The following is a 108,549-nucleotide window of genomic DNA, read 5'->3' as shown; positions in this document are numbered from 1 at the left end:
GGTCAACCCTCGATGCATGCAGCATTCGCGTCGATGCGGCGTTGCGCCTCGAGAGCGGGGACGACGGCGAAGATGCCTCCAACATCTACGCGATCACCGATCCGGCGACAGAGCATAAAGGCCTGTTGATCGACGCCTTCGACGTGTTCCACGAAATCTGCCCCCGCGACTTGTCCGAGCGCCTTGAAGCGCATCGGGAAACAGCGCCCGCGGGTGACCAGGACGCGCCGAGCAAGCATGGACTGCGGAAAGTCTACAAGAGCGAGTTTCACAGCGATCCCGAGCGTTACGTTCTGCGCGAGGGCTTTCCAGACTTCCCGCCATGCCCTTTCGGCCAATCCTTCAGCATCCTCGGCTTCGATACCGCCGAGCAGGAATATGTCTGGCTCGTCACGAGCATCATTCGAGATCCTCGGCTGATCAGGGTTCCATACCAGGGCGAAGACGTCATCAGCGACGAATAGCGGTGTCGCTTAGCCGGAAAGGCTGACCTTCCTGGCCCACACATCTGCAGGCTGAACTTTAAGAACATCGAAAATTAGGAGGTGATTATGGACTGGAACAAGGACCACATACGAGAAACTATGCTCTTGCTGGAGACAGCAGCGTTGCACAGCGCTCGCGAAAACTACCTGGACTATGTCTCTACCGCTCGGCTCGATCGGAGCGAACCGATCGAAAACGACGAACTAGCTCAGGCCGAGGTCGCGAGCGACTTCGCTGAAGCGCTCGATGACACGCTCCATGACTACGCCGATAAACTCGAAAAGCTCAGGACGATCGATTTCGGCCCCAAGTTGGCCGTCAACGAAGGCGCTGTCGTCAAGCTGTCCGGCCGCCACTTTGTGATCGCGGTGTCAACGAGCAAGTTTACCTGTCAGGGGCGTGAGCTCATGGGCATTTCCACGATGGCGCCGATCTTCGAAGCGATCGAGGGTGCCCGAGCCGGGGAGACCGTGCAGTTCAACGGCCGAGACCTCACCGTAGAAGACGTGGAATAAAGCCCTCCACCGCAGCCGGCGCGCTAGTGCCGAACGCCCTGCATCTCTTTCTGCATGCATACGGTCACTTGCAGCCGCATTGACCTGGCTCATCAAAGGCAAACTCATGACAACACCTTCATTCTTCATCACCCCCGGATACGGGACGCGCCTGCATGACGCGCTTCATTATTCTCAGGCAATGCGCATTGGTGACCGCGTGGAAATCTCCGGACAGGGCGGATGGAACGACGATCTCGTCATTCCGGAGTCGATTGAGGAAGAGATCGAGCAGGCGTTCAAGAACGTGGAACGGACGCTCGCGACCGCCGGAGCACGCTGGCCGCATGTGGTCCACGTCAATTCCTATCACGTCGGTGGATTCCCTCCTGTGATCAACGAAACAATGGCCAAGCTGTATCGCCACTACATGCCCGACCGCGCTCCAATCTGGACGCAGTTGGGAATCGAAGCGCTGGGGCTTCCAACCATGCGTATCGAAATTCGCGTAACAGCTATCATCGCCTGACCCCGCGGTTCGTGCAGGAGCCGTGCCGCGCTAATCCCGCACGCCCTGCGCCCGCTTCTCCATGCATATCATCGTATCGAGAGATCCGGTTATCATCGGCGTGCTCGGAGAACGGGGGGCCGCCTTGGCCTGGTTGGCGCGCCTCGGCTGCCTGCGGGCGATGGCCAGCACTGCCAGGAGCGTGAGCAACGCCGCCGCATAAAGGAACAGGCCGCCAGGGCCGACGATATTCATTGCAGCTGCTCCTATTAGGGGGCCAGCGGCTGTCCCGATCCCGTTGAGCAACAGAAGCCCGCGCGCGGTGCCGAGTAGCCGACCGGCCGGAAGATCGTCGTTTGCGACGGCGAGACACAACGAATAAATCGGGATGCCAAAGCCGCCGAACAGCGCACCCGCCGCAAGGAGCAGCGGCAGAGGCGCTTCCACCGCCAACGCTACGCCGATGGCAGACGCTGCGGACGCCAGCGCCGCACCGGCGATGACAAGATTCCGGGGCACTCGATCCGAAAGCCAACCGAGTGGCCAATGGAAGGCGAGCGTTCCACCAAGAACCGCAGCCATGAAGGCGGAGATACCGCCCACATCGAGGCCGATGCTCTGGGCGAAGCTCGCGCCCATGCCCCAGAAACCACCGATAGCCAGGCCGGCCAGGAAAGCGCCAGCCGCAGCGAGAGGTGATACGAGGACGAGGTCCCTGAACGCGACCCATTCCTGTTCCACCTGGGCCGGCGGATGACTGGGCAGCAAGGTGATCGGAACCACCGCCGCTGATATCAGCAGCGACACGATGAGGAACAATGTCACGTCGGCGGGCGGTGCGATGTTGAGTAACGCCTGCCCGATTGCCCATGAGGCCATAGAGACAACTCCGAATATCGACAGGAGCTGCCCGCGTGTGGATGGCAATGCGTGGGCGTTGAGCCAACTCTCCGTTGCGAGGATCATGCCCGCGTAGGCGAAGCCGGTAATCAGGCGAAGCGGCATCCAGGCGATCGGCTCCACGAACGCCACATGGAGAAGGGCGGTCATCGAGGCAATGGCCGCGAAGCCGGCGAAGGTTCTGACATGTCCCACGGAGACGATGATCGGTGGCAACACGAGCGCGCCGATCGTGAAACCCGCGAAGTAGAAGGACATCATCGCGCTGATCGCGCCGGTCGAGAACCCCTCATGGCCGGCTCTCACGATCAGGAGCGTGCTCAGCAGGCCATTGCCCAGCAGCAGAGCGGCGACGCTCAGCAGCAGCGCCGCCACCGGCGCGAGAACGAGGCCGCGCTTGCCCGCCGACCTCATGGTATCCATCGCCGGGCTCATTCTCGGGCCTGACTTGAGGGTTGATACTCTGCCGCACTGATGAACTGGTCGAATGCTTCGCACCAGATGACGACCGTGTTGTAGTCACGGACATCGATGCCGGCAGGCACCTCGACGATGAAGCCGTTGAACGTCTTCACGTCGCCCACGCGGACTGATCTGTCCTTGATCAGGAGAAAGGCCTCCTTCGTGTCGACGAAACGTGGTGCGAGGTAGAGCTTGTAGTCGGGACCAGGGGCGAGGCGCCCGATATGGGCGATACGGTCGCGCGAGACCCGGATCTCGCCTTCCCCCCAGTGAAGCAGGTCGCTGCCTTTGAGATCGCGGGCCAGACGCCCTGCGTAGAGCGTCTCGGCTGAGATGGTCCGCAAGGCCGCCGCATCCGGGGCCTGGGGGGCGGTCAGGATCGGCAGCGTGTAGACACCGCCCGCGAAGCCCATGGCGAGCATCGCGAGATGGGTGGCAATCAGGATGACCCAGCGCCGCATCGGTTACACCAGCTCCAGTCCCTTCACGAGCTGATCGGCGTCGAGATGGAAGTCCGAGAATACGATGCGGCCGCCAGCGTCCATCACGGAGAACCAGGGCGTTCCCCGCGTGCGGTAGTCCTCCATGAAGGTGGGAAGCGTCGCGCCGGCAGGTGGCTCGTCGTGACCGAACGCGACAGGAAGCGCATACTTGAGCTGGTTCACGCGCAGCTTCTCGAAGGTGTTCTCATCCGCTCCTTCGAAGACGGTCTGGATCACCGCGAAGCCCACGCCCTTGGCGCTCAATGCACCATGCAACCTTTGTAGCGTCGGAAATCCATGCAAATGGCAGCCACGGCACCAGTGCTGGAAGGCGAAGAGGACTTTCGGGCCGGTGCCGAGATCCGACAGCTTGAGCGGCGCGATGCTTTCTCCATCCACGCCAATCCATCTCTGCACCCGCAGCTCGGGGGCTTGTCGTTCGTCGACGCTCATCTAATCCTCCAATTCCGATGCAGAAGTCCGATGAGTGGTCGCGTGTGGCGATGGCACGCGAACCTCACCGCCTTGATCCCCTACAGGTTGTAGGATGCGAGTTCGCCGACCGATACCTCGTGGCCAGCGCCGCCGTTCTTCCGTCGGTGTGTCACCGCCGCCCCTCAATGACAAAGGCGCGATAGCGGGAACCGGCAAAACGGTGCGCAGCGATGGTTTGGTAGGCGGGGCTATGATACCAATCACGGGCGGCCTGCATCGTCGGGAACCGCAAAATTACGGCCCCTTCGACGGGCGGCCCCTCCAAATGCTCCATCGCGCCATAAGCGGCGAGAAAGGTTACGTCGTGGCCATCGAACGATGGGCCGACGCCTTCAGAATAGTTTGCGAGTTCTTCCGGATCGGTGGTTTCTTCGCGGGTGAAGACGACGAACGCTTCCATCTTAAAGTCTTTCATAAGGTCGCATCTGCAGGCCACCGCCGCTGGCGATGGCCTTAATGTCGTCAGGCTGGCAGCTCGAACCCGATTTTCGTGAGTGCCTCGACGCACGCATCCTGATCCTGCTGATAGTTGCCTCCGGAGATGCCGATCCCGCCGATCAACTTCCCGTCTTCCAGGATCGGATAGCCTCCGCCGACAGCGACCATCCGGGGGCGATAGGCCAGCGGCGCCACTTTTGGATCGTTCGAAACATAGTCGTTCCAAACATGGGTCGGGTACCCAAACGAGGCGGAACTCCAAGCCTTGTCGATGGCAACATCGACGGTGAGAAACGGCGCGTCATCAGTGCGCTCGAACGCGCGCAGGTTACCGGTGGCGTCGACGACGGCGACCGCAGCCGGGATGCCGATTGTACGTGCCGCGGCGATCGCCGCGTCGATGAGGGCGACGGCGGTTTCGCGGTTGATCGAGGCGGTGGCAATGGATTTCGTCATGGAATTTCCTTCGCCGTGGCGTAATCCGTCCGGCGTTCTTGAGGTTAGAAAAGACGTTCGGCGGTGGCAGTCATCAGAAGCCTTCGAGGACAATCTTGCCTCTTGCCGCGCCACTTTCGATCAATGCGTGCACCGTCTTCAGATTGGCGGCATTAATTGGCGACAATTTTTCGGTTAGCGTCGTGCGAATTTTGCCGTCGTCCACCAGCACCGCCAGCGAATTGAGGATCTTGCCCTGCTCATCCATGTCGGGCGTGCCGTAGAGCGACCGTGTGAACATCAGCTCGTGGTGGATCGACACTGCCTTGCGCTTGAACAGCATGACGTCGAGCGCCTTGGGATCGTCGATGAATCCGAACCGTCCTTGCGGGGCGATCAGTTCGGCGATGTCGGATGCATGCTGCTCGGTATGCGTGGTCGAGAACACGAAAGCGGGAGCGCCGATGTTGAGCTCGGCGATCTGTGGCGCGAGCGGCCGAGAGTGGTCGATGACATGATGAGCCCCAAGCCCTTTAACCCACTCCTGGGTTTCCGGCCGAGAGGCGGTGGAGATGACGATGAGATCCGTGCGCTGTCGAGCGATCTGGATGGCGATCGACCCGACCCCACCCGCACCACCGATGATGAGGATCGCCGCCGCCGCCCCGGGAACGGGCTTCGTCACGTCCAGGCGATCGAACATGGCTTCCCAGGCCGTCAACGTCGTGAGTGGCAGCGCCGCCGCTTCCGCCCAGTCGAGCGACGCGGGTTTACGACCGACGATCCGGGCGTCGACGAGATGGAACTCCGCATTGGTGCCAGGCCTTATGAGCGATCCGGCATAATAGACCTCGTCGCCTACCGCGAACTGCGTCACGTCGGGGCCGACCTCTTGCACGATCCCGGCCGCATCCCATCCCAGCACCTTCCAATCGCCATCAGCGGGCGGCGTGCTGCTGCGGATTTTGTAGTCGACCGGGTTGACCGAGACAGCCTTCACCTCAACCAGGATATCGCCTCCTTCAGCGACAGGCCGAGGCAGATCAATGTCGACCAGAGAGGCGTCCTCGGCGATGGGTCCCGGAACCTTGTAACCAACGGCTTTCATCGGTGTCTCCAGCTTGCTGTATCCTGAAGTCTTATCGATCAGATCGAATTTTCTTCCGAAATATACTCAGGATTTAAAGATTTCGCGTGTCAGACTATGAAGGTATGCGCGCAACATATCCAATAGCGGTACGACATAGTTTCCATACCTCGGAGCCGGATTCAGAAGTTTATCGAAAATAGCGGTTTATTGCTGTTCGGCGGGTGAGCATTCGGATGGAGGCGATAAGCGCCCAAGCGGTTGAGGAGTCGACCTCTCAGCGGTCGCGTTGGCAGGGGCGATCTCGCCCGCCGGTCTCACACCAACGTTGGCAAGCGACGGCGTCCGCTCGAAATCCGCTGACGGGGATACGCCTGCAATGCCGATTCGAAGCTATCGAAACTATAGCTACAGGGTATTGGGAAATCATACTGGACTGACGCTATAGTCTTCACGCATAACCACGACTCAAAATGGTCCAACACTTTTATACGCTAATAGAGAATCCGGTATTCTGATTTTCAGTGAATTGGCTCGTTCGGCGGTGGTGCGCGCAAAGATCTTTTACAGAATTCTGAACTGAATCAGGTTCTGGTCTGTCGTGACAAGCAAGGGGGTTTCGCTATGGTCACCAGAGGTTTCACAGGCCGCGGGCCAGGCGGCGACCAGTACGATCGGATTCCGCCGGGTCAGCATCTCGTGGAGAATTTCCCTGTTCTGACGGCCGGGCCAACGCCGAACGTGGAGCCCTCCGATTGGAAATTCACCGTCAAGATCGGTCCGAAGCCGGTCAAAGTGTGGAATTGGAGCGAGTTCAACGCTCTACCGAAGACCAAGGTGACCCGAGACATTCACTGCGTCACGTCCTGGTCCAAGCTGGATACCGCGTGGGAGGGCGTACTCGTAGAAGACATCCTTGCAGATGCAGGGCTCGATCGGCCCACCGATTTCGTCTTGGCGCACTGCTACGATAACTACTCGACAAACATCCCGCTGGCGGATCTTCTCTCCGGGAAAGCGATGGTCGCCCTCAACTATGCGGGCAAGCCGCTTCCCCGCGATCATGGAGGGCCGGCGCGTCTTCTGGTTCCGCACCTTTACTTCTGGAAGTCCGCCAAATGGGTGAACGCGCTGCAATTCACAACGCGTGACGAGGCCGGATTTTGGGAGCTGCGCGGCTATCACATCTACGGCGATCCGTGGCGCGAGCAACGATACACCAATGACTGAAAACGGCGCGCAAATCGCGTGGCAGCCATGCGTAATCGACGAAATCGTCCAACAGACCCCGAGTATCAAGAGCTTCTTCCTTCGGTTGAGCAAACCGTTCGCGCACATCGCAGGGCAGCATGTCGATGTCCGGCTGACCGCGCCCGGTGGCTACAGTGCGATGCGGAGTTACTCGATCGCGTCTTCGGCAATCTCGTCTCCGATCGTCGAGCTCGCTATCGAGCGCCTACCGGATGGCGAAGTTTCGCCGTTCTTTCACGATGTCGCAGCGATCGGCGACGAAATCGAGCTTCGTGGTCCGCTCGGCGGCCATTTCCTGTGGCCTGAACCTGCCATAGACCCAGTGCTGTTGGTCGGGGCAGGCTCGGGCCTCGTGCCGTTGATGGCAATGATCCGGCAGCGCCGCGCGCTGGCCCAAGTCGTGCCGACAGCGCTGCTCTTGTCCGCACGAACCGCTGAGGACGTTCTCTTCTCAAAAGAGCTTCATTCCATCGACGTCAGCGACCCGGCATTCGTCTTGGCGCTGGCAATTACGCGCGAGAAACCGATCCGCCCATCGGACTTTGCGCGACGGATCGACGGCGCGATGGTCCAGGAAATCCTGGCTCGGCTTCCCCGAAATCCCACACAAGTCTTCGTTTGCGGATCCAACGGATTCGTCAACATCGCGACCGAGGGCGCGCTGCTGGCCGGCCTAGACCCCTCCATTGTCAAAACCGAGCGCTACGGCGGCTAGCGGCGCAAGCTACTTCGCGTCCCGCCGATCGTGGACGTGCAGCCCACGGATTAATTTTGGAGATCATCATGAGCCGCTTTGCCGAACCCGTCTTCATTGCCGCCGGCCTTCGGACGCCTTTCGGCCGCGGTGGAGGCGCGTTGGCTGCCTACGATGCCATCTCTCTGTCCGTGCCTGTCGTGCAGGCGATGGCGGCGCAGGCGGAGCCTGATCTCCTCGTCTGGGGAACCGTGATCCCGAATTTGGGCTGGAGCAATATTGCTCGAGAGACCTGGCTTGACGCCAAGCTCACTCCGACGGTTCCGGCATTCTCCGTCGTCCTGGCATGCTCAACCAGCATGACAGCGACCTTCGCTGCGGCGGGGATGCTAGGTGGCGAAACGGACCTCACCATGATCGGCGGGTCCGAAGTGATGAGCCGCCCTTCAATCGCCCTGACGGCCGAGGCGTCGAAGCGGCTCACTGACCTCTTTGCGAAGGATGCGATGGGCGCGCTCACCGCCCTGCAGTCCCTTGCCCCAAACGACTATGTGCTCCCCACCAAGGGCTGGGCCAACCGGATCACCGGCAGGACGATGGGTGATCACATGGAGGAGACCGCCAAGGCCTGGCGGATCTCGCGCGAGGCTCAGGATGATTGGGCGCTCAAGAGCCACGAGCGCGCCGTCGCGGGTTGGGAACGGGGCTTCTTCGACGATCTCGTGATTCCCCTGCCTGAACTGGCGCGCGATGCGAACCCGCGCGCCGACACGTCGTCCGAGCGGCTTGCCGCTTTGAAGCCGGCCTTCGATCGCGACAGCGGGAGGGGAACCTTGACCGCCGGGAACAGCTCGCCAATCACGGATGGCGCCGCCGGCTGCTGGGTCGCCACCGAAGCCGGTGTGGCGAGACTCCCGGCGGGCACCCCCTACGCGCGGCTCGTTGACTACGAGGTCTCGGCCGTCGATTTCCACACCGAGGGTCTGCTGATGGCGCCCTCCTACGGCATTCCGCGCCTGCTCGCCCGCCATCAACTCGGCTTCTCCGACATCGCGCTCTGGGAAATCCACGAAGCCTTCGCAGCCCAGGTGCTGGCGAACGTCGCGGCCATCACCGACCCGGAGTGGGTGCGCGCGACAGCCGGCGTCCAGGCGGCGATGGGCGATTTCGACTGGGACCGCGTCAATCCCAATGGAGGCTCGGTCGCCCTGGGTCATCCGTTCGGGGCTACAGGCGCGCGCGACCTCAGCCAGGCGGTGAAGGAGCTCTGGGCCATGCCGCCCGGATCGCGAGCGATCGTCAGTATCTGCGCCGACGGCGGCCAGGGCACAGTCGCCCTTCTCGAACGCGGCTGACCGGAGATCGCCGCCACGAAAGCGATCCGCTTCCAACTGTCGGAGACGCGATATGACAACTGATGTGCTGCTGTACACCACGAACTGGTGCCCCTTCTGCCGCCGGGCGAAGACGCTCCTCAAGGAGAAGGGCGTGCAATGGAAGGAACTCGATATCGAAGCTGATCCGGTCCACCGGCAGGCCATGACGGAAGCTTCGGGTCGAAGCTCCGTGCCGCAGATATTCATCAACGGCACGTATGTCGGTGGCTCCGATGAGCTTTTCGCGCTCGATGTTAGAGGCGAGCTCGACAAACTTCTCGGGCGCACGTCGCCCTCCGCCTGAGGAAACCCGGGCCGGACAATGCGGGGCCCCGCACGGGTCGATGAATACGAAAGGAGAGCCTCTTGGTCTCAGCAATCTGGAACGGCGCCACCATCGCCACAAGCGAAGAGACAGTCGTCATCGATGGAAACCACTACTTCCCGCCTTCGGCGGTCGATTTCGGCCTGCTCGAGATGAGCCCGCACACATCCGTCTGCCCGATCAAGGGCGCCGCGCGCTACTTCCATGTTCGCGTGGGCGAAGACCTCAATGTGAATGCGGCCTGGACCTATCCCGAACCAAATCCGGGCTCCGAAGGCATCCGGGATCACATCGCCTTCTGGAAGGGCGTGGAGGTCGGGTAGAAGACCGGACCAGCGGCAGCTTGGCAGATGGTTCGGTAGGGGTCTGCGCCGCAATCCATTCGCCCGGCCCGGGACGGGTGGGCTCTCGCAGCCGCAGGGGACTTCCCGCGGACGGGCGCCTGCAGCCGATGCGCGGCCGCGCATCGGCTGATCAGGACGGAGGGACATCATGGAGCATGCCGAGTTCAACTCCGCTTTCGCGAAGCTTGCACTGGGATACGGCGAAGGCGTCTACGACGGCCGGCGTTTCGGCGTGACGGTCCGGCGATCCCCGGATGGACGGCGCAACAGCCTGTTCGCCAGGGAGTTGGCTGGAACCAACATCGTCAGCTTCAACCTCTACCGGACCGGGTCGGATCAAACCTTGCTTAAGCCCTGCGAAATGTCCGCCGAAAAGGTCTTGGCATTCGTGCTGGATTTCAAACCGGACTCCTGACGGGCAGGTGGAGGTCGCGGCCGACCGGTTCGACTGCGACGCCCGCCCCCTACGATTGCGCATGGCGCTCAAAGGTATCGAAACTATAGCCGCCGGTCATTGGACTTCGTCGGGCGATGAATTCATCTTCTATAAATCGCCATCCGTTGGGGAATCGGTGCTGGCTCTGGTCTACGCCAGATTGAGAAAGTCTAAGCGATGACGAACAACAATGACGCTACCTTTCCGACACCTTCTGATCTTGATGAAGGCGCGGCGATGACTGTCGCCGACGCTCTGAAAATTATTCTGGCGAACAGCTACGCGATTTACCTGAAGACGAAAAATTTCCACTGGCACGTCTCTGGACCCTACTTCAGGGACTATCACCTGCTTCTTGATGAGCAGGCCGCAGAGATCCTCGCCGCCACCGATGCGATCGCCGAGCGCGCCCGAAAGACGGGCAATACCACCATTCGATCGATCGGCGATATCGCGCGCCACCAGACCATCAAGGACAATGATGCTGAGTTCGTGACGCCGCAGGACATGCTGGGCGAACTCCGCGCCGACAATCTCCACATGGTCGAGTCGTTTCGCCGCGCAAAGGACGTCGCGGACAAGGCGAAGGATAATGCGACGTCCGGCCTGATCGACGCTTGGACGGACGAGGCTGAGCGCCGTGCGTGGTTTCTCTTCGAAATCAGCCGCTAGCGCTTCGCCGAGCAAACCTGCGTCAGGAATGACGCCCGGGCGTGGGAGGCGATGATGGCGAAGGCCGGCTTTGGAGGGGGATGCCATTGGTGCACAGAAGGCGTGTTCCAGGCGTTGCGCGGGGTCGCCCAGGTCGACCAGGGCTTTGTCCAGTCGGACGCGCCGGCAGATACCTGGTCAGAAGGGGTGATCGTCACCTTCGATCCATCGGTTATTCCGTTGGCGACGCTGTCCGAGGTGCATCTCAGAACGCATTCCGCTGCCAGGGTCCGCTCACCTCGCAGCAAGTACCGTAGCGCGATCTACGTCTTTGAAGAGAGCCAGCGGCCTGAGGCCGAACAGGCGATCGTCCGCTTCGCCGACGCGTCTGGCAAGGCGGCGCACACCCTGGTCCTCCCGTTTAAAGGTTTCAGGGCGTCGGACGAGCGTTACCAGAACTACTATCGAACCGACCCGAGCAGGCCCTTCTGCCGCCGCTACATCGATCCCAAGCTGGATCATATCCGACGGCACTTTTCGGAACTGGCGCTCCCTGAAGCGACCCCGACTGTCCGGCGAGCCATCGAAAGCGGTGATGGCTCGTAGTTCTAATGCGGCTCTCGAACGCGCCGGCTTAAGCGGCTCGCCGTTGAGCAGCGCGGTATCGTCCGTAGCCAACCTTGATCAACAGTCCCTCCTCGCACATCCGAGTTAGGTAGCACCGAGGAATACCGATCTCCGTCAGATCGCGGGTGCGGGCTTCGCCGAGCTTCTCCACCAACCTCACTGCATGCTCTCGGAGAGTCGGCATCGGCCCGCCGGCAGCGGCAATCCTCTCTGCTCTCAGTCGATCACGCTTACGCACCTTGACGGAGGGCGTTTGGATATGATTGAGGGAAATTGGCAGGTCGAAGTTCGCATTTTCGTCGACCCCGGCGAGCCATCCTCCGGCACAGCGCGAGATAGCCGAAATCCGGGCCAGGATTTCGCCATTATTTCTACGATTTGCGCCGATTTGAAGCGCTGCTTCGCTCTCGATTGGAGTAGAGAATCGGGCCTGAGCGTAGCTTAGCGTACCTGATTTCTACATCCTTCTCCGCCATCACTGGGTTCGATACGCACTCTCCTTCCCTAGCCCGCAATCTATACTGCGCCGGCACAATTTCTGAGCTGCCTTTGGAAGTAATTTAGCGAGGTGCTGATGGCCGGAAAAGCCCTCCGGGGCGTCGATCGTAGTTTCGGCGGCAATAGCGTACAAAGATCTATGGACGGCAGCTTTGCGCTCTCGTTCCGGACATTGAGATTGTCTGCCGGCAATCCCGAAACCTGCCACTGGCGATTGTTCGATGTAACTTCGCGCTGGCTCGAAAGTCGCCATTCGTTCCTGCTTCACTCGGCGACCTGCTGTACGGCTGAGATTGGCGGGGATTCTCCGCTTCGGACGATTTGGCCAAAGTTGCCTCCGCTTTTCGCCCTACATTTTCTGTCGGCTTCAATGGCGCGCGTTGACATGCCCTTGGACGGCAATCCTGGAATTACCGTTCCGAGACGATGGAAAATCTGCCGTTCACAAGAGGGAATGGTCTAGAAGATGCTCACCCGTTGAGAGCCAACCGCAAAGATTCGCCCGTGTTCATCTGCCAGTAGCACGGTCGGCACTTCACCATTTCTTGTTTCGATGCCCCGAGCCAGACAAAAGAGCCCCTGAGCATTTCGCAGCGTCAGTGCCAGGGCTTCGTCTGCGCTCCTTGCGACATGGATGACTGCATCGGCATCCTCATCCACGACCGCATTGACGTAGCCGCGACCGAAGTCGCCGGGCTGCACTGTGTCGAACCTCCCGATTTCGGGCCCCACCCGTTCGGCGGCAGCCACCCGCGCATATTCCTCCCGATCCTCGCTCCAGGATTGGATTGTCATCCGCGCGGTAACGCCGCCACGCCCGGTCTTCATGCGATCGACGTTTTTCTGGCGATCCCAAAACCAGTCACGCAGTGCGCTCGGCTCCGGCGTATTGGGGCGAAAGCAGATGCTGGTCGAAAGTGTTCCGTTTGGATGCAATGTCCAGATCTCGAGAACCCCGCCCCGCTCACCACTCATATCCACGGTAACCCAGCTCGAGCCATCCGGATAATGTGAAAAAGCAATGGCTCGCAGGCGATCGGTCAGGCTGCAGGACCAGAGGAACTCGATCCGCGGAGAGGGCGCGCAGAGTTTCGCGAGATCAAGCGCGCCTATCTCGCCGCCGATCTGGACAAGCCACTGGGTTTCGGACGTTACGTCGTGATGGGCGGCAAGCGCGACCTTTCCGATCGTGTGGAACGTACCATTATGGGTGGCGAGCCGGGTGAGCAGGCTGGTGCCGTCTCGTTGCGCCTGGACCAGGATCGCGTGTCCGCTGCTTCCCACGGCGACCAGCGCGGACACGTCGCTTACATTCTGCTGCCACAGTGTCGCGCCATAGGGATCGAGCAGCTGGAGCAAGCGGCTTTCCCGCCAGACCAGCAGATTGCCATTCGCCAGCACACAGGCGCAGCGTACCGCCGGGCGGACGGAGACGGCGGGTGGCACCACCCATTCCCGGTCCGGAGAAGGCGGCGCAGCGTGCAGCTTCGCCAACTTGCCGATGTCCGTCTCCAGCACGATGAGGCCGGCATCGCCGAGGATCGACCGCAATGCCTGGAAATCGCGCGCCGACAAGCGGCTCGAAGCCGTGGCGATGGTCGCGCGGACAAAGGCTTCAACGAATGGCTGGGCAGGTCCCTTCCAGAAGTCCGCCTGTTCGGGACTGGCGGGCGATGCCAGCCTGGAAAGCACGGTCAGCAGTTCGATCACCGCCTGCTCCGGCTGCTCGGTGTCACCCCTCAGCACTGCCAGGAACCAGCCGAGCGCAGCGCCATGGGGATTGGCGCTCCGGACGGGCATGGAGGGGAAGGCGGTGACGTCCTCGGGCGACAGGTCGGTTCCGTCCCACCGGGCGGTCAGGATCGCGCGCGCCGCCAGTTCCCCCGCAAATGCCTCGACCGTGCTCACGGCCAGCGCGGCAGCGAGCCAGCGCCTTCGCGTCTCAAGAAGTGCATCGTCGACCGGTGCCGTGGCGGTCAGATGGTCGGTGACCTGCAGCGCGCGCAACGGCTGCCCCGTCGCGATCAGCGCGTCGGTCCAGGCCCTGATCACAAAGGCGTGAAAGGCAGGCTCCTTGACCCGACTGTCTTCGGCGAGCGCATCGAAACAGGCGGTGCGCTTCGCAAGGGCCAGCGCCGCGTCGAGATCGCCGGCGTGGAACAGCATGCGAATGGCCAGCGCGGGCGGCTGCCGGCTGTCGATTGCGAGCTTGGCCGCCTCGTGGAACAGCGCCCCCTTTTCCAGCGCCAGCACCGCGCGCTGGTGATCGTTCAACAGCTGCGAATGGATATAGGCGGCGCGGCGGAAATCTCCGTCGCGCTCCAGTTGCTCGGCGAGCTGGAGGTAGCGGCCGCGCAGCGCATAGAAGCGGGCATCGTGCAGGATCGGTGCGGAAAAACCCTGGTCGGCCAGATCGAAATCGAGCCGTGCGCGCATCAGCGGCAGCGCATTCGGATAGCGGCTCACGGTCTTCCGCCCGGGATTGCCACTGCCGAGCTTGAGCGCGAGGCGCAGGGCGGCATCGAGATCGCCGGCCGAGATCATCTTCTCCACCAGCTCGAGCCGCTTGTCATATTGGCTGCGCAGTCCGCGTCCGAGAGGCGTGTTCCAGCGCAGCCAGCCGGCGATGTTGGCGAGAAACCCTGGCCCGCGCGGCGCCTGCGGTACGCCACCACCACCGCCAACGGGTATCGCCGGGATCAGACCCGCCAGGTCGCGCAGCGCCTGGCGAGCGATCGATGCCAGCTTGAGGCGCTGCTCATCCGCGCGCAGCTGCCTGGCCATGTCGCGCAGCAAGTCCCCGCCTTCCCGCTCGATCGAAACCCCCGCGCGCGAGATCGCCGTCAGGCCTGCCGGCATCTCAGCGTCCCCCGCACCGATGACGTCAGGCGTCGCCGGCCCGCGAAGTCGTGGCGCGGGCACGTGCAGGTCGAGGCGTGGCATATCCCAGAGGCTCTGAAGCGGCAGCGGCTCGAGCGTGGCCAGCGCGATGCGATGCAGCCGCCCGGCCCACCACAGGTCACAGCTGCGCGCTTCGGCGGCTTGGGCTGCGTCCGCGCGATCGGGCGAAGGCGCACCCTGTCCGGCAAAACTCGTGAGGGTGGCGGCCCCGGTGAGCCGGAGCAACAGCGCCGCTGGCCATATCTCGGGATCGATGTGCAAGGGCTTGGTGAATGCCACCACGAACAGCGTCCGGGAGGCATCTTCGGAGAACCTGCCGCGCCACATCCCGCGGACGGCCTCGCGGACGGGGCGCAGGTCGGGCGGCTGTGCACCGGTGCGCAGTAGGAACGCCACACCATGGCATTCCGTGGTTCCGGTCAAAGTGGGCCGCGCCGGGAAATCCCGCCTGGCGAGGCGGGCGGTGCGCCGCGCGACATGGCTCCGTTCAGTCACGCAAGCCACTCAGTTCGACGCGCACCGCTTCGAGGGCCAGCGCTTGAAGATCAAAGCGCTGGCAGTTCTGAGCACCCCCTTTGCGGCGATAGACCAGCAACTCCGCCGGCGCCTGCTTCTCATCGACCGTCATTGCCCAGACGCCATCGTCGCCAAGCTGCACCTTGGCGATCGACAGCGCGTCCGGTCCGAGCTTGATCGCTGCCTGTTTGAGCGTGCCTACACCATTGTCATAGCGCATCGTGCGGACGGTTCCCTTGCCGCCATATCGTGCATCGGACCATATGCGCGCGGTCGCCTGTTGTACCGTTCCATAGGCGGCAAGCAGCGTCTCATGCGGCTCCAGTCGCAGCGTCGCCGCCTCTGCGGTCGGGTGGCGAGGAGGAATGGTCCAGACGCCCGGCGCGACGCTATACGCAAGGCTTCGCTGCGCCGGTGCATAGACCATGTCGAACAGCCGGTCGGCGTCAAACGCCTCCCGGTCGATGGCGTATCTGTCGTATCTGCGTTTGGTGTGCCGCAGCGCCTGAACCTCGGATGGCTCGGATTTGTCGCGCACGATACAATAGACCCCGTTGGACCAGAGCAGCTTTGGCTCCTTGTCCAGTGGCGAGAACCGCGGGGCCTCCCCCCAGCCGTGTTCCGCGAACAGAAACGCCTTGCCGAAACTCGAATAGACTTCGAGGCTGCTGCCCCAATTGAGGGCAGGCAGTGTCCAGGGCCGCTGGTTCCGGAAGAGATGCGCCGAGGGTACCTTGCGGGCCATGGTGGAAGCTATGCTGCCATGTCCATCCGCCAGATTGACTGCCCAATAGCGCATGACGTCCTGCCCGGCCTGGACCGCATTGACCGCGATCTGCAGAAGGCGGTCTTCCAGAACCACCCCTGCCAGTTTGACGTCATCGGGCAGCGGAATGAACCATTGCCGGCTCGACTTCCAAATCGCGTCACCCGCCAGGATCAGCAGGCCATCGGCCATCCGGACGATCTTCCGGTCGGCGCGCGGCGTGACGAAATACAGGGGCTCCCAGCCTTCCAGCCCAGCCTTCGGCTCCGTCGCCAGCTTGGGTAGATCGCTCGGTTTCAGGGGGGCGAACGGATCGTCGAGCGCCGATACGCAGATGCGGTCATCGGGCAGCAGAATCGTCTTGCGCGTTCGCTCCGCGCCGCCTCGGCGCACGCCGATCTGCATCGCCCGCCGTTCACCAGGCACCGGCGGGTTTAGCATGAAATGCAGCGCGCTCCCCGAGGCCCCGCCGCGCGGGGCAATCGCGCCGATCGTCCAGTCATGATAGTCCAGCGTGCCAGCGCGACTGGCATCGGGCACCAGCGTTTCCCATAGCCGCTGCGCCGCCTCGACATCGTCGCCGTCCATCTCGCGATAGCTCGCCGCGCGCAGGAAACGCTTGATGGTGTTCACTGACAGCGCATCGAACCACACCGCGCCCTGTTCGCGCGGCAGGAAACACCAATGGAACTCGGCGTCACGTGCCGCCGCGATGCGCGCCATGAAGAACAATGCCGCCAACGCAACCAATCGGCCATGGCCGAGCAGTCCCGGCCCGACCGACACGATGGCGCGATAGACCGGACGCGAACCCGGATCGGCATGTTGCCTTTCGAGGAACAGGGTCTCGGCTTCGGCGAGCCGGCGCAGGAACTCGAGCGGTGCCTCGGTTCGCAACAGCAGCTCGCTCTGGACAATGTGGACGATCTCACCGCGCGTGGTGAGTCCGCCTAGCCCCTCGAACTCGCCCTGGGGTGCGAGCTCGTGCCAATCGAGGCTAGAAGCCAGGCGCTCGAACTGGAGCAATTGCCCATGCAGCAGCTCGACCATCGCATCGGACAGGCGCTCGAACACGGGCAGGAAGCCGCCATAGGCAGGCGGGAATATCGGCCGTTCCGCGGATGGCTTCACTGCCCGGGGCACAACGCCCCCGGCCGATTGGCGAGCGAAGACTGGCCGAACGGTATCGGCTCGCGGATCAGGTACAGGTCCGCTTCGCGCGTGCTTGCTTGCGTGTCGGCGAAACGCGGTACTGCGATGGCCGGTGGCGCCACGCAATAATGATCGAACATCGCCCGCAGGAGCGGGGCGAGCGCATGATCGGGCACCGCCATTGCCACGCCTACCGGCAACCAGAAGTCGCGCGCCGCGCGGTAAAGCGGCGTTACCCCGGCAAGATGCGGCAGCACCGCCTCGTCCGCATCGGGAACCGACGCGGCGAACAGTGCGGCCCAGTCATCCCCGGCTTCGATCTTCAGTGTCCGAAACAGGCTGGCCTTGCCCCGCATTCCTGCCGCCATCGCATCGACGGCGGATGCGCCGATGGCGATCAGCGCGTCAACGGTCTGCACGGGATCGGTGCGGCGCCACTGCATCAGGCCGTCCCGGCGGAAACTGCCTCCGGAGCTGCATCCTTCGTCGCCGCTCCGTTGGAATGCGCTTCGAGCACCGTCTCCAGGCTTGCGCGGATCGCGCGCAGCTGGTGCGGCAAGCCCTTGGCATCGAACGCGGCATCGATCCGGGTCAGCATCGTCTCCAGCCGGACGAGCCACATCTCGTGCAGCGGATCGGTCACCAGCGCCGGACGCGTTTCGAGGAGCGCCGTAGCCTGGTCCGCCAGATGCGCGGCATGCGCGGTCGGTCCGTAGGTGGCGCGGCCGAGGCTGTCCGCCAGCACCGGATTGAAGCTGTGCTTCAGCTCGGCGGCCAGCGTCTCGCGCGCTTCTTCCTGCTGCGCTTTCGACTGGACGAGATAGGTGATCGGCCACAGATCCTCGGGCCCTGCGGCGGTCACTCCGCGCAGCAGGGCCGCCGCGGCGATCAGCTTCTGGCCCTTCACGATCTTGCGATCGGACAGGATCACACCGGTCAGCCGGATCTTCCGCACGATATGAGCATAGGCTTCGTGCACGCCACTCAGGTCGATCGCGAGCGCCGCCTCATGCAGCTCGGCGATCACCGCCTTGCCGATCGGCGCAATTGGAGCCGACTGGCGCACCGCTGCCCAGCCCGAGCGGAGCAACTCCGGCAACTCATGTTCCCCGACCGGATCGACAAACATGGTCAGCAGGAAGCGATCCGCAAAGGCCGCGAGCAGCGTGTCCTCCGGCATCGCATTCGATGCCGCGACGCATGAAATCAGCGGTGTGTTCATGCTGTACTGGCCGCGACGATAGGTCCGCTCGTTGAGGATCTTCAGGAGCGAATTGAGGATCGCGGTCGAGCCCAGGAAAATCTCGTCGAGGAACGCGATATCAGCCTCGGGCAGCATGCCCCGGGTGACGGGCTTGACCTGGCCATCCTTCAGCGCGGCGAGATCGAGTGCGCCGAACAACTCGGAAGGCTCGGTGAAACGGCCGATCAGATATTCGAAGGACACGGCGTCGACCGAAGCTGCGATCGCCTGCACGGCAGCCGACTTTCCCGTGCCGGGCGGGCCGATCAGCAACACATGCTCACGCGAGATCAGGCCCAGCATGACGAGTTCGAGCAAGGCGCGCCGCGACACGAACTGCGCGCTGAGCGCGTCGAGATGGGCGTTGACCTGAGAGACGGCGCCGGTGATCACGCGCTGGCGCTCAGCGGAAGCATGCATCGCAATTCCATGGTCGATAATTGATCTGGGGATTGCGTATCGGTCGAAAGCGCTGGCGCCAATCCCAAATATCGGAACAACGACCAGTCGGCCATCCGCATTCCCCATCACCTAGCACGCGAATATTCGTTGGTGTGGCCTGCTGCTCGAGCGGGCGAGATGTGCTGCGCACAAGCCATGGCAATCCGATGCGTGGCCAATAAGATTTCGGCATTTGCATCTTCCATTCAGCGCTGGACCGAGCGGACGGGCGGGAGGAATCTTAAATTCTGGGATAGTGATTTAATTTGTATCTAATTTACCCATAGCCTCATCGGCTGCCCCACATTTTTCCCATACCTATCGTGAACTTTTGTGAAGCGGCGCGAGACGGCACATGTCCGCTTTGCGCCCCAAACCCGGTCATTCGATTTAGGCGGCGCTGATCTCAAAACCAGCCATTTGAGCCGTGGCTTGTGCTAGGCGGCGTGGACAAATTTGAGCCAGTATCTGGCGGTGGCGAGATGGGCCATGCCGAGGAAGCTATTGGCCAGTTGGTCGTAGCGAATCTCTACGATGTCCAATGCATGCCCTCGTTTCCCCCGCAGGAGCCCCATCTGTCGATCTTGATCGGGTCCGGCAGCAGGTCAATCCCGTTTCAACATCTCGCGCAGCATGCCGATCCGGCTGACTGCATTCAGGGCACGATCGGGATCGACGAACGTCAGGCCCAGGACGATTGCCTCGAGTACGATCAGCGTCACGCCATGCAGGGCGATATGGCCATGCCGCCCGCGCCTGGCCGGCACGATGACATCGGCGCGGTCGGACAGGGTGCGGTCGAGCGAATCGCTGACGAGAATCAATGGCAAGCGCAGCCGCTTGGCTTCATCGAAGACCAGATCGACTTCCCGGTAGATGCGTCCATAGGCGAGGACAAGCAGGGCATCCCCGGGGCCGAGATCAAGCAATTGGTCGGCCATGGCGCTGCCGGTCGCATCGATCACGGCAGAGCGGCGGCCATGCCGGTTGAGCAGCGTCGAGATGTAATGGGCCAATCCCGCCGAAGGGCCGATCCCGAAGACGAGAATGCGCTTCGCGGGATCAAGCAGGCAGACCGCACGGACGATCGCGGACCTGGTTGCCGTATCTCCCGCCTGGCGCAGCGATTCGGCGTGCGTGTCGAAGACGTCGGCAACGGCGCGCTCGACGTCTTCGCCGATCGCGGCCGCGGTTCGCCGCAGGTTGCTCGCCGGATCCACCCCTTCCGCCAAACTATCGGCGAGCGCCGCGCGAAGGTCGCTCAATCCCTTGAAACCAAGCGCTTTCACGGCACGGACCACGGTGGCGTCGGATGCGCCCACCTGGTGGGCCAACTCCGCCGCGGATGTCGAAAGGGTGGCGAGCCGGTTTCGGTCGATGTGCCGCATCACCTTCTGCTCCGTCGGTTGCAGCGCGTCGAGATTGGCGTTCATCAGCATATCGAAGCGAGAACCATTGGGCTCCCGTGGCTCGATAGCTCCAGACTTGGGCATCCGAGGTTTCGAAGGATCGCGCATCATTCTTCCTGCTGTGTAGCAAATGCGACATATATGCCTTCTATGAAGCATTCACTACATATCGAGGTCTGAATTTTGCGGTTTCCGGCGGTCTTGCAAGCGATAAAACGGGCGAGGCCGGCGACGGTCGAGCGTCCCGTGGCTTTGCATACCGCAAGGTTGCGCGGTCTGGCGGTCGCGACGCTGGCGCTGATTGCCTTTGCGACGGTCGCCTTGTGGCCCGCTGCGCGCGTGGAACTCGTCCTGTACGCCACACTCGATAGCGCCCCGGCAATCGCCGAGGCGTTCACCGAGGAAACCGGCATCCCGGTACGGGTGGTACGGCTGTCGACCGGTCCGCTGCTGGCGCGCATCGCGGCCGAGGGGCACCGGCCGAACTGGACCCTGGCGTGGTTCGAAGGAGACATCGCGGCGGCGGCCCTGGATCGCGCGGGCGTACTCGAGCGTCATATTCCCTCGCAGGTGCCATGGAATGCCGTCGGCCGCGCCCTGGTGCCGGCCAGCGGCAGCTGGGTGCCCACCGGTGTGACGCTGGCGGGTGCCCGGATCGTTCGCAAGGGAAGCGCGGGGCCGATGGGGATGCCGGACCCGTCGATCTCCAGCGCTGCCTATCCGCTGCTCGCGGGCATGCTGCACGAAGCGGGGGGCTGGCCCGCAGGGCGGGAAAGGGTCGCGCAGCTGTTGACCGGACGCATCAGGCTGGCACCGACCGGCCCGGCGCTGATCGCGCAACTTGAAGCGGGTCGCATCGGCAGCGCGCTGATCCAGAGCAGCACGGCCTATGCGCTCGCGCGCAGCGATCCGTCGATAGAGGTGATCGTGCCGCGCCGTGCCGTCCTGCTGCCATCCGTCCTCATGATCGCGCGGGAGGCTGCCGCAGACCGTCGCGAGGACGCCGACCGCTTCATCGCGTTCGTCCTGTCACCGCGCGCGCAGCGCTTGCGGCTGGATAGCGGCGCGGTCGACAGCCATTACTGGCCAGTCGTCGAGGGTGTCCAGGCACGCGAGCCGCTGCCGCCGCTCTCGACACTGTCGACGGTTCATCTCGATCCCGATCATTGGGCGCCCTTGCAGGCACGGGTCCTGGCCTGGTTCGAGCCCATCGCCTCGAAGCGATGAATGGCCTCGCTCGCCTGTTCACGCCGCGCATCGCGCTGGCGCTGCTCGCCCTCCTGGCGTTCGGCTATCCTTTGTGCCGGTTGATGCTGGTGCCGCTGTTTCCGGCGCTGGCGCCGTTGCCGGTCGCATCGGCGGGGGGCGAACCGCCGTCGCTCGCCGCCATCGCCACCAGCGCCCGGATCGGGGTTGAGGCGGCGCTTGCCGCCGTCATACCCGGCTTCGCCGCCGCCTATGTTCTGGAGCGCTATGAGTGGCACGGCGGGCGCGTGCTGGCGGGCTGCATGTGGCTGCTCGTCCTCACGCCGAGCTATCTTCTGAGCGCTGGCTGGCAGTTGCTGGTCGCGATGCCCGTTCTCGCCGCGACGCCCGCCTATGATCTGCTGTTCAGCGAGGCGGGGATCGTCGCGTTGCTGGCGCTGAAGGGGCTGCCGCTCGCCTGCTTCGTCGGCCGGTCCTGCTGGGCGGCGGTCGGCGGCGAGATCGACGCGGCCCTTCGCGTCCATATCCGGTCGCCATATCGCCGGGCGATGATCCAGGCGCGGTTGATGGCGCCGATGGCAGGGGCGGTGATCGCCGTCGTCTTCATCGAAGGGATCACCGATTTCGGCATCGCCGCGGTCCTGGGTGCCCGCCTGCACCTGCCGCTGGCGATTCATGGCGTCTATGCCGCGCTTGCCCGAGTGCCGGTGGATTTCGAAAGGGCAGCGATGCTCGGCTTCACGCTGATCGCCATGTCGGCCGGCGCCGTGATGCTGCACCAGTGGTTGTCTGCCCGACTTGGCGGCCAGCACATGAGCCGGCCGCTCCCCCGCCGCCGTCCCGATCCCCTGCCGGCGGCGGCGGCGTGGTTCGGCGTTGCCGCGATCATCCTGCTCGCGTTCGGCGCGCCCGCGCTGGCGCTGGTCATCCGGGCGACAGGCGTGACGGACGGCACGCTGGAGCCGGTCCGGCTTGGCGCGGACCATTGGCTGACGCTGTTCCATTCGCTTTGCTATGCCTTTGTCACCGCGACCATATCGACTGCGCTTGCCCTTGTCCTGCTGGGCGCGGGCAGGCCGGTGGGAGCGAGGCGGGTGCTGGACGCCGCGATGCTGGCTTCCATGGCGGTCCCGGGTGTTGTGCTTGGTGCGGCCTATGTCATCGCCTTCAACGGATGGCTGCCGCTGTACGGCACGCCGATCCTGCTGATGCTCGGCCTGGTGACGACCCATGTTCCGTTGCTCGCGCGCTTCCTGCAGGGTCCGGTCGCGCTTGTGCCCGCGAGCCTGGCGGAAGCGGGCGCCGTGCACGGCCTGCGCGGCCGGGACCGGACCGAATTGATCCACGCGCCTTTGCTGATGCGGCCATTGCTCTGGGGATGGTCGATTGCGTTCGGAGGCGTTTTCTTCGAACTGCCGATGTCGAGCCTGCTGCACCCGACAGGTCGCGCCCCAGTGGGCGTTACGCTGCTCCTGCTCGACGAGACCCGCCGCTTCACGGCCGAGGCGCAATTGGCGCTGGCAGGCATCGCGATCTGCCTGATCGTGGTCGGGCTGGTCGTCGGCGTGCTTCCGCGCTGGCTCGAGCGACCTGCGGGCGATGATGCGGCGGTGCCGGCATGACCGCTCCGATCCTGTCGCTCCGCGCGGTCACGAAGCGCTTCGGGCGGACGCCGGTGCTCGACGATGTCGATCTCGATATCGCGCCGGGGGCGTTCACCATCCTCATCGGCGGTTCGGGGTCGGGCAAGACGACCCTGTTGCGGATCGTCGCGGGCCTCGATCATGCCGAGGCGGGATCGATCGAACTGCGCGGCGAGGTGGTGGACGATCCGCGATCCGGGCGGTTCGTGCTGCCCGACCAGCGCCGCTTGGGCATGGTGTTCCAGGACAATGCGCTGTGGCCGCACATGACCTGTATCGAGAATGTCGCCGCGGCGCTGCGCGGCCGCGACCGCTGGCGCCGCGCGCGCGAACTGCTCGGCGACCTCGGCATCGCGGCGCTGGCCGAACGACGACCCGCACAGCTTTCCGGCGGCCAGCAACAGCGGGTCGGGCTGGCGCGGGCGCTCGCCGCCGCTCCGGACATGCTCCTGCTCGACGAGCCGCTGTCGAGCCTCGACGTCGATGCCCGCGACCGGATGCGCGATCACATCCGGTCGACCGTGCGTCGCCACGGTGCCGCCGCCTTGCTCGTCAGCCACGATCCGGTCGATGCCTGGCGATTGGCGGACAGGGTCGCCGTCCTCGAGCAGGGGCGGATCGTGCAGGCGGCCGCTCCCGAGGAGCTCTATCGACTGCCGGCAACGCCGCGGGTGGCGCGCTTCACCGACGCTCTGGGAGGTTTCCCCGTGTCGGGATGCCGACATCGGGGCACGAGCGGCTGGTTCGACTGGGGCGGAGATGTCCAGCAGGCGATCGTGCCCGGTGCGTTGGCGGCGGGTGCGCCCGTGCGCGCTTTCATCCGTCCGTGCGGGGTACGGGCTGGTGATTTCGGCGAGCCCGCGACGTTGATCGATCGCACCTTCGAGAACGGGGCATGGCGGGCGACCTGGCACGTCCCGGCCCGCGACTGGACGCTGTGCAGCCTCGAGCCCGTGCCGCCGCCGGCCGCCACGCGGCTCGCTTTGTCGGAGCCGCACATTTTTCTGTACCCCGAAAAGGGATGGTCGCGATGACGGCGCATTGGCGGTTGTCGCGCTCCGGCAGGCCATCTCCGCAGGCGGGCACGGCCATGAGAGGTGGTCCATAGGGCATCGCACGGTGCCGCCCGGAACAGGCGCGCACCCACCGAACACCAAAGACTGCAACTTCCCGCAAGGCCGCCGGCCTGCGGGCCGATCAGATGCGACTTCTTTGAAGGGGGAATTCAATGGTTCGATTGTTACGTCGGGGTCCGGCACTGGCGAGATCCGTGCTCGCCCTTGCCCTTGCCCTTGGCACCGCCGCGCCGGCCCTGGCGCAGACGTCGCCGCAGCCACGGCTGGTGGTATTGGTCGCGGTCGACCAGCTTTCGTCCGACCTGTTCGAGGAATATCGGCCGCTGTTCGGCAAGGGCATGCGGACGATCCAGTCCGGCGTGGTCTTTCCATCCGCCTATCAGGGGCATGCCGCCACCGAAACCTGCCCCGGTCACGCGACGATGCTGACCGGCGCCCGCCCGGCACGGAGCGGGATCATCGCGAATTTCTGGGTCGATCCCAAGCTGCCGCGCGCCGACAAGAACGTCTATTGCGCGGAGGATCCGACGGTGCCCGGCTCTGCATCGGGGGCCGGCAAATTCCGGTTGTCGCCGCAGTTCCTGCGCGTGCCGACGTTGGGCGAACGCATGAAGGCGGTAGATCCGCGAAGCCGCAGCGTCATCGTGTCGGGCAAGGATCGCGCCGTCGTGATGCTTGGCGGCCGCTCCATCGATCAGGGCTGGTTCTGGGGCAATGGCGCTTTCGAGACCTTGCCGGGACGCGCCGGCCCGGCCCCATCAGCCGTCCAGCGCGCCAGCCTGGCCGCAGCGAAGGTGGTGGCGGCGGGAAATCCGGCCGATCTGCCCGATCTGTGCCGCGCGCGGGTCGCGCCACTGAAGGTCGGCGACAACATGATCGGCGTCCCGCGTCCGCGTGCTCCGGGCGATCTGCCGGGCTACCGCAACACGACCCTGTTCGACGCGAGCGTCACCGATCTGGCGATCGGGCTGCTGGACGAGATGAAGCTCGGCCGCGGCGCCGCCACCGACCTGCTCGCGGTCAGCCTGTCCGCGACCGACCATATCGGCCATGTCTTCGGCACCCAGGGACCGGAAATGTGCGCGCAGATGCTGGCGCTCGACGCGAATATCGGCCGGCTGGTCGCCGCGCTCGATGCGACGCGGGTGCCCTATATGCTCGTGCTCACGTCCGACCATGGTGGTCTCGATACGCCGGAACGGCTGGTCGAGCACGGCATCCGCGACGCCGCGCGGGTCGATCCGGAGCTGACAGTCGATGCGGTCGGCAAGGCGGTGGCGACGGAACTCGAGCTGCCAGGCCCGGTGCTCTATGGGCGTGTTACCATCTATGGCGACATCTATGCGGCGCCCACACTGTCGCCCGCCGATCGCGCGCGCGTACTGGCGGCGGCGAGGGCTCGGTATCTGGCCCATCCCCAGGTGCAGGCGGTGTTCACCGCCGACGAGCTGCGCGCAATGCCGATGCCCGGTCGCAACGTCGAGGAATGGACGCTGGCCGAGCGCTTCCGGGCCAGCTTCGATCCCGACCGGTCGGGCGATCTCGTCGTGGCGCTCAAGCCGCACGTCATGCCGATCCCGCGACCCAGGCTCGGGATCACGGGCCATGGCTCGCCCTGGAACTATGACCGGCGCGTGCCGCTGATCGTCTACGCCCCCGGCATCAAGGGGTTCGAACAGCCCTTGCCGGTCGAGACGGTGGATATCCTGCCCACGATCGCAAGCCGCATCGGCCTGGCCGTGCCCGGCACGGAGATCGACGGCCGGTGCCTCGACCTGGATGCAGGCGCTACCGACAGCTGCGCGGCGGAGCCGGCCCGGCGCTGACCGGCGCGCCGCGCCCCCAAACCCCTTTCAAATTCCACGCCCATGACGGAGCCAATGATGACCCTTGCCCTCACGACCCGCGTGCTCGCCTGCACCGGCGCGCTCGTTCTCGTTCCTTCCCTTGCCGTCGCGCAGGAAGCAGCCCCCGCCGCCAACGCCTTCGAGCTTGCACTGGACGACGACATCACCGTCACTGGCCGGCGCGACGGCTTCAAGGCCGACGTCACCCAGATCGGGGCTTTCCGCAATCAGCGGCTGCTCGATACGCCGTTGACGATCGCGGTGGTCAACCGTGCGCTGCTCGATGCGCAGGGCGCGGTCGGGCTGGAGGATGCTATCCGCAACACCGCGGGGATCACCCAGCAGGGCGTGAGCCAGCTGACGACCAACAGCTTCGTGTCGCGCGGCGTCATCATCAACGCCCGGTCCAATTATCGCCTGAACGGCACGCTGCCGATATTCAGCTACCTTCCCGCGCCGCTGGAGAACAAGGAGCGCGTCGAAGTGCTGAAGGGCGTATCGGCGCTCTATTACGGTTTCACGCCGCCGTCCGCGATCGTCAATCTCGTGACCAAGCGCGCAGGGGCGAAGCCGGTGACTTCCGTGCTCGCGACGTCCGATGCCGAGGGCAGCTATGGCGGCGGGATCGATATCGGCCGCACCTTCGGCCCGAACGGCATATTCGGCGTGCGGGTCAATGCGTTCGCCGGCCACCTCGAGACGCCGATGGACGGCATTAACGGCAATCGCTGGTTCGTCAGCGGCGCGTTCGACGTGCGGCCGGCGGACAATCTGTCCGTGCAGATCGACGTCGAACATTATCAGCGCCGCATGGGCGAGCCAGGGGCCTTGTCGCTGCCGGCCGCGGTCGGCGCGGTGGGGGGCAATGGCGGAGTCATCACGCTGCCGCAACTCCCCGATCCGCGCCGCTCCTATGCCCCCGACGGCGCCTTCTACAAGGGGACCGCGACCAACATCCTAGGCAGGATCGACTATGCGATCGGCGGCACCTGGTCGATCCGGGCCGACCTCGGATACGCACGGACCGCCCGCGATCGTTTCCTGGCCAATCTGGGCGGGATCAACCTGGCGACGGGCATCGGCCGGGTTGCCGGCAATTTCAATCGCGGCGAAGGCTATGACAACACCAACCTGCGCCTCGAAGCCAATGGCAAGGTCACGACCGGTATCATCGTCCACGACCTGCTGTTCGGCTTCACCAAGAACCGGCAGGCGGAGGACGACCGTACCGCCTCGCCCTTCTCCTACGCATTGAACATCGCCGATCCGCTGCCGCCTGCGGTCTCGGCGCTGGTCTATGGCACGCCGCGCGTCACACCCGCGGCAGCCAATTACGGCACGGGTATCTACGCCCTTGATCTCGCGCGGATCGGCAGCCAGTGGCTCGTGATCGCGGGGTTGCGCGCGGAAAGCGTGCGGGTGCGCCGCACATCGGGTTCGTACCGGACGAAGACGGTAACGCCGACGGCGGGACTCGTCTTTCACCCCAGCGAGCGGACCAGCCTCTACGGCACCTATATCGAAGGCCTGGAAAGCGCGGGCACCGCGCCTGATGGCACCACCAATGCCGGCGAACTCCTGCCGCCATTGGTCAGCCGGCAATATGAACTGGGTGCCCGTGCCGAAGTCGGCGGTGCGCTGGCGTCGATCGCCTATTTCAACATCGATCGCGCATTGACCTACACGAACGCGGCCAGGACCTTTGTGGCCGACGGCAGGGCGCGGCACCGCGGCGTCGAAGCGTCGTTGCAGGGGCGGCTCGGCTCGACGATATCGGTGTCCTTGTCCGGACAGTATCTGGATGCCGTTCAGCGACGTACCGCCTCCACGTTCCAGAACGGAAAGCCGATCGTCAACGCGCCGCGTTGGGCGGGATCGGCGTTCGTCGAATATCGGCCGGCTTTTCTGGAAGACGCATTCGGCGTGAATGCCGGCATCTACTATACCGGCAAGCGTAGCGCCGACGTGCAGGAGCGCGTGAGCCTGCCGGCCTATGCGCTGGTTTCGCTGGGCATGAACTATCGCGTCGCGCTTCCGGGCGGCGCGAGCATGGTATTGCGTGCCAATGCCGACAATGTCTTCAACAAGCGCTATTGGCCGACCGCCGGCGACGGCGTGCTCTATCGCGGCGTGCCAAGGACCATCCGGTTCCAGGCGATGACGTCCTTCTAGGCATCGCCTGTCGTGCCACTGCCCGGAACGGTATCGTCGATCCTGTTGGCGTAGCGTTCCGGGTGCATTTTCCTTCCGATCGCGAGACATCGCAGCTTTCGGCGCGCGGGGCAGGGCCAGGAGTGTCCGCCAGCCCGGCCGCCGGTGTCGTCGATCAAAGCTGCCAAGTGTTCGGTCAGAAGGACCTCTTCGTCGTGGGTGGCTCAGTTGTTCCCCACCCGATCGGCTTGAATCCGTCAGGGACGATTTCCGCCATCGCCGGACGAACCGCAGAGAAGTTGTTCATCCGGCACCGCATGGAAATGGACGGAAGCGCGCTTCTGCCGCCCTCATCCCCGATGCCTGAGCGCATTCAGCAGCAGACTGAACGCCGGCGAAGGCTGCCGTCTGCTTGGATAGTACAGATAGTAGCCATCAAACGGCTCGCACCAGTCCTCCAGGACGCGGACGAGCCGCCCCTGTGCGACGTGACTGTTCACATGGTCTTCGAGAAGGAATGCAATCCCGTGGCCGGCAAGCGCAGCGGTCATGATGAGGTCAACGTCGTTGAACACAAATTGTCCCTCGACCTTGACCCTGAGTTCCTTGCCATCCCGCTCGAACTCCCACACGTAGATGGCCTGAGATCCGGGCAGCCGCAGGTTGATGCAGCTGTGGGCGGCAAGATCATAGGGCGTCCCGGGCATTCCGCGCTCGGCGAAATAGGATGGCGCGCCGAACGCAGCCATGCGCAATCTCGGACTGATCGGGACGGCGATCATGTCCTGTTCGAGCCTTTCGCCGAGCCGGACGCCAGCGTCGAAGCGTGCGGCGACGATATCGACGAGCCCACCCTCGATGTTCACCTCGATATTGATGTCGGGGTTCTCGTTGGGGAGGCAGTTTTTCCATTGAGCAGATACGAGGCCGCTCCGTTTTCTGCGGAAAGTTGAGAGGGTCGCACGATACTCGACCACGCTCCTGCCGAACCTTGCGGTAGCGGCCGCCCCCACGGTCGCCCCGGATCAACCCGAACATCTGACATTCTCGGTCCGCTCCGAAACATCGACGCCCCTGAAATACGGCAGGTGCGAGTATTGGGCTTATGGGCGCGGCACGAGTCGGCCGTGCCCCTCATAAGCCGCCGCCAAACTGCTACCTCCTCCTCCGCGGAGCGGTCGGGCGCTCATGCCGACCTCGCCGCCGCACGACGGAGTAGCCGATGCTCCGGCCAGCAATGGCCTGCACCAAGCGATTCTGCTTGAAAGGCTGGCAACCGATGCCCGCAGCCACGGCACGGATATGAGCTGATACGCGCCATTCGCCGGCAGATCGGTTTTCGATTTCAGGACAAGAACCGGAGTTCGAGCCGATCGGCGCGGGCCTAGTCAGGCGCCGAGGCCATCGAACACCGTCGATGCGCCTCGCCCAAAACTCCATGAGGATTGCTGCGATGAGCAAGGAAGACGACAACAAGGCCGTGGTCGGCCGCTGGTTCACCGAATTCTGGGGCAAGGACGTCGACCTCGCCGTGGTCGACGAGATCGCCGCGCCCGACATGCTGCTCCAATATTCGCTGCATGCGCCGCGCCGCGGTCGCGACGATATCAAGGCGTTCATGACCGATTTCCGCGCAGCCTTCCCCGATCTCCATTTCTGGGGCACCGCCGACCTGATCGCCGAAGGCGACTATGTCGTCGGTCAATGGCGGGGCGGCGGCACGCATAGCGGCCCGGCCTTCAGCGACTTCCTGATCGGCGGCCTGCCGGCGGCGACCGGCCGCAAGATGCACTTCACCGGCACCACGGTGCTCAAAGTGATCGACGGCAAGATCGTCGAGGAAATCGGCCTGGACGACGGCGTGGCCGCGCTCACCCAGCTCGGCCTGATCGAGGCCGCCCCGGCCGGCGCGGACGCCTGAGCCGCCCTGCCGGAGCATGACCTCCGCTCCCGAGGGGGCCTGCGGGCCCCCTCGATCTCGCCGGATTGCCGGCATGATGCGCGAGGAGCTGCCCGTCAGAGTCGCCGAACGTCCACCAGCCAAAGCCGATGGCATTGGCGACCATCCTGAACCCGGCGTCATTTTTTTGAGGGATGCCCGCGGGCCATGCGTACTCAATCGGGGGCATGTACAGAAATTTCTAATGTAAGCATTTGAAATTACTTACAAAATCCAGTTGACCTGTATATACAAATAATGCTTGTTTCCTCCCCAGGGCCAAAATTGCCGGGGGATGCGATGAAACTCTCGACCTTACTTCTCGCCGCCACTTTCCTCTCCACCGCCGCCCCCGCGTTCGGGCAGGCCGTGGACACGCAACCACCTGCCGACCAGGCCGGTGCGCAGGATGAGAATGGAAACGAAATCCTGGTGACCGGCAGTCGCATCCGCCGACAGGACATTGCCGGCGTGGGGCCTGCCACGGTAGTCTCCGCCGAGCAGATCGAGAGCACCGGCATCGTCAATGTCGAGACCCTGCTCCAGCGCCTGCCCGCCAATGCGGGCTTCGCTGGCAACCAGACCTCGGCCTATTGGACCGGGAACGGCTATGGTACCGCACAGGTCAACCTGCGCGGCCTCGGCATCAAGCGCACGCTGGTGCTGCTCAACAATCGCCGCCTCGTCGCCGGCGGGACCGGCGCGAACTCCTCGCCCGATCTCAACATGATCCCCACCGTCGCGCTGGCCCGTGCCGATGTGCTCAAGGACGGTGCCTCGGCGATCTACGGCGCCGACGCGATGGCGGGCGTCGTCAATCTGGTGACCCGCACGGATTTCAATGGCATCGGCGTCAGCGGCCGCAGCGGCGTCACCGGGCGCGGCGATGGCGGCGACTACACGGTCGACCTGCTCGCCGGGAAGCGCGGCAGCCGCGGCGGCATCCTGCTTGCCGCGACCTATCAGAAGACCGAACCGGTCAACATGGCGACCCGCGCGCCCTGCTCCTTGGCCGAGACCACGCCGGGATCGCTCAGCTGCGTCAACAGCGCCTCGACCATCGGCGGCCGCGCCGCGCTGCCGAACGGCCAGCAGATCAACTTCAACCAGGTGCCGGGCGGCAACGGCAATTTCTACGAGCCCTACAGCGCCGCGAAGCACAACTTCAATTCGAACCCGTTCCTCTACGCGGTCAGCCCGATCGAGCGCATCTCGACCGCGATATTCGGCGATTATGACCTGACCGACCGGATCGAGCTGTTCGGCGAGTTTCTCTACACGCACCGCACCTCGAACCAGATCGCGACGCCGGGTACGCTGCGCAACCTCAACATCGCGGCGACCAATCCGACGAACCCGACCGGCCAGAACCTCGTGCTGATCCAGCGGCGCCTCGCCGAGCCCGGGCCCCGCGAATTCTATCAGCGGACCGATACCTGGCAGGGCACGCTGGGCCTTCGCGGCAAGCTCGCCAACGACTGGGCCTGGGAAGTGGCCGGCGCCTATGGCCGCAACACCGGTGTCGAAGGTTCGACCAACGTCGCCAATCTCGACCATGTCCGCAACTCGCTCGACACCGCCAAATGCAGCTTCGCGGCCGGCGCCGCCATTCCCTGCGCGGACTATCTCGGCTTTGGCGACCTGACACCGAAGGTGCTCGACTATATCCTGTTCACTTCGCGCGACACCGGCGGCAACTCGCTCCTGTCGCTGACCGGCGACCTCAACGGCTCGCTGTTCCGCCTGCCGGCGGGCGCGGTATCCTTCGCGACGGGCGTTTCCTATCGCGAGGAGAAGGGCTGGCGGAATCCCGATCCGCTCACCGTTGCCGGCGTGGCCAACACCAACCAGCAATCCCCCATCTCGGGCCGGGTCCGCGCCAAGGAAGCCTATCTCGAGCTGTCGGTCCCCGTCCTCGCCAACATACCCTTGTTCCGCGCGCTGACCCTTGACGGCGCGGTCCGCTATTCGAGCTACGACCTGTTCGGCGACGACTGGAACTACAAGCTCAGCGCCGACTGGATGATCGTCGACGGCGTGCGCCTGCGCGGCACCTATGGCACCGGCTTCCGCGTCCCCAACGTCCCCGAATTGTTCGGCGGCGTCTCCGAAGGCAATCTTACCACCACCGATCCGTGCAGCCGCTATTCGAGCAGCAGCAACACCACCCTGGTCGCCAATTGCCGCGCCTCGGGCGTGCCGGCCGGCTATGTCCAGCTCGGCACCACCATATTGACCACGGTCGGCGGCAACCAGAACCTCAAGCCCGAGACCTCGAAGAGCTGGACCATCGGCACCGTCCTCCAGCCCAGGGGGATCGTGCCCGGGCTGTCGCTCACCGCCGACTGGTTCGACATCGACATCGCCGGCGCGATCCGCGCCATTCCCGGCTCGACCAAGCTCGCGGTCTGCTATGCCAGCGCCAATTTGTCGCATCCCTTCTGCCGCGACTTCACCCGCAGCGCGCTGACCGGCGAAGTCACCTATCTCTCCGCCCAGCCGATCAACACCGGTCGCGAGCGGATGAGCGGGCTGGATCTCGGGCTGGTCTATGCCCGCAAGCTCAACCGGCTCGAGCTCCAGATCGATCTCAACGCCACCTATCTGAACCGCTATGTCGTCGAGCCCTTCCCGGGCGGCGCGCCAATCGTCTTCGACGGGCGCATCGGCGGCGGCAATGGCGGCTATCCGAAATGGCGCGGCTATGGCGTCGCGACCGCCCGGCAGGACGGCGTGGCGTTCACCTGGTCGACCCAGTGGATCGGCAAGGCGCAGGACTTCAACGCGGCGCCGACGGCGATCGGCTATCGCACGCCGGACATCTTCTACCACAATGCCCAGCTCGCCTTCGAGATCGACGCGAAGACTCGCTTCCAGCTGGGTGTCGACAATCTGTTCGACACCAGGGCGCCCTATATCGCCAGCTTCACCGACGGAAACACCGACACGATGACGTACGACCTGCTCGGGCGCCGTTTCTATGTCGGCTTCCGCACGGCGTTCTGAAGCGATGCGCGCGATCCGATGGCCGCAACTGGTGCGGCGGACGCACAAATGGCTGGCGCTGCTGATCGGGGTCCAGGTCGTCTTCTGGACGGCCACGGGCTTCTACATGGTGGTCGTCCATATCGACACCATCCATGGCGATCATCTCGTCCGCCCCGTGCCGGCTCCCGCCGTCGCGCTTGCCGGACTGTCCTCGCCGGGAGCAGCCGCCGCCGCGGTGCCCGGAGCCAGCGAAGTGCGGCTGATCTCCCGCCTCGGCCGCCCCGCCTGGCGGGTGCAGGGCACAGCGGGTGTGGCGGTGTTCGACGCGCGGTCCGGCGCGCGCCTGGGTGAACTGAGCGAGGGCGAGGTCCGTGCCGCCGCGAGGGCGCGCTTCATGGGCGATGCGGAGATCGTCCGCGCGACCCGCCTCACGGTGCCGGTTCAGGAAATGGGCAAGCGCGCCCCGCCCTATTGGCAGGTCGAGTTCGCCGGCTGGAACCGCCCCACCCTCTACATCGCGCCGCAGACCGGCGAACTGCTTGCCCGGCGGCACCTGTTGTGGCGAGTCTTCGACTTCGCCTGGATGCTCCACATCATGGACTATGGCGAGCGCACGGACGTCAACAATCCGCTGCTGCGCGTCGCTACCTGGACCGCGCTCGCCATGGCGCTGACCGGCGCCTGGCTGCTGGTCTGGGCCTTTCCCCGCCGCAAGAAGCGAAAGTCGATCTGATGCGCCTGCGCCTTTCCCAATTGCTGTTCCGTCGCATCCACAAATGGGTCGGCCTGGTGCTCGGCATCCAGTTCATCCTCTGGGCGCTCAGCGGCTCGATGATGGCGTTGCTCGACGCGGACGCCGTCGGCGGCCATGCCGGCCCGGCGGCGCATGTCATGCCCATCGCGACCGAAGGGCTGGTCGCTCCCGCCCGTATCGCGGGCATGCAGGCGGTCAATGGCATGGCGCTGCGCAACCTGGCCGGAACGCCCGTCTATGAATTGACCACGGCCTCGGGCGTCCGGCTCGTCGATGCCCGGTCGGGCGCGCCGGTGCGTATCGACGGCGCCCGTGCCGCCGCGATCGCCGGCGAAGGCGCCACGGCGCCGGTCCTGCGGACCACTCTGCTCGACCGACCGAATCTGGAGGCGCGCGAGCATGCCGCGCCGATGTGGCGCGTCGACCTTGGTGACGCCGAGCATTCCAGCATCTATGTCTCGGCGACGACCGGCCGGCACCTCGTCACTCGCGGCGATACCTGGCGCACCTGGGACTTCTTCTGGATGCTCCACAACATGGATTATGCCAGCCGGACCAGCTTCAACCACCCGCTGATCATCCTCGTCGCCTTCGGCGTGCTGTGGCTGTCGGGCACCGGCTTCTATCTGCTGTTCAAGAGCTTCCGGAAATCCGACTTCCGCTGGCTGCGCCGCCGCAAGCCCGCCGCGCGCTGAGCCGGTTCAGTCGAGCTTGACCTCGAAGGTGGCGGTCAGCGCGTAGCGGCTCGCCGGGTGCGTGAGCATTGCGTGCGAAACCAGCCGCTTCCCGCTCCAGGTCCGGCGGTGCATCACCAGGACGGGATCGTCCGCCTGCATGCCGAGCACCGCACGCACTTGGGGATCGGGCATCTCGGCGGTCACCCGATGCTCCACCCGGGCGATCGGCGCAATTCGAGTCAGATATTCATTGGGGGTCTGCAGGCGGAAATCCATGTCGCCATAGCCGGGCGCCATCGACGCCAGCACCAGCCGGTCCTCAAGCTGCAGCGGGAAATCGGCCTCGTGATGCACGATCAGGCTGTGGAACAGCCGCGTGCCCACTCGAACATCGAGCAGCGCCGCATGCGCGGCATCGGCCTTGATCGCTTCGTTGCGCAGCACCCGCGCCCTGTAGCTGTGCCCGCGCGCGCGCACCTCATCGGCGATGTTGCGGATCTCGATCATGTGGCCGATCGGCTTGGGATCCGCAACGAAGGTGCCCGCACCGGCGCGACGCGTCAGGAAGCCCGCGCCGGTCAGCTCGCGCAGCGCGCGGTTCGCGGTCATCCGCGACACGCCGAACTGCTCGACGATCTCCGCTTCGGAAGCCACCCGATCGCCCGGTTTCAGCTTGCCGGAGCGGACCAGTCCAAGGATCGACCGCTTGATCTCGCGGTAGCGGGGTTCCGGCACATCGCTTGCCGGGGCTTCCTCGATTTCATGGGAATCCCGGGGGAGTGCTTCGGCGTGATCCATCGAAGCTGTATATAACGCTCGCGGCGGAGCGCCATGGCGCGTCCCCGAAATGGTGGCTTTTCACGGTGGATGGCTCCGGCTTCGGCGCATCGCGGCGTGCGGTGCGGCCGGTGCGCAAGGACATCCGATCGCGTCACCTATACCTTCGTATAGATCGAGGCGACCAAGAGATAGCGGCGACGCCGTTGGTATCTCTAGCTGATCGCCCTGCCGGAACCTAAGTCGCATGCTGCAATCCCGGGCTGGCTTCGCTTCGGATCGCACCGAGGAACCAACAACCATGCAATGCGACAGTAGTCGAGAAACCGCGCCACTGTCGCCGTCTGGTCGGAGCTGAGGTTCGGCTTCCTGCTGGCGGCGCGGTCGCGCCACAGCGAGGTGCCGGCATGAACATCCCTTGAAACGGAACGCATCCGTGCGCCGACAGAGCGGCAGTCCGCGCCGTGGCGCCGCCGATGCACGGAAGCGCATCTTCGACAACGCAATTTCATCGCGGCGAGCCGGTGCGGGAAACGCGCATTCGCGGCGCGGATCCGGGCGGCGCTCCGGCGCAGCCCATATTGACGAAGCTCGCTTGGTCAAAGCCAGGAAGACGACATGACCCTGATGACGAAGGCCCCGCTGGGCGCGCCCAAACGGCCCCGCGATCCCAGGCTATCGGTGCGCGCGATCCGCGAGGCGCGCAACAGCGTGGGGACGACGCTGACCAATTTTCGCGCCAGCGGTGACGGGCTGACCGAGGCGGAGGCGGCAGCGCGCCTGGCCAAGGACGGGCCGAACGAAGTAGCGCATGATCGCCGCCCGCCCGTATCCGTTCAGCTCCTGCATGCCTTCGCCAATCCCTTCATCGCAGTGCTGATGACGCTGGCGGCGATCTCGTCGATAACCGATATCATCATTCCGCTGCGCAACGGCGAGGCCGCGGACTATACCGGCGTCGTCATCATCGTGACGATGGTGATATTGAGCGCATTGCTGCGCTTCTGGCAGGAATATCGCTCGGGCAAGGCCGCCGATGCGTTGAAGGCAATGGTGCGCACCACGGCCACGGTGCGGCGGCGCAGCAATGACGATGCCGAGCCGCACACGGGCGAGATACCGATGGCGGCGATCGTCGTCGGCGACATCGTCCAGCTTTCCGCCGGCGACATGATACCCGCCGACATACGCCTGCTCGAATCGCGCGATCTGTTCGTCAGCCAGGCCGCGCTGACCGGTGAGGCGCTGCCGGTGGAAAAATATGACACCCTGGGCGCGGTGGCCGGCAAATCGGCCACCGCGGCGGCGGACGATGACGCCAATGCGCTCGATCTGCCGACGATCTGCTTCATGGGCACCAATGTCGTGAGCGGCACCGCGACCGCAATCGTCGTCGCGACCGGGGCAAGGACCTATTTCGGCTCGCTGGCCAAGGCGATCGTCGGCTCGCGGGCGGAGACCGCGTTCGATCGCGGCGTGAACTCGGTCAGCTGGCTTCTGATCCGGTTCATGCTGGTGATGGTGCCCGTGGTGCTGCTGATCAACGGGTTCACCAAGGGGGACTGGACCAACGCCTTCCTGTTCGCCCTCGCCGTCGCGGTCGGCCTCACGCCCGAGATGCTGCCGATGATCGTCTCGTCGAATCTCGCCAAGGGCGCGGTGGCGATGGCGCGGCGCAAGGTCGTGGTGAAGCGGCTCAACGCGATCCAGAATTTCGGCGCGATGGACGTGCTGTGCACCGACAAGACCGGCACGCTGACGCAGGATCGCATCATCCTCGAGCAGCATCTCGATATCCATGGCGAGCGCGACGATGCCGTGCTGCGCCACGCCTGGATCAACAGCCACCATCAGAGCGGCGTGCGCAACCTGATGGATCAGGCGGTGCTCCGCTTCGCAAGCGAATTGCCGGACGTGATCCGCCCGGTCGAGAGTTATCGCAAGATCGACGAGCTGCCGTTCGATTTCATCCGCCGCCGCCTTTCGGTGGTGGTCGAGGACGCCGCGGGCCGGCAGCTGATCGTCTGCAAGGGCGCGGTGGAGGAAATGCTCGGCATCGCGCACGCCATCCGCGATGGCGGCGCGGTGCGTCCGCTCGGCGACGAGGAGCGCCATGCGCTGATCGCCCGTGCCCGTGCCATGAACGCGGAGGGTTTTCGCGTGCTGGTGGTCGCGACGCGGGTGGTGCCGCGGGACGAGCGCAAGCCCCTCTACGGAATCGCGGACGAGCGCGACCTCATCGTCGAGGGCTTTCTCACCTTTCTCGACCCGCCGAAGGAAAGCGCCGCGCCGGCGCTCGCCGCGCTTGCCGAGCATGGCGTGGTGGTGAAGGTGCTGACCGGCGACAATGAAGTGGTGACCGCGCGCATCTGCCGCGAAGTGGGGCTGGAGCCGGGGCAGCCGCTGCTCGGACGCGAGATCGAAGCGCTCGACGATGCGCGGTTGCGCAGGCTGGTCGACGAGCGGACGATCTTCGCCAAGCTCACCCCACTCCAGAAATCGCGGGTGCTCAAGGCGTTGCAGGCGAATGGCCATACCGTCGGCTTCCTTGGCGACGGGATCAACGACGCTCCTGCGCTGCGGGACGCCGATGTCGGCATCTCCGTCGACAGCGGCACCGATATCGCGAAGGAGTCGGCCGATATCATCCTGCTCGAAAAAAGCCTGATGGTGCTGGAGGAAGGCGTGCTGAAAGGGCGGGAAACCTTCGGCAACATCATCAAATATCTCAACATGACGGCCAGTTCGAACTTCGGGAACGTCTTCTCGGTGCTGATCGCCAGCGCCTTCATCCCGTTCCTGCCGATGCTGGCGATTCAGATCCTGATCCAGAATCTGATGTACGATGTGTCGCAGCTCGCACTGCCCTGGGACAGGATGGACCGCGAGTTCCTCATGCGTCCGCGCAAGTGGGACGCGCGCAATATCGGGCGTTTCATGCTGTGGATCGGACCAACCTCGTCGATCTTCGACGTGACCACCTTCGCGCTGCTGTGGTTCGTATTCGGTGCCAATTCCCCCGAGCATCAATCGCTGTTCCAGTCGGGCTGGTTCGTCGAGGGGCTGTTGTCGCAGACACTGGTGGTGCACATGCTGCGCACCCAGCGCATCCCTTTCCTCCAGAGCGTCGCGGCGTTGCCGGTGTTGGTGATGACGGCGCTGATCTGCACGCTCGGCGTGTTTCTTCCCTTCTCCGCGCTCGGGCCGATGGTGGGATTTCAGCCGCTGCCCTGGCAGTATTTCCCCTGGCTGGCCGGAATCCTGCTGAGCTATTGCATCGTCGCCCAATCGATGAAGACGCTCTACATCCGGCGGTTCGGACAATGGTTCTGAATCGCGGCGCCGTGGCGTTCCGGGGGCCTTTCCCGCAGGAAGGCTGGCACGGCGATGGCCGGGGCGGACGACCCGAGGGATCCGGGCCCCCGCCCGAACCCTCGTGGCGGGCGCGTCTGGCCCGGCTGGTCGCATGGGCGATGGCCATCGGCGCGATGCACCTGCTCGCGATGGCCGCGATGCTCGCCCGGCGCGGCGCGATCTCCCGGCGACAATGGCTGCATGCCTCGCGCTTCTGCCATCGTCTTCATCAGGCCGCTCTCGGCATCCTGCGCAGGAGCGGATGACCATGCGGACGGGCTTTCCGGGACGTCGCCGCGGCGGGCGGCGCAGAATGATCGACGGCAGGCGATCCGCGCGGCATAGAGAAGGAAGTCGACACGCACGACGCAGGCATACCCGAAGGCTTCGCGATGAACTCAGGCACAATGTCGTGACGCGACGGCTCGGGAGCGGCCTGGAGCGCGGACGGGCAATCAGGATCACCCTGCTGGTCGCCGCCATCGCCGCGATCTTCGTCGTCGATACCGTGACCAACTACGCCATTGCCGCGGCGGTATTCTACGTTGCGGTGATCCTGCTCGCCACACGCTGGATGCGGCCCCGATCGGTCGTCATCCTGGCATCGGCCTGCGGGGCGCTGACGGTGATCAGCTTCACGCTCACCCATTCCGGGCTGTACGAGGTCGGCATCATCAACACCGGGATCAGCCTCGTCGCGATCGCGGTGACCACCTATCTCTCGCTCAAGCTGGTCGCGGCGGAGGCCGCGATCCATGACGCGCGCGAGCGGCTCACCCGCATCGCGCGGGTGACCAGCCTGGGCGAGCTCACCGCCTCGATCGCGCACGAAGTGAACCAGCCGCTCGCCGCGGTGATGACGAGCGCCGGGGCGTGCCGGCGCTGGCTGGCCGCCGATCCCCCCAATATCGAAAAGGCGGAGCGCGCCGCCGAGCGGATCGTCGCGGAAGCCAGCCGCGCCAGCGAAGTGATAGCGCGCGTGCGGGGCCTTGCCAGCGGCAAGTCGCCGATACGGGGAGCTTTCGATCTCGGCACGCTGGTGCAGGAGATCGTCGGACTGGCGCGCGGACAGATTGATCGCAACGACATATTGCTGCGGCTCTACCTGCCGGAAGGCCTGCCGCGGGTCTTTGGCGATCGGGTGCAGATCGGCCAGGTCATCGGCAATCTGCTGCTCAACGCCATCGACGCCGTGATGGCGGATCCGGCACGCGGACATGAGATAGAAGTGATCGCTTCCCTCACCCAGGACGGGTCGAGCGTCACGCTCGAGGTTGCCGATTCCGGCATCGGCTTTCGTGGGCAGGAAGCGGAGCGGCTGTTCGATGCCTTCTGGACCACCAAGCAGGACGGCATCGGGCTGGGGCTCACCATCAGCCGCGCGATCGTCGAGGCCAATGGCGGCCGCATCTGGGTCGAGGAAAGCGAGCTGGACGGTGCGGCCCTCCTGTTCACCCTGCCGGTCGCGCCGGTCGATGCCGCGGAGAAAGCCGGAACATGACCGATCCCGAATCCCCGATCGTCTATATCGTCGACGATGACGGCTCCGTCCGCGAAGCGCTGGAGGATCTGCTGTCGTCCGTCGCGCTGGGTTCGCGCTCGTTCGCCTCGGTCCAGGAATTCGTCGGCGCGGCGCGCGCGGAGGTGCCGTCGTGCCTCGTGCTCGACGTCAGGATGCCGGGACATAGCGGGATGGCGTTTCTCGCCCATATGGCCGAACGCGGCACCGCCCTGCCGACGGTGATGATCACCGGCCATGGCGATATCGCGATGAGCGTTCGCGCGATGAAGGACGGCGCGATCGAGTTCCTCACCAAGCCGTTTCGCGATCAGGACCTGCTCGACGCGATCAATCGCGGCATCGAGATCGATCGCGCCCGCCGTGCCGCCGCGGCTGCAACGCAGCATGTCCGGCAATTGTGGGAAGCGCTCTCCCCGGGTGAGCGCGAGGTGGCGCGGCTGGTGGTGCGCGGATTGCTCAACAAGCAGGTCGCCGCCGAGCTCGGGCTGAGCGAGATCACGGTAAAGGTCCGTCGCGGCAACATGATGCGCAAGATGGAGGCGCGGACGCTGCCCGATCTCGTCCGCGCCTTTGATCGCATCCACGCCTAGGACCGGCTGCTCCGGTCGCGACGGACCGCATGATGGATGCGGACATGTTCGGCATCGATCCATGCCAGCAGATCCGCCGCCGCGCGGCTTCTTCGGCGATGGGGCAGCAACAGGATCTCCATGCCGGCCAGCAATCGCAATCGCAGCCGGAGCTTCAGCGGCATCGGCATAGGATGATCTGGTGGCATGGCCGTTCTCCCGGTGTCAGATCTTCGCGTTCATGCTGAACAGGACGGTGCGCGGCGCGGCGCGCATGAACGTCTGATAGTCGCCCGAAACCGAATAGCCCCCGATCCCCACGGAGCCGATGTTGTTCCGGTCAAGGGCATTGGTGACGTCCAGGCGGAACAGCAGCTCCGGCATGCCGGCGCGCTTCGGCAGCCGATACGAGGCGTGTGCGTTCACTTGCCAATAGGCGGGCACATATATGTCGTTGCTGTAGGTGAAGGGATCGTCGAGATAGAGCGTGCTGGTTGCTCCTGCCTCGAACCGGCCGCGCTTCGCCGAGACCTGGGAAATCAGCGAGACTCCCGGATAGCCCGGCTGGAAATGCCCCTTGAGCGGTGTCGCCTCCCCCGCCACCACCAGATCATCGGCATAGCGCAGCTTGCTGACCGAAACGGACTGCGAGATGTCCAGCCAGGCGGTGGGTTTCAGGTCGATGATCGCATCCGCTCCGAACAGCTCGGATCGCGGCACGACGCCGACGGTGCGCACCGGATTGAATTGCGGTCCGCTCGTTCCGTTGAGCAGGCGATTGAGGATGATGCCGTAATAGGCGTCGACGTTGATGCTCAGCGCGCCGAGCCGGTGATATCCGCCAACCGTGAAATTCCAGTCCTTCTCCGGCTTGAGCGTGGCACGCGCCGCATCGAACAGTTCCTGGCTGTCCGCAGCCCAGGCGGAAGACACCGGCCCGATATTGCCGCGTGACGACACGCGATAGCCCACCGCCGTCTTGGCGATGTCGAGATAGAGCGAGGTGCGGCCATCCGGGTGCCAGTCGATCGACAGATGCGGCAGGAACGGATCGGTGGTCCTCAGCGTCCCGTTCGGCGCGCGGTCGGGGCCGATGCCGCCACCCCTGGTCGAGAAGTCCACCGATTTGAAACCGGCATCGATCGTCACGGTCTCGCTGGGTTTGAAAACATCCCGCACATAGAGCTGGAAGGAATCGGTCCTCCAGCGCGAGTCATTGGCGATCTGGAAGGCTGGCCCATAGACATCATAGGGGCCGATCGCCCGCAGCGGTGCGCCCTGCCCCGGCAGCGGCTGATCATAATAGGCGAAACGCGAGGTGGACGCGCCGCGCTCCATCCAGGCGCCGACGGAGACGGTGTGGCCCCCGCCCTTCCAGCCAAGGTTCGCTGCGCTCCCGAAACGCCGGGGGCGCGTCTGCCAGACCTGGGACGAGAAGGGCGCGCCGGTTTGCGAGGGCGTCGAGACATCCGAGATCTCGATGTCCGACTTGCCGATCGCGGCATAGCCCATCACGCTTCCGGAGAGCCGCTCCGTCAGGTTAAAGCGATGCGTGACGTTCCCGACAAAATCGTCGGTCGCCTGGCCTGTGTCATAGGGGATGAGCGACGCCAGCTCCCCGCAGCTATACGCTCCGCACGGCTTGTTCGCATTCTCGGGCGCGGCGATGAAGACGGCGCGCGCATAGTTCGGATAGAGGATGTCGGTCCCGTTCCAGCCGAGCTTGGCCAGCATGTCGAACGAAGTGTTGTTATAGCCCCAGATCTCGGCGCGGGCGAAGGAGAAGAAGGCGGTGAGATCGCCCCAGGGCAGGTCCTGAACGAGCTTGGCGTTGGCGCGCAGCATGGATTGGGTTCCGGCGCCGGTATATTTGTCCTTGGATATCCGCTCGATGCCGAGCAGCATTCGCGGCCCCTCCTCGCCGATCCGGCCGGTATTGACCGTGGCACTGGTCACCAGGCTATGATCCCCGCCGAAGCCCTGCGTCATCTCCATCGCGAAATTGGGCCTGGGATCGGCGATGGCGTAGCGCATCTCGCCGCCATTTCCCGTGTTCGAGAAGGTGCTCACCGCGGCCGCGCCGGGCGATATCCTGACCGAATCGATATTGCCGGCGACACCGATGTTGAGCGGCGCGGTGCCGGTTACGCTGCCATAGCTGCCGTCGTTCAGCGGGATGCCCTCGAAGGTGATCGCAAGCTCGTTCTGGCGGAACCCGCGCACCAGCAGGAAGCCATCGGACAGATCGAGACCATAGGCATCGGTCGACGTGAAAGTGACGCCCGGCAGGTTCTTGACCAGCGCCAGGGCGCTGCTGCCGGACAGCACGTCGGACCAATCGCTTTTGGTGAGGGCATAATCGCCTGCCTCGACCGGGCGCTTCGTGCCGTCGGAACGCGCCGCACGCGTCGCGGTCACGGTGATTTCCGCGTCCAGCTGGGGTTCCGCGGCGGGCGCGGTCACGGCATCGGATGTCTGTGCCCGGACCGGTGCGGCGACGCCGCCGATCATGCCGATCGCCAGCGCCGATTGACCACAATGGATGAGGATTTTCGAGAATGGGAGCACGGGAATTCTTTCTGAAGACGGCGCACGCGCCATCCGTCCGCCGCGCGAACGGCAGATGATGAGGCGCGGGTAGGAAACAGATCTGGCGACCGCCACCGGCGGCGAGCCGGTGGCGCGGAGATCAGGCGTTGTGCATTCTTGCCTCCTCGGGAACGGCCCGGAAGGCGAAGGCGATCAACTCGCCGCCGGCACCGCGGCGTCGAGGCTCATCGACCTTCCGTCATCCGGGACGGGATCGGGATGGCACGATGCGGACCATGGCGCTGGGCGCTCCCATTGCCGCAATCGTCCGACGGGTACCGGTTCGCGGGTTCATCACATCCCCTTGATTGCACGGGCGCGAGATGCCCGATGCCGCGCTCGGACTATTCCCGGTGGTCGGTATGGCGCAACGCTACGATGGTATAGGCGCATGCCTGGAACGCGCGCGCGGCGGCGATCCGCGGCGCCTGCACGGTGCCATGCGGGGAAGCTATCCCGGCCGGGGCCTTCAGGTGCTCGTCGCTACCTCGTCATTGGCCAGGCGGGCGCGAAGCGCCTTCTTGTCCACCTTGCCGACGCTGGTCCGGGGAAGGCCGGCAAGCACCAGCACCCGCTCGGGAATGGCGTATCGGCTCAGGCGCCCGGCATCGACATGGTGCATCAGGCCGTTCCGCAGCAGTTCGGCGCTCGGCGGATCGCCGCAAGCGGCGGCGACGACGAAAGCGACGGGCCGCTCGCCCCATTTGTCATCCGGAACCCCGATGACCGCGGCTTCGGCCACCGATGGCAGCTCCATGAGAAGCGCCTCGAGGGCGATCGACGAGACCCACTCTCCGCCGGTCTTGATCACGTCCTTCAGGCGGTCGACGATCCGGATGGCTCCGTCCCGGTCCATCGCGGCGACGTCGCCGGTGTGCAGCCAGCCTCCCTCCCAGAGCGTGTCGGAGGCGGCCTGGGCGCCATAGCCCTGCGTCAACCAGGGCGCGCGCAGCATCAGTTCGCCCCCGCCTGCCTCGTCCATGCGCGCATGGACCAGCGGGATCGGAAAGCCGGCCCGGCACAGCTCCGCGGTATCGCCGCCCGGCGATCGCGCCAGCGCGACGACCGGTCCCGTCTCGGACATGCCGAAGCCGACGAGCGTCGACAGGCCGGCACGGGCCGCCTCTTCCGCCAGCGACGGCGGAAGGGCGGAACCGCCGATGACCACCGTCCAGGGGGCCAGGGACTCCGCGCCTTCCCGGGCATCGAGCAACATGCGCAATATCGTCGGAACGCAATGCGAGAAGCTGACCCGCTCCCGCCGCTTGAGCGCCAGCAGGTGCTTCGGATCATAGCGCCCGGGATAGACCTGCTTGAGCCCCAGCATCGTCGCGACGAATGGCAGGCCCCATGCATGGACGTGGAACATCGGCGTCATCGGCATGTAGACGTCGCCGCGCCGAAGGCCCTGGCCGACGGGCTGGCTCGCCAGGGTCGCCGCCAATGCCAGCGTGTGGAGGACCAGCTGCCGATGGCTGAAGAAGACTTGCTTGGGGCTGCCGGTGGTGCCGGTCGTATGGAAGGTGGTGGCGATCGCGTTCTCGTCGAAATCCGCGAACCGGAAGGAAGGCGGCGTCGCCGCGATCCGCGCCTCATAGCTGTCCGCGCTCGCTCCCTCCTCCATCAGGATCGCGTCGCGGACCGCGGGAAGGTGCGGCCGGATCCCGTCGAGCAGCGGAACGAAATCGGCATGGTGGAGGACGAAGGAAGCACCGGATTCGCGCAGCGTATATTCGATCTGGGCCGATGACAGCCGCACGTTCACGGTCTGCAGCACCGCACCCATCATCGGAATGGCGAAATAGCATTCGAGATAGCGATGGCTGTCCCAGTCCATCACCGCGACCGTGTCACCCGCCCGCACCCCGCGTTCTGACAGCAGGGTCGCCAGGCGCGTCACGCGATCGAGCAGATCGGCATAGGTGAAGCGCCGCCGGCCGCTCACGATCTCCGCCGTTGTCTGCTGCGCCACATTGGCCAGCAGATGGCGCAGCAGGAGGGGATAGGCATAGGCATCCGCTGCCGGCGTCATCAGGATTCTCGGGGTGGTCACGGCTTCTCCGGCGGCAATTGCGATCAATTGGGCGTGGTGCGCCGTGGCGGGCGGCAGGCGGCGCGCCTGCTGGTGTCCATCCCGGTCACCGGCTTCGCGCCAAGGCTGGGATCGCTGCCCTTGAGCACCGCCATCGGAACCCGATCCGCCTTGCGGATGACCTCGGCGAGCATGGCCGTCTGGCGCGCCGCCAGCCCGGCATCCAGCTTGTCCATGTGCCCGTTGGGAGCGATGCTCAGCAGATAGCTGGGGCCGCCGATGAGCGCCATGTGCGGAACGCCGCTTTCATGGAACACCACGCCCGTGGTGACCCCGGGCCCCGGTTCGACGCCGTGCCGCAGCAAGTCGTGCCGCTTGATGCCTTCGATCACGATATCGGTCAGCGGCCCGGCGGACGTCGGACAGTTCATATATTCGTTGTGCCCGGTGGGCCCATAGCCCTTGCCGGGGATGTCCAGCCATTCGCTCGATCCCAGATGCTCGATCGTGAACGCCGCCGCCGCGCGCTTCATGAGCTCGGGGTGCGCCAGCGCCCAGCCCGGTGCCTCCGGCATCTCGCCGGTCATGTGGCCGGGCCAGCCCGCGAAGACCAGGCTCCGGCGCAGCCGCTCGCCCTTGGGCAGGCTGGCGAAGTGACGGGCGAGGTGCAGCAGGGTGATGCAGCCATTCTCCTCCACGAAATTCTGGCCATCGGTGTGGGTGTCGACGATCATCACCTCGTCGCTTTCGCCGGGCAGGATCGCGGTGAGCTGCGGCACGTCTCCGGTCGTCCATTCGGCATCGAGCGTGAGGCGGGCCGTCTTGCCGGCCTTGGCCGCGCGGCGGAGCTCCTCGCCCGCATCCTGGCCGACGAACAGCGCCGGCACCTTCGGCCTGTAGTGGGAGGCATGGGGGGAATAATTGCCCTCGATCATCGCCGACGAGACGTCCATGATGATCGCCACGCCGGCGACACCGCGCTCGGCCAGCGCGTCGAGCGGAAATGCCGGGGTCGTCCACAGCCGGTGATAGGGCGCGTCGAGCGACGCGGCCGCCGGTTCGTCCCGTACATGGACGAAATGGGGATGAGTGAGCTTCCCCATCGTCATCCGCGGAAGCTGCCCGTCGAAGACGAGGATGCTGCCCTTCGGGAAGTCGGGAAGCGCCTCGGGGCCGGTCGGCTTCAGCAAGCCGCCATAGACGAGCGGCCCGGTGACGCCTTCCGGACCGGTGGGCGCCGAACGGACGAAGAAAGTGACCTTGTCGACAGGCCTGCGCGTGCCGCCGTCCAGGACCTCGAGGCTGACGCGTTTAGGATCCCATCGCCGGTAGCTGTACGATTCGCATGGGCCGAGCAGGAGGCCGGCGTCCTGGAACTGGCCGGCCATCCAGTCCACGAACGCGAGATGGTTGGCGTTGCCGGGAAGCCGGGGGCCGAAATCGACCATTTCCTGATAGTCCCGCCGGATATCCGCGGCGGACGGCAGCGGCACCGGCGTTCGCCGCGGTCGGATCGATGCGAGCGCGCGGACCGGAGCACTCGCGCTCGCCAGCGCGCAGGCGGCGGCGAGGAGCGTGCTCCGGCGTGAAATGAGCGATTGGTCATGCATGCGAGCGATCTCCCATTCGTGTTCGGCAGCGATCTCTCGCCCGGCTAGAATTTGATGTTCACACCCGCCGTGAACTGGCGTCCAGTCACATCGTAGAGCAGCGGATTGGTGGGGATGAACGTGAAGAGCGTACCGTTCGGCGCCAGCGGCGGGGCGCGATCGAACAGATTGTTGACCGTCAGGAAGAAGCGATAGCCATCCTTCAGGCGCACGGCGGCGGTCAGGTCGGTATAGAAGACGGACTTCACGCGATTGTTCTCGATGGTCTTCGGTTCGACCCGGGTGACGTCATAGGTCCCCGCGCCGATGAACCGCTCCTGTGCGAAGAGTTCGACCGGGCCGCTCTTCCAATCCAGGCCGGCGGTCGCGCTCCAGCGCGGATTGGCGCTGAGGCCGACTTCCCCGGCCCGGTCTATGGACGGGCCGTTGCGGATGTCCTGCCGCTGCTTGTCGAGATAGCTGGCGATGAACCGCACGCTCGCGGCACCGCCGAGGACCTGCCCGCGCGGCCGGTAGTTGAGTTCGATGTCGAGGCCGGACGTCGCCAGCCGGTTCAGGTTCAGCGTCGGCGACTCGATGCGAGTGATCTGCCCCGCCGGGTTGCGGGTGATGTTCGCGCAGAGACTGGTGGCGCCGGCCAGGCATTGGTTCAGCGTCAGCTGCGGCGTCAGCGACGAGATGATGCCGGCGATGCTGATGGAATAATAGTCGACCGACAGGGTGAGCCCCGGCGTGAAGGCGGGGCTGAGGGCGATACCCGCGGTATAGGTGTCGGCCTTTTCGGGCTGTAGCGAAGGGTTGCCCCGAGCCGCCTGGACGATGGGCACGGTGACGCCGTTGTCGATCACCGAGCCGGTGTTCTGCACGATCCCCGCGAACAGCTCCGGCACGTTGGGCGCGCGGATGTCGCGCGAGGCGGTGCCGCGCAGGCGCACCCCAACCACCGGCTCCCACACCGCGCCGGCCTTCCAGGTCGTCACCCCGCCGCTCGTGCTGTAATTGGTGTATCGCACGGCGCCGTTGACGTCGAGCGCATGCAGGAAGGGCAGATCGCGGGCGAGCGGCACCGCCGCCTCCGCGAACACTTCCCACAGATGGTACGCGCCCTTCACCGGAAAGACGTTGGTGAGCAGCCAGCCGCCGGGCTGGTTCTGATAGGCCGGAGGAAAGCCGCGGATGCCGGTGGCGTCGTTGATGCTCTGCGCGATATCGTCGGCAACCTGGTCCAGCGCGACGCGGCGATACTGGCCGCCGGCCGCGAGGGAGACCGGCCCGGCCCAGGTCGAGAAAGGCTGCGCGCGCAACGAAAGGTCGGCGACGTCCTGGGTGAAGTTGGTGGTGTAGCTCGACGCCCCCTCGACATAGGCTATGGCAGCCTGGGAAGGCGCGCCGGCCCCGAACAGGTTGATCGGAACGCAGCCAGGATACAGGCCCGGATTGGTGAGCGTGACCCGGCAGACGATCTGGCTGGTGGCAGGATCGCGCACCGCGTCCACCGCGGCATAGAGGCGTTCGAGCGCCACATTGTTGTAGGTCCGGATGTTGGTCCGGTTCCTGCCATGCTCGAAATAGCCCTCGATCTGGAGCCCGCCTGCCCCGGCGAAGCGGAAGCCGGCGGTGAGATCGAGCGTGCGCGCCCGTGCCGTCGCGTTCGCCGGCTCGCCAAAGTCGAAGTTCACCCGGCCCATCGCGAATGCGGGCGTGTTCGTCGTGGTCAGCACCTGTTGCACCGCCGGATTCAGGAAGGCGTTGCCGCTGAAGATGGTGAAGCCGTTGAAGCCGCCCGGGTTGAACTGCTGGGCCTGGTTATAGTGGTTGCGGGCTAGCGCGAGGCTGCCCTGGGCGTAGAGCGTGAGCGACGGCGTGACGTCGAACTCCGCGTGCCCGAAATAGCTGCGGGTGGTGACGTCGGCGGAAAGGTTGCTGAACACCTGGGCGCCGTCCCCGCCGACCTGGATCAGCCCCGATTGCGCCGACCCGCGCGAATAGGGAACCAGCGTTCCGCCGGGAGCGAATTGCTGGAAGGCCAGCGGCCCGCTCAGGATCAGGCCGCCGGGAGACGCAGTCGACGACCGCAGATCGTCGCGGAAGATCAACTGGCCCGGAACCGCCGGGTTGCCGAGGAAGCCGGTGCCGCGCCGCCCCCAGTCCCGGTCGCCGACGCTCTGGATGCCGCCCATCTCGAAATAGGTGGCGCTGGCCACGATCCGCCCGCGCCCCTCGGCAAAGGACTGGCCGGCGGTGATGCTGGCCTTGTAGGTCGGGGCGTCGCCCTTGTCGGAGATGCCCGCCTGCGCGGTCGCCTTGATCCCGGTGAAGCGCGTGTCCAGCACGAAGTTCACGACGCCGGCCACGGCATCGGACCCATAGGCGGCCGAGGCGCCGCCCGTCACGACATCGACGCGCTTCACCAGCTCTTGCGGGAACAGGTTGATGTCGGTCGAACCGTCGCGGGACGAGGGCGCCGCGCGGCGGCCGTCGATGAGCACCAGCGTGCGCTGCACCCCGAGATTGCGGAGGTTGAGATAGCTTCCGGACTGCGGCCCCACTGCCCCGGTAAAGGCACCTGCCGGACGCGTCGATCCGCGGAACGACGGCAGCTGGTTGAGCGCCTCGCCGATCAGGCCGGGCTGGGCCTTGGCCAGGTCCTCGGCCGCCATGACCGTGACGGGCGTGGGAGCCTGCGACCCGTCGCGGATCGCCCGTGATCCGGTCACGACGATGTCGGCGCCGCCGGCAGGGGTCGTTCCCGCATCCGTCTGTAAGTCCTGTGGCAGCGCCTCCCCCGGCGGGTTCGCTGCGGATTGCGCATATACGGGAGCCACCATCAGCGCTGCCGAGCATGCGGACGCAAACAATATCGGCCTGATCATTGACCCGCCCCTTTTCAGCCTTGGGCGCGACCATCGTCGTCTGCCCGTCCTCTCCATCCAATGACTCCGCCAATAGCGCGTCCGAGTCAATATCTTTCTTTTGTTAGGAAGGAATATGTTTGACAGCCAGCTCACCCCTGGCGGCGAACCCCTTCGGAATCGGGGACGAATCTATTTTCTTTCCTGGAAAAAAGTGCTTACCGAGGCCGGGAAGCTTGGGCATTCGCGAGTTTCACTCCCGCCGGGAGAGGCGGGCGGCAACAGTTTCAACCGGGGTTTGGACGTGACAACGCAACGGAAGTCGAGAAAGTCGCCGTCATCGCGGCGCTCGAACGCCGAACGTCGCGAAGAGTCGATGACGATCATTCTCGATCATGCCGAGGCGGAGTTTGCCTCCAAGGGATATGACGGCACGACATTTGTGAGCGTTGCCGAGGCCGCGGGCGTGGATGCCGCGCTGATGCGCTATTATTTCGGCGACAAGGAGCAACTCTTCGCAGCCGTCTTCCGCAGGCGCGGTCCCGTGGTCAACGCGCTGCGCGTGCAGGCATTGGACGCCTATCGCGCCGCGACCGGCGGGCAAGGCACGCTCGAGGGGCTCCTCGAGGCATTTACCCGCCCGGGCTTCGAATTCGGCATGCTGAGCGAGGGGCATCGCAACTACGCCGCCATCGTCGCATTCGTGAACAGCTCGCGCGGCACCATGCATGCGCTGATGTCGGAAGTCTTCGACGAGGTCTCGCGCGTGCTGATCGACGACATGCAGCGGCTGATGCCCGAGGTTCCGCGCGAGACCCTGTACTGGGGCTATCACTTCCTCACCGGCGCCTTCACCTTCTCGCTTGGCCAGACCGGCCGCATCGACCGGATCTCCGGAGGGTCCGTCTCCTCCGAGGATTTCGCGGGAATTGCCGATCGCCTGCCCGCCTTCGTCGCCGCCGGTATCAGGTCGCTGGCCGCGCGCTGACCGGGATGCGGCCAGGAGCCCGCCCTCGTCACCCAGCCGGCGTTCCTCGCGCCTGATCGCGGATGCCTTGCATCATTCGGCGCGGACACTCGGCTGGGCGGCCTCAATAGCCGCCCGGGGCAAGTCTTTGCGATAGCCACCAGATGTTGCCCGAGGGATCGGCCAGGCCGCCTTGCTGTTCTCCATATGGCCGGAAACCCACCGGACTGACTTCGCGCCCACCGCTCGCAACGGCACGCGCCATGGCCTCCTTCGCGTCGACGACATAGAGGTAGATCGCCGCGCGCGACGCGGCTTGGCCGCCCCGAGCCTCGCTTACCATGATGGTCGTGTCGCCGAAGCGAACATGCGCATTCAGGACGGTGCCGTCAGGCGCGGCGTGAATGTCGATGATTTCGCCGCCCAGGCCCTCGTCAAGGAATCCCAGATAGTCGCGGGCGTTCTTGACGAAGAGATAGGGGAAGACTCGCGTGAAGCCGGGCGGGATGAGCGGCTTCGATTCTTCCCTGGTCGATTGCTGCATTTCGGCCTCCTGAGAATTTCGATCGGTCGCCGGCATGCCCGGCCAGTTCGCCAGGTCCTGCCGGCGCGCCATGCTCAGCTTGAGCAGAATGTTCGCGAGATGAAATTTGACGGCCTCGACGCCGATTTCGAGCCGCTCGGCGATCTGCCGGTTCGTCATGCCAAACCGTGCCGCCTTCGCTACGCGCCACTCCCCCGGCGTCAGAATATCGGGATAGGCGGGCCGTCCTCTCTTCCGGTTGGCGTTCATGCCGGAAGCTTATCGGCGCGAGACGGGAATTTCACTCCCCGGGCCCCGGGGCCTGAAAGGCCGGAAAAGGCATTGACGCCGGCATATCGCCCAAGGGGAGGGAAAATCGGGTTGCTGCGCGATATCCTGGCCAAACATCGCGTCACCAGCATTCACGCGAAACCTAACCCGCGCAGCCGCGCCGAACTCGGTGATCGGATCGGCGACGCAACAACGGCTCACTCCATGCGAAGGGCACCGACAAAATGGAAACCCAGCTGGTCATCGGGCCGATCGGCCAGATTTCGCGCCAGGTGAAGGACATCGCCGCTGCACGGCATTGGTATGGCGAGGTGCTCGGGCTCGAGCATGTCTTTTCGCTCGGCGATCTGGCCGCTTTCGATTGCGGCGGCGTCAGATTGCTTCTGACCGAGGAGCCCGGCGGCGGCGGCGGCGGATCGATCCTCTATTTTCAAGTCGAGGATATCCACCTGACGCTTGTCGCGCTCCAGTCCGCTGGCGTGGAATTCATGCACCCACCGCGCAGGATCCATCGGCACGGAGACGGTACCGAGGAATGGATGGCCTTCTTCAAGGACAATGAAGGCCGCGCGCTGGGGCTCATGACACGCGTCAGGCCCCCGTTGGACATCTCGACCGAAGATCGTCCGCAAGGGGCCGCGGCGACCTGACCGTTCATCCGGAAGGAAAACGCCAGGCGCGGCCTTCGGGTGGCCGCCCCGATGCGCTGCTCACCACTGAAAGCGCAGCGAACCCACCACTGTCCGCCCCGCGCCGAAATAGCAGCTGTTGCTGAAGGGGCAGGCAGACACATAGGTCTTGTCGAACAGGTTCGACGCATAGAGCGCGAGCGAGAAGCCCCGCAGCGCCGGCGTCGCCTGCCCGAGATCATAGCCGAACATCGCATCGACCAGGGTAAAGCTCCCGGTCGTGAAGCGCTCGAAGGTGGTGACGCCGTTGATCCCCTTATAGGTGGTGGTGCCGTCCGAGCCGCCGCCCGACTAGAGCGCCTTGCGCTGCGGCATCACATTGAACGCGGCCAGACCCCGCGCCGCAGCGGTGTCCGCGCTCTGGGCGCCGTCGAAGTTCCAGTTCAGCTTGTCTTTCATCCGCAAGCAGACCCGATCGTAGAGACGGCGCTGATGATCGCTAAGAAAACCTACCATGATCTGGGCATAGATACGTTCCCCCGCCGGGGTGAGCGTGTAAAGCTGCCGGTCGCGCACGACATAGCCCGCGCCCTCCAGCGCATTCAATTTCGCGGCGATGACCGAGTCGATGCCGAGCTCCCGGGCCTCCGACAGATCGGCGCGCGTGCGCTTGCCGAAATAGACATAGTGTTTCTCATAGGCATGGCCCGGCGTGGCCATGGCGATCGGCAGCCTGCGCTCTTCGAGCAGCGCTTGCGTATAGTTCCTTTCGAACTGATCGTTGCTGTACGCCAGCCCCCTGAGCATGCTGTAGGCGCCCGCCCCGACCCCGACGAACTCATCGAAATAGCCACCGTACACGATATCGAACATGTAGCGGCAACCCGGCATTCCCGGCTCCGAGAAGAAATACATGTTCTGGGCGTCATAGCCCCTGGCGAGCTCGGCACGGGCGTGATGGAAAAGCTCCCAGCGCCGCGCGCTCGGCGGCGGCGGCGGATATTCGCCACGGCGGACACGATCGAGGAAGCTGGGCAAGGTGGCGAGATAATCGAGCGGGAAGACCGAGATATTCCCCACGTCGAGCGCCAGCGCGGCGGCCATGTCCTCCTCCACCTCGCGCTCGGTCTGGCCCGGATAGCCGACGATCATGTCGAAATTGGCGGCCTCGAACAGCTTGCGCGACCGGACGGCCAATGCCTGGATCTGGTCGAACGAGGCGGTGAGGTTCATCATCTCGCGATAGCGTGGGTTCAACGTCTGGACGCCGAACGAAATGCGGTTCGCGCCCGCGCCCGCCGCTGCCGCGCAAAACGCCTCCGTCGCCGATTTCGGCTCGGCCTCGATGGTCATTTCGAGATCGGACGACAGGCGGAAGGCGGAGCGAATATGCGTCAGCAGCGCGTCGATCTGGCGCGGGCTGAGCACCGACGGGGTCCCGCCGCCGAGATAGACCGCATCGAACGTCCAGGACCCGCAAAGCGGCGTTTCCGCGAGCATCGAGATCTCGAGATGGAGAGCCTCGAGATAGCGTTCGATCCGCTCCAGCGTGCCGACCGATTTTATGAAGGGGCAGAAGGCGCAGACCGTTTCGCAGAACGGTATGTGGACATAGAGCCCGCGCTTGCCGCGCCCCGGCGTGGGATCGGGGGTGTTGTGGAACAGGCTCGCCATCGCCACCGGATCGACGGTGTAGTTGATGTCGAAGAAGGGGAAGGTGAAGGATTCGAGCAGGATGTCCTGCGGCAGAAACAACGAAAGATACTCGTCTCGCATGGCTTGCCCCCTATGACTCAATGCCAGTCCCATGGGGCGCGACGACACCGATGGCGGGCACGAAGCCGCCCGCCCCCACGCGCAACGAGGGAATATCCAATCGATGCCGGTCCCCGGCCGCCGAGACGCACTTCGTCCGGCGAGTCACCGCGCAACCGCGACTGACCCGGACAACAGGAACGGGCGCCCCTCGCCCAACCCGAAATGCATTGCATCGCGGCCGTGCGACGGGCGCTGTGCGGGCATCTCAGCCCGCGATCGACAACCAGGCTCGCATAGCGCCCTCCCTTCCAAAAAAATCCGGATCAACTGACAGTCATGTTCAAACAAGGCCGAAGCGCGCGGCGATGTCATCGAGCGCAGCGACCGCTCCGGCGGAATCGCCTCCTCTCACGCACAAGGCCCCGCGGGAGTCGTTGCTGCCCACGGCGGAATTGGAGAACTCGCTCACGACGCTGTAGGCGATCACGCGCTTGTCCTCGGCCAGGGTGGCGCGCTCGTCGTTCCCCAGCATCATCGCGGTCTTCCCGGGAGCGGAATAGAGGCTGCCGATCGCCACTTGCTCGGGAGCGGTCTTCGCTTCCCTGGCGATACGCGCCAGTTCGTCCGCCATCGCAAAGCTGGCATAGACGTGCGCGGCACGCAGATCGACGCCCCATTTGGCCTTCACCATCTCGGGAATGAGCCCGCCGCCCGGACGGGTCATGAAATCGCTGAGCTGCGGCCCATTGCCGGTAACCCAGAATTCGGCATGGAACACGCAGTTCCGCACCCCGAGCTTCGCCGCCAGCTGCGCCGCCACGTCGCGCGCGGCCTCGCGGACACCGGGATCGAGATCATCGGAGGTGACGATGCGAAGATCTTCATAAGGCGGTTCGGAAGCAACGCGCGCCTTTTCCGAAAAGGCCGAGAAGACCAGTTCGCCATTTGCGAGAATGCCGTCGCAGCAGATCTCCGGCTTCGAGTCCTTCTGGCCGAGGAACGGCGCCACGATCAGGAGATGATCGGGAGAGGTCTTGGTCGCCGCTTCATAGATATCGACGGGCACGGCCGGGCTGCGCGAGACGTCGACGAGCCGCATGTCCGCGCACATCGGCGCCACGCTCGACTGGACGAGCGCGCGCCCGGCGCTGCTCGCGACCTTGCCGATCGCGTCGCCAAGCGCCTTTGCCGATTCCACTACGACCGGCACTTCGGTCTGGCCGGGAAGCCCCTCGAGCGCGCGGAACACGTTCGTCCGGTCCGCGGCGGCAATGGCGGCCTGCGCCTGTGCCGAGGTCCAGGCGCCGGTGGCCGTATTGAACATGACCGCCATCGGGTAGCAGCCTTCGAGAAAGGCCACGACCGCACCCGGCTCGCTTCGGGATTCGGCGGTCATCGCCTTGGCGGTGAACGCGGCGCCGAACTGCTGCCCGCCCAATTCGCCGGCACCCTGGATTTCCTGGCCACCGCTGGAGCTGGCGATATCCTCCAGGGTAGAAAGCCCAGCCTGCGGCCGTCGGGGAAAGAACATCAGCTCGGAATGATTTTGCGGCCGCGAATACACGATCATGTTATACGCGTTGGGATTATAGGCGTCTGGATTATATGCCTCTGGCACGAATGCCACCGGATTCTTCGTGGACATGCCTTCCCTCCCGCTTATCTATACGAATTCCCGATAACTTGATTACCTGAACAGCATAACATCAAAATTCCGGCATATCTATTATCCATATTAAGCATGAACTTCACGAAGTTCGGCTGATCCGGATCTATGCCCCATGGCATAAATCCATGATATTCAGCATTTTCTTGGCAGTCATCTCGGCACTTCCTTCAGACAGAAGATCGAAATGATCGGCGTCGACCTCGTGCGTCGCGATATAGTCGAGGAAATGCTCCCAGCTTCGGGACGTCGAGTCGTAATCGTCCAGCAGCGCGCCCGACAGCTTGGGAAAGCCACGACCAGCCTTGATCAATTCGACGCGACCGGAAAACCGCTCGGGAAAATAGCGGAGGAACGAGCGGAGATTCGCCTTCAGGACCGATGCGAGCCGATCGAGCAGCACGCCCTCCCCCATCGGTCCGGCGCCCAGGAAATCGATGTCCTCGAACCCGGCATCGGCGTCGCCCTGCCGCGATGCCGACACAGGCGCGAGGACGAAGGAGTCGAGCAGGATCGTGGCTTCCACCGGCAGGCCCTGCTCCTGCCAGAGCCGTGCCATCTCGAGCGCGACCGCGCCGCCATAGGACCAGCCGGCCAGAATGATCCGACGCCCCTCGGCCACTTGCTCCGCGATCCGGACATAGCGCTCGGCATAGGCTTGCACCGATCGCGGTATGTCGCTCTCGTCGTCTAGGCCCGGCGCCTGGAAGCCATAGACCGCGCAATCGCCGCGCAGTGCCTTTGCGAGATGGCGAAGCGGCACGGTGGTGCCGTCGGCACCATGCACCAGGAAGACCACCCGTCGCCCGGCTTCCGGGCCGCTCTCCATCGGAACCAGCGACAGCCGCTGGCTGGTCCGCACCGTCTCGATCTCACGCGCGAGCCCCCGGACCGTGTCGTGCGTGAACAGCGCCTGCATCGACAGCACGATGCCGAACTCCCGCTCGCATGCCGCCGTCAGGCGGAACGCGAGCATGGAATGGCCGCCCATCTCGAAGAAGCTGCGCTCCGGGTCGATGTCGGAGCGGCCCAGAATCTGCTCGTACAGGCGCTTGAGCCGTTGCTCGGTGTCGCTGAGCGCCGGCGCGCCGGCATCCACAGGCAAGCCCTCCGCCCGGACGGCCCAGAGCCGGGCCAGCGCCGCATGGTCGACCTTGCCGTTGATCGACTGGGGAATCGCCGGGAGCGGAACAATCGCCGCGGGGATCATGTGCCGCGGCAACCGGCCCGCGACGCGATGCAGCACGGCCGACGCGTCGATCCCGCCGTCCTCCGGCACGACGAATGCCGCCAGCTGGCGATCCGTGCCGTCCCCGATCGCTGCGGCGACGACGGACCTTATCCCCGGCTCGTCCAGCAGCGCGGCCTCGATCTCGCCAAGCTCGATGCGCACGCCGCGGATCTTCACCTGGCGGTCTCCCCGCCCGAGATGCTGGAGCACGCCATCGGCATAATAGCGGCATACGTCCCCGCTGCGGTACATACGCGCGCCGGGCGAGCCGAACGGATCCGGGACGAAGCGCTCCGCCGTGAGCGCGGGCCTGCCCAGATAGCCATGCGACACGCCGATATCGCCGCCGATATGGAGCTCGCCCACGACGCCGATCGGCACCGGCTCCAGCTCGCCGTCGAGAACATGGAGCCGATAGGCCGCGGATGGGCGGCCGAGCGGGACGAAGCCATTGCCCGGATCCCTCGGCACCACGATGTCAGTTACCGAATGCGTCTCCGTCGGCCCATAGAGATTGACGAGCGTCGCATGCGGCAGCAGCGCATGACACCGATCGCGCAGCTGGGGCGAAAGCGCCTCTCCGCCGCTCAGCACCCAGCGCAGCGACGGGCAACTCGCCGGCGGCAGTTCGTCGAGCATGACCTGCAGCATGGACGGGACGAAATTGGCGCAGGTTACGCGATGCCGCTCGATCAGGCTGCGCAGATAGGCGGGATCGCGATGGCCGTCGGGATCGCAAACCACCAGCGTGCCGCCATGGTAGAGCGGCCAGAATATCTCCCAGATGGACACGTCGAAACCGAACGGCGTCTTGAACAGATGATGGTCGCCCGGCTCGACCGGATATTGATGCTGGAGCCAGCGGATCGACAGGATCGCGGCATCGATGGGGAACTGCACCGCCTTGGGCCGTCCGGTGGAGCCCGAAGTGTACATCAGATAGGCGATGCCCGTCGATGGCTGGCGCAGCGCGATCGAGGTCTCGGGCATTGCGCGCAGGGCCTCGGCGATCCCGTCCAGGTCCAGCACGGGCGCGCCGCCGGGCGCGATGCGTCCGGCCTGCGCCGATTGCGCGACGATGCAATCGACGCCGGCATCCGCGATCATGTCCAGGACCCGCGCATCGGGCAGGTCCGGATCGATCGGCACATAGGCCGCCCCCGCCTTCGCCGCCGCGTAGAGCGCCACGACCATGTCGATACCGCGATGCAGGAAGATGCCCACCCGGCCGCCCTCGGCCACTCCGACCTCACGCAGATAATGCGCAAGGCGGGACGCGCGCTGGTCCAGCATCCGATAGGTGAGCGTCTGATCCTCGCCGATCAGCGCCACCGCGTCGGGCATGCGGGCGCAACACGCCTCGAAGGGCGCGGCCAGGCTGTTCTCGCGCACAGTCTCGGTACGCGCGGGGTTCAGTCCGTGCAGGACATGCGCGCGTTCCGCATCCGTGAGCAGCCGCGCCGTCGAGATCGGGGCGCCGGGTGCCGCGAGCAGGGCACCCAGCATCGTGCCGAACATTTCGCCGATACGCCTTGCATTGGAGGACGTACCGATCTCGGGGCCAAATTCGATTGCCGCCGCGATCTCGTCCTCCGCCAGCCGGATCGCGCAATGAAACGGACTCACCTCCGGCATCGGCGGCCAATCCTGGTCGAGGCCCAGGCTGACCGAGAACAGGGGCGTCGGCGGCATGCCATCGGGTGGCGAGGCCAGCTCCCGGATCGCGTCGACGGCCATTGCGATCCCCGCTGCCGGATCCAGCGCCAGGCGCGCATCCCGGACGACATGCCGGAAATCCATCTCGCCGGTCAGAACACAATGCCAGCCCAGCCAGGCACGCGCGCGGCCCGGCGCGGAGATGGGCCCAAGGCCGAAGAGGAAGGACGATTGCTGCGTCAGGCGGAACATCAGCACCGCGAGCGCGGCGCTCAGGACCTGCCCGACCCCGGCGCCCATCTCGCCGGCAAAGGCGCGCAGCGGCTCCAGATGCGCGCGGGGCAGCGCCACCAGGATCGACCCGGCGCCGCCGGCTTGCCCGGGCATCTCGCGCGGGAAATCAAGTTGCGCCCGGCCTTCGATCAGCTTCTCCCAATGCGCTGCCTGCGCGTCGCTCACCGGCGCGGAGACAGCCACCCCGGTGCCGAGATCCGCCATCGGCACGTCGGCGCCGCGCACCGCCAGGTCGCCGAGGATCGCAAGGAATCCCTCGACGAAGCGCGCGACGCCGGGGCCATCGAATATGTCCGCGTTGAATTCGAGAACCCCGACAATCTCGTCGGGCCGCTCGGCAAGGCTGAGATTGAGGTCGAACTTCGCGGTGGCCAGCTCCTGCACCACCGGCTCGACGGTGAGGCCGGGGAGCGAGAAACTGCCGATCGGTATGTTCTGCAGCGCCATCATCACCTGGAAGACCGGCGTGTGGCTCAGGCTGCGATATGGCTGGAGATGCTCGACAAGCACCTCGAACGGCACGTCCTGGTTCTCGGAGGCGTTCAAGCTTGCCTCGCGGATGCGATCCAGATGCCCGGCGAACAAATTTTCCGGCTCCGCGCGACTGCGGATCACGATCGTATTGACGAAGCAGCCGATGATCTCCTCGAACGCGACCTCCCCTCGCCCGGCGATCGGCGTTCCCACAAGGATGTCGCGCTGGCCTGACAGGCGGTGGAGCAGCGTCGTGAACGCCGCCATCAGCGTCATGAACAGCGTGGCGCCTCGCTGCTTCGACAGCGCCAGCAGCTGGTCGCGAACCTCGCCCGGAATGGCGAACCGGGCCTGCCCGCCATTCCCGCTCATCCGGGCGGGCCGCGGTCGATCGGCAAGCTCGAGCAGCAGCGGGGCGCCCGCCAGCTGCTGCAGCCAGAAATCCAGCTGCCGCCGGCCCGCGCTCCCCTCGATCATCGCGCGCTGCCGCTCGGCATAATCGGCATAGCGCATCGGCAACGCCGCGAGCGGCACGGGCGCGCCGAGCAGATGGCGCCGATAGAAGACGCTCAGCTCGCGGACGAGCACACCCACCGACCATCCGTCGGCCACGATGTGATGCATGTTGAGCAGCAGGATGTGCTGCGCCTCGCCGACGCGCAGCACGCGGACGTCGATCAGCGGACCGCGCTCCAGATCGAACAGATGGCGCGCGTGCGCGCGGACGAGCGCGTCGACCTCGTCCGCGCCGGCATCGACCAGGGCTATGTCGAGCGCGACCGCCCCGGCAATTCGCTGCACCGGCTCGGCATTCTCGACTCCGAAGCGCGCCCGCAACGTCTCGTGGCGCGCGACGATATCGGCGAACGCCGCACGCAGCGCCGGCAGGGACAAGTCCCCTCGCAGCCGGAGGGCGAACGGCACATTGTAGCTGACATCGGCGCCATTGGAGAGCGCGTTGAGAAACCATAGCCGCTGCTGCGCGAACGACATGGGCGTGGATGGGTCCGCGGAGGTGCACGGGCCTTCCTGCTCGGCGCCCTTGCGAAGCGGCGGATCGGGGCGCGGCGCGGAAGCGCCCGCATCGGAAGAGGCGGCCGCTATCGGGGCGGGCTCACCGGATGTCGGCGGCTCGGCAGCCGCTTGCGCCATCAGTCGCCGGAGCGCCGCGGCGAGATCCGCCAGCCGCCGATTCTCGAACAGCAGCCGCAGCCCGATCACGATGCCCAGCCGGTCCCGGATCCGCACGGCGACACGCGTCGCGGAGAGCGAATGCCCCCCGCGCTCGAAGAAATCATCCTCGCCGGAGAGCGCGTCGATATCGAGCACTTCGCGCCATATCTCGCGCAGGACCTGCGTGACCGCGCAGTCCTCCCCCGGCGGCGCCGTATCGCGGGGCGCAGGCGGCGTGCGATCGCGCTTGCCATGGGCCGTGACCGGCAGGCGATCGACCAGCTCGATGCGCTCCGGGATCATGAAACGCGGCAACCGCTCGGCCAGAGCGGACCGTATGTCGCCGGCACTCGCGCCGGCGCGATGCTCCGCGCCCAGGACAACCGCTGCCGCCAGCTGCCCGTCGCCCCCCTGGGCCACGACCGACGCCGCCGCGGCGCGGACCCCCGGCAGGCGCAGCAGCGCGTGCTCGATCTCGTCCAGCTCGATCCTGAAGCCGCGAAGCTTGATCTGCCGGTCATGGCGACCAAGGAATTCGAGCGCGCCGTCATCTCGCCGGCGGACCCGATCTCCGGTGCGATAGAGCCGCTCCCCCGCAATGCGCGGATGCGGAACGAACCGCTCCGCGGTCAGGCCCGGCAGGTTCACATAGCCCCGCGCGACCCCGGCTCCGCCGATGAACAGCTCACCCGACTCTCCCGGTCGAACGGGCAGCATCCGGGCATCGAGTATCTCGAGCTCGACATTCGCGAGCGGCAGCCCGATCGGGATCGCGGTCTCGCCGTCGATATCCTCGATGCAGCGATGCATGCAGGCAAAGGTCGTGGTTTCGGTGGGACCATAGCCATTGACGAGCCGGGTCCGCGGGCATTGCTCCTGGAAGCGGCGGACGTGGCGGGGCGACAGCGTCTCGCCGCCGGCAATCACGCAGCGTAGCGCCCCCAGCACGTCCGCGCCGTCCTCGACCAGCATGTTGAACAGCGAGGCAGTGAACCAGGCCAGGTCGACACCGTGGCGCTCGATCGTTTCGCGCAGCCCCGGCGCGCTCGGCACCTCCTCCGAATGGATCACGCAGGTCTTGCCGTTCAGCAGCGCTCCCCACAATTCGAACGTCGATGCATCGAACGAAAATGGCGCCGCCTGCAGGATCGCCGTCGCCGCTTCGAGATCGGCATGGCGCTGGCCAAGCACCAGATTGGCGATCGCATGGTGCGGCACGCCGACTGCCTTGGGCCGCCCGGTCGAACCCGAGGTGAAGAGGATATAGGCCAGGTTCGCACCGTCCATCACCCCTTCCTCCGCGCCCGCGGGCATGGCCGAGCCCTGGTCGAGGGCCTCGATGTCGAGGATCGCCCCCTCATATGCGTCGAACGCAGCGGCGCCGCGGCAAAGGAGATGGCGAACCCCAGCGTCCCGCGCCAGTTGCGACAGCCGCGCGGGCGGGAAGCCGGGATCGAGGGGGACATAGCAGCCGCCCGCCTTCAGCGTGGCGAGCATGGCGATCACCGCATCGGGAGAGCGATCGAGCAGGATGCCCACCGGCGTCTCGCGCGCGACGCCGCAATCCCGCAAATGACGCGCCAGCCGCGACGATCGCGCATCGAGCGCATGATAGCTCAGCCTGTCATCGCCATGCGCCAGCGCGATCGCGTCCGGCCGCCGGCGCGCCTGGGCGCTGAAGAGCGCGTGCACCGTCGGTCCCTCCGGGGAGCGCCGCCCCGGCGGCGGGACGCGCGCCTCCCGCGCCGGCGCCACCGTCATCCCGGCCCGTTCCACGATGGCATCCAGCTCGGCGAGCGCCGCCTCCCCGGTCAACGCCGAAGTGACGCAGAGCCCGACATCGGGCTTCGATGCCTGCGAGGCGGCGCTCAGGATGCTGACGTTCGACAGGTCATAGGTCATCAGGCCACCCGATCCCGGCTCGGGGGCGAGCATCGCCGACAGGCTGGCGTTGAGCCGGTCCGGCGGCTGGCCGTTGCTGAACACCGCGGCGATCGCGGCCGACCCGTTCTGCGGCGCGGCGCGGCGCGCGATTGCGCGGAGCGCGTCTCCCAGGCCGAGGGTGGCATGCATATGCGCCAGCCGCAGGTCGACGCCGTGAACCTCGAGAACAGAGCGGAAGATCAGCCCGCCCCCGGGCCGGAACGACAGGTCGATCGGAACCAGCTGGCCGTCGTCATCGACCCGCACTTCGAGATGGAAGACGAAATCGTCCAGCGGAAAGGCCCCCGCGAACCGCGCCAGCAGGGCGTTGAGGATCGCCGGGTCCGGCGGCCGGCAAGGCGGGATGATCATCGCCCGGTCATGAATGGGATAGCGTTCGTGGATGCGTAGCTTCTCGTGGACCGCGCAGAAGGTCACGCTGCGCGCGCCCACGATCCCGTCGAGGCAGAATTCGGCCGGCCGGGCACGCGCGCCGATGAAGGGCATGACGAGCACTGCTTCCTCGCCCGGCACATCGTCGAGCTCGCGCAGCACGGCAACGACATCGGCCGGGGATGCGCCGGGCCCGGGGCGGAAGACTCCCCGCGATTCCGTGCCGACGACCGGCTTGAGAATGACCGAGTCGAGCGGCGCGCCCAGCGAAGCCAGCACGCGCTCCAGCTCGTCGAGATTGCGCGCGAGGATCCGCTCGGGAAGTGCGATGCCCTGGGCCTCGAGCAAGCGGTACAGCGTCTCCTTGTCGCTGATCAGCCGTTGCGCGGCGAACAGCCGGTCATTGGCCCGGGCAAGCGCCGCATTGGCCCGCCAGGCGAGCTCCTGCACATCGTCGATGCAGCTGGCCATGCCCGCGAGCGGCAACGCGCTCCTGTCGCGGATCGCGAGCGGGATCGGCCGGGCCTGGAACAGCGCCTCGTGAATCCGCGCAATATCATCCCGATCCAGGCGAACAATATCTGCCGCGCCACTGAGGATCGCGTCGTCGATGCGGGCATGTGAGCGGATGTCACCGAAGATCGCCCAAAGGTCTCTGGGTGGTCGGCGAACCGAATCTCGACGCAAGCTCCCCCTCCGCCCCTCGATAGGTACTCACGCGCACACGCCATTGCCGAGAGCACGGTGAATTCCTGAGTCCGCGCCACAACAGCAGCATCAAATTACCCCATCGCATTGCAGGATGCCAGCTATCCGATACATCTCCCCAAGAGCTATTTCGGATGTTCATGCAATAGTGACACGATCCGCGTTCCAGAAACTGGCCGTGACATCGCCGGCATCGAGTTTTTCAGTCTCATGCGAGATTTCTACGTGTGACGATTTTGTTGCCACCTTGACCAGCGCCATCGGTTGCGGGAAAGTCGGGTGGATTGAGCATTGTCGCGCCGGTGACGACGGCGCGACGGCGGGAGGGGAAGCTCGATGTCGGGGCCACCAGGCGTGACGGCGATGCAGGCGGCGAGCGACGACACCGCGCCTGCCCTGGCGCTCGAAGCGGCGATGGACGCGATCATCAGCGACGCCTGTCTTCGGCCGAGCCGCAATGCCTTTTTCCGCGCCGCACGCGCCGTCGCCACGGTCGATGCGCCATCCGGCCTCCACATCGCGCATAACTGGCGCGAGATCACCAAGACTTTCATGCTGTCGACGATCGTCGGCCTGGGCGAGATCGCCAGGGCCGAGCTCTCCGCGCGGGATCCCGCCTTCAATGCGCTGGGCGTGCTCCAGACCGGCGTTCGAGTCATCGCCGATGATCTCGACAACGCGGCCCCGGCATTTGCCGCGCGCGCACCCGGGGGGATCGACGGCGTTCACTATCTGTGGTGGCAGGCGAGCATATTGCAACGGATCGCCGCGCGCTGCCCCGCCGATGTGCTGCTGCACTGCCATGCCTCGCCTCCGACCGTGGCGCTGACGGGCTTCATGCGCGACGTCGCGACTTCCCCGCTCGGCGCGGCGGTGCAGCTCCGCGTGGTCGAGACGATCGCCCGCGACATCGCGATCGCGTTCAGACGGGTCTTCTCGCGCCTCGAGATCGGTGGGGAAAAGCTGTTCGCGGGCCGAGACGACCTCGCCTGGATCGATACCCATATCCAGGCGGAAGTGATTCACGCACGCGACGTCTGCGACGGCGAGACCGGCATGGCGTCGCTCGCGGTGTCCGAACCGGAGCGGCAACGGCTCCTTGCGCTGACCCGCCACTATGCCCATTTGTGGAACGAGGTGCTGGAGGACTTCGCCGCCGTCCTGATCGACGCGCATGAGACCGCGCGATGAAGGCGAATCTGGCCGATGGCGCTTGCAAGGCCAGCGGAACGTCCAGGTCGCTGCAGATCCCCATCTACCAGATCGGCGCCTTTTCGGACGAGCCGTTCATGGGCAATCCGGCATCGGTCTGCCTGCTCGAGCGCTGGCTCCCGGATACGATCCTCCAGGCGATCGCGCTGGAGAATAATCATCCGGAGACCGCATTCCTGGTCGACAACGGCCAGGGCTATGATCTGCGCTGGTTCACGCCGGCATGCGAAGTGACGCTCTGCGGCCATGCCACGCTGGCTGCCGCGCATGCGGTGCGCGAGTTCCTCCGCCCCGGCATCGACGCGGTCACTTTCCAGTCGCCCAGCGGCCCGCTTCACGTCGCCGCATCGGGCGGGCGCTGGACACTCGACCTTCCTGCCCTGCCCCTTATGCCCATCGCGTCGCCGCCGGGCATCGCGGAGGCGCTGGGCGTGGCGCCCCAGGCCTGTTTCGCGTCGCTCGACCTGATGGTCGTGCTGCGCGACGAAGCCGAGCTGAAGGCAATCAGGCCCGACCTGGAAATCGTCGCGACCTTTGACTTGCGGGGCATGGTCGTCACCGCGCCGGCCGAAGACTGCGACTTCGCCTCCCGTTTCTTCGCGCCGAAGCTTTCCATCCCCGAGGATGCGATCACCGGCTCGGCACATTGCACGCTGCTTCCCTATTGGGCGAAGCGGCTGGGCAAGACGGAGCTCGCGGCCAAGCAGTTCTCGATCCGGCTCGGCCGGATGCACGTGATCCGCATGGATGGCGCGCTGCGGGGCCCGCGCGTGCATCTCCGCGGTTCGGCCACGACCTATCTGGAAGGCCGGATATCGATTCCGGATCCGGCATGAGCACCCGGCGGCTGGCGAAGCTCGACTTCGCGCCCGACCGCCTCGCTGCCGATCTGATCGCCGCGGAGTCCTTCACGTTCAACGGCGCCTATAGCGAGTTCGTCCTCGGCGAATGGCGAAGCTGCATGCTGTGGAACGCTTCGGGCGATGTCGGGGAAGCGCATCTGTCGAGCGGCGACCAGGCCGCGAAACTCACTGCCTATGGCACCGCCATGCCCTATCTCCGCTCGGTGATCGAGCGCAGCTTCCGGCTCGACCGCCTGCGATTCGGCCGACTTGCCCGAATGGCGCCGGGCACGGTTCTCGTCCCGCATTGCGACTATCTCGAACTCGGCGAAGGGCTGGTGCGGCTTCACGTGCCGCTGACCACCAGCCGCGCATGCCTCAACGCGGAAAGCGATCTGGTCTTCCACATGGCGACAGGCGAGATCTGGTATCTCGATGCGCGCCGGATCCACAGCGCGGCATCGACCTGGGACCGCGCCCGGATTCACCTGATACTCGACTTCGCTTCCGGCTCGCGCCCGGAAGAGCTGCTGCGCATCGATTGCGCCCCGGCGGAGCGCCCGGCCGATGCGCTCGTCGCGCTGCCACCCCTCACGCCCGCCGAGGAAGCGTCGCTGCTGGCGCTCGGCGACGTCATCGACCGCTTCAACCACCGGGACATCCTGGCGATCCTTGTCCGCAAGGCGTTCACCCACGGCATGTCGCTGCGATCCGTCTTCACGCGGTTGACGGAGATCGGGATGCGAAGCGGCGATCCGGACCTGATCGAGACGCTGGAGCGCCAGCGCCACTATTTCACGGTCGCGCGCGGCTAGGGCATCGCGCCCGCAACGGGAATGGCCGGCGGCCCACAACGCGGCCCGGCACAAGCCGATGCGGCGGAGATCAATCGCGCGCGAGCGCCTCGCGCAGGCTGCGGGGGCGCATGTCCGTCCACACCCGATCGATATGGTCCAGGCATTCCTGGCGATTGCCCGTGAACCCGGCCTCGCGCCAGCCCGGTGGCAGCGCACGGCCGGCAGGCCAGATCGAATATTGCTCCTCGTCGTTGACGACGACATGTAGACGCTCTTCTGCCGGTCCGGTCATCTTCGTCCCCACTTGTTCAACCAGGATCGCATTGGCCATATTCGACGGCGCTTGCGAAGATATGATCCCGGGCGATCAGCCATCGCCCCTCCAGCGCCCGCGCAACGCCTTCCCAGCGGCCGGGCATCGCATCCACCACGCGAAACCGGCCGTGCCCGGCCGCGGACTCGATCGTGAAGGCAAGCCCGACATCCTCGAACTCGAGAAAGCATCCGAAGCGCGGGAACAGGCATTTGTAGACGGCCTCCTTCGCGCTGAAGACGAGGTTCGGCCAATGCCCGTCCAATCCGGGCATCCGCACGATGCGCGCGCGCTCGTCGGCCCGGCAGACCCGTCGCGCCAGGCTCGGCTCGAACGGCACGATCCGCTCGACGTCGATCCCCAGCGCGGCCACAGCGGAGGTTCGCGCCACGGCGGCGCAGCACAGGCCGCCGCCATGGCTGATGCTTCCGGTGAATCCGGGCGGCCATCGCGGCAGCCCGTCCGCATCCGGGGGAAGCGCGACGGGCGGCAACCCGAGCCTGGCGAGCGCACGCCGTGCACAATCCCGGCCGGTCGCAAACTCGCGCCGCCGCTCCGCGGTCGACCGGACAAGGGCGTCGCGCTCCTCCGGAAAACATGGCAGATCCTGCGCGGGAGCAACGCAGATCGTGAGATCCGCGCCACCAAGCCGGACAAGTTCATCGGGGACATCGATCCCGGCGCTTCGAGCGGGCATCATGCCGGCAAGCCGGCACCGATCCGATTATAGCCGTACCGATCCGTGCCGCTGACGAGCAAGGCGCGCCAATTGCCCAGATCGGCGGTCCCGCCATATTCGTTCAGATGCGATTGAGTGGGATAGATTCTGACGTTGGTGGGCACGTAGCGCGCGACAAAGGCCATGCGGGTCTTTTCGCGGGTGGTGTTGGGCAGCGAGCCGTGCATCGTCGCTTCCCAGGATATCATGCACTGGCCGGCGCGCATCTCGACCGTCACCGGCGCGCAGCGGCTGGTGTCCCAATCCGCGTCGACCTGAAGCTCGCGGGTATCATAGCCATATAGGCCACGCAGCACGCCGTCGCGCAGCTTGCGGTTGATCCGCTCCGCATCCCACTGCATCGGACGAAGATCGTCGAAATGGACGTGCCGGTGCGAGCCCGGCACATATTGCATGCAGCCATTCTCGATCGTCGCGTCGGTGAATGCAGTCCACACGGTCAGGGTGAGGAATATCTCCGGATAGCGCGCGTGCGGCTCGGTCGCCGCGAGCTGCGGGATGCCGTCTCCGATCGCCAGATTGCGCGACTGGTGCCAGTCCGTCCCTTCGTCCCCGGGATATTTGGCGAAGAATTCGGTGCGCCAGCACAACAGATCGTCGCCAAGGATGCTGCGCAACCGCGCCACGATCTCCGGCCGCCGGACATGGGCCTCCAGGAACGCCACATCGAGGTGGCGATCATAGTTGGCGATCGGTCCCGCCTGGCCGAGCGCATAGGCGGCGGCATCGCGATCGAGCAGGGACAGGCGCAGATCGGGAAGCCGGGCGAGCATTTCCTCGCGAGGATAGACGTCGAACGGCCCAATGAACCCGTCGCGATCGAATTGCGCGATTTCCCGCTCGCTCAGGCTCACACCAGGGCACCCGCCGGCTGCTGCAACGCGTAGCGCTTGGCGAAATCCGGCGGAAACGCGAAGCCGTTGGTGTAGAAATAGCGGATCAACTGACCCTGATGCTGCGCCTCATGCTCGAGCAGATCATAGGCCAGCGCCGTTCGTGCCGCGTCATCGGCATGCTGGTCGAGCGTTTCGAGAACCAGCGCACGCGATCGCTCCAGAGCCGCCAGGAGCGCCGCGCGCTGCTTTGCCTGCGCCCGGCCGATGCTGCACGAAAAACCTGCCCAGCCTCCGGCCGCGATACCAGCCGAATAGCTTTCGCGCGCACCGACCACGCACCAGAACTGGCTGCCGATACTGACGGAGGGCGTTTCGCCATTGCGCTGGCCGAGCAGCGCCTCGTCCAGCGCATCGGCCAGGGAATTGCTTGCCGACATCGCACGCGAAACCCGATCCCGCAGAACTTGATCCATGCCGCCCCCTTCGAAACCCGGTCTTCGGAGCCTGGCCGGCCCACCGGCCGAGCCGGAAATATTCATAATCTCGCCTTGCGACGTGCAACAGAGGAAATATTCGCGGCATTCTCGCGAATATAGTCCTCGATCTCGCGCGGATAGATATTGTGCATTTCGCGCAACACCCAACCCACTGCGTTCGCAATGAAATTATTGCGATTGCCGAGATGAGGGTCCAGGAAGGGAAACACCTGATCCGGGCGGAGATAGACGGCGTTCTTGCCCGAATAATGCACCAGGGCGACGATAGAGGTTCGAATCGACCAGATATCGTCTTCACCGTTCAACCTGCGCAGGAACGGCATCACGCGCTCGGGCCAGTTATGATTACAATAGGAATAGATCGCGGAGAGGTCATCGCAATGCCCCCAGTCGTCGACTCGCCCCACCCATCCGCGAATGACCTCGAAATCTTCCGGCCGGATCGCGAGTCCCTTGTTCCGGTAATAGAGCAGCGGGACCGACAGGACTTCATACTCTTCTGAATGCGTCCAGATATAGTCGAAGATGCGCAGCCGCGCATCCGGCGTGTGGTGCGACAGGTCGAAATCCGAAAGGGCGATACGCCGCAGCACCGGGACGCGGATGGCGAGGAAATGATATCGGGACCCCTTGTCGCGCTGCGCGGCGGCGGCACGGCGGGGCTCGCCCTCCGCCTCCAGCAGCCGGGTCAGGCGGGCAAGGCAATCGGCTGCGTCCCTCGGTTCCATCACCGGCCCTTTCGCCTGGCGCGAACGCACGGAGCCTTCGCACCGAACAACGCGTCCGCGCTTACACCAATTGACTCGGCCAATCGAGCCGAAGAACATGACCGGGCAGGAATATCCGAGAGAGCCGCCGATGACCGCGATAACCTTTTCGGATCAGATCCATGCCGCGATACGGAGTACGGCGCCCGGTTACATGCAAGCCACCCACCAGGACTTCGCGCAATTCGATATGTCTCGAGGAGAGGCGCGCTTCACTTGGCCGGCCGAAGTTCTTGCCGCCATGCCGGACCCGCGCGGCGAGGATCTGCGCTATCAGGATCCGCGCGGATCGGCGGCGTTGCGCGAAGCCTTTCTCGCGCACCGGGCAATCCGGTCGCAACCTGGCCTCGACCCGCGCCAGCTGCTGGTGACGGCCGGGGCGAAGCAGGCGCTCTGGCTCGCCTTCGCGGTGGCGGTGCGTGCCGGCGACCGCATATTGCTGCCCTGCCCGGGCTGGGCACCCTATAGGATCTGGGCCGGAGCCTTCGGCGCGCGCGCTTCCTTCTATGATCCGAGCCCGCTGCACGCGGACGCCTTGCTGGCGGAGATCGCCGCGCGCAACTGCGATCATGTCGTGATCAATTCGCCGCACAATCCGACCGGCGCCGAATATGACCAGGCGATCATCGACCGCATCGCCGCCGCAGCGGCTGCGGCCGGCGTCACGGTCATCTCCGACGAAGTATATCGGGATCTGGGCAGGGACAGGGCATCCTTCCTCGCGCACATCGGCACGCCCGGCGGCGTGATGGTTGCCGATTCCCTTTCCAAGACGGCGGGTGCGGCCGGGTTGCGCATCGGGTTCCTGGCGGGGCCCGCCGATGTCGTCGATGCCGCGCTCGCCGTGCGCGCCACCATCGATTCCTGCCCACCGGGGACCGGCCAGGCGATCGCGACCTTCCTGCTATCGCCGGCGGCGGCGCCGCTGCGGCACGGCATCCGCCAATTCGCCCAGGCCAGTGTCGCGCGGCTCGCCGAGAAGCTGCGCGCCCTGGGAACGCCGGCGGAGAGCAGCGGCGCGCTCTATCTCTGGGTTCCGGCAAGCGGCGACGGCGACTGCGTCGCGCTGGGCGACGGGATGCTGGCGCGCGGCGTCGCCGGACGGACATTCGGGCTGGGCGGCCATGTGCGCCTGTGCCCGGTGGATTCGGACGAGCGCATCGCGCGGCTGCTTGGCGTTGCGTTCGAACCGGGGGGCGAAGCGTGAAGGATTTTCTGGAACTGGACGTGCGCCGGCGCCCCTGGCCGTCGACGCGTGTGATCGACGTCACCTTGCGCGATGGCGGCTTTCGCAATCGCTTCGCGTGGACGATCGACGACATGGCGACGATCGCCTCGGCGGCGAGGGATGCGGGCGTTTCATGCATCGAGCTCGGCTATGTCGGCGGCGTGCCCGAGCTGCACGGCGTGCGCGACGTCGGGCTTGCCGCCAATCTCTCGCCGGACCATGTCGCGCGCCTGCGCATGGCGGTGCCGACCGGCCTGCTCGCTGCAATGGTGCATCCCTCCGCCGCGCCGAGCGCATTGCGCCTGGCGCCGTTCGCGGACGCCGGGCTGAACATGGTGCGCCTGATATATCACCGGCGATGGAAGGACCGCTTCGCCGCGCTCGCCGCCGAAGCGCGCGATGCGGGGCTGCTGGTCTCGGCGAATATCGCGCTGGCCAGCCGCTATCCGGCCGCCGAACTCGTGGGCGAAGCCGGGGAGATCGCCGGCCCGAATGTCGACATCCTGTATTTCGCCGACACCTGCGCCGCGCTGCTTCCGTCCGAGACGGCGGCGCTGGCCCGGGCGCTGTCGCCGTTGGGAACGCTCGGATTTCACGGTCACGACTTCCTTTCGCTCGCACTGGCGAACGCGCTGGCGGCGGCATCGGCGGGTGTTTCGTGGATCGACGCTTCGCTGCACGGGATCGGGCGCGGCGCCGGCAATCTCCGCCTGGAGCTGTGGCTCACGCTCATGGCGGCATCCACCGGTTCGAACCAGGGCTGCCTGAGCATCCTGCTGCCGGCTCTGCAACTGGTCGAGCAGCGCCTGGGGCCCGAGCTTTCCCCCGACATGGCGTCGATCGTCGCCGGCGCGCTCAATCTCACGCCGCCCCAGGAGGGTCAGCTGCGCGACGCGGCCGACGCCGCGCAATGCGCTGAGCGGGCCGCGATGCTGCTCCAGAACCATCTCGATGCCCGCTCGGTCGCCCAGGCCCTGGCTCCGTCGCGCCCGGACATGCCGGCATGAGCGGCACGGCCCCGCCGGGTTCTCTGCCGGCGACGGGGGCGGTCCTGGAGGGCCTGGAAGGCCGCATCAACCTCCGCTCGCTCGCGTCCTCCTTCCTGGCGCAGTTCTTCCCGCTGGACATTGCCCGGCCGCATCTGAGGGCGGAGGCGCTGTTCGGCTATTCCCCGACTGAAGGAACCCCGGCATTGCGCGCGCGCATCGCCGAGGCCGTGCAGGGGCATCCCGACGAGATCGTGGTGACGGATGGCGCGTCGCAGGCGATCTTCCTGATCCTGCTCGCGGCCTTGGCGCCCGGCGCGACCATCCTGGTCCCCCGCCCCGTCTTTCCCGCCTATCTGCGGATCGCGGCCTATCGGAACTGCAACATCCGCTTCTACGAATGGCGGGCGGATGGGGCCGGCCTGCTGGAGCGGCTGGGCGCGGCCGACAGCGGGGAGGTCGATGCGGTAATCCTCAACTCGCCGCACAATCCGACGGGCACCGCGCTTGAAGGGGCCGCGCGCGAAACCGTGGCCGCCATGCTCGGCCGGATGCGGCAGCGCGTCATTCTCGACGACACCTATGGCTGGCTCGACGCCGGCGGGGCGGAACAGATCACCCATTTCCATCGCTTTGCCGCGGAAAGGCCGCGCGCCGCCGGGGTGGCTGCCGTGGGGAGCCTGGGAAAGCTGCTCTGCCTGCCCGGACTGCGCCTCGGTTTTGTCATGACGCGCGACCCCGTGCTGCGCGACGGCATCATCGAGGCCAAGCGCCATCTCGTACAGGCTTCCTGCTCCGCTTCGGAGCATCTCGCCGGCGCGTTGCTGGCCTCTGCCGCGTGGCTGGAGGGCCGCAGCCGCCTGGTAGCCGCGCTCGATGAGCGGCGCCGGGAATTCGGGCGGGTCACGCGCCACGGCGTGCGCCTGGCCGCGGGCGGCCGCGGGTTCTACGCCTATGCCGGTGCCGTCGCGCCGCTGAGGGCGCTCGGCGTGGACGGGATCGACGGCCCGGTCTTCGCGGGCGCCGCCGACGAAGCCCGTTACTGCCTGGCGGCCTCGGCGGCGGACTGGTCGCGCTTCACCGCGATGCTCCACGACGCGCCCGACTGACGCACCGGCATGGCCGTGCCAGGCAATGCCGCCGCCCGCCCCGGTGCTCCGGCGCGTTCCTCGCTCAGAAGGCCGGGATCACCGCCGCGCCATATCTGCGCTCGATGAACGCCCGCGTCTCCGGGCTGTGCAGCGCCGCGACCAGCTTCTGCACGCGCGGATCGCTCTTCGCGCCCTCAAGGCCCACGACGAAGTTCACATAGGGGCTGTCCTTGCCCTCGATCGCCAGCGCGTCCCGCCTCGGATCCAGCTTGGCGTCGAGCGCATAGTTGGTGTTGATCAGCGCCAGATCGACCTGATCGAGCACGCGCGGCAGCGTCGCCGCCTCGAGCTCGCGGAACTTCAGGTTCTTGCGGTTCTCGACGATGTCCTTGGGCGTGGCGGAGGTGCTCTTGGGGTCGAGCAAGGTGATCAGCCCGGCCCTGGCGAGCAGCTGGAGCGCGCGGCCGCTGTTGCTCGGGTCGTTGGGGATCGCCACCGTCGCGCCCGCCGGCACGTCGGCGATCGCCTTCCACTTGCGCGAATAGGCCCCAAACGGCTCGACATGCACGCCGGCGATCGCCACCAGATGCGTGCCCTTGGAACGGTTGAACTCGGCGAGATAGGGTCCGGTCTGGAAATAATTGACCAGGATCCGGCCTTCCGCGACCTGGGTGTTGGGCTGGACATAGTCGTTGAACACCCGGACATCGAGCTTCAGCCCCTGCCTGGCCAGGGCCGGCTTCACGAACTCCAGGATCTCGGCATGCGGCACCGCCGTCGCGGCGACGCTCAGCGTGTTGGGATCGTCGGTCTTCGCGGATTTGCCGCAGCCGGCCAGCGCGAGCGCGGCGAAAGCGGTGAGGAGCAGGCGTCGTTGCATCGGAAATCCTATCGGCGGGTGAAATGGCGGACGAGGCGGTCTCCCGCCATCTGGAGAAGCTGGACGAGGACGAGCAGCAGCGCGACGGTGACCAGCATCACGTCGGTCTGGAAGCGTTGATAGCCGAAGCGGATGGCGAGATCGCCGAGCCCGCCCGCGCCGACGGCGCCCGCCATCGCGGTGAACGAGACGAGCGCGATCGCGGTCACGGTCGCCCCGGCGACGATCCCGGGCAGCGCTTCGGGCAGCAACGCCCGGAACACCAGGTCGCGCGTGGTGGCTCCCATGGCCTGGACCGCTTCGATGGTGTTGCGATCGACTTCGCGCAGCGCAGTCTCGACCAGCCGCGCGAAAAAGGGCGCCGCCCCCACCACCAGCGGCGGGATCGCGCCCGCCACGCCGAGCGAAGTGCCGACCAGCAGCACCGTCAGCGGGATCATCAGGATCAGCAGGATGATGAAGGGCACGGAGCGCAGCAGGTTGACCAGCAGGGCCAGCCCCCCGCTGGCCGCGCGATTCTGCCAGATCTGGCCCGGGCTGGTCAGGAACAGCAAGATGCCGAGCGGCAGGCCGAGCAGGACAGTCAGCAGCAGCGAGCCGCCCAGCATCGCGAGCGTATCGAGACAGGCCTGGCCGATCTCGCTCCAGTCGACATTGGCGAGCCAGCCGCTCATGCCGCCACCTCGCCGTGCCGGCGGAGCGCCGCGAGCGCGGCCTCGGTGTCCCCACCCGTCAGGCCAAGGGTCAGCTGCCCGAAGCCCGCATCCTTCAGCCGGCCGATCCTGCCGTCGAGAATCGCGAAGTCGGTGCCGGTCTCGCGGGCGATGCGGGTGAGTACGGGCTGCAGGACCGCCTCCCCCTGCAACGTCAGGCGGACGACCGGTCCGTCAAAGGCGATCGGCTGCGCGCCCTGATCGTCTTCATCGATCAGCGCACGGGTCTCGGCCGCCTGCGGGCGGAGGAAGACATTGGCGACGCTGCCCGTCTCCGCCACCCGCCCGGCATGCAGCACCGCGACGCGATCGCAGACCTGACGGACGACTTCCATCTCATGCGTGATCAGCACGATGGTGAGTCCCAGCTCGCGGTTGAGGTCGGCGATCAGCGCCAGGATATTGCGGGTCGTCTCCGGATCGAGCGCGCTGGTCGCCTCGTCGCAGAGCAGGATGTCGGGATCGGTGGCCAGCGCCCGGGCGATGCCGACGCGCTGCTTCTGCCCTCCCGAAAGCTGGGCGGGATATTTGGCGCCATGGTCGGCAAGGCCGACACGGGCGAGCAGTTCGGGCACGCGCACGGCGATCCGCGCCCGGTCGGCTCCGGCGATCCGCAGCGGCAGCGCGACATTCTCGAATATGGTGCGCGCGCCCAACAGCCCGAAATTCTGGAAGATCATGCCCACCCGCCGGCGCAGCATGCGCAAGCCGTCGCCGGACAGGCCGTCGAGCGCGATGCCATCGATTTCGACCTGGCCGGCGGTGGGCCGTTCGAGCCCGTTCAGCAGCCGCACCAGGGTGGACTTGCCGGCACCGGAGCGGCCGATGATGCCGAACACTTCGCCCCGCGCGACCTCCAGATCGACGCCGGCCAGCGCCGCATGGCCATTGGCAAAGACCTTGTGGACGTTTTCGAGGCGGATCATGCGTTGCCCCTCCGCGCCGCGAACAGGGGCTGAAACCAGGCAGGATGCTCAAACGGCAGAGCGAGATCGGTCATGGGCTTTCCGGAATGGCGCCGGGCGGAGACGCGCCGGCAGGTACACGAGCGGCGTGAATAGCGCCTTTGTTCCACAGCATGGGCGAGATGAGCTTTAGCACTGGATAGCCGAACTTGCTTCTTAATATCCATCTTATTAATATGAATTACGCGTGTGCCGATGAAGCCAGCAACCGTTCTCGTCCGGCTTCGTCGCTTTCCCGGGCTGGGCCATCCCCTCCAAGCTCAGGTCTGGGCCGCGCTCCTCCCCCCGGGAGCGCGGCCTTTTTTTGCGTTCAGGCCTCGGGCCGGATGGTCGGCCGGGTATTGGGATAGATCTGCTCGACCTTGGGCTCGCCGGGCGCCGGGGCATGCATCCCATAGGCGTTCACCGGCTGCGAACGGTTCACCCAGAGCGCGTAATAGAGATGATCGGCACGCGGGTCCTCGGTATTGGGGTGAAGCAGGATCGTGAGGCCGAGGCTGTTGAGCTGCAGCCATGGGACGATCACCGGCAGCAGATCGTTGGCGAAGCCGAAATAGAAGGACGGCGTGACGTGCGGTCCGCGCGGCTCGAGGTTCCAGTTGCCGAGTTCGACGGAGAAGCGCTCGGCGGCCCATTTGCGGATCAGCGCCGCCTTCGCATGACTGTCCTCGTCGAAATAGACGTGCGCGTGATAGCTCTTGATATCCGTATAGGCGCGTGGGGTCGACGGCAGCACGGCCTCGCCCGGGCGCACCGACTTGGGGCGCGGCGTCGGCTCCTTGTAGGTCTCATAACCCCAGGGGCTGCGGCCTGGCATGGCGGATGCGGGAGCCGCGACGGGCACGGTCTGCGCCTGCGCGCCCCGCGCCAGTCCAAGCGCGGCGAGCGCCGCGGCGCCACCCCCAAGCAATGCCCGGCGCCCCGGCGAAAGCAGGTCGGCCCACATCTGGTCGTCACGCTCGTTGAAGAAATTGGGTTCCAGCGACATGGGTGATTCTCCGAGGGGGTTCAAAACACCAGCCTGCCGCCGACGATGGCGAGCGTTCCGGCAAGCACGGGGCGCAGCACCCGATCGGGGATGCGCGTGGCGATCAGGCTGCCGATGACGATCCCGGGCACCGACCCGAGCAGCAGGGATCCGAGCAGCACGAAGTCGACCGAGCCGAGCAGCCAATGCCCGGCGCCCGCGATCAGGGTCAGCGGCACGGCATGCGCGATGTCGGAGCCGACCAGGCGATTGGTCGGGAGGCGGGGATAGAGGATCAGCAGCACGGTCATGCCAAGCGCGCCGGCGCCGACCGAGGACAGCGAGACGAGCACCCCGAGCACCGCGCCGAGGACGATCGTCAGCGCCGCCACCTGGCGCTCGGGCCGCGGCGGGCGATCGTTCGTGAAATACTCGACGATCCGGCGCCGGAAGAGGATCGCCACGGCGGTGACGAGCAGGGCGATCCCAAGGGTGAGGCTGATCACCCGGCCGGTGCTCTCCAGATGCGTCCCGAGCGCGGCCAGCACCAGCAGCGTGATCAGCGTGGCCGGCACGCTGCCGATGGCCAGCCGCCGCACCACTTTCCAGTCCACCGTGCCGCCGGCGCCATGAACCACGGTGCCGACTGCCTTGGTAGCCGAGGCATAGAGCAGATCGGTGCCCACGGCCGTGGCGGGGTGAAAGCCAAAGGCAAGCACGAGCAGCGGCGTCATCAGCGAGCCGCCGCCGACGCCCGTCATGCCGACGAGCAGGCCGACCAGCACGCCGGCGAGCGAATGGAGCGGATCGAAATGCGTCACCGGCGTGCCACCGCCACCGGGCGATAGGCTTGATCGCGCGCGTCGATCGCCGCCTGCCAGACACGCAGCACATTGCCGCTCCACAGCTTGTCGATATCCGCGTCCCGATAGCCTCGACGCTTCAGCTCGGCGGTGACGTTGGCGATCTCGCCGACATCGGCCCACCCGTCGACGCCGCCGCCATGGTTGAAGTCGGACGAGAGCGCGACATGATCAACGCCGATCCGCTTGACCGCATAGTCGACCGCATTGACCAGGTCCGCGACGCTCGCGCGCGGCTCCTTGCCAACGATATCGTGGAAGCGCTGGTCATATTCGGCCTGCTTGTCGGCGGCGAGCGCCGGACCGCCCGGCTTGAGCCCATATTCCGCCTGAAGCTCGGCCACCGCCGCCAGGGTCTTGGGCGATCGCGCGCGCAGATAGGCGCTGAATGCATTGATCGCGATGACGCCCCCCTTGGCCTTCAGCGCGTCGAGCTGCCCGTCGCTCAGGTTGCGGCCGTTGTCGACCAGGCCGCGTACATCCGAATGGCTGGCAATGACCGGCGCCCGGCTCAGCGCGAGCACCTGGTCGAACGCAGCGTCGGAGAGCTGCGACACGTCGATCAGCACGCCCAGATCGTTGAGCCGCCTGACCGCGGCCCGGCCCAGCGGCGAAAGGCCGCCATTCTCACCGGGCGTGTCGCCAAGCTGCAAGGCGGGCCGCGACGAATCCGCGAACTGATTGTTGCCGGCATGGACGAAGCCGAGGATGCGCACGCCGCGGCCATACCAATAGTCGAGCTGGTCGAGGTCGTTGCCGAGCGGCCAGGCGTTGAGGAAGCTCTCGATCACCGCGAACTTGCCGCGCGCGGCCGCAGCCCGGACATCGGCCGGGGAGCGCGCGAGCACCGCCAGCGCGGGATTGCGCTCGGCGATCGCATGAATGGCGCCGTCGCGCACGCGCAGCTCGGCCTGCGCCCTGGCGAGCGTCGGCGCGTCGCGCGTGCCCTGCGGCACGAACAGCGCGATGGCCGCGGCGTTGAGACCGCCGGCACGCGCGCGATCAAGGTCGAACTGCGATGTCGGATCGGCCTTCCCCGACCAGCCCGGTGCCGTGGCGGACTTGGGCAAATCGACATGCGGATCGATGGCGATAGTCTGCGCGGCGGCGGGCACCACGGCGAGCGAAAGGCTGAGCGCGAACAGGCTGGTCTTCACTGGCTTACTCCCATGATAGGATCCCGCAATCGCGAGGCCATGGCCGCCTCCCGCTTATTCCTATTTTATCAATAGGAATTATGGCGCGTGAAAATCTATCGCCGCCACAAGCTGGCGTTGCGCGCAACAGGACGCGCTATCGGTTTGATTTTCCCGAGCATGACCCGGCCGGCCCAAGCCGCACGACGCGTTCGCGACAGCTGTGCCGTCGCGCCCCAAAGAGCTTCCCCTGACTCAATTCCCATTTTCTAAATGGGATATAAGGCCCGGCCGGCGCCCCGATTCCCGCCCAAACGCGCTTTCCGGACAGCACCGGTTCATTTTCGGCTGCCCATAGTGCAGGCATTGGATCGCGCCGGTGAAGCGTGGACCTTTTGGATCCGAGGGATCCGGCAGGTAGCGTCGCATCGGCCGATCGCTCGGGAATCATCGGCCGATGATGAGAATTCAGCTGAGCGTCCGCACCGTTCTCGTGGCCCTGTCCGCGCTGTCGATGCCGGCGGCCCAGGCACAGTCCGCTGGAACGCCTGCAAGGAACCTCGCCTGGGCGGACAGGCTGACATGGGGCATCGAGGGTACGGCCGGGCCCCGTGCCGGTGCCGCGCCCGATGCCGGCCGCTGGCTCGACGCGCAATTGCGGGACGGGGCCGGGACGCTTCCTCCCGATGCGCAGCGCCAGCTCGATGCGATGCGCATCGTTCGCGAACCGATGACGCAGCTGGTCGTCGAGGAGGATGCCGCGATCCGCGCCGCCAACGCGCTGACCGATCCCGACCAGCGCAAGGCAGCGCGCGACGCCTATCAGAAGGACATGAGCGCGCTTGCCGACGAGGCGCGCACAAGGTCGATCCTGCGGGCGCTCTATGCCCCCGACCAGCTGCGCGAGCAGATGACCTGGTTCTGGTTCAATCACTTCAACGTCCACGCGCCGAAACGCGACATCCGTGCCATGGTCGGCGACTATGAAGACACGCTCCACGCCCGCGCGCTGGGCAAGTTCCGCGACCTGCTCGAGGCGACCCTGCGCCACCCCGCGATGCTGCGCTATCTCGACAACGACCAGAATTCGGCCGGGCACATCAACGAGAATTATGCCCGCGAGATCATGGAGCTGCACACCATGGGCGTGGGCTCCGGCTATTCGCAGCAGGACGTGCAGGAGCTTGCCCGGATCCTGACCGGCGTCGGCGTCGACCTGAAGCCCGACGCGCCCAAGCTCAAGCCGCAATGGCAACCGCTCTACGTCCGCGCCGGCCTGTTCGAGTTCAATCCCGCGCGCCACGATTTCGGCGACAAGCATTTCCTGGGGCACGACATCAAGGGACGCGGTTTCGCCGAAGTCGAGCAGGCAATCGACCTCATCGCATCCTCCCCCGCCACGGCGCACCATGTTTCGCTCCAGATCGCGACCTATTTCATGGGCGATGCGCCGCCCGCGGATGTCGTCGCGCGCATGGAGCAGGCCTTCCGGCGCAGCGACGGCGATATCGCCAGGGTGCTGCGCGCGATGATCGGGGCCCCCGCCTTCAAGGCCTCGCTCGGGACGGTGTTCAAGGATCCGGCCCATTATGCGATCTCCGCCGTGCGCTATGCCTATGGCGATCGGGTGATCCTGAATACCCAGCCGGTCATCGGCTGGCTCAACCGGATGGGCGAAGGGCTGTACAACCACGAGACGCCCGACGGCTATGACATGCGGTCGGACGCCTGGTCCGGCCCGGGCCAGATGGCGACGCGGTTCGACATCGCGCGCCAGATCGGCGGCGGATCGGCCGGCCTGTTCCGCCCGCCGGGCGCCTCCGCCGATCAGCCGGCCTTTCCCCAGCTGCAGAACGCCGTCTATTTTGGCGGCCTGGGCGCCACGCTGGGCGAGCCGACGCGCGGCGCGCTCGCCAAGGCGACATCGCCGCAGGAGTGGAACACGCTGTTCCTGTCCTCGCCCGAATTCATGCACCATTGAACGGCAGGAGATGTCGTGATGCCGCCCATCCAACGTCGGGACCTTCTGAAGGGCGCGGCCGCGCTCGCGCCATCGATCGTCGCCGGCCGAGCCTTTGCCGCGCCGCAGGCGGGCAGCCGGTTGCTCGTCGTGTTCCTGCGGGGCGCCTATGACGCGACGAGCATCATCGTCCCCACGGGCAGCGATTTCTACTACCAGTCGCGCCCGACGATTTCGCTCGCCAGGCCCAACCCCGCCGATCCCAAGGCAGCGCTGCCGCTCGACGGCGACTGGAGCCTGCACCCCGCGCTCAAGGAGAGCATCCTGCCGCTATGGCGGCAACGGCAAGTCGCATTCGTGCCGTTCGCCGGCACCGACGATCTGAGCCGCAGCCATTTCGAAACGCAGGACACGATCGAGCTGGGCCAGCCCGTTGGCGGCTCGCGCAACTATGGCTCGGGTTTCCTGGCTCGCCTGGCGCAGATGCTGGGCAGAAGCGATCGGCCCATCGCCTTCACCGACCAGTTGCCGCTGTGCTTCCGCGGCGATCCCGTGCCGGTGCCCAATCTGGCGCTCGCGAATGTCGGCAAGCCGATCGACCGGCGCCAGACGGCAATCATCGAGTCGATGTACGGCAAGAGCGGGCAACTGGCGCAATCGGTCGCCCAGGGCTTCCATGTGCGCGAAACCGTATTCGAAACGCTCGACGAGGAAATGAAGGCGGCGGGCCGGGGCGCGGTTAGCAGCAAGGGGTTCGAGCTGTCGGCACGGCGCATCGGCGCGCTGATGCGCGACCGGTTCAACCTCGCCTTCGTCGATGTCGGCGGATGGGACACGCATGTGAACCAGGGCAACGCAACCGGCTATCTGGCCGATCGGATCGGCGAATTGGGGCGCGGCCTGGCCGGCTTTGTCGACGCGATCGGCGCCAGGGCCTGGGGATCGACCACCGTGGTCGTCGTCTCCGAATTCGGCCGCACCTTCCGCGAGAACGGGGACAAGGGCACCGATCATGGCCATGGCAGCGTCTACTGGGTCCTGGGCGGCGACATCGCGGGCGGCCGGATGGCGGGCGCGCAGGTGGCGCTGTCCGCCGCAACGCTCAACCAGTCGCGCGACCTGCCGGTGCTGACCGACTATCGCGCGCTGATCGGCGGACTGGTCGCGCGACAATATGGGCTGTCGGCCGACCGGCTGGCGACGGTATTTCCGCAGGCGCGGCCGACCGACCTGAAGCTGATCTGACCGGGACCGGCGGGAACGCCGATCGCGGTTGCCCAGCCTGCCGGGCCCGGTTCCGGCATCACACCATGGGATCGACGATGTCGCGCAGGCGCGCGGCACCACGGTCCATCACGGCCTGCCGCAATCCCGCGAGCGAGGTGACGCCGGTCGGCAGGCGATGATCGAATTCGATGACGCGGGCACCGGGCGGGCGGGCCGCGGCGCGCCACAGCCGCGCGCTCGCCACGCCGTCGACGAGCGAGGATCCCGGCACGGCGAGATGATGCTGCCACAGCGCCATGCGATAGCGCTGCGCGAAGGTCTGGCGCGCATCGCCCTCGACACGATTGTCCTCGAAGATGAACGCGTCGACTTCGCTGTCGAAGCTATAGCTGCGCCGGTTGCAATTGGCCGTGCCGATGACCGCGAGCTCGTCGTCGAACACCCAGCTCTTGGAATGGACATAGGTGTGGTCGCCGAAGGTCGGCGTGCTCTGGCTGGTGGTGAGCTGGAATACGCCCAGCTTGGCCCGGTCGGCCCCGGACAGCGCGGCATCGATCAGGCCCACGAAATCGCGGCGATATTCCTTGCCAAAGGGCACATCGGTGATCGGATTGCCCGGGATCAGGATGGTGACGTGGCTGAGCCGCGGCACCGCGGCGATCAGCGCACGCGCCGTGTCGAGGTCGAGCAGATACTGATCCTCGCAATAGATGAAGCGGCGGGCATTGCCGATCGCGGCGAGCAACGCGGCCTTGATGCCCCGCTCGGCGACGATCAGCGGCGGCGCCGCATGGACCGGATTGAAGGTCCGCGCGATCATCACCGAGAGGGGCCCGCCAAAGGGGGCATCGTTCACGCTCGGGCTGGCGATCGCGGCGGGCACGCCGGCCGTCTCGCCGCGCAGGGCACCAAAACGGCCGCTGCCGGGGTGATGCCGCCAGCGCGAGACGAAGGTCGAGAGCAGATCGTGCGCGCTCGGCCCGACGATCCGGCAATGCGTGTCATGATGCGGCTGTCCCGTGTCGGGATCGACAACGCGGACGCGGTTGGGGTTCATGTCGATGCCGCCGCAATAGCCGACCAGCACATCGCCGCGCTTGACCACCAGCACCTTCTGGTGATGCGATCCGCCCAGCCGCGCGATATCAGGCTCGATGATCCGGAGAATGACCGAGATCAGGCGCGGATGCATCCCGACAAGCGCCGAGGCGACCGCCAGCCGCACGGTCGATGCCGTGGTGTGGTTGGTGGTCAGATCGTCCTTGATCGCCTTGCCGCCGGTCAGCGCATTGATGTGGTTGACGACCTGGGTCGCGCTGCGATCGGCGGCGGTGACGATGCCGAACTGATCCCAGAGCATTGCCGCGACCTCGACCCCCCGCCCCGCCGCGGCGGTGTAGATGTCGCGGAAGCTGCTCGCCGCGCCGAGCGGGAACGTGTCGAAATTGTCCCAGCCGAGCAGATAGATGAAGTCGCGTTCGCCATTGGTGGCGCCCATGTCGGCGGCCATGGCGTTGAAGGTGGCGTTGCCGTCGATCAGCGCGGCCACGGCATTGCCGCTGCGCAGCACGGTGCGCCCCGTCGCGAGCGGGCGCAGGATCGTGCCCCAGCGGCTGGGATCGGTCTGGCCCACGCCGGGGATCGGCCGTGGCGGCCGCCGCGCAGGGTATGTCAGCAGCGCGGTCCAGGTGCGCGGGCCGATGACGCCGTCCCATTCGGACGGGCGGCCGGGAAAGGCGATGCGCTGGAACGAGACCGTGGCCGCGCGCGTGCGCGCTCCGAAAATGCCGTCGGTGGCGAGCGGGCAATCATCGAGGCCGCGCTCGCCCCGTGCCGCGCGCTCGGCATGCACCTGGTTCAGCCGCTGTTGCGCGTCGATCACCGCCGGGCCGCGCGAGCCGGTGCGGATGGTCGGGCGCGCTGTCGGGGCGCCGGGCGGGACTTCGGAGGAATCCTGTTCGGCCTCGCCCAGCGGACGGATCACCGTCAGGTCGGCATGGAGCAGCCGGTCCGGGCCGCACAGGCTGATCGCGACCGTGCCCGGCCGCCCCGCGGCGAGCGCCTCCACATCGATCGCGCCGGCCTCGCGCGCGCCGATTTCCAGCGGGGCGGTGAGGATGAACGAGCGGCGCCCTCCCCCCAGCGGCTGGCGGATGACGACATCGCCGCCGAGCAGCGGGCGGTCGATACGGCGCCCGGGCCACGCGACCACCTGCATGAAGGGGTCGGCGAGGTGATCCTGCAGCGTGGCGCGGGCGAGCGTGTCCGTGCCGGCGATCGAATGGGTGTCGGTCATCGCATTTCCCTCATGCCGCGCGGGCAATCTGTGCCAGCACCTCGCGTCGCGCGACGAGCTCGCGCTGCTGCCGGCCAAGCTCCGTCGACAGGGCCTCGTCCGCGGCCTCGGCCATTTCCTGTTCCTGCGCGCGGGCCAGCGAGGCCATGCGCGCCAACAGCTGGCGCGACACCGCGCCGGCTTCCCGCGGGAGCTGGCGGCTGATCCGCAGCAGGAAGCTGTCCAGGTGCAGATCGGTGAGCGCGAGCCGGCTGGGGCGCGGTCCGAGGTACAATTGCTCGAAGGCGCTCAGATGCGCGCGGGGATCGGCGTCGATCGCGCGCAGCACCTCGTTGAAGCGAAGCCCCAGGGCGGCGCTGGTGAAGTTGCCGCCGACGAACATGCGCACGCGTTGCCGGGGCGTGAGGCTGGCTGTGTCGGTCATCTCAGAAATTCCCTACCGAGGTATTGCCGGTGGTGGTGTCGGCCGGGTCGATACCGGCGGCATCCGGCGGCGTGGGAAGGCGCGTCGTCCGGCGCCGGCGCACCCAGTTGAAGCTGTTGTCGTTGTTGGCGTCGGCGTCCGGGCTGGCGGTGAACAGCGTCTGAATCCGGCGATAGGTTCGCACATCGGGCAGCGCGCCGCTGGGCGCGAATGTGTTGAAGGTGAAGAATTGCAGCCCCTGCGGACTGTCGAAGCGGTTGAGCAGCACATGGTGCAGCTCGTGCGCCAGCGTCTCGAGATCGGCGTTGAGATCGACATGCTGGAAGATGAAGAAGCGGCCGCCGAGCAATGCCTCCTGCGTCTGGGTGACACCGGAATAGGCGTTGAAATTGGGCAGGCCGTCGCTGCGCGGGCGCGGCAAGGTGCAGAAGCAGACGGTGACCGTGTCGTCGGGCGTGGTCGGCAGCAGCTGATCCAGCACCAGCCGCTCCGCCGGTGTGTCGAGAAAGCCGATATAGTTTCCGTTGGCATCCCGCGCGCCGGCCGGCAGCGCGAGATCGCGCGTCGGGCCGGCATCGATCCTGAGCCCGGTCTGCGCCCAGCGCTGATTGGCGTGGCGGAATTGATCGTCGATCTGCCGTTGCAGCGCGGGGGTCATGGTCAGCCCGAGCCGGACGACGCGCAGCGCGATGCGCCTGCGGCTCTCGGGATTGCGCCGGAACACCGGCAAGGTCGAGGAGACGGTGCCGCCGGCGGCGGCGGTATAGTCGACGCGCACCGAGCCGTTGAGATCGGCGCGGCGCAGCCGATGGTTGCTCTGGCCGCGATTGCGGACGCCGACATCGGGGCCGGCGGCCAGGCCCGAATGGGTCGGCTGGCCGGCATCGGTGTCGTCCGTCACCAGCATCAGCGCACGCGACACGAATATCTTCGATCCCGCCACGGTCTCGGTGAGCGTGACGTTCTGCGAAGCGGGCGCGTCATCGTCCGCGCCGGCGGCAGTCAGCGTGCGCCAGCGCGCGGTGACGGTCGAACCGGTCGCGCCGCGGTCGGTGACGCGAACGTAGAAGCGGCGGCGGTCGCTGCCGACGAAGTTGCTCGCCTCGGCGGCATCGTTGCGCACGGTGCGCGTGGCGCCGGTATAGGCGCTGTCCCACAGCCCGAACATCAGCGCGGTGGCAACCGGCGACGCGCCATCGACCCGATGGTCGTCGTCATCGTCGAGCACGAACTCCACCGTCGCGGCGGCTGCCGGCCGCGGCCGGGGCGGCACGATGACAGGAAACACGAAATCGCTGAACACCTGCACGCGCCGGCTCTGTGCGTCATCGGCGGCCGGCTCTGCCTCGCCGCGGCTTTCGACGTCGATCACCAGCGCCGCCGATGCGGGCCGCCCGGTCATCCGCGCGATCGCGCCGAGTATCTCCCGCCGTACCGCCTCGGCACGCCGCAGTCCGAGCGCGAGATTGTCGGCCGACGACCCCACGGAGTCGGTATGGCCGATCAAGCGCAGATGGCGGACCGGCGTCGCGGTCCTCTCGCTCTCCATGATGCAGCGGGCGATGCCGATGATCTGCGGCTGATGTCGCGGCAGTATCTCGGCCGAGCCGAAATCGAAATTGTCGATCTGCTGCTCGAGCGGCAGCCCGGTACAGCGTGTCGGCAAGGTGATCTGCGAGACGCCGCTGCCGCTCGCCGCAATCAGCTCCGCCCAGGTGCGCGGGCCGATGACGCCGTCCCATTCGTTCGGCTGGCCCGGAAAGGCTGTCCGCTGAAAGGCGATCGTCGCCGCGCGCGTATTGGGACCGAACGCGCCGTCGACGGTCAATGGGCAACGATCGAGCCCCGCCTCGCCGCCGGCGAGCCGCGCGGCATGCACGGTGTTGAGGCGAGTCTGCGCCTCAGTAACGGCGGGGCCGCGCGAGCCCTGGCGGATGGTCGGCCGCGGCACCATGGGCGGATCGCTCTCGCCAAGGCCGGCCCCGTCGCGCGAGCGGATGATCAGCACGTCGGGCAGCAGCAGCCCGTCGGGGCCGGCGATCCGCTCGAAGCCGTCCTCGCCGATCACCTCGGCATAGAAGCCGCCTTCGCGCGGCCGGCCACGCCGCTGCTGGATGCCTTGCGCCCGGCGCATGCCGGGGCGGGACACGATCTTCGCGCGTCGCCGGTGCGTTCCGCGCAGGATGATGTCGCCGGCGAGCAGCGGCGCCGCGAGGCGCGCGCCCGGGAAACCGACGATCTGCGTCGAGGGCGCCTGCGGATTGACCGCGACGTTGAGCAGCGCCCTGGGGTCGACCGGGGCAACGGGTGGCGCTGCCGGGCCGGCCGGCGGTTCGGGGGCGGGTTCGAAGCCCGGCAGCGGCTCGATCGCGGCCGCGGGATCGGGCACGGGCGGCTCCGGGGCCGGTGCCGGATCGGGTGCCGCGACCGGGTCGGGGGCTGGAGCATCGGCCTCGCTCCCCTCGCGCTGCGAGACGGCGATCGGCGGCTCCGGCGGCAGGCCCAGCATCTCGCGCAGCTCGGCTTCGCTGAACTGCGCGAGGATGCGCTGCTCGGGAGTCGGCTGGCTGTGGCGCCGGCCCTTGGTCCAGCGGCGCTCGTCGTCCGTCACGGGCGGGCCGACGGCCACCGTTTCCGCTGCCTCGAGTTCGTCGCGTTCCATGACCGCCACCTCCTGTGTTTCGCCGGATGCCCGGGCCGGGCGCGCGGTGCCGCGCAATTGCCGTGCCGCGGCGACGGCCGCCGCGACGTCGAGGATGCCATAGCCCCAGCGCTCGACCTGATCGGCGCCGGCAGGCGATGGCGGCGCCAGGGACGCGAACAACGCGTTGCGGATCGCCGCGACCGGTTGCGGCCCCGAAGCCTGGAGCATCAGCGCGACCGTGCCGGTCACATGCGGCGCGGCCATGCTCGTGCCGCTCATCCGGACATAGCCCGCCGGCTCCCCTGCCGATTGCCGCGACCGCACCGACAGGACCCGCACGCCGGGCGCGACCACCAGCGGCTTGCGGCGCCCGTCGCGCGTCGGCCCGGTGCTGGAGAAGCGCGCCATCGGCTGATCGGGGTCATGCGCGTCATAGGCGCCTACCGCGATCGTGCGCATCGCGTTGCAGATGCTGCCCGTCGTCGCCAGCGGTGACGCCAGCCCGGGCGCGAACACCGCCTGGCATGCCGGGCAGCCGGCATTGCGCTCGATCCATGCGTGCCAGCGGCCGTCAGCCACATCCCGTCCCGCGATCTCGATCGCCCAGCGTCCCGCCGGCGCCATCGGGCGCAGGACCAGCGCGACCAGATTGTCGCCGTTGTTGGGATCGGCGGCACGGTGATAGAGTCGCGCCAGCTCCGTCCCGGCCGCGTCGCGCACCACCGCATTGGCGCCGAGCTCGGCCATTGCCGCGCCGCCATCGGGAGCGACGGCGCGCGCGACGAACCGGTCGATCCCCTTGTACCAGACCTCCACCGTCGCCGGATGCGCGTCGCTGCGCGGCAGCTCGAACGGCAGGCGCTCGCTGCGCCCCTCGCGCAGGCGCCCCTCCATATGGACGTTGCGCGCGTAATAATTGCCCGTGCTCTGCACGACCACGGTGCCGGGGCGGTTGGCGATCAACCAGTCGATCGCGCGCTCCACGAGCAAGCTGCCGTCGTGCGGCCCGGCATGGCGGCCGATGCTCATGTTGAGCGCGATCGGGCGCCCCGCGGCCGCGCGGACGACAAAGTCGATCGCCTCGAGCAGGTCCACCGAATTGCCGAGGTCGCCAAGGCCGGGGCCGAGATGGACGAAGAGCAGGTCCGCCTCGGGCGCAATGCCCCGTGGGCCGCCTGCCCGCCCGTTTCCCGCCGCGATTCCCAGCACATGGGTGCCATGCGACGGCTGTGGCGATTCGGAGGGGCGATAATTCAGGGCCGCGAAGGGATCGTCGCTGCGCAGCGCGTGGTCGATCTCGCCGCGGCGATGGATGCGACCATAGCCATAGGGCGCCGGGACGCCGTCCGCGCGCTGGTCCCACAGCGCGATCAGACGCGAGCTGCCATCGGCGTTGCGAAAGTCGGGATGCGCGAAGTCGATCCCCCAGTCGATCACCGCGACAACGACGCCCCTGCCCGTCTCCGCGAGCCCCGCCGGGCGGCGCTCGTCGCTGTCCACGGGCGCGGGATCGGCTTCGCTCAGGCCGGGTTCGCCGGGCGGCGGACGGTCGGCAAAGGGGTTGCGCGCAGGGGCAATCGCCTCGGCCTCGCCGGCATAGATGCGAGGTGCCTTGAGGCTGGCGACCGAGGCGTGGTCATGGATCGCGGCCAGCGCGCCGCGCACCGCCCTTCCGGTCGCGACGTCGCCGAAGCGCGTGACCAGGCGCAGGCCGGGCGGCGGGGAACTCCCGGGATGCAGGCGGACGATGACGGCGACCTCTTCGTCCGAGCCGCCCGCGGCGATCAGCTCCTGCAGCCCGGGATCCATGGTTCACCCCCTGGCCCGGCCGCCGCTACTTCTTGAGCGGCGGCGCGATGGCGCCCGCTTTCGCCGGTTCCCGCGCCTGAGCGGCGGCCTTGCTCGCATCGTCGGCCGCCTGCTGGGCGGCGGCGGCCGATTTTCCGGCGGCGTCGGCGGCGATTTTCGCCTCCTGCGCCGCGGCTTCGGCTCCCTTGCGTGCCGCTTCGGCACCGCCCTTGGCCGCCTCCGCATCCTCGGCCGCCGCTTGCGCCGCCTCGACCGCATCCTCCATTTCGCCGACGTCATCGTCTTCCGCGCATTCGTCGGACGGCTTGTCCGCCATGGAGCGCGCCGCGATGATCGCGAGCAAGGGATTGCCCGCCATGTAAGCGATGATGCTCAGCCGGCCGAGATCCGTGGAGGACAGGCCGAAGGAGCTCCCCGCCGCGCGCCCGAGCACGAGGCTGTTCAGCTGTTGGTCAAACATGCTCGCATTCCTTTCGGTGACAGCAGCCCGGTCAGGCCGAAAGCGCGATGGCCATCATCATCGTCGTCATCACGCCGTTGTTGCCGTCGCTCGCCGATGTCGACGAGCCGCCAAGCGCGCCGCCATAGAGAAGGACCGGCAGCATCTTGGAGAATTTGTCGTTCCCGCCGCCGATCAGCGGCAGGATCATCGCGATCTGGCGCGACTCGTCGAGGCCCTTCTTCAGCTCGGCGGTTTCCTTCTTGCGCAGCGCGATCTCCTTGCGGAGCGCCTGCCCCATCGATCCGATCTCGCGTTCGGCGGCGCGGGCGCGCGTGTCGACGGCCTTCAGCGCCGCGGAAGTCGTGTGGATGCGGTCGTCCAGCCGCTTGGCGGTCGCCGCCAGCTCGGCCTTGGTCGCGAAGCCGCCCGGGACGGCACGCGGCACCGCATTGCCGCGCGGCGGCAGCTTGATCCCCGGCCGGCCGCCCCGGCCAGGCCGTGCGCCGAGCCTGGGGCGCGCGGCCTCGTCGAACGCCTCGCCATAGTCCTCGCCGTAATCCTCGGTGTCGAACTCGAAATCGCTCTCCACGAGCCCTTCGAAATCGCTCTCAAAGGCGGTTCCCAACATCACGTTCCTCCTGTCATCAAATGTTGAACGGGTCAGTGTGCGTGCAGCGCGGGTTCGCGCGCCGGCGACGGCGCTCCGAACAGCTCGGCGCGGATCTGCGCGTCCGGCCGGACCATGCCGGGCCGGCCGCGACCATGGCAGCCGAGGCAGGCAGGATCATCGCCCCAGCACAGGCCGCAGGCGCCGAGCGCCGCGGCGAGCCGGCTCAGCCGCTGCGCCCCGGCGCGGCCGGCCTCGTGCAGCTGCCGGGCGATCCGCGTCATCTTGGTCAGGCGCGCCTCGGCCGCGTCGAGCCGCGCGCTCAGTTCCGCGATCAGCTCGTCGCGCTCGTCCGGCGCCTCGACATCGTTGCTCGGCTCGGCGCGCTGCGCCTGCATCAGTTCCATCAGCGCGGCCATGCGCGGATCGCCGGCCGCGAATTCCTGCATCATCGCCGCGGGATCGAGCCCGGGGCCGGCGGCAGCGCGGGCAGCGGCGTCAAACACCTGCATATTCCACGGATTCATCGCTCTCGGCGTAATCCTCGCCGCCCCAATCCTCGCCCCAATCCTCGTCGAACAGGGCCTCGCCTTCCCATTCGGCCCATGCGCTCTCGCCCGCGGGGAAATAGGGATCGGCAGGATTGACCTGGACGTTCACCGGTGCCGGCCGATTCATCCAGATCGACGGGGTGAGCGCGAGCAGCGCCAGCAGCGCGTCGCTCCGCCCTTCCGAATCCTCCGGATCGATGCCGAAGGCCTCCGCCATCGCGCTCGCATATTCGGGCGTGTCCTCGGCGGACCCTTCCGCCTCGGCCGCCTCGTGCGCGGCGCGCCCGGCGACGTTGCTGAGCGTCGACAGCATCTGGCTCACCGGCACCTGCTGGCCGCTGATCGAGACATTCTGCCGCCCAGCGCCGCCCATCAGCGAGGACATCAGCGATTGCGCCAGCTCGGGACGGGCCAGAAGCCCGGCGAGCATGTTCGCCGCACCGCCCGAGGGCGCGCGCTGCGAGCCCTGTATTCCGCTGAGCGCCGCCCGGCCGGCGGGCGTTCTCCCGAGCGCGCCGCTGGCGACCGAGGCCAGCGATCCGAGCGCGCCGTTGGCGCCGCCGCCACGCACCGTCGACACCAGGCCTCCGACATTGTGGATAGCGCCGCCGATATCGCGCGCGGTCCGGTTCCCCGATTGCGACAACAGGCCGCTCGCCAGGCCGGCGCCGGCGCCGATCAGCGCGCCCCAGGGCCCGAAGGCCGCGCCGCCCGTGGCACCGCTCGCCACGCTGGGCAGCGCACGCGCGAGCGCCGGAGCGGCCTTTTGCGCGAAATTGCCCACCGCGCCCGCGGCCCGGCGCAGGCCGCTGCCGATGTCGTCGAACAGCCCCTCGACATCCTCGGCCGTGGCGTTGGGGCCATAGATCGATCGCACCAGGTCATTCAGGCGATCCGGGGGAAGTTGCGCATATTGCGGCGCAAGGCTGGCGCGCAGCAGGGGATAGTCCGTCATCGATCATCTCCCAACAAGCGGTCTGAACGAAAAGCCGCGCAGCGATCATTCGGGCGATCCATCGGCGCGCGCCGGCGGCGCGCCGTCGCCGATGAGTGCCGGCAACTTGAGCAGGAGCGACTCGAGCCCCTCGAAAGCGAGTGCACGGCCGCGCGAGAGATCGCGGACGGTACCGCGCAGCCAGACAGCGTCGTCGTCGCCGCGCTCGTACCAACACCGGATGACGAGCGTCTTGGCGCGCGCGTCGCCGCGCAACCGATCCACCTCATTCAAGCTCTCCTCCAAGGCACTGGAGTCGCAACCCAGATTGTTGTTGAGGCGGAACCTGACAGCGGCCGATCACGGGCCGATCACCCGTGCATCACCAGTGCCTCACACCAGGCCTTATCGATTGAAACAGAACGGAAAAAAAATTCCGCACACCGGGAAGGCCGTGCGGAATCCACTGGGGTTATCGGGGGAAATCTATTGCGAGAGGGCCTGATCGAGCAGCGACAGGCTTTCCGCCAGCTGCTGGCGCGCCATCAGCAGAGTCTGGCGATACGGCACGTCCGCGCGGATCGGCGCGTCCGGCTCGGGCGACACCGATACGCGCGCGATCGCGGCGGCCAGCTCGCGAGTCTCCCGCATCGGCCGCACCGAGAGCTCGTCGGCGAGCAGCTGTTCGAAACTGCGATAATGCTGCACCGCCTGGGCGCGATTGCCGCATGCGACCATCGCTTCCATCAGCAGGCGCTGGGCATCCTCGCGCAGCGGCTCGACCGCGCAGATCGCGCGGCCCAGCTCGCTCGCCACGCGCCATTCGCCGTGCCGCTTGCAGGCGCGCGCAAGCTCCAGCGCCGCATCGAGATAGAGCGCGCGCAGACGCTCCCGCTCGATCGCGATCGCATCGACCGGGCTGGATTCGAGCAAATCGCCGCGATAATGGCCCAGCGCCTGTCGCAGCGCATCGCGCTCGGCCGCATCGTCCAGCTTCGCCGGATCCGCGAGCACGCCCTCGACACCGCGTTCGAACGCGATCGCATCGACCCACACCTCGCCACCTTCGGCGAGCGCGATCGTCTCCTTGCCGACGCGGAGCAGGTTCAATCGGCCGAGGCGCTGCTTCAATCGCCACAAGGCCGTGGCAAGGCAGCGCCGCGCCGCTTCCTCATCCTGGTCGGGCCACAGCGCCGCGGCGAGCTGGCTACGCCCGATCCGCCGATGCGGCGCGGCCAATACGGCGCCGATCAGCGACCAGGCGACGCTGGGCAGCATGATCGCCGTCCCAGCAGAGTCGAGCGCGATCCTCGCGCCCAACAGGTGCAACGCCAATTCGGCCATGCCACTCCCCAGGCTGCATGCGTTATAATCGGCGACACCGGTTCTGAAAGTTGAACAAGCTCTGCAATGCGGTTCTGCAACGGGACCTGCCGGACTAATCCCGGCCGCCCCCGGCTTGACCAAGCGCATTGCTGCTCGAACCAAGCGCCCGCCTGCACAAGGCAGCGCGGATCAAGACAGACACACTATTGCAACATGCGGACAAAATCCAGCACGTTATTTAGACTGAAGGCGTTGTTAAGAATATTGAGGGGCGTCTGGGCCGTTACTTTGCCGCCCTTTGGAGGCTCTCACTGGGGGCATTACAGGCCTGGGCTCTAGGCGAAGGATTTGCAGCAACCTGTCGGTGCAGATGGCTGCTTCGGGTACAAGGTCGCGGTGACGCGTGGCCAATTTTTTGGTCTGATAAGGCTATTGGGGTGCGGCGCGCGCTTGGTTCGCAATCCGATCTGAAACCACTTCGACAACCGCCTACGAAGCGGCAAGTCACTTCTGCGCACACAACCCGAAATATTACAACCTCATGGCCCAACGCTCAAAAAATATTCAACAAACTCAAGCCACAATCAATTCAGGTCAGCATTTTAACATAATGCCGATATCACCTAATCCTAGTATTTATTATTTCATTAGCCCATTCCAGATCGCCACCACGAAACTCGTTGGCCTTAATTTTTTGAATAATCCGCTCATGAACACCCGCGTCAATAGAGGGCAATTCTGACAATATATATAGAATTGAAGATCTTAATTCATCATCATCCATATGATCTGCTAGCTCGATTTCCTCATGAGATGTCGCATAGTAATTTATAATACTCCATATATCACCTTGACCATTCCTTATCATACTTATGGCCATATCTTTATTCATGAATTCCACCTCACTAATTCAAACTCTCGCGACGCTGCTTGAGTTTTTCCCGTAGATTAACTTCCCGAGCTATGCGCTCTTTATGTCCACGGTATCTTTGATTTTCACGCTTCTCTTTGTTGTCCCCGTTTGGATTACCACGAGGGTACCGATCATTCTCCGAAATCCTCTGCTCAATACTCCTATCCAGATCCGAAATCGCTTTATCCAACTCATTGTCAGCGATCGGAATGTTCTCCAGATCCTTGTCCTTTATTCTTCCCTTATCATTGATATCAAAGATTTCATTTTTAAGTCCCGGCGGACGATCGAACACAGGAATATGTAGTTTCGGAGGTGTCAGCAGTTGTTTGAGACCTTCGCGCACCACCCAGCGCGCACCTTGGATGGCGACCGTGCGACAGGGCGCGCTAGCCGCACACCGAACTGCCGTACCCACGATGACGCCTCCGACTATCGCACATGGCCCTGCAAAGGGCCCAACACACTCCCCTGTCGGATCCGTGTGATTTAGCGGGTCATTACCAACATACGCATAGAGATTGACCTGATCCTTATATCCGATCGGATCGGTTTGCATGAAGCGCCCGAGCATCGGCGCATAGATCCGGGCCTTGTAGTAGTACATGCCCAACTCGGGAATCCATGCCTGGCCGGTATATTGGAACCGAAACTGGTTGCCGCTGGCCGGAACGCCGTATTCGTCATAACTGTTGATCCAAAGTGCGCTGCCGCCAGCATCCGCCACCGACACGATCGATCCCTGATGATCGATCTGCAAGCTTCGCCGCGAAATGAGTCCCGACGCCTCGTACCATAGCAGCGGGTCATCCTCGCCAGTGCCGTGGACATAGCGCCTGAGGATCGCACCCGAGTCACTCAGCTCTATCGTCAGTTGATCGCCGTCATGATAGAACCGCGTGACGCCTGTCGATGGGCTGTAGGTCTGATAGAGCCGCCCGAGCGGATCATAGGTGAGGCTCGCGCCAGTCGATGACACCACCAATCGGTTCTCGGCGTCATATGTATAGGCAATGCCGCCGTCCGAGGTCAGATTGCCGTTGGAATCATAACCATAGCTGTTGCCGCCGACCGCAGCATATTGGTTCAACCCATTCACCGCATAGCTGCGGTTGGTGCTGATATAGGCCCCGAAGGCATAGCTGTTGTTCGACCGGCCCCTGCTTGTGATCTGACTGGCCGGATTGTAGCCCAGGGTGGTCACCACATCATGGCCACTGCCCGCCAGATCGTCGCTCAGGCTGCTCAAGCGCGAGACCGCATCATAGCCATAGCTGGAGGCAACCCCGCCTCGCACCTCGCCGGAACGCCGCCCTTGCGCGTCCCAGCTCATCGTCACCACCGACGTTCCGCCATTCTCGCGAATTACCACTGGACGATCGAGTCCGTCATATTCGTAGGTGAAGAAATTCCCATCGAGATGCGTGATCCGCGTCCGGTTGCCGTCGGCATCATGGAGATAGCTGAACGCCACGCTCGACCCATTCATGCTCGTGCCGCTCGATGTGAGGCGTCCGAAGCCGTCATAGCTGTTGAGCACCGCATCGGCGCCACTAGCACTGTCGAACCGCGCCGCCGTCTGGAGCCCCCGCGCGTCATAGCTGTAATAGACGTCCCGCGTCATCGAAGCGGGGACGTTGGTGCACGCATAGCCCGCCACACAGGCATCCGGCACGATCTTCGCCGTCATCCGGTTCAGCGCGTCGAAGGTGTAGCTGAACACCCGCCCGTCGCGCTTCCTCAGCGAGGTGCGGTTGCCGTTGAGGTCATGGCCATATTCCTCGCGGTCATTGGCGTTGACCGCGCCCGCCGTCGCCAGGGCATTGGCGGGTGTCGAGGGATTGTAGCCAGTCGGCGCGCTCGTCGAGGGGAACTGCCACTGCGCCTGGCGATCATGTCCGTCATAGACCAGCCGCGCCTTGTTGCCGTTCGCGTCGACGACATATTCCTGCTTGCCATTGGCCGTGAAGCCGTAGCTCGCATAGGCCTGTTCCAGGCTCGACCCCACCGCCTTGCGCACCTGCACCAGCTGGCCCGCCGGATCATAGATATTCTTCGTGATCCGGTCGATCGGATTGGACGGGTTGCTCTGGTCACAGGCGCTGGCCGGCAGGCTGCCGAACAGCGCCGGGTCCATCCGCACCGCGGCACATTGCAACCGGCCGACACTGTCATAGCTATATTGCGTCAACTGGTAGACTATCCCCCCCGACGACGCGCTTTCCTTCACCTTGCGGTCGAGCAGGTCATAGACCATCTCCACTCTCTGCTGGACGGTGAAGCCGGACCAACTTGCCGGCGTCACCGCCTCTGGCTGCCAGGCGGCAAGCTCGCCCTTCTCGACCAGCGTCAGCCGCCCATTGGCGTCATAGGTGTTGCGCACTGCCAGATGGTGGAGCGGGCCGGCTCCATCTGGATCAGGCATTATCGTCCCCACCACCCGGTGCGCGGCGTCATAGCGCGTTCCGGTAGTGAAATCCGACGGCGCCGACTGCGCCATCGCGGCGAGCGGTGCGAGCAAGGCGGCCGAGCCCAGCAGCCGAGCGACGATCTTCTTCATGGTCATGTCCCCCTGCTTCCGCTTCACGAACAGCTCGCAAGACCAGCGCGCGGCTTGGTCTCGAAGATCTTGTTGCCATATTCGTCATAGCCATAGCAGGTGCGCAGGCTGACCCCGGCCGAGGTCACCACCAGCCCACGCAGCAGCAGATTGTCCGCCGTGCCGCTCGCGCCATATTCATAGCTGGTGACCGTGATCGGCGCCGCCGGATCGCAGCTCGCCGTGCTGCTGCCGGCATAGGTCTGGCACAGCGTTTCGGTCGCCGGCAGCCAGACCGGCGACGCCGCCGCCACCAGCGCCCCGCCGGAATTCTTCACATAGGCATAGCCCTGCACATAGGTGTAGAGCTTCAGCGGCCGCGCCGCACCCGCAACCGGCGCCGGCTGCATCTCGCTCGTCACGCCGCCGTGCGTGGCATAGGTAAAGTCGGTCTGGTTTCCGTTCGCATCCACGATCATCGCGGGCTTGGTCTGGTTCTGCCGGGTGATCGTGTATGGAGCCCCCAAGAAGTAATAGCCATATTGCTTGACGAGGTTCGGAAGGCCGGAGCCCGGCTTCGCGACCAGCGTCTCCTTGCTGAGGGCGCGATAGGGGCCATTATATTCGGCCAGATATTTGTTGCCCTCGGGATAGGTCGCCTCGACCAGGAAGCTGCCTTCGGACAGCGGACCGCCGGGCGGATCGTTGTCGAAATAATAGTCGGCCCCTTTGTAGCGATACTGGGTCGTCTGTCCGTTCCCGTCGGTGAAGCTATAGGGGTTCGACCGGGTGAAGGTACCGCCGAAGCCATTGCCGCTGGGGTCAAGCGCGCCGGAGCTGATCTGGCCGTCGCTGTCGATATTGGCCCCCTCGTCGGTGATGACACCCGGCTCGACATTGGACGAATATGTCCAGACGGTACCGTCCGCGAGCGTCTGGCCGATCACCTTGCCGTCGAAGATCGTGTTGGCGACCTTGCAGCCGCTATAGCCCGGCGGCGTGACGCAATTTATCTGCGTCCAGCCGGTCTGCCAGCCATAGCTGGTCGTGTTCGACTGGACATCGGAGACGCTCGTCAGCAGGCTGCCCGAATAGCCATAGCTCGTCTTCAGGCTCGCCCCGGCGCAGGTCGTGCTGCTGGTTACATAGGTCCGCGAAAGGTTGAAGCCGCATGCGGCCGAAATGCGCCCGTTCGCACCCCAGTCGAACACAAGCGCATAGCCCGAGCTGTCGCTGACCAGCCGAAGCTGGTTGCTGCCGTTGTACGAGAAGGTCTGCACGCGCCCATCGGGAAACACGATACGCGATACACGCTGGGAGGAGGGGAGCCCCACGCCGCCGCTCACCGGGACCGAGGAGGAGAAAGTATATTCCGTGCCCGCGGTATCGGTATAGACATAGTTGCTGCCCGACAGCACGAGCGTGCCGACTTCGGCATCCATATTGGCGGCGATCTGCGTGACGCTTCCCGTCTCATAGCTGCCGCCGGAGCTTGCGCCGAGATGGACGGTGAGGATCGACCGTCCTGGCGACTTGACCGTCCTGCCGACATATATGTCGAAATTGCTGCTGGTGTGGGTACCGAAGAACAGGCTGCTCGGATCGTTCAGGTAGCTGCCGATATAGAAGCGCTCGAGCTTGAGCGGCCCGATCGCGATATCGGTCTCCGAATAGGTGAACGCCGTATCGGCAAGGTTCACGCCCGTCGGGGTGGTCGAGTAGATCTTGGGCGGGACGATCTGGGCCGTCGCGGGTACCGCGCCGAGCATCGCCGAGGCCGTGAGAAGCCGTGCAACATGCCTATGCATTCTGGTCTCCATCAGGAATTTGGGGTGGCGGCGCGGCGCGCTAGACGGGCGGCTCGCCGATGCAGCTGTTGTTGTTGCCGGTGGCGGTGACGGTGACGATGCCCGTGGCCGTCGCGCCCAGGCTGTTGGCGATCGTGTAGGTGAAGCTCGCGGTGCCGGTATAGGCCGCGCTGAACGTCACCGAGGTGCTGCTGACGATCGAGGCATAGATCGACCCCGAGGACGGGTTGATCGAGACCAGCGTCAGCGGAACATTGCCGTTCGGGTCATAGTCGTTCGCCAGCAGGTTCACCGTCTTCGTCGTCGAGCAGGCGAACGAGGTCGAGTCGTTGACCGCGACGGGCGGCGTCGGGGTCGGCGTCGGCGTGGGAGTAGGCGTCGGCGTTGGCGTGGGTGTCGGGGTGGGCGTCGGCGTGGGCGTGGGCGTGGCGCAGACGGGCGGCGCCCCGGTGCCGGTGAAATATTGCGCGCGATTGCCGGCCGGATCGAAGCAGGTCGCCATCGTCACCGCGCTGTTCGGCCCGCCGCTGATCGACGACCGCACCAGCCGCCCCAGCTGGTCATATTGATAGGTCGTGGTTTCCTGCGCATGCGCCGGCAGCGACGCGAAACCTATGGCCAGCGTGCTCGTGCACGCCAACAAGCGAAGACGCATATGCCCCTCCCGATTTCCATTTAATGGATTGAATCAATTCGGAAAAATGCCGCACCCAAGAATAGGGCGCGAAAGATGTGCGAACGCGGCCACCCTCCCTTTTTCTCAAGACAATTCAAGTTTGTTTCCACAATATGTCCACCACCAAGATACTCCCATTTCGGTGATACTTGGCGGACTCCGCCGCTCTGCGCGCGGCACTTTCCCGATCGAGTCACGCGCCTGGATGGCGATGGCCCGAGCCTGGGCAACCGGGCCGCACGGCTCGCGGCCGGAAAACCGTCGAGATGCCCCAAGGCAGCAATGCGCCGCTGCCCTTCCTAGCGTGGCGTGTCGCGTGCATCCTCGCGTGCCGAATGCAGGTCCGACGGGATCGGCATCGGCGCGAAGGCGCTGACGTTCGACCGGCCGGTATTGCCCGCCGGCGTCCGCCCCGTGAGATGCCCGAGCGGTGCGAGCGCCATCCGGAACAGCTGGCCGGCGACTTCGCCGGGCTGGCGCAGCCGCCACGCATAGCCGAGCATGATCGCATGCACCCGCAGATGCGGCACCAGTCGTGGCTGCGCCAGAATGTGCGCGCGTTCGAGCGCACGCCAGGCCCGCGCCGCATCGCCACCGGCACGCGCGTCGCGAAACACAGTCAGTTCCGCCTCGACCAACGCCGGAATCCATGGTTCACGCACCGCCGGCATAGAAAATCTCCTTCTCGCCCAACACGCCCCCGCAGCGCCGATCGCTCCGACGCTACTTGTCACACGCCTTCGGACAATCTGACGACATCGATCTGCTCGGCCATCCACGCGCTGAAATCGACCATCGCGCCGTTGCTCCGCCAATCCGTGCGCCGCACCAGATAATAAGCGTCGTCGGTAAGGAGCGGCCGGTCGAAGGGAATCACCAGATTCCCGCTCGCGAGCTCCGGCGAAATCAGGAATTCGGGAATCAGTGCGACGCCGACGCCCGCCGCCGCCGCCTGGGCGAGCATCAGGAAATGCTCGAACCGCTGCCCCTGCAGCCGGGGCAGGTCGGGAATCCCGCAATCGGCAAACCAGCGATTCCAGGCATCGAGCCGGGACGCCTGGAACAGCAGCGGCTTGTCGATCAGGTCCGCCGGCGATTCGATCGGATGGGACGCCAGCCAATCGGCGCTGCACACCACGACCGCCCGCTCGCCGAACAGGCGCAGATGCGAGGCATCCGGCCAATCCGGCTGGCCGAAATGGATCGCCCCGTCGAACCCCTCCTCCTCCAGGTCGAACGGAAAGGAGCGCGCCGCGAAATTGACGGTCATCTCGGGATGGCGTGCGGAGAGACCCGGCAGCCGCGGCGCGAGCCAGCGCATCCCGAAGCTCGGCAGCGTGGCGATGAGCAAGGTCCGCCCGGTGCCGCTCATCAGCCGATCGGTGGCCAGCCGGATCCGGTCCAGCGCCGGCCTGACTTCATCGGCATAGGCACGGCCGGCCGCGTTGAGCGTGACCCGGCGGCCATGCCGGTCGAACAGGCTGGTCTGCAGCCAGTCCTCGAGCAACGCCACCTGCCGGCTGACGGCGCTCTGGGTGAGGCCGATATGGGCCGCCGCCCGCGAGAAGCTGCCATGGCGCGCCGCGGCGACGAAGCTGTTCAGCGCCGCCATCGGCGGCAGCAGGCGCCTGCCCTCACTCATTCCATATACTCATCTGCAGATGACACTTATCCGTTTTGAATCGCTCCACCCATACCTCACATGGCCATATGCGGTTGGCAATCAGGTCGAGGTAAATGATGAATAAGCATCAAAGCGCGATGAATGCGCTGGTGGGAGCCATATTGCCCGCCGATCGGGCACGGGCAGCGCGGGAGATCATCGAGCCCATGGCGGATCCGGCGGAGGCCGCGCAGGCGGTCGACGCGCTCGCCTTCACGGTCGCGCTCAATACCATCCTCTTCGCCGATCTGCTCGATCGCGCCGCGACGGGCGCCGCCTATGTCGACGATGTCCGCCGTTCCGGCCGGCGCGTCCGCTTCGACCATGGCGCCCTGCGGACGATCCGCCTGCCCCGCGGCGACACCGGCGCCCTGCCCGCCGGCGAACAGGCATTCCGCCGGATCCTCGAGCCGCTCGGCTATGCGGAAGCGGCGATCTATCCGCTGCCCCGGCTGCGGATGACGGGCCGCGCCTATCGCCATCGCACGCATCCGGAGACCATTCCGCAATTCTTCGTCAGCGAGCTGCACGTCGACCAGTTCGGCGCGGAGTTCGCCGATGCCGCCGCGCGTGTCTTCGGCACTTCCCGCGATCCGATCGACCCGGATACGGCGGCGGCGCTCGCCCGGCTGGGCCGGGGCGAGAAACTCGCACCGGACGTCGCCGCGCAAGCGCTGCGCGTGACGGGCGGCGCGTTCGGGCGCCAGCACGACCGCCCGATGCTCGCGGACTATGAGATCCTCAAGCGCTCCTCGGCAGAGGCGGCCTGGATCGCCACCGAGGGCAATGCCTTCAATCACGCGACCGACCGGGTCCCCGACGTCGCTGCCCTGGCCGAAGCGCAGCGCACGCTCGGCCGGCCGATCAAGGACAACGTGGAGGTTTCCGGCACCGGTCGCGTCCGCCAGACCGCCTTCCGCGCCGACCCCGTCGATCGCGCGTTCGGCATGCCGGCAGGCCCGGACCGCACCTTGTCGGTCCCGGGCTCCTTCTACGAATTCATCACGCGCGACATCGATCCGGCAACCGGCACGCTCGACCTGTCCTTCGACAGCGGCAACGCCACCGGCATCTTCGGCATGACCAAGGCCGCATGACCGGCGCCCACGCCTCTCTTCTCGGCACGCTCGCCGATATCGTCGGCGCGGCGCAGGTACTGACGGACCCGTCCGACCTGGCCGCCTATCGGAGCGACGGCCGCGGCGCCGGCGGCGGCGCGCCGATCGCAGTCGTCCGCCCGAACGATGCGGACCAGATATCGGCGCTGGTACGGCTGGCGGCCGGAGCGGGCATCCGCCTCGTCGTCGCCGGCGGCCGGACCGGCCTGGCCGGTGCGAGCCTGGCCGCCGACGGGGAACCCTGCTTGCTGGTCAGCCTCGAGCGGCTCGCCGGCCTGATCGAGATCGATCCCGCCAACCGCACCGCCACCATCGATGCCGGAGTCCGGCTGTCGGCGCTCAACGCGGCGGCCGCCGAGTACGGGCTGTTCTTTCCGATCGATCTCGGCGCGGATCCGGCAGTTGGCGGCATGATCGCCAGCAATACCGGGGGCGCCCGCCTGCTGCGCTATGGCGATGTCCGCGCGAACCTGTTGGCGGTGGAAGTCGTCCGCTCCGATGCGGAAGGATCGCGCATCCGGCTCGGCGCGCCGCTCCGGAAGAACAATACCGGGCTCGACCTCAAGCAGCTGCTGGTCGGCGGCTGCGGCTCGACCGGGATCGTGACCCGCGCCACCGTCGCCCTGCACCCCCTGCCCGCCGCCCGGTTGACTGCGTTGCTCGCGCTCGACGATCCCCGTGCCGCGCTTCCGCTCCTGCTGGCGCTGGAACGGGATTTCGGCAGCTGGCTGTCCGCTTTCGAGGGCATGAGCGAGACGGCAATCCGGGCCGCGACCGATCATGTCCCCGGCCTCCAGCTGCCGTTCGGAAGCCCCCCGCCCTATGCGGTGCTGATCGAGCTGTCCGCGGGTGCAGCGTTCGACGAGAATCTGCTGGAAGAGCGGCTCGCCGCCGCGCTGGAGCCGTTCATGAGCGGTGCCGATGCCAGCATTCGCGACGCCGCGATCGACCGGCGCGACCGGCTCTGGGCGCTCCGGCACGCGATCCCCGAGGGGCTGCGTGCCAAGGGCACGGTGGTGGCCTGCGACATCGCGCTGCGCCGCAGCGACGTGATGGCCTTTCGCGGGCGGATGGCCGGCCTGCTCGCGCAGCATGCACCCGGGCTGGTGCCGCATGATTTCGGCCATATCGGGGACGGCGGGCTCCATTATAATCTCGTCTGGCCGCGCGCGAACGGCACGCCGGACCCCGCACTGCTCGAGAGCGCCCGCATGCTGATCTTCGACACCGTCGTCGAGGAGTTCGGCGGAAGCTTCAGCGCCGAGCACGGCATCGGCCCGCGCAACATCGCAAGCTACCGGCGCTTCGTGCCCGGCGCAGTGCGCAGCCTGGCCGGCGAGATCCAGGACATCATGGCCCCCGTTTCGAGCGGACGGGTCGATTTCGGAACGACAGGAGAAGGCACGGAATGAGCGATGCATTGATGGGCGTCTACAACCGCGCCCCGCTCGAGGTGGAGCGCGGCAACGGCATGTGGCTCCACACCCGCGACGGACGCACCTTCCTCGATTGCGTGGCGGGCATCGCCACCAACTGCCTGGGCCATGCCCATCCGCGCCTGGTGGCGGCGCTGGAGGAACAGGCGCGCAAGCTGTGGCACGTCTCGAACATCTTCCGCATTCCCGGGCAGGCGGAACTGGCGGACCGCCTGGTCGGAGCGACCTTCGCGGACGCGGTGTTCTTCGGCAATTCGGGGTCGGAGGCCGTCGAATGCGCGCTCAAGGCCGCGCGGCGATATCATGCGGTCAACGGCGCGCCGGAGCGGATCGACATCGTGGGGTTCGCGGGCTCCTTTCACGGCCGCACCTATGCCGCGGTCAATGCCTCGGGCAATCCCGCCTATCTCGACGGGTTCGGCCCGCGCCTGCCCGGCTATGTCCAGCTCACCATCGACGACCGCGCCGCGATCGACGAAGCGGTGCGGCGTCCGACGACGGCGGCGGTGATCGTCGAGCCGGTCCAGGGCGAAGGCGGTGCCCGGGCGCTCGACGGCGAATGGCTGCTGTGGCTGCGCGGGCTGTGCGACGCACACGGCGTGCTGCTGATCCATGACGAAGTGCAGAGCGGCATGGGTCGCACCGGCCGGCTGTTCGCCCATCAATGGTTCGACGGCGCCGCGCCGGACATCATGGCGGTCGCCAAGGCGCTGGGCGGCGGCTTCCCGATCGGTGCCTGCCTCGCCACCGCGGCGGTGGGCCGGGCGATGACGGTCGGGGTCCATGGCTCGACCTTCGGCGGCAATCCGCTGGCGATGGCGGTGGGCATCGCCGCCTTTGACGAGATCGCCCGGGAGGAAACGCTGGCCAATGTCCGCACGGTCTCGGACCGGCTGGCGACCGGGCTGCGCGATCTCGCGGCCCGGTTTCCGGACGTCGCCGTCGACGTGCGCGGCAAGGGCCTGCTGATCGGCATCCGCATGGTGCCGAACAACCGCGAGGTGATGGCGCTGGCCCGCGACCATGGGCTGCTGGTCGCCGGGGGCGGCGAGAATTGCATCCGCCTGCTGCCGCCGCTCACCATCACCGCCGACGAAGCCGATGAGGTGCTGCGCCGGATCGAGGCGACATTCGCGGCCGCGCGCATCCGCTTCGCCGCCGCGGCCTGATACTGGTGATCTGGGCCGTTGCCGGGCAAAACGGTGGCAGCCTGCTTATATCCGAGGCCGATGCGCGCGCCCCGGGCGGGCGTGCCGGCGACTTTGTCCATGCAAGCGAGTGAGTGCCATGTTCCTGCGATCCACCGATCCCTCTTCCGGCGAGACCATCTGGGAGGGCCGGCCGACCAGCCCGGCGGAATGCCTTGCCGCCGTGGAGCGCGCCCGCATCGCCTTTCCCGGCTGGGCCCGCACGCCCCTGACCGAGCGCATCGGGATCGCACGCCGCTTTGCCGAGATCCTGCGTGACGAGGCCGAGGAACTCGCCACGCTGATCGCGCGCGAGACCGGCAAGCTGCTGTGGGACAGCCGGGGCGAAGTGGCGGCGATGATCGGCAAGGTCGAGATATCGATCGCCGCCCAGGCGCAGCGCGCGGGCCTGGACGAGGCCGCCATGCCGTTCGGCCGCTCGGTCCTGCGCCACCGCCCCCATGGCGTGATGGCCGTGCTCGGCCCCTATAATTTCCCCGGCCATCTGCCCAATGGGCACATCGTCCCGGCGCTGCTGGCGGGGAATTGCGTGGTGTTCAAGCCATCCGAGGAAACGCCCGCGATCGGCGAGCGCATGGCCGGCATCTGGTCCCGCGCCGGGTTGCCCGCGGACGTGCTGCAGGTCGTCCAGGGCGGCCGGGAGACCGGGGCGGCGCTGATCGCGGCCGATATCGACGGCCTGTTGTTCACGGGATCGGCCGAGACCGGGCGCCATTTCCGCCGCGCCTTTCTCGATCGGCCGTCGGTGATCCTTGCGCTGGAGCTCGGCGGCAACAATCCGCTCATCGCCTGGGACGGCGATCCGGAGGCGGTGGCGACTCTGGTGATCCACTCCGCTTTCATAACCACCGGCCAGCGCTGCTCATGCGCCCGCCGCCTGATCGTGCCGGACGACCGGCGGGGCGCCGCGATCGTCGAGGCAGTGCAGGCCCTGGCCTCGCGCCTGCCGGTGGCGGCGTGGAACGACGGCGCCGATGCCTTTATGGGGCCGCTGGTCTCTGCCCGTGCCGCGGCATCGGCCGGAGCGGCGTTCGATGGCCTGGTCGTCCAGGGTGCCAGGCCGCTGCTGCCCGGCGGCCCGGTCGCGGGGCGTGGCCCGGCCTTCATCGCCCCGGCGCTGTTCGATGCGACCGGAGTCGAACTGCCGGACCGCGAGATATTCGCTCCGGCGCTCCAGATCACCCGCGTTGCGGATTTCTCCACGGCGATCACCCGTGCCAACGCCACTGCCTTCGGCCTGTCCGCCGGGCTCATCTCGGCCGATCCGGCGCTGTGGGAGCGTTTCTCGACCGAGATCCGCGCCGGCGTGGTCAACTGGAACCGGCCGACGACGGGCGCGGCTTCCAACCGGCCGTTCGGCGGTCTGGGGGAATCGGGCAATCATCGCCCGAGCGCCTTCTATGCCGCGGATTACTGCGCCTATCCGATGGCGAGCTTCGAAGCGCCGGCGATCGAGGCGCAGCCCGTGCCCGGTCTGTAGGACGGATGGCGCTTCCCTTGTCAGCCGATCAAATGCGCGCCCAAAATGCGAAACGCCCGGTGGACCGTCTGCTAGGGCCCGCTGGATCGCAGCAATTCGGGAGCCGTGCACGATGGTGGTAAATTTACGGGATCAGGTTCGGGCGATCCTGAACGATTTCGGCGTGGCGGCATCGGCGCTGGAGGGAGGAACGCTCGCCGCAGTCTCGCCCCTTACCGGCGAGCCGCTGGCCGAGCTGGGGGAGCACGGGATCGGGGATTGCGACGCCGCGGTGGCGGCGGCCTTGGTAGCCTTTCGGCAATGGCGGCTGGTGCCGGCTCCGCGCCGCGGCGAGTTCGTCCGCCGGCTGAGCGAGAAGCTGCGCGTGCACAAGGAACCGCTCGGCCGGCTGGTGACGATCGAGGCCGGGAAAGTCCTGTCCGAGGGGCTGGGCGAAGTCCAGGAGATGATCGACATCTGCGACTTCGCGGTGGGCCTGTCGCGCCAGCTCTACGGCCTGACCATGCCGTCGGAGCGCGCCGACCACCGGCTTGCCGAGCAATGGCATCCGGCCGGCCCGGTCGGCATCATCTCCGCGTTCAACTTCCCGGTCGCGGTGTGGAGCTGGAACGCGGCGCTGGCGCTGGTGTGCGGCGATTCGCTGATCTGGAAGCCGTCGGAAAAGACTCCGCTGACCGCACTCGCCGTCCAGGCCCTGTTCGAGCAGGTCGCCGCGGACTTCGGCGACGATGCGCCCCATGGCCTGTCGCAGCTGCTGATCGGTGGACGCGAACTGGGCGAGCGGCTGGCCGAGCATCCGGACGTGCCGGTGGTGTCGGCAACCGGCTCGACCCGGATGGGCCGCGAGGTGGGGCGCACCGTCGCCGCCCGCTTCGGCCGCAGCATCCTGGAACTGGGCGGCAACAACGCCTCGATCGTCACGCCCTCGGCCGATCTCGACCTCGCGTTGCGCGCGGTCGCGTTCGGGGCGATGGGCACGGCGGGCCAGCGCTGCACCACGCTCCGCCGGCTGATCGTCCACCGCGACATCGCCGACGATTTCGTCGCGCGGCTGCACAAGGTCTATGCCGGAGTGACGGTGGGCGACCCGCTCGACGGCAATGCCCTGGTCGGCCCGCTGATCGATCGCGGAGCGTTCGACGCGATGCAGGCGGCGCTGGCCGCGGCGAATGCCGCCGGCGCGCGCGTCCATTTCGGCGAACGCCTGCCGATCGGCGGCGAGGACGCCTTTTATGTTCGCCCCGCCCTGGTCGAAGCCGAGCGCCAGGACGGCCCGGTGGTGCAGGAGACCTTCGCCCCCATTCTCTATGTCCTGCGCTATTCCACGCTGGACGAGGCGATCGCGCTCCAGAACGGCGTGCCGCAGGGCCTTTCTTCCTCGATCTTCTCGACCGACATGCGCGAAGTGGAGCTGTTCCTGTCGGCCGGCGGATCGGATTGCGGGATCGCCAATGTGAACATGGGACCGTCCGGCGCGGAAATCGGCGGCGCGTTCGGCGGCGAGAAGGAAACCGGCGGCGGCCGCGAAAGCGGCAGCGACAGCTGGAAGGCCTATATGCGGCGGCAAACCAACGCCATCAACTATGGCCGCTCGCTGCCGCTGGCCCAGGGCGTGCGCTTCGACCTGGAGGTATGAAAGCCGCACGGAACGCTTCGGTGGAGCGTTCCGTGACGCTTATGTGTAAAAACGCCCGTCCTCCCCGCTAAGCAGCGCGAGGCCCGAGCATCGAAGATCGAACCATTACGGCGCGTTCGATTGCCGATGCTATTGGGAGGGCATGAAGATGGCGGGAAAGAAAGACCGGCTACTATATTGCGCGACGTCGCTGGCGGCCCTGCTCGCGCCAGGGATCGCCATGGCACAGGAGGCGGCGGACCCGCCCTCCCAGGCCGATATCGTCGTGACCGCCCAGCGGCGCGCGCAGAATGTCGTGGACGTGCCGCTGACGGTCAACGTCCTGTCCGGATCGGAGCTGACCAGGCGCAGCGTCACTTCGCTGCAGGACATCGCCGACAATGTGCCCGGCCTGGACGTCTTCTCGCAGGGGGGCGGGAAGCAGCTGATCCAGATCCGCGGCATCAACAGCCTGAGGGGCACCTCGTCGCTCGTCGGCATCTATCTCGACGAAACGCCGCTCACCGGATCGCAGGACGGCTTCTACCCGGTCTATGCCGATGCCGGCACGCTCGACCTGGCGCGGGTCGAGGTGCTGAAGGGGCCGCAGGGCACCCTGTTCGGCGAAGGGGCGATGAGCGGCGTCATCCGCTACGTCACCAACGACCCGAAGCTCGACCGGATCGGCGGCACCATCGACTATTCGCTGTTCGCCACCGATGGCGGCCGCGCTTCCGCGCAGGTGAAGGCGGCACTCAACCTGCCGCTGTCCGACACGCTCGCGGTGCGCTTCGCCGGCGAATACCAGAACAATGGCGGCTGGCTCGAGAATGTCGGCACCGGGGCCAGGAACGTCAATTCCAGCCAGATCTATGACGGGCGCGTCAAGCTGCTGTGGCAGCCGGACCCGCGGCTGCGCGTCGTCGGCATGGTCGACATCCGGCACAATGACGAGGATTCCCCTTCCTACGCCAATATCCTGCCCTATGAGGAAGGGCTGTATCGCCACGCCATCGATCCGCATGGCCGGACGAGCGGCGTCTCGGAGCTCGATCTCTACAGCCTGCGCGTGGAATATGACCTCGGCTTCGCCGAGCTGATGAGCAACACCGCCCACAGCAGGCGCTACAGCAACAGCAATCTCGACCAGATCTACTATGCCACCAACGATCCGGCCGCGCCGGTCACGCTGGAGATCGCCAATACGCGCTATCTCAACAAACAGTCGATCACGAGCCAGGAGCTGCGCCTGACCTCCAAGGGGGACGGCCCGTTCAAATGGGTGCTGGGCGGCATCTACAAGGACGACGACCTGCTGCGCCATTTCCTGGACGGCGCGGAGCTGCTCTATC

At 66.2% G+C, this 108,549-nt stretch carries 89 protein-coding genes and 2 pseudogenes (1 of these 91 only partly in view); 41 read left to right on the top strand and 50 right to left on the bottom strand.

Features of this window, described 5'->3' with window-relative positions; all coding sequences use genetic code 11:
* Positions 1–41: 41 nt before the first annotated feature.
* The 3 genes from ACIQCS_RS07700 to ACIQCS_RS07690 all read left to right on the top strand — a co-directional run bounded on the left by ACIQCS_RS07700 (position 42) and on the right by ACIQCS_RS07690 (position 1,509).
* Positions 42–464, top strand: coding sequence for a hypothetical protein (locus ACIQCS_RS07700; protein WP_401530502.1), 423 nt, complete (start codon positions 42–44; stop codon positions 462–464).
* 87 nt (positions 465–551) lie between these two features.
* Positions 552–1,001: a hypothetical protein gene (locus tag ACIQCS_RS07695; protein ID WP_018429624.1), complete on the top strand. Its 450-nt coding sequence runs from the start codon at positions 552–554 to the stop codon at positions 999–1,001.
* A gap of 79 nt (positions 1,002–1,080) precedes the next feature.
* A complete protein-coding gene (locus ACIQCS_RS07690; protein ID WP_018429625.1) occupies positions 1,081–1,509 on the top strand; it encodes a RidA family protein in 429 nt (142 codons plus the stop codon).
* Positions 1,510–1,539: 30 nt separating this feature from the next.
* On the opposite strand, the gene ACIQCS_RS07685 is transcribed toward ACIQCS_RS07690, so the two are convergent.
* The 6 genes from ACIQCS_RS07685 to ACIQCS_RS07660 all read right to left on the bottom strand — a co-directional run bounded on the left by ACIQCS_RS07685 (position 1,540) and on the right by ACIQCS_RS07660 (position 5,808).
* Positions 1,540–2,811 (bottom strand): MFS transporter, encoded by a 1,272-nt coding sequence (locus tag ACIQCS_RS07685; protein ID WP_142172128.1) that lies wholly within the window; start codon positions 2,809–2,811, stop codon positions 1,540–1,542.
* Between the two features lie 8 nt (positions 2,812–2,819).
* Positions 2,820–3,311: a DM13 domain-containing protein gene (locus tag ACIQCS_RS07680; RefSeq protein WP_066117798.1), complete on the bottom strand. Its 492-nt coding sequence runs from the start codon at positions 3,309–3,311 to the stop codon at positions 2,820–2,822.
* A 3-nt stretch (positions 3,312–3,314) separates the two neighbouring features.
* On the bottom strand, positions 3,315–3,785 hold the full coding sequence (locus ACIQCS_RS07675) for a peroxiredoxin (RefSeq protein ID WP_026227543.1): 471 nt from the start codon (positions 3,783–3,785) through the stop codon (positions 3,315–3,317).
* A 151-nt stretch (positions 3,786–3,936) separates the two neighbouring features.
* Entirely contained in the window at positions 3,937–4,227 is a 291-nt protein-coding gene (locus tag ACIQCS_RS07670) for a DUF1330 domain-containing protein (RefSeq protein ID WP_066117885.1), read from the bottom strand.
* Positions 4,228–4,289: 62 nt separating this feature from the next.
* Positions 4,290–4,721 carry a heme-binding protein gene (locus tag ACIQCS_RS07665; protein ID WP_004357630.1) on the bottom strand — a complete coding sequence of 144 codons (432 nt, stop codon included), beginning with the start codon at positions 4,719–4,721 and terminating at the stop codon, positions 4,290–4,292.
* A gap of 73 nt (positions 4,722–4,794) precedes the next feature.
* The gene (locus ACIQCS_RS07660; RefSeq protein ID WP_066117801.1) at positions 4,795–5,808 is read right to left on the bottom strand and encodes a zinc-binding alcohol dehydrogenase family protein; all 1,014 of its coding nucleotides are present in this window, start codon (positions 5,806–5,808) and stop codon (positions 4,795–4,797) included.
* Positions 5,809–6,411: 603 nt separating this feature from the next.
* On the opposite strand from ACIQCS_RS07660, the gene ACIQCS_RS07655 reads away from it, so the two are divergent.
* The 8 genes from ACIQCS_RS07655 to ACIQCS_RS07620 all read left to right on the top strand — a co-directional run bounded on the left by ACIQCS_RS07655 (position 6,412) and on the right by ACIQCS_RS07620 (position 11,470).
* Complete coding sequence (locus ACIQCS_RS07655; RefSeq protein WP_066117805.1) at positions 6,412–7,017, top strand: sulfite oxidase-like oxidoreductase; 606 nt, start codon at positions 6,412–6,414, stop codon at positions 7,015–7,017.
* Positions 7,010–7,753 (top strand): ferredoxin reductase, encoded by a 744-nt coding sequence (locus ACIQCS_RS07650; RefSeq protein WP_066117808.1) that lies wholly within the window; start codon positions 7,010–7,012, stop codon positions 7,751–7,753. Before ACIQCS_RS07655 ends, ACIQCS_RS07650 begins: the two co-directional genes overlap by 8 nt.
* Before the next feature lie 68 nt (positions 7,754–7,821).
* Positions 7,822–9,087 (top strand): acetyl-CoA C-acyltransferase, encoded by a 1,266-nt coding sequence (locus tag ACIQCS_RS07645; protein ID WP_066117886.1) that lies wholly within the window; start codon positions 7,822–7,824, stop codon positions 9,085–9,087.
* Positions 9,088–9,139: 52 nt separating this feature from the next.
* Positions 9,140–9,412, top strand: coding sequence for a glutaredoxin 3 (gene grxC / locus ACIQCS_RS07640; protein ID WP_142172132.1), 273 nt, complete (start codon positions 9,140–9,142; stop codon positions 9,410–9,412).
* Between the two features lie 62 nt (positions 9,413–9,474).
* Complete coding sequence (locus ACIQCS_RS07635) at positions 9,475–9,756, top strand: DUF427 domain-containing protein (RefSeq protein WP_066117815.1); 282 nt, start codon at positions 9,475–9,477, stop codon at positions 9,754–9,756.
* A 169-nt stretch (positions 9,757–9,925) separates the two neighbouring features.
* The gene (locus ACIQCS_RS07630; protein ID WP_066117817.1) at positions 9,926–10,192 is read left to right on the top strand and encodes a hypothetical protein; all 267 of its coding nucleotides are present in this window, start codon (positions 9,926–9,928) and stop codon (positions 10,190–10,192) included.
* Positions 10,193–10,390: 198 nt separating this feature from the next.
* The gene (locus tag ACIQCS_RS07625; protein ID WP_066117820.1) at positions 10,391–10,885 is read left to right on the top strand and encodes a Dps family protein; all 495 of its coding nucleotides are present in this window, start codon (positions 10,391–10,393) and stop codon (positions 10,883–10,885) included.
* Between the two features lie 54 nt (positions 10,886–10,939).
* Positions 10,940–11,470 carry a peptide-methionine (S)-S-oxide reductase gene (locus ACIQCS_RS07620; RefSeq protein ID WP_206694726.1) on the top strand — a complete coding sequence of 177 codons (531 nt, stop codon included), beginning with the start codon at positions 10,940–10,942 and terminating at the stop codon, positions 11,468–11,470.
* 978 nt (positions 11,471–12,448) lie between these two features.
* Here the strand turns inward: ACIQCS_RS07620 and ACIQCS_RS07615 are convergent.
* From ACIQCS_RS07615 to ACIQCS_RS07595, 5 genes are all read right to left on the bottom strand, one after another.
* Positions 12,449–15,313, bottom strand: a complete 2,865-nt coding sequence (locus ACIQCS_RS07615; protein WP_345851489.1) for a hypothetical protein — start codon at positions 15,311–15,313, stop codon at positions 12,449–12,451.
* A gap of 64 nt (positions 15,314–15,377) precedes the next feature.
* On the bottom strand, positions 15,378–17,303 hold the full coding sequence (locus ACIQCS_RS07610; protein WP_401530491.1) for a hypothetical protein: 1,926 nt from the start codon (positions 17,301–17,303) through the stop codon (positions 15,378–15,380).
* Complete coding sequence (locus tag ACIQCS_RS07605) at positions 17,300–17,767, bottom strand: hypothetical protein (RefSeq protein WP_345851487.1); 468 nt, start codon at positions 17,765–17,767, stop codon at positions 17,300–17,302. The genes ACIQCS_RS07610 and ACIQCS_RS07605 overlap by 4 nt, the downstream gene beginning before the upstream one ends.
* The gene (locus ACIQCS_RS07600; RefSeq protein ID WP_345851486.1) at positions 17,767–18,987 is read right to left on the bottom strand and encodes an AAA family ATPase; all 1,221 of its coding nucleotides are present in this window, start codon (positions 18,985–18,987) and stop codon (positions 17,767–17,769) included. Before ACIQCS_RS07600 ends, ACIQCS_RS07605 begins: the two co-directional genes overlap by 1 nt.
* A 626-nt stretch (positions 18,988–19,613) precedes the next feature.
* Positions 19,614–20,441 (bottom strand): MurR/RpiR family transcriptional regulator, encoded by an 828-nt coding sequence (locus ACIQCS_RS07595; protein WP_401530489.1) that lies wholly within the window; start codon positions 20,439–20,441, stop codon positions 19,614–19,616.
* Between the two features lie 222 nt (positions 20,442–20,663).
* On the opposite strand from ACIQCS_RS07595, the gene ACIQCS_RS07590 reads away from it, so the two are divergent.
* The 6 genes and pseudogenes from ACIQCS_RS07590 to ACIQCS_RS07565 form a co-directional block, all read left to right on the top strand.
* Positions 20,664–21,644: a substrate-binding domain-containing protein gene (locus ACIQCS_RS07590; RefSeq protein WP_345851484.1), complete on the top strand. Its 981-nt coding sequence runs from the start codon at positions 20,664–20,666 to the stop codon at positions 21,642–21,644.
* Positions 21,641–23,245 (top strand): hypothetical protein, encoded by a 1,605-nt coding sequence (locus tag ACIQCS_RS07585; RefSeq protein ID WP_345851483.1) that lies wholly within the window; start codon positions 21,641–21,643, stop codon positions 23,243–23,245. The genes ACIQCS_RS07590 and ACIQCS_RS07585 overlap by 4 nt, the downstream gene beginning before the upstream one ends.
* Entirely contained in the window at positions 23,242–24,300 is a 1,059-nt protein-coding gene (locus tag ACIQCS_RS07580) for an ABC transporter ATP-binding protein (protein ID WP_345851482.1), read from the top strand. The genes ACIQCS_RS07585 and ACIQCS_RS07580 overlap by 4 nt, the downstream gene beginning before the upstream one ends.
* Before the next feature lie 236 nt (positions 24,301–24,536).
* Entirely contained in the window at positions 24,537–26,168 is a 1,632-nt protein-coding gene (locus ACIQCS_RS07575; RefSeq protein WP_345851481.1) for an alkaline phosphatase family protein, read from the top strand.
* Positions 26,169–26,225: 57 nt separating this feature from the next.
* Positions 26,226–28,361, top strand: coding sequence for a TonB-dependent siderophore receptor (locus ACIQCS_RS07570; RefSeq protein ID WP_345851480.1), 2,136 nt, complete (start codon positions 26,226–26,228; stop codon positions 28,359–28,361).
* Between the two features lie 62 nt (positions 28,362–28,423).
* Positions 28,424–28,609 (top strand): annotated as a pseudogene (locus ACIQCS_RS07565) (GMC oxidoreductase); the annotation flags it as partial.
* An 81-nt stretch (positions 28,610–28,690) separates the two neighbouring features.
* On the opposite strand, the gene ACIQCS_RS07560 reads toward ACIQCS_RS07565, so the two are convergent.
* Positions 28,691–29,317, bottom strand: a complete 627-nt coding sequence (locus ACIQCS_RS07560; protein WP_345851478.1) for a LysR substrate-binding domain-containing protein — start codon at positions 29,315–29,317, stop codon at positions 28,691–28,693.
* A 476-nt stretch (positions 29,318–29,793) separates the two neighbouring features.
* Between ACIQCS_RS07560 and ACIQCS_RS07555 the strand changes: the two genes are divergently transcribed.
* From ACIQCS_RS07555 to ACIQCS_RS07540, 4 genes are all read left to right on the top strand, one after another.
* Positions 29,794–30,261, top strand: coding sequence for an ester cyclase (locus tag ACIQCS_RS07555; RefSeq protein WP_345851477.1), 468 nt, complete (start codon positions 29,794–29,796; stop codon positions 30,259–30,261).
* A 318-nt stretch (positions 30,262–30,579) separates the two neighbouring features.
* Positions 30,580–33,285, top strand: coding sequence for a TonB-dependent receptor domain-containing protein (locus ACIQCS_RS07550; protein WP_345851476.1), 2,706 nt, complete (start codon positions 30,580–30,582; stop codon positions 33,283–33,285).
* 4 nt (positions 33,286–33,289) lie between these two features.
* A complete protein-coding gene (locus ACIQCS_RS07545) occupies positions 33,290–34,000 on the top strand; it encodes a hypothetical protein (protein WP_345851475.1) in 711 nt (236 codons plus the stop codon).
* A complete protein-coding gene (locus tag ACIQCS_RS07540; protein ID WP_401530517.1) occupies positions 33,997–34,716 on the top strand; it encodes a PepSY domain-containing protein in 720 nt (239 codons plus the stop codon). The genes ACIQCS_RS07545 and ACIQCS_RS07540 overlap by 4 nt, the downstream gene beginning before the upstream one ends.
* 6 nt (positions 34,717–34,722) lie before the next feature.
* On the opposite strand, the gene hutC is transcribed toward ACIQCS_RS07540, so the two are convergent.
* A complete protein-coding gene (gene hutC, locus ACIQCS_RS07535) occupies positions 34,723–35,433 on the bottom strand; it encodes a histidine utilization repressor (RefSeq protein WP_401530483.1) in 711 nt (236 codons plus the stop codon).
* 660 nt (positions 35,434–36,093) lie between these two features.
* Between hutC and mgtA the strand changes: the two genes are divergently transcribed.
* The 4 genes from mgtA to ACIQCS_RS07515 all read left to right on the top strand — a co-directional run bounded on the left by mgtA (position 36,094) and on the right by ACIQCS_RS07515 (position 40,941).
* Positions 36,094–38,808, top strand: a complete 2,715-nt coding sequence (gene mgtA, locus ACIQCS_RS07530) for a magnesium-translocating P-type ATPase (RefSeq protein WP_345851469.1) — start codon at positions 36,094–36,096, stop codon at positions 38,806–38,808.
* On the top strand, positions 38,799–39,095 hold the full coding sequence (locus ACIQCS_RS07525) for a hypothetical protein (protein ID WP_345851468.1): 297 nt from the start codon (positions 38,799–38,801) through the stop codon (positions 39,093–39,095). The genes mgtA and ACIQCS_RS07525 overlap by 10 nt, the downstream gene beginning before the upstream one ends.
* 146 nt (positions 39,096–39,241) lie before the next feature.
* Positions 39,242–40,330: an ATP-binding protein gene (locus ACIQCS_RS07520; protein ID WP_345851467.1), complete on the top strand. Its 1,089-nt coding sequence runs from the start codon at positions 39,242–39,244 to the stop codon at positions 40,328–40,330.
* On the top strand, positions 40,327–40,941 hold the full coding sequence (locus ACIQCS_RS07515) for a response regulator (RefSeq protein WP_345851465.1): 615 nt from the start codon (positions 40,327–40,329) through the stop codon (positions 40,939–40,941). The genes ACIQCS_RS07520 and ACIQCS_RS07515 overlap by 4 nt, the downstream gene beginning before the upstream one ends.
* Here the strand turns inward: ACIQCS_RS07515 and ACIQCS_RS07510 are convergent.
* From ACIQCS_RS07510 to ACIQCS_RS07490, 5 genes are all read right to left on the bottom strand, one after another.
* Complete coding sequence (locus tag ACIQCS_RS07510) at positions 40,938–41,111, bottom strand: hypothetical protein (protein WP_345851464.1); 174 nt, start codon at positions 41,109–41,111, stop codon at positions 40,938–40,940. The two genes, ACIQCS_RS07515 and ACIQCS_RS07510, sit on opposite strands and share 4 nt — an antisense overlap.
* 34 nt (positions 41,112–41,145) lie before the next feature.
* Positions 41,146–43,488, bottom strand: coding sequence for a TonB-dependent receptor (locus ACIQCS_RS07505; protein ID WP_401530479.1), 2,343 nt, complete (start codon positions 43,486–43,488; stop codon positions 41,146–41,148).
* 490 nt (positions 43,489–43,978) lie between these two features.
* Positions 43,979–45,562: a long-chain-fatty-acid--CoA ligase gene (locus ACIQCS_RS07500; protein WP_345851460.1), complete on the bottom strand. Its 1,584-nt coding sequence runs from the start codon at positions 45,560–45,562 to the stop codon at positions 43,979–43,981.
* Positions 45,563–45,585: 23 nt separating this feature from the next.
* Positions 45,586–47,151: a hypothetical protein gene (locus tag ACIQCS_RS07495; protein WP_345851459.1), complete on the bottom strand. Its 1,566-nt coding sequence runs from the start codon at positions 47,149–47,151 to the stop codon at positions 45,586–45,588.
* 44 nt (positions 47,152–47,195) lie between these two features.
* Positions 47,196–49,979: a TonB-dependent receptor domain-containing protein gene (locus ACIQCS_RS07490; protein ID WP_401530475.1), complete on the bottom strand. Its 2,784-nt coding sequence runs from the start codon at positions 49,977–49,979 to the stop codon at positions 47,196–47,198.
* A 160-nt stretch (positions 49,980–50,139) separates the two neighbouring features.
* Here ACIQCS_RS07490 and ACIQCS_RS07485 point away from each other — a divergent pair, with 160 nt between their 5' ends.
* Positions 50,140–50,991 carry a TetR/AcrR family transcriptional regulator gene (locus ACIQCS_RS07485; RefSeq protein ID WP_345851457.1) on the top strand — a complete coding sequence of 284 codons (852 nt, stop codon included), beginning with the start codon at positions 50,140–50,142 and terminating at the stop codon, positions 50,989–50,991.
* A gap of 103 nt (positions 50,992–51,094) precedes the next feature.
* Here ACIQCS_RS07485 and ACIQCS_RS07480 read toward each other — a convergent pair whose 3' ends face one another.
* Positions 51,095–51,763: a LuxR C-terminal-related transcriptional regulator gene (locus ACIQCS_RS07480; RefSeq protein ID WP_345851456.1), complete on the bottom strand. Its 669-nt coding sequence runs from the start codon at positions 51,761–51,763 to the stop codon at positions 51,095–51,097.
* Positions 51,764–52,008: 245 nt separating this feature from the next.
* On the opposite strand from ACIQCS_RS07480, the gene ACIQCS_RS07475 reads away from it, so the two are divergent.
* On the top strand, positions 52,009–52,434 hold the full coding sequence (locus ACIQCS_RS07475) for a VOC family protein (RefSeq protein WP_345851455.1): 426 nt from the start codon (positions 52,009–52,011) through the stop codon (positions 52,432–52,434).
* Positions 52,435–52,494: 60 nt separating this feature from the next.
* Here the strand turns inward: ACIQCS_RS07475 and ACIQCS_RS07470 are convergent, their stop codons facing one another.
* The 4 genes from ACIQCS_RS07470 to ACIQCS_RS07455 form a co-directional block, all read right to left on the bottom strand.
* Positions 52,495–52,665 (bottom strand): hypothetical protein, encoded by a 171-nt coding sequence (locus tag ACIQCS_RS07470; RefSeq protein ID WP_345851454.1) that lies wholly within the window; start codon positions 52,663–52,665, stop codon positions 52,495–52,497.
* Between the two features lie 99 nt (positions 52,666–52,764).
* Positions 52,765–54,189 carry a radical SAM protein gene (locus ACIQCS_RS07465; protein WP_345851453.1) on the bottom strand — a complete coding sequence of 475 codons (1,425 nt, stop codon included), beginning with the start codon at positions 54,187–54,189 and terminating at the stop codon, positions 52,765–52,767.
* Between the two features lie 322 nt (positions 54,190–54,511).
* Positions 54,512–55,816 carry a hypothetical protein gene (locus ACIQCS_RS07460; protein ID WP_401530469.1) on the bottom strand — a complete coding sequence of 435 codons (1,305 nt, stop codon included), beginning with the start codon at positions 55,814–55,816 and terminating at the stop codon, positions 54,512–54,514.
* A 127-nt stretch (positions 55,817–55,943) separates the two neighbouring features.
* Complete coding sequence (locus tag ACIQCS_RS07455; RefSeq protein ID WP_401530467.1) at positions 55,944–63,668, bottom strand: amino acid adenylation domain-containing protein; 7,725 nt, start codon at positions 63,666–63,668, stop codon at positions 55,944–55,946.
* Between the two features lie 357 nt (positions 63,669–64,025).
* Here ACIQCS_RS07455 and ACIQCS_RS07450 point away from each other — a divergent pair, with 357 nt between their 5' ends.
* From ACIQCS_RS07450 to ACIQCS_RS07440, 3 genes are read left to right on the top strand one after another with little or no spacing between them, the layout of a single operon-like run.
* A complete protein-coding gene (locus ACIQCS_RS07450; RefSeq protein ID WP_345851448.1) occupies positions 64,026–64,880 on the top strand; it encodes a DUF6202 family protein in 855 nt (284 codons plus the stop codon).
* Positions 64,877–65,737 carry a PhzF family phenazine biosynthesis protein gene (locus ACIQCS_RS07445; RefSeq protein ID WP_345851447.1) on the top strand — a complete coding sequence of 287 codons (861 nt, stop codon included), beginning with the start codon at positions 64,877–64,879 and terminating at the stop codon, positions 65,735–65,737. Before ACIQCS_RS07450 ends, ACIQCS_RS07445 begins: the two co-directional genes overlap by 4 nt.
* The gene (locus ACIQCS_RS07440) at positions 65,734–66,558 is read left to right on the top strand and encodes an aspartyl/asparaginyl beta-hydroxylase domain-containing protein (protein ID WP_345851446.1); all 825 of its coding nucleotides are present in this window, start codon (positions 65,734–65,736) and stop codon (positions 66,556–66,558) included. The genes ACIQCS_RS07445 and ACIQCS_RS07440 overlap by 4 nt, the downstream gene beginning before the upstream one ends.
* Before the next feature lie 70 nt (positions 66,559–66,628).
* Here ACIQCS_RS07440 and ACIQCS_RS07435 read toward each other — a convergent pair whose 3' ends face one another.
* The 6 genes and pseudogenes from ACIQCS_RS07435 to ACIQCS_RS07410 all read right to left on the bottom strand — a co-directional run bounded on the left by ACIQCS_RS07435 (position 66,629) and on the right by ACIQCS_RS07410 (position 69,683).
* A complete protein-coding gene (locus ACIQCS_RS07435; RefSeq protein ID WP_345852094.1) occupies positions 66,629–66,832 on the bottom strand; it encodes an MbtH family NRPS accessory protein in 204 nt (67 codons plus the stop codon).
* A gap of 16 nt (positions 66,833–66,848) precedes the next feature.
* On the bottom strand, positions 66,849–67,226 hold the full coding sequence (locus ACIQCS_RS07430; RefSeq protein WP_401530514.1) for a 4'-phosphopantetheinyl transferase superfamily protein: 378 nt from the start codon (positions 67,224–67,226) through the stop codon (positions 66,849–66,851).
* Positions 67,227–67,250: 24 nt separating this feature from the next.
* Positions 67,251–67,550 (bottom strand): annotated as a pseudogene (locus ACIQCS_RS07425) (hypothetical protein); the annotation flags it as partial.
* Positions 67,550–68,446, bottom strand: a complete 897-nt coding sequence (locus ACIQCS_RS07420) for a chlorinating enzyme (RefSeq protein ID WP_345851443.1) — start codon at positions 68,444–68,446, stop codon at positions 67,550–67,552. The pseudogene ACIQCS_RS07425 and the gene ACIQCS_RS07420, both read right to left, overlap by 1 nt.
* Positions 68,443–68,901: a hypothetical protein gene (locus tag ACIQCS_RS07415; RefSeq protein ID WP_345851442.1), complete on the bottom strand. Its 459-nt coding sequence runs from the start codon at positions 68,899–68,901 to the stop codon at positions 68,443–68,445. Before ACIQCS_RS07415 ends, ACIQCS_RS07420 begins: the two co-directional genes overlap by 4 nt.
* A 62-nt stretch (positions 68,902–68,963) precedes the next feature.
* On the bottom strand, positions 68,964–69,683 hold the full coding sequence (locus ACIQCS_RS07410; RefSeq protein WP_345851441.1) for a DNA alkylation repair protein: 720 nt from the start codon (positions 69,681–69,683) through the stop codon (positions 68,964–68,966).
* Positions 69,684–69,846: 163 nt separating this feature from the next.
* On the opposite strand from ACIQCS_RS07410, the gene ACIQCS_RS07405 reads away from it, so the two are divergent.
* The 3 genes from ACIQCS_RS07405 to ACIQCS_RS07395 are packed head-to-tail and all read left to right on the top strand — an operon-like array spanning position 69,847 to position 73,015.
* Positions 69,847–70,899 carry a pyridoxal phosphate-dependent aminotransferase gene (locus tag ACIQCS_RS07405; protein ID WP_401530462.1) on the top strand — a complete coding sequence of 351 codons (1,053 nt, stop codon included), beginning with the start codon at positions 69,847–69,849 and terminating at the stop codon, positions 70,897–70,899.
* Positions 70,896–71,927 (top strand): hypothetical protein, encoded by a 1,032-nt coding sequence (locus tag ACIQCS_RS07400; protein WP_345851440.1) that lies wholly within the window; start codon positions 70,896–70,898, stop codon positions 71,925–71,927. The genes ACIQCS_RS07405 and ACIQCS_RS07400 overlap by 4 nt, the downstream gene beginning before the upstream one ends.
* The gene (locus ACIQCS_RS07395) at positions 71,924–73,015 is read left to right on the top strand and encodes a pyridoxal phosphate-dependent aminotransferase (protein ID WP_345851438.1); all 1,092 of its coding nucleotides are present in this window, start codon (positions 71,924–71,926) and stop codon (positions 73,013–73,015) included. Before ACIQCS_RS07400 ends, ACIQCS_RS07395 begins: the two co-directional genes overlap by 4 nt.
* A 64-nt stretch (positions 73,016–73,079) precedes the next feature.
* Here ACIQCS_RS07395 and ACIQCS_RS07390 read toward each other — a convergent pair whose 3' ends face one another.
* From ACIQCS_RS07390 to ACIQCS_RS07365, 6 genes are all read right to left on the bottom strand, one after another.
* On the bottom strand, positions 73,080–73,877 hold the full coding sequence (locus ACIQCS_RS07390; protein ID WP_345851437.1) for a MetQ/NlpA family ABC transporter substrate-binding protein: 798 nt from the start codon (positions 73,875–73,877) through the stop codon (positions 73,080–73,082).
* An 8-nt stretch (positions 73,878–73,885) separates the two neighbouring features.
* Positions 73,886–74,551 carry a methionine ABC transporter permease gene (locus ACIQCS_RS07385; RefSeq protein ID WP_345851436.1) on the bottom strand — a complete coding sequence of 222 codons (666 nt, stop codon included), beginning with the start codon at positions 74,549–74,551 and terminating at the stop codon, positions 73,886–73,888.
* Positions 74,548–75,516, bottom strand: a complete 969-nt coding sequence (locus tag ACIQCS_RS07380; RefSeq protein ID WP_345851434.1) for an ATP-binding cassette domain-containing protein — start codon at positions 75,514–75,516, stop codon at positions 74,548–74,550. Before ACIQCS_RS07380 ends, ACIQCS_RS07385 begins: the two co-directional genes overlap by 4 nt.
* Positions 75,517–75,865: 349 nt before the next feature.
* Positions 75,866–76,543, bottom strand: coding sequence for a DOPA 4,5-dioxygenase family protein (locus tag ACIQCS_RS07375; protein WP_345851432.1), 678 nt, complete (start codon positions 76,541–76,543; stop codon positions 75,866–75,868).
* Positions 76,544–76,563: 20 nt separating this feature from the next.
* On the bottom strand, positions 76,564–77,343 hold the full coding sequence (locus ACIQCS_RS07370) for a sulfite exporter TauE/SafE family protein (protein ID WP_345851431.1): 780 nt from the start codon (positions 77,341–77,343) through the stop codon (positions 76,564–76,566).
* Entirely contained in the window at positions 77,340–78,542 is a 1,203-nt protein-coding gene (locus ACIQCS_RS07365) for a dipeptidase (protein ID WP_345851429.1), read from the bottom strand. The genes ACIQCS_RS07370 and ACIQCS_RS07365 overlap by 4 nt, the downstream gene beginning before the upstream one ends.
* A gap of 436 nt (positions 78,543–78,978) precedes the next feature.
* Between ACIQCS_RS07365 and ACIQCS_RS07360 the strand changes: the two genes are divergently transcribed.
* Both ACIQCS_RS07360 and ACIQCS_RS07355 read left to right on the top strand, forming a co-directional pair.
* Entirely contained in the window at positions 78,979–80,502 is a 1,524-nt protein-coding gene (locus tag ACIQCS_RS07360; RefSeq protein WP_345851428.1) for a DUF1800 domain-containing protein, read from the top strand.
* Between the two features lie 18 nt (positions 80,503–80,520).
* Positions 80,521–81,726, top strand: coding sequence for a DUF1501 domain-containing protein (locus tag ACIQCS_RS07355; protein ID WP_345851426.1), 1,206 nt, complete (start codon positions 80,521–80,523; stop codon positions 81,724–81,726).
* A 58-nt stretch (positions 81,727–81,784) separates the two neighbouring features.
* On the opposite strand, the gene ACIQCS_RS07350 is transcribed toward ACIQCS_RS07355, so the two are convergent.
* From ACIQCS_RS07350 to ACIQCS_RS07280, 15 genes are all read right to left on the bottom strand, one after another.
* The gene (locus ACIQCS_RS07350; protein WP_345851424.1) at positions 81,785–84,004 is read right to left on the bottom strand and encodes a phospholipase D-like domain-containing protein; all 2,220 of its coding nucleotides are present in this window, start codon (positions 84,002–84,004) and stop codon (positions 81,785–81,787) included.
* A gap of 10 nt (positions 84,005–84,014) precedes the next feature.
* The gene (locus ACIQCS_RS07345) at positions 84,015–84,428 is read right to left on the bottom strand and encodes a hypothetical protein (protein WP_345851421.1); all 414 of its coding nucleotides are present in this window, start codon (positions 84,426–84,428) and stop codon (positions 84,015–84,017) included.
* A 1-nt stretch (position 84,429) separates the two neighbouring features.
* The gene (locus ACIQCS_RS07340; RefSeq protein WP_345851419.1) at positions 84,430–88,881 is read right to left on the bottom strand and encodes a S8 family serine peptidase; all 4,452 of its coding nucleotides are present in this window, start codon (positions 88,879–88,881) and stop codon (positions 84,430–84,432) included.
* A 25-nt stretch (positions 88,882–88,906) separates the two neighbouring features.
* A complete protein-coding gene (locus tag ACIQCS_RS07335) occupies positions 88,907–89,314 on the bottom strand; it encodes a hypothetical protein (protein WP_401530453.1) in 408 nt (135 codons plus the stop codon).
* Positions 89,315–89,372: 58 nt separating this feature from the next.
* Positions 89,373–89,951 carry a hypothetical protein gene (locus ACIQCS_RS07330; protein ID WP_345851417.1) on the bottom strand — a complete coding sequence of 193 codons (579 nt, stop codon included), beginning with the start codon at positions 89,949–89,951 and terminating at the stop codon, positions 89,373–89,375.
* Between the two features lie 32 nt (positions 89,952–89,983).
* On the bottom strand, positions 89,984–90,436 hold the full coding sequence (locus tag ACIQCS_RS07325; RefSeq protein ID WP_345851415.1) for a hypothetical protein: 453 nt from the start codon (positions 90,434–90,436) through the stop codon (positions 89,984–89,986).
* Complete coding sequence (locus ACIQCS_RS07320; RefSeq protein WP_345851414.1) at positions 90,429–91,436, bottom strand: hypothetical protein; 1,008 nt, start codon at positions 91,434–91,436, stop codon at positions 90,429–90,431. The genes ACIQCS_RS07325 and ACIQCS_RS07320 overlap by 8 nt, the downstream gene beginning before the upstream one ends.
* A 45-nt stretch (positions 91,437–91,481) precedes the next feature.
* Positions 91,482–91,709 (bottom strand): hypothetical protein, encoded by a 228-nt coding sequence (locus ACIQCS_RS07315; protein WP_345851412.1) that lies wholly within the window; start codon positions 91,707–91,709, stop codon positions 91,482–91,484.
* 192 nt (positions 91,710–91,901) lie between these two features.
* A complete protein-coding gene (locus tag ACIQCS_RS07310; protein ID WP_345851411.1) occupies positions 91,902–92,759 on the bottom strand; it encodes a BTAD domain-containing putative transcriptional regulator in 858 nt (285 codons plus the stop codon).
* A gap of 601 nt (positions 92,760–93,360) precedes the next feature.
* A complete protein-coding gene (locus ACIQCS_RS07305) occupies positions 93,361–93,633 on the bottom strand; it encodes a hypothetical protein (RefSeq protein ID WP_345851409.1) in 273 nt (90 codons plus the stop codon).
* Positions 93,634–93,646: 13 nt separating this feature from the next.
* Positions 93,647–96,214: an RHS repeat-associated core domain-containing protein gene (locus ACIQCS_RS07300; protein WP_345851408.1), complete on the bottom strand. Its 2,568-nt coding sequence runs from the start codon at positions 96,212–96,214 to the stop codon at positions 93,647–93,649.
* Positions 96,215–96,237: 23 nt separating this feature from the next.
* Positions 96,238–98,001, bottom strand: coding sequence for a hypothetical protein (locus tag ACIQCS_RS07295; RefSeq protein WP_345851406.1), 1,764 nt, complete (start codon positions 97,999–98,001; stop codon positions 96,238–96,240).
* 40 nt (positions 98,002–98,041) lie between these two features.
* Positions 98,042–98,656 (bottom strand): Ig-like domain-containing protein, encoded by a 615-nt coding sequence (locus ACIQCS_RS07290; RefSeq protein ID WP_345851404.1) that lies wholly within the window; start codon positions 98,654–98,656, stop codon positions 98,042–98,044.
* 320 nt (positions 98,657–98,976) lie between these two features.
* Positions 98,977–99,348 (bottom strand): DUF3703 domain-containing protein, encoded by a 372-nt coding sequence (locus ACIQCS_RS07285; protein WP_345851403.1) that lies wholly within the window; start codon positions 99,346–99,348, stop codon positions 98,977–98,979.
* 59 nt (positions 99,349–99,407) lie between these two features.
* Positions 99,408–100,319: a LysR substrate-binding domain-containing protein gene (locus ACIQCS_RS07280; RefSeq protein WP_280281255.1), complete on the bottom strand. Its 912-nt coding sequence runs from the start codon at positions 100,317–100,319 to the stop codon at positions 99,408–99,410.
* A 95-nt stretch (positions 100,320–100,414) separates the two neighbouring features.
* Here ACIQCS_RS07280 and ACIQCS_RS07275 point away from each other — a divergent pair, with 95 nt between their 5' ends.
* From ACIQCS_RS07275 to ACIQCS_RS07250, 6 genes are all read left to right on the top strand, one after another.
* Positions 100,415–101,437, top strand: a complete 1,023-nt coding sequence (locus ACIQCS_RS07275) for a 2-oxoadipate dioxygenase/decarboxylase family protein (RefSeq protein ID WP_345851400.1) — start codon at positions 100,415–100,417, stop codon at positions 101,435–101,437.
* On the top strand, positions 101,434–102,870 hold the full coding sequence (locus ACIQCS_RS07270) for an FAD-binding oxidoreductase (protein ID WP_345851398.1): 1,437 nt from the start codon (positions 101,434–101,436) through the stop codon (positions 102,868–102,870). The genes ACIQCS_RS07275 and ACIQCS_RS07270 overlap by 4 nt, the downstream gene beginning before the upstream one ends.
* Positions 102,867–104,063, top strand: coding sequence for an aspartate aminotransferase family protein (locus tag ACIQCS_RS07265; RefSeq protein WP_345851397.1), 1,197 nt, complete (start codon positions 102,867–102,869; stop codon positions 104,061–104,063). The genes ACIQCS_RS07270 and ACIQCS_RS07265 overlap by 4 nt, the downstream gene beginning before the upstream one ends.
* Positions 104,064–104,181: 118 nt before the next feature.
* On the top strand, positions 104,182–105,582 hold the full coding sequence (gene astD, locus ACIQCS_RS07260) for a succinylglutamate-semialdehyde dehydrogenase (RefSeq protein WP_345851396.1): 1,401 nt from the start codon (positions 104,182–104,184) through the stop codon (positions 105,580–105,582).
* A 112-nt stretch (positions 105,583–105,694) separates the two neighbouring features.
* Positions 105,695–107,218, top strand: coding sequence for an aldehyde dehydrogenase family protein (locus ACIQCS_RS07255; protein ID WP_345851395.1), 1,524 nt, complete (start codon positions 105,695–105,697; stop codon positions 107,216–107,218).
* Positions 107,219–107,366: 148 nt separating this feature from the next.
* On the top strand, positions 107,367–108,549 hold the 5' portion of the coding sequence (locus ACIQCS_RS07250; RefSeq protein ID WP_345851394.1) for a TonB-dependent receptor domain-containing protein. The gene runs 944 nt beyond the window's last position; the window shows 1,183 of its 2,127 coding nt (coding positions 1–1,183); its start codon is at positions 107,367–107,369; its stop codon lies off the right edge, out of view.

This window comes from Sphingomonas sp. NPDC092440, from assembly GCF_044754985.1.
Taxonomy (GTDB): domain Bacteria; phylum Pseudomonadota; class Alphaproteobacteria; order Sphingomonadales; family Sphingomonadaceae; genus Sphingomonas.
The sequence above is the reverse complement of the archived record's forward strand: the minus strand, read 5'-3'. Positions and strand labels throughout refer to the sequence as shown.

Coding starts and splice junctions, on each gene's coding strand:
- ACIQCS_RS07695 (WP_018429624.1), top strand. CDS start 552: ATGGACTGGAACAAGGACCACATACGAGAAACTATGCTCTTGCTGGAG.
- ACIQCS_RS07685 (WP_142172128.1), bottom strand. CDS start 2,811: ATGGATACCATGAGGTCGGCGGGCAAGCGCGGCCTCGTTCTCGCGCCG.
- ACIQCS_RS07680 (WP_066117798.1), bottom strand. CDS start 3,311: ATGCGGCGCTGGGTCATCCTGATTGCCACCCATCTCGCGATGCTCGCC.
- ACIQCS_RS07675 (WP_026227543.1), bottom strand. CDS start 3,785: ATGAGCGTCGACGAACGACAAGCCCCCGAGCTGCGGGTGCAGAGATGG.
- ACIQCS_RS07670 (WP_066117885.1), bottom strand. CDS start 4,227: ATGGAAGCGTTCGTCGTCTTCACCCGCGAAGAAACCACCGATCCGGAA.
- ACIQCS_RS07665 (WP_004357630.1), bottom strand. CDS start 4,721: ATGACGAAATCCATTGCCACCGCCTCGATCAACCGCGAAACCGCCGTC.
- ACIQCS_RS07660 (WP_066117801.1), bottom strand. CDS start 5,808: ATGAAAGCCGTTGGTTACAAGGTTCCGGGACCCATCGCCGAGGACGCC.
- ACIQCS_RS07655 (WP_066117805.1), top strand. CDS start 6,412: ATGGTCACCAGAGGTTTCACAGGCCGCGGGCCAGGCGGCGACCAGTAC.
- ACIQCS_RS07650 (WP_066117808.1), top strand. CDS start 7,010: ATGACTGAAAACGGCGCGCAAATCGCGTGGCAGCCATGCGTAATCGAC.
- ACIQCS_RS07645 (WP_066117886.1), top strand. CDS start 7,822: ATGAGCCGCTTTGCCGAACCCGTCTTCATTGCCGCCGGCCTTCGGACG.
- grxC (WP_142172132.1), top strand. CDS start 9,140: ATGACAACTGATGTGCTGCTGTACACCACGAACTGGTGCCCCTTCTGC.
- ACIQCS_RS07630 (WP_066117817.1), top strand. CDS start 9,926: ATGGAGCATGCCGAGTTCAACTCCGCTTTCGCGAAGCTTGCACTGGGA.
- ACIQCS_RS07625 (WP_066117820.1), top strand. CDS start 10,391: ATGACGAACAACAATGACGCTACCTTTCCGACACCTTCTGATCTTGAT.
- ACIQCS_RS07620 (WP_206694726.1), top strand. CDS start 10,940: ATGGCGAAGGCCGGCTTTGGAGGGGGATGCCATTGGTGCACAGAAGGC.
- ACIQCS_RS07605 (WP_345851487.1), bottom strand. CDS start 17,767: ATGCAGTGGCGCCGCACCGATCCCGTGCAGACCGTTGACGCGCTGATC.
- ACIQCS_RS07600 (WP_345851486.1), bottom strand. CDS start 18,987: ATGCATGCTTCCGCTGAGCGCCAGCGCGTGATCACCGGCGCCGTCTCT.
- ACIQCS_RS07595 (WP_401530489.1), bottom strand. CDS start 20,441: ATGAACGCCAATCTCGACGCGCTGCAACCGACGGAGCAGAAGGTGATG.
- ACIQCS_RS07585 (WP_345851483.1), top strand. CDS start 21,641: ATGAATGGCCTCGCTCGCCTGTTCACGCCGCGCATCGCGCTGGCGCTG.
- ACIQCS_RS07580 (WP_345851482.1), top strand. CDS start 23,242: ATGACCGCTCCGATCCTGTCGCTCCGCGCGGTCACGAAGCGCTTCGGG.
- ACIQCS_RS07570 (WP_345851480.1), top strand. CDS start 26,226: ATGACCCTTGCCCTCACGACCCGCGTGCTCGCCTGCACCGGCGCGCTC.
- ACIQCS_RS07555 (WP_345851477.1), top strand. CDS start 29,794: ATGAGCAAGGAAGACGACAACAAGGCCGTGGTCGGCCGCTGGTTCACC.
- ACIQCS_RS07550 (WP_345851476.1), top strand. CDS start 30,580: ATGAAACTCTCGACCTTACTTCTCGCCGCCACTTTCCTCTCCACCGCC.
- ACIQCS_RS07545 (WP_345851475.1), top strand. CDS start 33,290: ATGCGCGCGATCCGATGGCCGCAACTGGTGCGGCGGACGCACAAATGG.
- mgtA (WP_345851469.1), top strand. CDS start 36,094: ATGACCCTGATGACGAAGGCCCCGCTGGGCGCGCCCAAACGGCCCCGC.
- ACIQCS_RS07525 (WP_345851468.1), top strand. CDS start 38,799: ATGGTTCTGAATCGCGGCGCCGTGGCGTTCCGGGGGCCTTTCCCGCAG.
- ACIQCS_RS07515 (WP_345851465.1), top strand. CDS start 40,327: ATGACCGATCCCGAATCCCCGATCGTCTATATCGTCGACGATGACGGC.
- ACIQCS_RS07510 (WP_345851464.1), bottom strand. CDS start 41,111: ATGCCGATGCCGCTGAAGCTCCGGCTGCGATTGCGATTGCTGGCCGGC.
- ACIQCS_RS07495 (WP_345851459.1), bottom strand. CDS start 47,151: ATGCATGACCAATCGCTCATTTCACGCCGGAGCACGCTCCTCGCCGCC.
- ACIQCS_RS07490 (WP_401530475.1), bottom strand. CDS start 49,979: ATGGTGGCTCCCGTATATGCGCAATCCGCAGCGAACCCGCCGGGGGAG.
- ACIQCS_RS07485 (WP_345851457.1), top strand. CDS start 50,140: ATGTTTGACAGCCAGCTCACCCCTGGCGGCGAACCCCTTCGGAATCGG.
- ACIQCS_RS07480 (WP_345851456.1), bottom strand. CDS start 51,763: ATGAACGCCAACCGGAAGAGAGGACGGCCCGCCTATCCCGATATTCTG.
- ACIQCS_RS07475 (WP_345851455.1), top strand. CDS start 52,009: ATGGAAACCCAGCTGGTCATCGGGCCGATCGGCCAGATTTCGCGCCAG.
- ACIQCS_RS07470 (WP_345851454.1), bottom strand. CDS start 52,665: ATGTTCGGCTATGATCTCGGGCAGGCGACGCCGGCGCTGCGGGGCTTC.
- ACIQCS_RS07465 (WP_345851453.1), bottom strand. CDS start 54,189: ATGCGAGACGAGTATCTTTCGTTGTTTCTGCCGCAGGACATCCTGCTC.
- ACIQCS_RS07460 (WP_401530469.1), bottom strand. CDS start 55,816: ATGTCCACGAAGAATCCGGTGGCATTCGTGCCAGAGGCATATAATCCA.
- ACIQCS_RS07450 (WP_345851448.1), top strand. CDS start 64,026: ATGTCGGGGCCACCAGGCGTGACGGCGATGCAGGCGGCGAGCGACGAC.
- ACIQCS_RS07445 (WP_345851447.1), top strand. CDS start 64,877: ATGAAGGCGAATCTGGCCGATGGCGCTTGCAAGGCCAGCGGAACGTCC.
- ACIQCS_RS07440 (WP_345851446.1), top strand. CDS start 65,734: ATGAGCACCCGGCGGCTGGCGAAGCTCGACTTCGCGCCCGACCGCCTC.
- ACIQCS_RS07435 (WP_345852094.1), bottom strand. CDS start 66,832: ATGACCGGACCGGCAGAAGAGCGTCTACATGTCGTCGTCAACGACGAG.
- ACIQCS_RS07415 (WP_345851442.1), bottom strand. CDS start 68,901: ATGGATCAAGTTCTGCGGGATCGGGTTTCGCGTGCGATGTCGGCAAGC.
- ACIQCS_RS07405 (WP_401530462.1), top strand. CDS start 69,847: ATGCAAGCCACCCACCAGGACTTCGCGCAATTCGATATGTCTCGAGGA.
- ACIQCS_RS07395 (WP_345851438.1), top strand. CDS start 71,924: ATGAGCGGCACGGCCCCGCCGGGTTCTCTGCCGGCGACGGGGGCGGTC.
- ACIQCS_RS07390 (WP_345851437.1), bottom strand. CDS start 73,877: ATGCAACGACGCCTGCTCCTCACCGCTTTCGCCGCGCTCGCGCTGGCC.
- ACIQCS_RS07385 (WP_345851436.1), bottom strand. CDS start 74,551: ATGAGCGGCTGGCTCGCCAATGTCGACTGGAGCGAGATCGGCCAGGCC.
- ACIQCS_RS07380 (WP_345851434.1), bottom strand. CDS start 75,516: ATGATCCGCCTCGAAAACGTCCACAAGGTCTTTGCCAATGGCCATGCG.
- ACIQCS_RS07375 (WP_345851432.1), bottom strand. CDS start 76,543: ATGTCGCTGGAACCCAATTTCTTCAACGAGCGTGACGACCAGATGTGG.
- ACIQCS_RS07360 (WP_345851428.1), top strand. CDS start 78,979: ATGATGAGAATTCAGCTGAGCGTCCGCACCGTTCTCGTGGCCCTGTCC.
- ACIQCS_RS07355 (WP_345851426.1), top strand. CDS start 80,521: ATGCCGCCCATCCAACGTCGGGACCTTCTGAAGGGCGCGGCCGCGCTC.
- ACIQCS_RS07350 (WP_345851424.1), bottom strand. CDS start 84,004: ATGACCGACACCCATTCGATCGCCGGCACGGACACGCTCGCCCGCGCC.
- ACIQCS_RS07345 (WP_345851421.1), bottom strand. CDS start 84,428: ATGACCGACACAGCCAGCCTCACGCCCCGGCAACGCGTGCGCATGTTC.
- ACIQCS_RS07340 (WP_345851419.1), bottom strand. CDS start 88,881: ATGGATCCCGGGCTGCAGGAGCTGATCGCCGCGGGCGGCTCGGACGAA.
- ACIQCS_RS07330 (WP_345851417.1), bottom strand. CDS start 89,951: ATGTTGGGAACCGCCTTTGAGAGCGATTTCGAAGGGCTCGTGGAGAGC.
- ACIQCS_RS07320 (WP_345851414.1), bottom strand. CDS start 91,436: ATGACGGACTATCCCCTGCTGCGCGCCAGCCTTGCGCCGCAATATGCG.
- ACIQCS_RS07310 (WP_345851411.1), bottom strand. CDS start 92,759: ATGGCCGAATTGGCGTTGCACCTGTTGGGCGCGAGGATCGCGCTCGAC.
- ACIQCS_RS07305 (WP_345851409.1), bottom strand. CDS start 93,633: ATGAATAAAGATATGGCCATAAGTATGATAAGGAATGGTCAAGGTGAT.
- ACIQCS_RS07300 (WP_345851408.1), bottom strand. CDS start 96,214: ATGAAGAAGATCGTCGCTCGGCTGCTGGGCTCGGCCGCCTTGCTCGCA.
- ACIQCS_RS07295 (WP_345851406.1), bottom strand. CDS start 98,001: ATGCATAGGCATGTTGCACGGCTTCTCACGGCCTCGGCGATGCTCGGC.
- ACIQCS_RS07290 (WP_345851404.1), bottom strand. CDS start 98,656: ATGCGTCTTCGCTTGTTGGCGTGCACGAGCACGCTGGCCATAGGTTTC.
- ACIQCS_RS07285 (WP_345851403.1), bottom strand. CDS start 99,348: ATGCCGGCGGTGCGTGAACCATGGATTCCGGCGTTGGTCGAGGCGGAA.
- ACIQCS_RS07280 (WP_280281255.1), bottom strand. CDS start 100,319: ATGAGTGAGGGCAGGCGCCTGCTGCCGCCGATGGCGGCGCTGAACAGC.
- ACIQCS_RS07275 (WP_345851400.1), top strand. CDS start 100,415: ATGATGAATAAGCATCAAAGCGCGATGAATGCGCTGGTGGGAGCCATA.
- ACIQCS_RS07270 (WP_345851398.1), top strand. CDS start 101,434: ATGACCGGCGCCCACGCCTCTCTTCTCGGCACGCTCGCCGATATCGTC.
- ACIQCS_RS07265 (WP_345851397.1), top strand. CDS start 102,867: ATGAGCGATGCATTGATGGGCGTCTACAACCGCGCCCCGCTCGAGGTG.
- astD (WP_345851396.1), top strand. CDS start 104,182: ATGTTCCTGCGATCCACCGATCCCTCTTCCGGCGAGACCATCTGGGAG.
- ACIQCS_RS07255 (WP_345851395.1), top strand. CDS start 105,695: ATGGTGGTAAATTTACGGGATCAGGTTCGGGCGATCCTGAACGATTTC.